Raw genomic sequence first — 111,028 nt, forward strand, 5'->3', positions numbered from 1 at the left:
TGACCGGGCCGGACCGGCGGGCCGGGGAAGGCACCCTCGGCCAGGTCCTCGACGACCTGGCGCGGCTGCGGGACCTGGGCGCGGACACCGTCGTGCTCGACCCGTTCGATTCGGACCCCGCCGAAACCCTCCACCCGGAGGTCGCATGGCGGGACCTCGCGGCGGTGGCCGCGGCCTGGAAGGAGAACCGGTGAAGGACACCGAAGAAGCCCTGTTGCGGCGCGCGATCGAGCTCGCCAGGGAGGCACGCGAGGACCACGGCAACCCACCGTTCGGCTCCCTGCTGGCCGACGCCGACGGCACCGTCCTGGTGGAGGACCGCAACACCTCGCTGACCGACAACGACATCACCGCGCACCCGGAGCTGAAGCTCGCCCGCTGGGCGGCGCGCAACCTGGACCCGGGAACCGCGGCGAAGACGACGATGTTCACCAGCACGCAGCCGTGCGGGATGTGCACCGGCGCGATCGAGCGGTCCGGGCTCGGCCGCGTCGTCTTCGCGCTGTCGACGGAGCAGTTCCTCACGCTGCGCCCGCCGGTCACCTGGGGCTACGAAACGGAAGGCCCGGCGCTGTTCGACGAGGCCCGCGTGCCGGTCGAGGGCTACTACACGTGACGAGCTACGAAGTGCGCCCGGTGGCGCGCGTCGAGTCGCCCCTGACGGACCGCGCGGCGGCCCCGAAGCAGGGTGACGAGGGCGCGCCGCCGGCCCGCGTGGTGTTCGCGCCGGAGTTCCACCGGGCGGCGGCCGACGTCCGCCCGGGCGACCGCCTGGTGCTGCTGACGTGGCTGCACGAGGCCGACCGCGACGTCCGTGCGGTGCACCCGCGCGGCGACCCGGAGCGGCCGAGCACTGGAGTGTTCTCGACGCGCTCCCCCGACCGCCCGAACCCGATCGGCCTCCACACGGTGACGGTGACGGAAGCCGCGAACGGCACGCTGACGGTGACCGGACTGGAGGCGATCGACGGCACCCCGGTCCTGGACGTCAAGCCGGTCCTAGGCGAGGTGACCGAGCGCTGATCAGTAGTCCTTGAAGCCCTTCCCGGTCTTCCGCCCGAGCCGCCCGGCCGTCACCAGGTGCTCGAGCAGCGGCGCGGGCGCGAAACCCTCTTCCCGGAACTCGTTGTACAACGTCCGCTGGATCGCCAGGGAAACGTCCAGCCCGACGACGTCCAGCAGCGCGAACGGGCCCATCGGCAGGCCACAGCCCACCTTCATGGCCGTGTCGATGTCGTCCGCTTCCGCGTAGTGGGCTTCCAGCATCTTCACCGCGTCGTTGAGGTACGGGAACAGCAGCGCGTTGACGATGAAGCCCGCGCGGTCGCCACAGTGGACCGCGTGCTTGCCGACCGCGGCGCAGACCGCGCTCGCGGTGGCCACCACGTCCGGGGCGGTCGCGATCGTCGAGACCACCTCGACCAGCTTCATCACCGGGGCCGGGTTGAAGAAGTGGAGGCCGACCACGTCGGACGGGCGGGACGTCGCCGCCGCGCATTCGATCACCGGCAGGGACGACGTCGTCGTCGCCAGGACCGCGCCCGGGCGGACGACCTCGTCCAGGGCCGCGAACACGGCCTGCTTCACCGACAGCTCCTCGGCCACCGCCTCGACGACCAGGTCGACGTCGGCCAGCGCCTCGAAGTCGGTCACCGGGGTGATGCGGGCCAGCGCGGCCGAAGCGTCCTCTTCGGACAGTTTGCCCTTGACCACGGCCTTGTCGAGCGACTTCTTGACGCGCGCCACCGACGCCTGGGCCTTTTCCATGCTCCGAGCCCGCACCACGACGTCGAGGCCGCGCTTCGCGAAGACCTCCGCGATGCCCGTGGCCATCGTCCCGGTGCCGATCACGCCGACGCGGGCGACCGGGCGCGGCTCCACTGTGTCCACAGTGGACTCGACGGCGTCGACCACGCGGGGCGAGTCCGGCGCGTCGTAGGTGTAGAAGCCGCGGCCGGTCTTGCGGCCCAGCAGGCCCGCCGTGATCATCTGCTTGAGCAGCGGCGCCGGCGCGTGCAGCCGGTTGCGGGACTGGTGGTACATCGTGTCGAGGATTTCGTACGCGGTGTCGAGCCCGATCAGGTCGAGCAGCGCGAGCGGGCCCATCGGGTAGCCGCAGCCGTAGCGCATCGCGGCGTCGAGGTCCTCGCGCGTGGCGTAGCGCTGCTCGTACATCCGGACCGCGTGGTTGAGGTAGCCGAACAGCAGGGCGTTCGCGATGAACCCGGCGCGGTCGCCGATCACCACCGGCACCTTGCCCAGCCGCTCGGCGAACGCGACGACCTCGGTGACCACCTCCGGCTCGGTCACCACCGTCTTCACGATCTCGACGAGCTTCTGCACCGGCGCCGGGTTGAAGAAGTGCATGCCGACGACCTTGCCCGGCCGCGTCGTGTGCACGCCGATCTCGGTGATCGACAGCGACGACGTGTTGGACGCGAACACGACCTCGGGCCGGGTGATCTTGTCGAGCTCAGCGAAGACGTCCGCCTTCAGCCCCAGGCTCTCCGGGATCGCCTCGACCACGAAGTCCACTTCGGACAGATCGGAGAGCGAGGTGCCGTACCGGATCCGGCCCAGCAGCGCTTCCCGGCCGGCGGCGTCGAGCTTGCCGCCGGAGAGCGCTCGCTCGGTGGAGTGCTCCAGGTGCCCGCGGCCCCGGGCGACGCCCGCTTCGTCGAGCTCGACCGTGACGACGTCGAGCCCGCTGCGCGCGAGCACTTCGGCGATCCCGGCCCCCATCGTGCCCAGGCCGACCACTCCGACCGTCGAGATGTCCCGCGCCATCGAGGCCTCCAGAGATGTTACTCGCTGGTAATTGGTCCCGACTCTGCCACACGGAACCGCCGGAAGCCCAGACGGAATCGAGTCAGAACCGCGCAAGTCACCCGGTCGGCGACCGTCGGCTCACTCGCCGAAATTGCTGTCCACCAGCTCTTTCGCCTTGTCCAGCGCGGCCGAAGCCTGCGGGCCGCGCGCCCGCACCCGGATCCGGTCACCCTGCCGGGCGCCGAGCGACATCAGGGCCAGCACGCTGTGCGCGTCCGCCTCCTGGTCGCCGAGCCGGATGGTGACCTCGGCGTCGAACGCGCTCAGCGCGCGCACCAGCACGGCGGCCGGCCGCGCGTGCAGCCCGACCTCGTTGTGCAGCACCAGCTCGATCTCGTCACCCCCGGAGGTCGCCTCCGCGGGTGCGAGGTCCTCGGGCAGCCCGGCCGCCGCGGCGGCCTCCGCCACCGCCTTGCGGTCCTGGCCCGCCTGGGCCGCGACCGCCGCCGCGATCGCGCCTTCGACCAGCGGGCCGTCCGCGACGACGGCGGCCGACGGGTCGGCCAGCGATTCGACGGCGAGCTCCGCCGTCATCTGCGCGCTGCCGAGGTCGTACAGCAGCACCACCCCGGACCCGGAGTCCGCGCGCTGGGTGGCGGCGACGACCTCGTCGTAGTCCGTGCCGATCGAGCCGTCGGAGAGGCCGCCGGCCGCCACGATGGTGACGTCCGGCGCCATCTGGGCGGCCAGCTCGGCCAGGCCTTCCGCGAGTTTCGCGCTGTGCGAGACGAGCACGATCCCGACGCTCACCGGGCGGCCTCCGCGAAGGCGCGCAGCAGCAGCGCCGACGAGCGCGCACCTGGGTCCATGTGCCCCACCGCGCGCTCGCCGAGGTAGGACGCGCGGCCCTTGCGCGGCACCAGGTCCACTGTGGACTCCGCACCGCGGTCGGCCGCGTCGGCCGCCGCGGTCAGCACCGCGGCGACGTCCCCGCCGTCCTCGGCCGCCTTCTCCGCGGCCGACACGGCCGGGATCAGCGCGTCGACCATGGTCGCGTCACCACCGACGGCCTTGCCCCGGGCTTGGACGCCTTCGAGACCGGCGCGCAGCGCGTCGAGCAGGCCCGCGACGTCGAGTTCGCCGGCGGCGCCGAGCTTCGCCGAGGCACGCAGGAATGCCGTGCCGTACAACGGTCCCGCGGCCCCGCCGACCTTGGAGATCAACGTCGTCGCGACGAGCTTCAGCACCGCGCCCGGCGTCTCGGGCGCGCCGGCGTCGAGCCCCGCGACGACGGCGGTGAACCCGCGGTTCATGTTCTCGCCGTGGTCGCCGTCGCCGATCGCGCGGTCGAGCTCGATCAGCTCAACGCGGTGTTCGGCCATCACGGCCGCCGCGGCGCGCACGGCGGCCGCGACACCGTCGGCCTTGCAGGTCATCAGATCCCCCACCGCAGGGCCGCGGTGTTGACGGGCGCGTCCCAGAGCTCGGTCAGCTCATCGTCCAGCTTGAGCAACGTCAGACTCATCCCCTGCATCTCGAGGCTGGTGATGTACGGGCCGACCAGCCGGCGTTCGACCACGATCCCACGCTCGGCGAGCAAGCGCTCGGCGATGCCGTGGGCCAGGTAGAGCTCGACCAGCGGGGTGCCGCCCATCGAGTTGGTGAACAGCAGCACGCGGTCACCGGACTCGAACGGCAGGTCGGAGACGACCGCCTCGACGAGCCGCGCCACCAGCGCGTCGGCCGGTTCGAGCGGGATCCGCTCGCGGCCGGGCTCGCCGTGGATGCCGATGCCGAACTCGATCTCGCCCTCGCCGAGGTCGAAGCTCGGGGTGCCGGCGTGCGGCACGGTCGGCGCAGTCAGCGCGACACCGATCGAGCGCACCTGGCCGATCACCTTCTGCGCCAGCGCGGTCACGGCGTCGAGCGAGTCGCCGCGCTCGGCGGCGGCGCCGGTGAGCTTCTCCAGCAGCACCGTGCCGCCGACCCCGCGGCGGCCCGCGGTGTAGGTCGAGTCCTTGACCGCGACGTCGTCGTCGATCACGACGCTGCGCACGTCGAGGCCCTCGGCGGCGGCCAGCTCGGCGGCCGTCTCGAAGTTCAGCACGTCGCCGGTGTAGTTCTTCACGATGAGGAGGGCGCCCGCGTCGCCGGTCGTCGCGGTGACCGCGGCCTGCACGGCGTCCGGCGTCGGCGAGGTGAACACCGCGCCCGGCACCGCGGCGGCGAGCATGCCCGGCCCCACGAACCCGCCGTGCAGCGGCTCGTGCCCGGACCCGCCCCCGGAGATGACGGCGACCTTCCCCGCGACCGGCGCGTCCGCCCGGACCACGACGTCCGGATCGGATTGGACGCGAAGGATGTCCGCGTGCGCGGCGGCGAGCCCCCGCAGCGACTCCGCGACCACGTTCGCCGGATCGTTGATGATCTTCTTCACGGCAGCCTCCGGCACATCGGCGGGTGGGGTGTCCCCTTCCTACCGCCCCGCGCGGCCGACCGCCAGGTCAGGCTTTCGGAAGCTTCGTGACCACGTTCTTCGCGACCGCGACCGCCTTGCCGCAGGGGTCGTCGGTGTCCGCTTGGGCGGCGTAGTTCTGGTAGTCCACTTGGGCCAGCTCGACGTCGTCGCCCTGCCACGGGCGGTGCTGCCACTCGACGGTGCACCGCGACGTGGTCGTGGTCCCCTTCTTCTGGAAGCCGGTGACGCCGCCGCCGAGGTCCACCTTGGAACTGCCGTCCCCGACGATCGGCGGCAGGCCCGGCCGGAACGCGACCCGCACGGTCGGGTCCGTGCCGTTGCTCTGCCACTCGCAGCTGTGCAGACCGATCGGCGCGGACTTCGCGGCCGGCACGACCGGAGTGACGGCCGCGGCGTCGGCCACCGTGCACGAGTCCGCGGCCACCAGGGTGCCCGCCGGCGTCGGGTACTTCTCCGGCGAGTTGTGCATCTTCTGCACGATGGCGTCCACCAGCGTCTGCCCCGGCCGGCACGGGTCGCCGTCGTAGGTCACCGTCACCATCAGCGCCATGTCCGGGTTCAGCGACGTCATCGCCGCGACCGTGCAGTTGCTGTCGTCGGTCTTGCCGACCCGCACCGGCAGCCCGCCGGACTGCCCGGTCGTCTTGTCCGCGTTCGGCAGCAGCGTGCTGCCGATCTCGAACTCGAGCCGCATCTCCTTGCCGCCCGGGTCCTTCACCTTGTTGGTGCAGGTCTCGAAGGCGATCGACGACGGCGACGGGTCCTCCTCGACGGTGCCGAGCCCGAGCGCGCCGAGCGCGTCCTTGGTGAGGAACTGGCACGGCTTGACCGCGCGCAGCGCGTTGACCGCCACCGCGGCGTCGGTGATCGGGCCGTCGCCGGGCTGGCCGGTGCCGGCCGCCGCGGGCACCGTCGTCCGCGCGAAGTTGGCCTTGCCGAGGTCCTGCCCGCACGCGGTCAGCGGCAGCGCGAGGGCGGTGACCAGCAGGAACAGCGTCGGCAGACGACGGCGTCGAACATCAAGGAGCACGCGGTGCACGGTAGCGGCAACCGCGTGCCCCTGTCCGGACAACCCGGCTATTCGGCCGGGTTCGCGGGTGTGTCGTCGCCCTCGGTCCCGGTCTGCGCCGGGACGACCAGCGGCCGCACCTTGGCCCAGACGAAGAACAGCGCGGCGACCACCAGCATGCCGATGCCGGCCCACAGGTTGATGTTGACGCCGGCCGCCTTCGCGATCTCCTGGTCGGAGGTGAAGCCGATGCCCATGACCGTGAGGATGATCCCGTAGACGCCGATCAGCAGGGCGATGATCAGCCGGATGTCGAAGGCGCCCGCCTTGTGCGGCCGCGCGCCGGACTCGGTAGCCATACCGGCCTCCCTAGAAGATGGCGTTGAGGGCGATGGTCAGGATGAGCACGATGCCCGCGAGCAGGCCCGGCTTGCGGTACCAGCCCGCGTTCTCGCCGGTGTCGTCGTGCTTGAGGGAGTCGCGCGGGGTGAGCGAGTAGACCAGCCCGACGAGCTCGGAGTCCGGCTTCGGCTTGGTCGCGAGCGACACCACGACGCTCACCACGATGTCGACGACGAACGCGGTGCCCGCGGCGACGAAGCTCGTGCCCTGCCCGCTCAGCCCGATCACCCCGGCCTGGGACAGCCCCCAGACCGTGATGGCGGACGCGGTGCCCAGCAGCAGGCCGCTCCAGCCGGCGTGCGGCGTCATCCGCTTCCAGAACATGCCCAGGATGAACGTCGCGAACAGCGGCGCGTTGAAGAACGAGAACAGGTCCTGCAGGTAGTTCAGGATGTTGCCGGAGTTCGACGCGATGAACGCGGTGCCGATCGCGAGGATCGTGCCGACCGACGTCACCAGGCGGCCGAGACGCAGGTAGTAGCCGTCCGGCTTGTCCTTCTGGACGTAGGTCTGCCAGATGTCGTAGGTGAAGACGGTGTTGAACGAGCTGAGGTTCGCCGCCATGCCGGCCATGAAGGAGGCGAGCAGGCCGGCGATCGCGATACCGAGCATGCCGTTCGGCAGCAGGTCGCGCATCAGCAGCAGGAGCGCGTTGTTGAACGTGACGCCGCTGGGTGCCTTGCCGCCGTCCAGCAGGATCTGCTTGTCCTTCACGTACTCGGACACGCTGACCGCGGCGATCATGCCGGGGATGATCACGATGAACGGGACCAGCATCTTCGGGAACGCGCCGATGATCGGCGTCCGGCGCGCGGCCGACATGCTCTTCGACGCCATCGCGCGCTGGACCTCGACGAAGTTGGTCGTCCAGTAGCCGAAGGAGAGGACGAACCCGAGGCCGAAGACGATGCCCAGGATCGACAGGATGTTGTTGCCGAAGCCGGTGAGGTTGTCGCCCGGCCAGGAGTGCAGCTGCGCGGTGCCGCCGGGGCTGTTGGTGACCTTGTCGACGAGGCCTTCCCAGCCGCCGACCTTCACCAGGCCGATGATCGTGAGCGGCACCAGGGCGATGACGATCACGAAGAACTGCAGCACCTCGTTGTAGATCGCGGCGGACAGGCCGCCGAGCGCGGTGTAGGAGAGGACGATCACGGCGGCGACGATGATCGACACCCAGATCGGCCAGCCCAGCAGCAGGTTCACGACGCTGGCCAGCAGGAACAGGTTCGCGCCCGCGATCAGGATCTGGGCGGCGGCGAAGCTGATGCCGTTGAGCAGGTGGGCGGGCTTGCCGAAGCGGCGGCGCATGAACTCCGGGACGCTGCGGACCTTCGAGCCGTAGTAGAACGGCATCATCACGATGCCGAGGAACAGCATCGCCGGGATGGCGCCGATCCAGAAGTAGTGCACAGTCGGCAGGCCGTACTGGGCGCCGTTGGCCGACATGCCCATGACCTCGACCGCGCCGAGGTTCGCCGAGATGAACGCCAGGCCGGTGACCCAGGCGGGCAGCGAGCGGCCCGAGAGGAAGAAGTCGAGACTGCTCGACACCTGCCGCCGTGCCAGGTACCCGATGCCGAGCACCAGGACGAAGTAGAACGCCAACTCGATGTAGTCGATCGCGCTCGCGTCGAGTCGCAGGTTCGCATCGGCTAGGACGAGCACCCGACCCACCTCCCGCCGTATCTTTTCAAACTGGACAACAACCCACAGGAATCACCACTGTCCTGTCGGATCCGGACAGTACTGCATGGATTCAGGGTCGGCACGCTGACCGGTCCAAAATGGCCGAAAGGCGCGCCTCCCCGGCCTTGAGCTGGGGAAACGCGCCTTCGTCACGCGCCGCGGGAGCGGCCGGTGATCACCGATCGGTCGGCACGGCGATCTCGCCGTCTTCTTCGATCAGCTTGGCGAGCACGGCGTCGGGCAGGTACGTGCGGTGCGGGTAGCCCGGGCCCCACGAGTTGAGCAGGGGCACCGCGCCGAGCGCGTCGGCACGCGGGTTGGCCAGCACGGCGTGCACGTCTTCGACGGACTTCGCCCAGCGGAACGCCTTGATGCCCTGCTTGATGTCGGGCACGAGCTTGTCGCGCGTCTGCCAGTCGTCGTTCTTGTACGCGTCGTCCCACAGCACGTGCCCGGCTTCCTTGAGCACCTCGGCCGCGGCGCGGACCGACGTGCCGTTGTCGTCGCCGGGGTTGGTCTCGGGCCACTCGTCGCGCTTCTTGGCCGCGTCCCAGAGCCAGAGGGCGGTGTACTCACTGCCGTTGAAGAGCGACATGCAGCGCGACCAGCCGAAGCCGACGCAGGCACCTTCGCGCCCCTGGTCGTAGAACGCGTAGTAGGCGTCGGTGTCCGGCGTCCCGCCCGGTTCGAGGCAGACGCAGTGCCCGCCGCGGATCCGGCCGAGCTGCGCGACGCCGGCCTTCGCGATGAAGAACTCCCCGGAGGTCTTGTCCTGCTCCGGGGTGTCGAACGCGGAGTACCAGTTGACGCCGATGACGACCGGCACCCGGGTGGGCCGGGCCTCTTCGGCGAGCGCGCTCAGCGGATACCTTTCGACGTGCCGCCAGTCGTCCGGAATGAACCGCCCCAGGCGCGGGTCGGCCGGATCGGAACCGAGTGGGCGATAACGCATGACTTCCTCCTCCGTGCAGGCGAAAACGCGCGCGCACCGGCCGGACCACGTGCGCACACCGAGCTCGAAGGCGGACTGAAACGTTGGCACGACAAAGAAAGACGGCCGAGCGCGCCACCCTCCGGCCACGCCGGACGCACCGGCGGAACCCCTCGAAAAAGATTGTCCCACGAGTTCGCGCAATAAGATCCCGAACTCACCCGAACAGCGCATAAAGGCAGGTCAGAAAGGAGCCGATCACTTCCATGACGGGTATCGGGTGAACGATTTCCTTGCGGAGTAATCGACCGTGAATGAGATACCGGAATTCGGCATCGATTCGGTCTCGGTCCGCCCGTGAGACGGCCGGTTTCTGTCGGTGGTGGCCGGATGATCCTGGTGACCGGCGCGAGCGGCAACGTCGGTTCCGCCCCGCTCGCCGAACTGCGCGCACTCGGCGCACCCGTGCGCCCCGCGTACCGCGACCCCGCCCGGGCCCGTGCGGCGCTCCTGGACCTCGCCTACCCCGCGGGGTTCCCGGCCGCGCTCGACGGCGACATCGCCCGCGTCGCGGCCCGGGTCCTGACGACCGGAGGCCACGTCGCCCGCGCGTACCGGCATGGCGGAGCGGGTGACGTCGGTGGTCGGCGACCTCACCGGCCGTCCGGCGACGACGTTCGAGGAGTTCGTGCGCGCGAACCCGGAGGTCTTCAGTCCGTGACGCGCCGGAACCGCGGCACCGAGCCCGCCGCCGTCTCGACGGTCTCGCCGAACATCACCTCGGGCCGCACCCACAGCCCCTGCTCGCCGTAAAGCGCGCGGTAAACCACCAAACGCTCTTCGGTTTCGCTGTGGCGGGCCACGCCGAGCACCTCGTACTCGCCGCCCTTGTAGTGGACGTACCGGCCGGGTTCCACGTCAGAACAGCCGGAACTCGTCGGACTCGATGCCGCGCAGCTCGTCGTAGTCCAGGGTCAGGCAGCGGATGCCGCGGTCCTCGGCCAGCGTGCGGGCCTGCGGCTTGATGATCTGCGCGGCGAACACGCCCTGGACCGGCGCCAGCAGCGGGTCGCGGTTGAGCAGCTCCAGGTACCGCGTCAGCTGCTCGACGCCGTCGATTTCGCCGCGGCGCTTGATCTCCACCGCCACCGACTTGCCGTCGGCGTCGCGGGCCATGATGTCCACCGGGCCGATCGCCGTCGGGAACTCGCGGCGGACCAGCGTGTAGCCGTCGCCGAGGGTCTTGATGTGCTCGGCCAGCAGCTCCTGCAGGTGCGCCTCGACGCCGTCCTTCTGCAGGCCCGGCTCCGCGCCGAGGGCCTGGGAGTAGTCGTGGAAGACCTCCTCGATGGAGATCACCAGCTTCTCGCCCTGCTTGTTCTCGACGATCCAGAGCTTGCCGTCCTCGATCAGCCAGCACGGCGGGCTCATCCAGTTCAGCGGCTTGTACGCGCGGTCGTCGGAGTGCACCGACACCGAGCCGTCGGACTTCACGAGCAGCAGCCGGGTGGCCATCGGTAGGTGGGCGGTCAGCCGGCCGGCGTAGTCGACCTGGCACCGCGCGATCACGAGACGCACCCGAGGAGGGTAGGACAGGGTCGGTGATACTGGGCGCGTGGACCCCATTCAGCGTGTCGCGTCCCGCGAGGTGTACCGGAACAACTGGATGACCGTGCGGGAGGACGACATCCGCCGTCCCGACGGCTCTCCCGGCATCTACGGCGTGATCGACAAGCCCGACTACGCGCTCGTCATCGCGCAGGACGGGGAACGGTTCCGGCTGGTCGAGCAGTTCCGCTACCCGCTGGGCGAGCGGCGCTGGGAGTTCCCGCAGGGCACCGCGCCGGACCTGGCCGACCTGCCGCCCGAGGAACTCGCCGCGCGCGAGCTGCGCGAGGAAACCGGGCTGCGCGCCGGTTCGATGGTCCTGCTCGGCAAGCTCGACGTCGCGCCCGGCATGAGCAGCCAGCGCGGCTGGGTGTTCCTCGCCACCGACCTCACCGAGGGCGAGCCGGAACGCGAGCACGAAGAGCAGGACATGCGCAGCGCGTGGTTCTCGCGCTCGGACGTCGAGAAGATGATCCTCGCCGGCGAAATCACCGACGCGCAGACGATCTCCGCGTGGGCGCACCTCATGCTGGCCGAGCGGCACCGGCCTTGAGCATCCCGCGGATCACCAGGTGGTGGAAGGGTTTGATCAGCGCGAAGTAGGCCGGCCCGACGCGGTTGTGGAAGTGCACGATCGTGCCGACCCGGAACCCGCGGGGCACCGCTTCGAAGGTCAGGTACCCGGTCAGGTGGCTGTCGTCGATGCCGCCGACCAGGTAGCGCTCGGGATCCCCCGCCCGCACGGTGAAGACCGCGACCTGGTCGCCGGGCGTGAAACTGACGTCTTCGGGCCGCAGGCGGCCGGTGCGCGGGACCGCGGCCGTTTCCAGCCGCAGGGCCTTCGCGAGCACGTACCGGACCCCGAAGAGGGCTTTCAGCCACGCCGGCGACCAGCCGAACACGCCCGCGACGAACTCGCGCAGGCTGTTCTCGCTCTCGATCTCCTTGAATTCGACGTAGTCGGCGCCGTCGGCGAAGGGCTCGGTCATTTCCGTCTCCCCAGTACGAGTTCCAGCGCGTTCTTGAGCTGCCGGCCGGGCAGCGGCGGCACGACCTGGCCCGCGCCGACGACGACCAGGTACAGCGCCTGCGCGAGGTCGGCGTCGCCGCTGATCTCGGTCAGGTAGGCCACGCGGGTCCGGTCGACGCGCTCCTGGACCGCCCTCGCCTCGGCGTCCTGCAGGGCCCACGCCCGGACGGCGATCTCCAGCTCCGGCCCGGGTCCCGGCGCGAGGACGAGCTTCAGCAACGCACCCAGCCGATCGCCCTCCGCGGCTTCGGCCTCCTCGACGAACCGCGTGGTGCGTTCGGCTTCGAAGTGCTCCAGCAGCGCGGTGCGGAAGCCGCCCGTGCCCTTGAAGTGGTGGTAGAAGGAGCCCTTCGACAGGCCGAGCCGTTCGGTCAGCCGCTCGATCGTCACGGCGGGCGCGCCCTGCTCCGCCAGCAGCGCCAACCCCGCGTCCAGCCAGTCCCGCTTGCTCGCCACGGCTCGACCATACCATACCGTATGGTACGTCGACTGGGTGGCGCTCAGTCGGGCCAGGAGGGTTTGCGCTTCTCCAGGAACGCCGCCATGCCTTCGCGTGCGCCGGGTAGCTGCGACGCCGAAGCCATGACCTCCAAAGCGATCGCGTACGCATCGGCCTCGGGCCGGTCGAGCTGGGCGTACAGCGTCACCTTGCCCATCGTCTTGCTGGCCCGGCTGCCGCGTGTGGCCCGGGCGAGCAGCTCCGCGACGGCGTCGTCGAGCCGGTCGTCGGGGACGACGCGGTTGACCAGGCCCCAGTCCAGGGCGGTCGGCGCGTCGATGACGTCGCCGGTCAGCGCCAGCTCCATCAGGCGCTTGCGGCCGATCGAGCGCGCCACCGGCACCGCGGGCGTGTGGCAGAACCAGCCGCCCTTGCCGCCCGGCAGCGCGAAGCCCGCCGACTCGGCGGCGATCGCGAGGTCGCACGACGCCACCAGCTGGCAGCCCGCCGCCGTGGCCAGCCCGTGCACCCGCGCGATGACGACCTGGGGCACCGACTGCATGGTCTTCATCAGGTCCGTGCACAGCGTGAGCAGCTCGCGCACGCCCATCAGGTCGCGCGCGGCGACGTCGCCGAAGTCGTGCCCGGCGGAGAACACCGGCCCGGCGCCGGCCAGCACGATGCCCGTCGCGTCGGACGACCCCGCCTCGTGGAACGCGGCCAGCAGCTCGGCCAGGTGGCCGGCGGACAGCGAGTTGCGCCGCGCCGCGCGGTTCATCGTGATCGTGACGGTGTCGCCGTCCCGCTTGACCAGGATGTGCTCGTACTCGGTCATGCTTCGACCGTAACTCTTCGGAACGTGCGCCGATAGCTGTCCGGCCCGACGCCGACTTCGGCGTGCATCCGGCGGCGCAGGTTCGCCGCCGTGCCCAGCCCGGACCGTTCCGCGACGCGGTCGACCGGCAACGACGTCGTCTCCAGGAGCCGCTGAGCGAGGCGGACGCGCTGGACGCGCAGCCAGCGCCCCGGCGTGACGCCGGTGGCCGCGGCGAACTCGCGGTGGAACGTCCGTTCGCTCATCCGCGCGTGCCCCACGAGGTCTTCGACGCCGATCCCGGACCCCAGGCGCGCCAACGCCCAGTCCATTGTGGACGACAGGCCGGGCTGCGCGGCGGACGGCACCGGGCTGTCGACGTACTGGTGCTGCCCGCCTTCCCGCGCCGGGGGCATGACCAAGCGGCGCGCGAGCGTGGCGGCGACGTCCGCGCCGTGGTCGCGGCGGACCAGGTACAGGCACAGGTCGAGGCCGCCGACGACGCCCGCGGACGTCAGGACGCCGCCGTCGTCGGTGTAGAGCACGTCGCGGCGGAGGTCCGCCCGCGGCGCGACGCGGGCCAGCGCGTCCAGATCGCGCCAGTGCGTGGTCGCCGGACGGCCGTCGAGCAGGCCCGCGGCGGCCAGCGTGAACGCGCCGGAGCACAGCCCGGCGACGGTCCGCCCGTCCCGGTGCGCCCGCCGCAGTGCGGCCACCGCCGCCGAAGGCACCGTGGCGAGCGGGTCGTCACGCCCGGGAGCCAGCACGAGGTCACAGCCGTCGAGCCCGGCGAGGCCGTGCGTGGCCGCGACGTCGCCGAACGGCGAGACCGCCGTTCGCACCCGCCCTGAACTGCACAGACGCACGGTGAACGGGCCGATCCCGCTGTCGGTCCGGTCCTGGCCCCAGACCTCGCCGATCACCGCGAGGTCGAACATCCGGGTGCCGGGGAGCAGGAGAACGCCGATGGTGCGCATGGCAGGAAAGTACCGCATCGCGCGTCTTCTGCCACTCCCCTGCACGGCCGGCGGCCACGAAACTCGACGCCATGACCGAAACGGCACTCATCCTGATCGACGTCCAGCGCGGGTTCGACGACCCGGACTACTGGGGCCCGCGCAACAACCCCGGCGCCGAGGCGAACATGAAGGCACTCCTCGACGCCTGGCAGGAGCGGCGGCTGCCCGTCGTGCTCGTGCACCACGACTCCCCGAAGCCGGACTCGCCGCTGCGGCCCGGCCGGCCGGGCAACGACTTCAAGCCGGAACTCGACGGCGCTCGGCCCGACCTCGTGTTCGGCAAGCAGGTCAACTCGGCGTTCATCGGCGACGTCGACCTCGACGCGTGGCTGCGCAAGCGCGGCATCACGAGCTTCGTCGTCGCCGGGATCCAGACGAACTTCTGCTGCGAAACCACCGCCCGGATGGGCGGGAACCTGGGCTACGACGTGACTTTCGCGCTCGACGCCACCTTCACGTTCGACCTCCCGGAGGCGACCGCGGACGAGCTCTACCGCGTCACGGCGGCGAACCTGGCGAACCAGTTCGCCACCGTGAAGTCCACAAAGGACATCCTGGGCGGGCTCAGCTGAGGCCGTTGCGCTCCCGGACCAGCGAGACGATGCCGTCCATGATGTCGGTCAGCTCGTAGTCCTTGGGCGTGAACACCCGCGCGATGCCGCGTTCGGTCAGGAGCGCGGCGTCGTCCGGCGGGATGATGCCGCCGACGATCACCGGGACGTCGCCGGCACCCGCGGCGCGCAGGCCGTCGACGACGTGCGGGACGACCTCGAGGTGCGAACCGGACAGCACGGAGAGCCCGACGACGTGCACGCCCTCCTGCACGGCGGCCGCGACGATCTGCTCGGGTGTCAGCCGGATGCCCTGGTAGACGACCTCGAAGCCGACGTCGCGCGCCCGGACGGCGACCTGCTCGGCGCCGTTCGAGTGCCCGTCCAGCCCCGGCTTGCCGACCAGGATGCGCAGCCGTTCGCCGAGTTCCGCCTCGGTTTCGCGGACCCGAGCGCGGACGCGCTCGATCTCGGGGTCGCCCCCGCCGCCGGCCGCGGCGGAAACCCCGGTGGGCGCCCGGTATTCCCCGAACACCTCGCGCAGCGCGCCGGCCCACTCGCCGGTGGTCACGCCGGCCCGCGCACAGTCCACAGTGGCCTCGAAGAGGTTTTCCGTGGTCTGCGCGCGGTCCTTCAGCGCGGCCAGCGACCGCTCGACGGCGTCGTTGTCGCGCTGGGTGCGCCATTCTTCGATCGCGGTGACGGCGGCCTTTTCGACGGCGGGGTCGATCGTCTCGATCGCCTTCGCGCCCTCGGCCTGCAGCGGCGACGGCTCGGTCGTCTCGAACTTGTTGACCCCGACGAGGATCCGTTCGCCGTTCTCCATCCCGCGCCGGTACTCGGCCAGCGACGCGACCAGCTGGGACTTCATGTAGCCGCTCTCGACCGCGGCGACCGCGCCGCCGAGGTCCTGGACGCGGGCGATCTCCTCGCGCGCGCCGGCCATGATCTCGTCGACCTTGGCCTGGATGACGTGCGAGCCGTCGAAGATGTCCTCGTACTCCAGCAGGTCCGTCTCGAACGCGAGCACCTGCTGCATCCGCAGCGCCCACTGCTGGTCCCACGGCCGGGGCAGGCCGAGGGCCTCGTTCCAGGCGGGCAGCTGGATCGCGCGGGCGCGGGCGCCGCGGGAAAGGGAAACGGCCAGCATTTCCAGCACGATCCGCTGGACGTTGTTCTCCGGCTGGGCTTCGGTGAGGCCGAGCGAGTTCACCTGGACGCCGTAGCGCAGGCGGCGCGCCTTCGGATCCGTTACGCCGTAACGGTCCCGCGTGATTTCGTCCCAGAGCGCGGTGAACGCGCGCATCTTGGACATCTCCTCGACGAACCGGACACCGGCGTTGACGAAGAACGAGATCCGCGCGACGACCTTGGCCATGTCGGCCTCGTCGACCTGCCCGGAGTCCCGGACGGCGTCGAGCACGGCGATGGCGGTGCACAACGCGTACGCGACTTCCTGCGTCGGCGTCGCCCCGGCTTCCTGCAGGTGGTAGCTGCAGATGTTGATCGGGTTCCACTTCGGCACGTGGTGCACGGTCCACGCGATCATGTCGGTGATCAGCCGCAGGCTCGGCCCCGGCGGGAAGATGTAGGTCCCGCGGGACAGGTATTCCTTGATGATGTCGTTCTGCGTGGTGCCGGTGAGCTTCGCGAGCACCTCGTCGACGTCCCGGCCCTCGGCTTCGGCCTGCTCGCGCGCCACGGAGACGTACAGCGCGAGCAGCCACATGGCCGGCGCGTTGATCGTCATCGACGTGTTGGCTTCGGCGAGCGGGATGCCGTCGAAGAGGCGTCGCATGTCGCCGATGTGCGACACGGGCACGCCGACCTTGCCGACCTCACCGCGGCTGAGCTGGTGGTCGGGGTCGTAGCCGGTCTGCGTCGGCAGGTCGAAGGCCACCGACAGGCCGGTCTGCCCCTTCGCGAGGTTGCGCCGGTAGAGCTCGTTCGACGCGGCCGCGGAGGAGTGCCCCGCGTACGTGCGCATCACCCAGGGGCGATCCCGCTCGTGGTCGGATGGGTACGGCACTGGGCACCTCCGGCGGTGGACGTTTCGTCGAGTGTACCGACCGGTAACTTAACGTGGCAGTGCAATCGGACACGTCCGGGTGACCGGCTCGACGGGGTTCTTCGCCGAGGCGAGGCGCCGGGGAAGCCGGTTCGGCTGTCCTCAGGCGGCCGAAGTACCCGGTTCCGGCGGCGCCTGCCGCGCCTTGGCCTCGTCGATGGCCTTGGTGAGCAGGTCCCGCACGCGCTTGGGCTCGCCGACGCCGATCAGCGTCACCGCGCCGGTCTCCGGGAACGTGAGGGTGCCCGTGCGCGACGGCCCCGGCTTGAGCACCGGCGCCGAAAGGCCGGCCAGCTCGCTGGCGCGTTCCTTCTGCCGGAACAGGCCCGAGCGCGCGATGATGCGGCTGTCGGTCACGGCGTACGTCGTGCGGCCCAGCGCGAGGTACCGGACGGCGGACCGGCCGATCAGGCCGGACAAGCCGATCACCAGCACCACGACGGCGCCGGCCATCGTGGCCCCGCTGGGCTGCTTGGTGAGCAGGAACCAGAGCGCGGCGGCGGTGAGGATGAGTCCGGCAGGGGCGGTCACCCCGTCCGCGGCGACGTAGAGCGGGCGCTGCACCGGCTCTCCCGCCCAGAGCACGCGCTCGCCGGGTAGAAGATCGATTTCCCCTGCTGACATGGCCGAACACTACTCCGCCAGGCCGTCTCCCGCCGAGCCCCGAACGCACCGAACGTGCCCGGGCACCCTCTGTGCGCGGCGGCTTGCGGTGTGACGGAAATCCGCGAGACCCGGCCGGCACCGGTCGGTTAGCGTGCCAGGCGTGACGTGGAGCGTGTACGGGAGTTACCTGGTCATCGTGGTCCTGATCGTGCTGGCGCCGGGCCCGGACACGATGGTGATGCTGAAGAACGCGCTCTCCGGCGGGTTCCGGGGCGGGCTGCTGGCCTCGCTCGGCATCTTCGCCGGCAACGCCCTGCAGGGCAGCGCCGCGGCGCTCGGGCTCGGCGTCCTGATCGCCCGCTCGCAGCCGGTGTTCCTCGTGCTCAAGTGGGTCGGCGCGGCCTACCTCGTCTTCCTCGGCTTCCAGGCGCTGCGGGGCGCGTTCCGCGGCCACTACGACGTCGTCGAGCAGACCCAGCGCCGCCGCGGCGGCGGTTTCCGGCGGTTCCGCGAAGGGTTCCTCTCCAACGTCACGAACCCGAAGGTGCTGGTGCTGTACCTGTCCGTGCTGCCGCAGTTCCTGACGCCGCAGTCGAGCCTCGGGGACTCACTCGTGCTCGCCTACACCGTCGCGGTGCTCGGCGGGCTGTGGCTGCTGGTGCTGCTGGTGTTCGTGCACCGCGTCCGCGCGTGGCTGGGCCGCCGCCGCGTGCGCCGCACGCTCGACGGCGTCACCGGCACCGCGCTGCTCGGGTTCGGCGCCGCCCTGGCCCTGGAGTCCTGATGACCTGGAGCACCTACCTGACGTTCGCCGGGATGATGGCGTTCCTGGCGATGATGCCGGGCCCGGACACGATGGTCGTGCTCAAGAACGCCCTGACCGGCGGCGCCCGCGGCGGGGGCTGGGCGTGCGCGGGGATCAGCGTCGCGAACTTCCTGCAGGGCACGGCGGCGGCCCTCGGCCTGGGCGCGGTGATCACGCGGTACCAGCCGTTGTTCGAGACGGTGAAGTGGCTCGGCGCGGCGTACCTGGTGTTCCTGGGCGTCCAGGCGCTGCGCGGCGCGTGGCGCGGCGACTACGAAGCCCTGGACGACGTCCGCCGCGCGCGTGCTTCGCGGGGACGGCGGTTCCGCGAAGGGTTCCTGTCCAACATCACCAACCCCAAGGTGATCGTGCTGTACCTGTCGGTGCTGCCGCAGTTCCTGACGCCGGAGTCGGGGTTCGGGGATTCCCTGCTGCTCGCGTACACGGTCGCCGCGCTCGGTGTGGTGTGGCAGGTGTTGCTGTTGTTGTTCGTGCACCGGGTGCGGAGCTGGCTGCGGCGGCGCCGCGTCCGCCGCGCCATGGACGGCGCGACGGGCGCGGCACTCATCGGCTTCGGAGCCGCGCTGGCCCTCGAAGGCTGATTCAGGGACCGCAGCGCCCGAGCACGGGACCGTAATCCCCTTCGCCTCGGCCGAAGACGGTCGCGGACCGGGAACCCGGTTCGGCCCGTCAGACGGTGCGGTCCAGCCAGTCGTAGATCCGGCCGGACGCGAGCCGCTGGGCGCCGACGTGGCAGTGGGCGTCCGCGCCTTCCTCCGCCGTGAACGTCAGCAACGTCTTCGGCGCGTTCAGGTGCGCGTACAGCCGGCGCGGCTCGGTTTCCGTTTCCCCGCCGAAGAACAGGTCGTCCGCCGCTTCGCAGACCAGCGTCGGGCACTCGATCTTCTCCGCGACGCCGTCTTCGAGCGTGTATTCCAGGTACTTCGCGACGAACTCGCGGTCGGTCGCCGCGCCCATGACGTACCGGCCGTGGTCGCACGCCCAGCGCAGCGTCGGGCTCGCCTCGCGCCCCGCCGCGAGCAGCGCGTCGAACTCGGGGTCCTCCGCGGTGCGGGCCCGGCGGACGATCTCCTCGCGCGGCCACGGCAGCATCTGCGTCACCGCCGCTCCCGCGTCGTACACGCCGTCCACCGCGACCAGCGCCGCCAGCCGGTGTTCGAACGCCGCCGCGCGCGGGGCCAGTTCGCCGCCGAGGCTGACGCCGAGCAGCGCGATCCGGGCCGGGTCGACGCCGTCGAGGCCGAGCGCGAAGTCCACCACCGGCGTGACGACGTTCTCCCAGTCCGCCCGGAACACGAGCTTGCCGCCCCGGAGGGCACCGGGCTGGCCGGGACCGTCGAACGTCAGCACGTGGTAGCCGCGTTCGGCGCCGGCGCCCGCGCCCATGAAGTGCAGTTCCTCGGCGCTGCCGTCGAACCCGCTGTGCATGATCAGCAGCGGCTTCGGGCCGGCACCGGGCGCCCGGTACAGGTACCCGGGCAAAACCGTTCCCTCGTAAGGGATCTCGACCGGCTCCGCGACGTCCGCGCGCCGGAAGCACTCGACGCTGCGGTCGTACGCCGCGTCGATCCGCGGGTCCGCCGGGTCGCCGTGGAGGAAGAACTCCGCGGAGAAGTAGTACATCGACGCGCGCAGCAGCAGGTCCCGCGCGGTGACCGGGCCGGCGTCGGCCGCTTCGGCGTAGAGGCGGTCGGCCATGCCCCGGTAGGCGTCGTGCCAGCTGTCGTAGTCACCGGCCGTCACGGCCGACGCGGCGGCGAGCACCTCGCCGAAGTCCGAGCCGCCGTAGGCCGAGTGACCGAACAGGCGCAGCGTCTCGAACCAGAACTGCGGGTCTTCGGGGAACAGGATCTGCTTCATCGGACTTCCTCCTCGACAAAGGTGCGGAACGAGCGGGCGGGCCGGCCGGTGACCTCTTCGACGGCCGGGGTGACGCGGTCTTCGGCGCCGTGGCGGATTTCCTCGTCGAGCGCGGCGAGCACCGCGGAGAACTCTTCGGGGATACCGGACGCGGTCAGGCGCGCCGCGAATTCGGGGGTGCTCACCGCGCGGTGCCGCACCGGGCGGCGAGTGTGCGCGGCGATGATCGAAGCGGCTTCGGCGTAGCTCACCGCGCCGGGGCCGGTGAGCACGTGTTCGGTGTTGTGCGGTTCGGGATCGGTCAGCGCGCGGACGGCGACCGCCGCGATGTCGCCGGCGTCGACGAACGCGACCCGGGCGTCGCCGGTGGCGGTGACGATCTCGCCGTCCCGCACGCCTTGGGCGACGAGGTGCTCGCCGGTGAAGTTCTGCATGAACCACGACGGCTTCAGCACGGTCCACTCCGGTGCCGAGCGCACCAGCCGCTGCAGGTCGCCGAGCCCCGGCGTGTCCGCCGTGACGGCCGACGAGCTGAGCAGGACGACGCGGCGCACGCCGGCCTCCAGAGCGTCGGCCAGGAACGGCTCGACCAGCCCGGCGGGTGCGACCTCGCCGATCGGGGCCAGCAGGTACACCGCCGAGACGCCGCGAACGGCCTCGGCGTGCGTCGCGCGGTCGGCCCAGTCGAACCGGACCTGCCCCGGCTCGCCCGGCTTGCGCGTGGCCGCCCGCACCGGGAAGCCCGCGGCACCCAGGCCCGCGACGACCCGGCGCCCGGTCGTGCCGGTGCCGCCGAGGACCAGGACGTCACCCACCGAAGGCCGCCGTCAGTTCGTCGACGCCGCCGAGCAGCTCGGCCGCGGCCAGCGGGCTCCAGTAGTCGCGGTAGTGCCGGATCTCGCCGTCCTCGACGGTGATCACGGCGACGTAGGACAGCTCGTACGGCTTGCCCGACGCGACCACGACTCCCGCGACGGTGAACTCGCAGACGACCACGGCCGGGTCGGTCGTCTCGTGCACGGTCTTGGCGACGACTTCGCGGACGTCCAGCAGGTTCGGGTAGTCGCGCAGGTACTCGCGGATCGCTTCGCCCCCCTCGACGCGCTTCGGGTAGCCGGGGCCGGCGAAGGGGAACTCGAGGACGCCGTCCTCGGCCCAGAGCCCGGCGAACCCGGTCATGTCGTGCTTCAGCAGCAGGTCGAGCGCGTGCTCGACGAAGTCGTGCATCGCAGCCTCCTTGAACGTTTGGACGAGACGGTACCGTCCCGACGTCAGGATAGACGGGACGGTACCGTCTCGTCCACCCGCTAGACTGCGCGGCATGGCACGCACCCCGACCGGCGCCGCGGTCCTCCAGCCCGAGGTCACGCAGGCGATCACCGACGCGGTCCTGCACGAGCTGGCCGAGCAGGGCTACGGACGGCTGTCGATGGAGGCCGTGGCGAAGCGCGCCGGCGTCGGCAAGAGCGCGCTCTACCGGCGCTGGAAGTCGAAGGAGGAGATGATCGCCGCGGTGGTCACCGAGTTCAGCGTGTCCCGGGCGGTGCTCGAAGACACCGGCTCACTGCGCGGCGACCTGCGCGCGACGCTGCAGGCGGTGCTCGACTGGCTGACCCACCCGCTGTTCTCGCGGATCCTGCCGGACCTGGTCGCCGAGGCCGCGCGGAACCCGGAGCAGGCCCGGGCCACCAGCGAGAACATCGGCGGGCCGCGGCGCGAAGTCGCCGAGGTGATGCTGCGCCGCGCGATGACGCGCGGCGAACTGCCGGCGGACCTCGACCTGGAGATGGCGATGGACGTCCTGGCCGCGCCGATCTACTGGCGGCTGGTCGTCCGGCAGGCGCCGGCGGAACCCGACTACCTGGACCGGCTGGTGGAGTTCGCCCTGCGCGCCCTCGGCGCGCAGGGCGCTTGACCTACTTGCGTTCGGGCTCGCCGGTGACGCGCTCGATGTTGGCGCCCAGGCGGTTCAGGTTCTCCACGAAGTGCGGGTAGCCGCGGTCGATGTGGAAGACGTCCCAGACCTCGGTGACGCCGTCCGCGCACAGGCCCGCCAGCACCAGCCCGGCGCCCGCGCGGATGTCCGACGCCCAGACCGGGGCGCTGGACAGCCGGGAAACCCCGCGGACCACCGCGTGGTGGCCGTCCGTGCGCGCGTCGCCGGACAGCCGGACCATCTCCTCGATGAACCGGAAGCGCGCCTCGTAGACGTTTTCCGTGATCATCGACGTGCCTTCGGACACCGCCGAAAGCGCCACCGCGAACGGCTGCAGGTCGGTCGCGAAGCCCGGGTACGGCAGCGTCACCCAGTCGACCGCCTTCGGGCGCTCCGGCTGGACCACGCGGAACCCCTTGTCGCCGAACGTCGTGACGTCCGCGCCGGCCAGCTGCAGCTTGTTCAGCACCAGGTCGAGGTGGTGCGGGTTGACGCCGCGGACGGTGATGTCGCCGCGGGTCATCGACGCCGCGAACGCCCAGGTCGCGCCCACGATCCGGTCGCCGATCACGCTGTGGGTGGTCGGGTGCAGCTGCTCCACGCCGTGCACGGTCAGCGTCGACGTCCCGGCGCCTTCGATCTTCGCGCCCATCTCGGTGAGCATCGTGCAGATGTCGACGATCTCGGGCTCGCGCGCGCAGTTGTCGATGACCGTGGTGCCCTCGGCCAGCACGGCCGCCATCAGGATGTTCTCGGTCGCGCCGACGCTGGGGAAGTCAAGCCAGATCTGCGCGCCGACCAGCGTCTCGGCCTTCGCGACGACGCAGCCGTGCTCGATCGTGCTCGTCGCGCCCAGCTTGCGCAGGCCGTTCTGGTGCATGTCCAGCGGGCGCGAGCCGATCGCGTCGCCGCCCGGCAGCGCCACGACGGCCTGCTTCAACCGCCCGACCAGCGGGCCCAGCACGCAGACGGACGCGCGCAGCTTGCCCATCGCGGCGGAGTCCGCGCGGTGCGACAGCTCGGCCGGCGTCGTGATGGTGGCCGTGTCGCCCTCGATGACGACCTCGCAGCCGACGCTCCGCAGCACGTCGCCCATCAGCGGGACGTCGAGGATCTGCGGGCAGTTCGTGATGGTCGTCGTGCCCTCGGCCAGCAGGGCCGCGGCCATCAGCTTCAGCACGCTGTTCTTCGCGCCGACCACGTCGACCTCGCCGACCAGCCGGGCTCCGCCATGCACGTCGAAGTGCTCGCTCATGGCCGCCAATCATGCCCTCTCGCCCGGATTCGGCCCGGGCGGGGGCCGCTATGGTGGGTTCATGGTCGTTCGCATCAACCGCGTCTACACGAAGGTCGGCGACAGCGGCACGACCGCGCTCGGCGACGGGTCCCGCGTGCCCAAGACATCGCCGCGGCTGGGCGCGTACGCGGACACCGACGAGACGAACTCGGTGCTGGGCCTGGCCATCGCCGTCGGGCAGCTGCCCACCGAAATCACGGACGTCCTGCGCACGGTGCAGAACGATCTCTTCGACGTCGGCGCGGACCTGTGCCTCCCGATTTCCGACGACCCGCCGTACCCGCCGCTGCGCATCACCGAGAAGTACGTCGAGCGCCTCGAAGGCTGGTGCGACGAGTTCAACGAGCGCCTGCCGAAGCTGACGTCGTTCATCCTGCCCGGCGGCACGCCCGGTGCGGCGTTCCTGCACCAGGCGCGCACGGTGTCCCGCCGCGCGGAGCGGAGCGCGTGGGCGCTCTACGAGGCCGAGCCGGACACGACGAACCCGGTCGCGGTGAAGTACCTCAACCGGCTGTCGGACCTGCTGTTCATCCTCGCCCGGCTGGCGAACCCCGAGGGTGACGTGCTCTGGGCGCCGGGCGGGCAGCCCTCCTAGATCCCCCAGCTCTCCCGCAGCGCGCCCAGCGCCTGGTGGAAGCCGGGGAACGTCTTCTTCACGCACTCCGGGTCGTCCAGGGTGATGCCGGGCGTGCGCAGGCCGGTGATGCTGAACGCCATCGCGATCCGGTGGTCGCGGCGGCACTTGACCAGGGCACCGGTGGGCGTGCCCGGCTGGATCTCGATCCAGTCCCGGCCCGTCTCGACCTGGATGCCGAGCGCGCGCAGGTTCTCCTCGCACGCGTCCAGCCGGTCGCACTCCTTGATGCGCGTGTTGTAGACGTCCTCGATGCGCACCGGCCCGGACGCGAACGGCGCGATCGCCGCCAGCGTCGGGACCGTGTCGGAGATGTCGCGCATGTTCACGGTGATGCCGCGCAGCCCTTCGGACGGGCCCGCGACCGTCACCGAATCCTCGGCCAGTTCGACGTGCGCGCCCATCTCGCGCAGCACGTCGGCGAACTTCACGTCGCCCTGCAGGGCCGACGAACCCAGGCCCGGGACGGTCACCGTGCGGCCGGTGACGGCCGCCGCGGCCAAGAAGTAGCTGGCCGTCGACGCGTCCGGCTCCACCGGGTACTCGCAGGCCTGGTACGGCTGCGGGGGCACCACGAACGTCTTGCCTTCGCGCCGGACGTCGACGCCGAAGCGGCGCATCATCTCCAGCGTGATCTCGACGTAGGGCACCGACACGAGGTCGGTGACCGTGATCCGCAGGCCTTCCGCGGTCAGCGGCCCGACCAGCAGCAACGCGGTCAGGAACTGGGACGACAGCCCGGCGTCGAGGGTCAGTTCCCCGCCCTTGACGCCGTTGGCGCGGATCGTCAGCGGGTGGTGGCCCGGCTCGCCTTCGAAGGTCAGGTCGACGCCCAGCTCCTGCAGCGCGTCGGTCAGCGGCCCCAGCGGCCGCCGGCGCATCTGGTCGGAGGCGTCGAAGTGGAACGTCCCGGTGCCGGCCGCGGCGAGCGCGGGCAGGAACCGGGCCGTCGTGGCGCCGTCGCGGCAGAAGACGTCGGCTTCGGCGACGCCGGGCCCCGCCGGGCGGCCTTCGATGGTCCACGCGCCGGGCTGCCGGTCGACGCGGTAGCCCAGCTTCACGAGCCCCTCGGCGAAACCCTCGGTGTCGTCCGAGTGCAGCGGACGGCCGAGGGTGGTGGTGCCGTGCGCGGCGGCGGCCAGGAAGAGGCCGCGGGCGGTGACGGACTTGGAGCCGGGGATCTCGACGAGGGTCACGGACCCCAGTTTAGTGCGGCTGGATCTCCGCCATCGGGCCCCAGTCGGAGGCGTCCTGCACGTTGATGATCTGCGGGTGGTCGCTGATGTAGGCACCCAGGTTCGCGACCGCCCACTTGAAGTGGTCGGAGCCGACGTGCGCGACCGCGGCGTCCTGGCCTTCGAAGCCCTCGACCAGCACGTAGGTGTTCTTGTCCTCGAGGCTGCGGGACCACTCGAAGAACCGGTTGCCGTCCTCGGCGCGGGTGTTCTTCGTGTAGTCGGCGACGATGTCCGGCCAGTTTTCCGCGTGCTCGGGCTTGACCGGGAACTTGACCACGATGAAGATCATGCGTTCCACGGTAGGCCAAACCGGCGGCCGTGGCTGTCCCAGTTTGAGACAGGCGTCAGGAGGCGCGCGGGAGGCGTCGTCCGGGCGGCGCGGACTCGAGCCAGGAGAGGAACCCGGTCAACGCGCCGGGGCCCATCGCGATCTCGATCGCTTCCTGGGTCTCGGACTCGCAGCGCAGCACGGTCGAGCCTTCGGGAACGGCGTAGGCCTCACTGCCGGACGGGTCACGGCGGTCGGCGATCTGCATGCTTTCGCGCTGGAAGACGCGGTCCGGGCCGGTCCGCAGGCTCCACACGCGGTACCAGACGAACTCGTCACCCTCGTAGCGGCCCAGCCCCAGGTGCCAGCTGGACCGCGCGGCGTCCGGACGCCACCGCAGCGCGACGCTCACGCCCCCGCCGCGGCGCATCCGGATCCACCGCTGGCCGTACCAGGCGACCAGCACGGCGAGCACGATCAGGAGCCCGACTACGACCACGGTGATCTTCACGGCCCGGCTCCTGCCCGTCTCCCGCTCAGGCCGACTGACCTGCCGCGCGGAGCTGGGCCGTGGCCCTCGTCCGCTCGGTCTCGTCGTCGGCGCTCAGGGCCGCCTTCGCCGCGTCGACGTCGATTTCGTCGGACAGCTCGGCGCTCTCGGCGAGGATGCTCACGCCGCTGCCGGTCACGGAGAGGAATCCGCCGTGCACGGCCGCGCAGACCGTCTCGCCGTCGGTGGTCGTCACCTTGACCACGCCACCTTCGACGAGCTGCCCGAGCACGGGTTCGTGGCCGGCCATGATGCCGATCTCGCCCTCGGTGGTCTGGGCCACCACGAAAGTGGCGGTACCCGACCAGAGACGGCGCTCGACGGCCACCAGCTCCACGGACATCTCAGCCACGTAGCACTCCTTAGCTCGGGGTGTTACTCCCGAGTGTAATAGGTCTGACTCAAGCTATGAGAACGGCGGGGGCTGGAGTCCACATAGGACACTGCCCCCGCCGAGCTCACGGATTCACTTCTTGGTGATTTCCTTGTACTTCTTCTCGAGGTCCTCGAGGCCACCGATACCCAGGAACGCCTGCTCCGGGTAGTGGTCGAAGTCACCCTTCGAGATGCGGTCGAACGACTCGATGGTCTCCGACAGCGGCACCGTCGAGCCCGGGATCTGCGTGAACGCCTCGGCGACCAGCATGTTCTGCGACAGGAACCGCTCGATGCGGCGCGCGCGCTGAACGGTGAGCTTGTCCTCTTCCGAAAGCTCGTCCATACCGAGGATCGCGATGATGTCCTGCAGCTCCTTGTACTTCTGCAGGATCCGGATGACCTCGGAGGCGACGCGGTAGTGGTCCTCGCCGACGATGGCCGGGTCGAGGATCGTCGACGTCGACGCCAGCGGGTCCACCGCCGGGAAGATGCCCTTCTGGAACACCGACCGGGAGAGCTCGGTGGTGGCGTCCAGGTGGGCGAACGTCGCGGCCGGGGCCGGGTCGGTGTAGTCGTCCGCGGGGACGTAGATCGCCTGCATCGAGGTGATCGAACGGCCTCGGGTCGAGGTGATCCGCTCCTGCAGCTGCCCCATCTCGTCGGCCAGCGTCGGCTGGTAACCCACCGCGGAAGGCATGCGGCCCAGCAGGGTCGACACCTCGGAACCCGCCTGGGTGAACCGGAAGATGTTGTCGATGAACAGCAGCACGTCCTGGTTCTGGACGTCGCGGAAGTACTCCGCCATGGTCAGCGCCGACAGCGCGACGCGCATGCGCGTGCCCGGCGGCTCGTCCATCTGGCCGAACACGAGGGCGGTGTCGTTGATGACGCCGTCTTCGCTCATCTCCAGGAAGAGGTCGTTGCCCTCACGGGTGCGCTCGCCGACCCCGGCGAACACCGAGGTACCACCGAAGTTCCGGGCGACACGGGTGATCATCTCCTTGATGAGCACCGTCTTGCCCACGCCGGCACCGCCGAACAGGCCGATCTTGCCACCCTGGACGTACGGGGTGAGCAGGTCGACGACCTTCAGGCCGGTCTCCAGCATCTCCGTCTTGCCCTCGAGCTGGTCGAAGGACGGCGGGTTGCGGTGGATGCCCCAGCGCTCGAGGTCGTCGCCGTAGCCGGGCTCGTCGAGGCACTCGCCGAGCGCGTTGTAGACGTGGCCCTTGACCTTGTCGCCCACCGGCACGGTGATCGGCTTGCCGGTGTCGGTGACCTCGGCGCCCCGGACCAGGCCGTCCTGCGGCTGGAGCGAAATGGTGCGGACGAGGTTGTCACCCAGGTGGCTGGCGACCTCGAGGGTCACCGTCTTGCGCAGCTGCTCGAACTCGATTTCGACCTTGAGCGCGTTGAACTGGTCGGGAACGGAACCGCGCGGGAACTCGACGTCGACGACCGGCCCGGTCACCGAGACGATGCGCCCCTTGGCGCGCGGGGCTTCAGTACTGGTCATCAATCATCACTTCCTGCTGCGGTGAGCGCGTTCGCGCCACCGACGATTTCGGAGATCTCCTGGGTGATCTGCGCCTGGCGGGCCTGGTTCATCTCCCGCGTCAGCGTGCCCACCAGCTCGTTCGCGTTGTCGGACGCGGCCTTCATCGCCGTGCGGCGGGCGGCCAGCTCGGAGGCCGCGGCCTCGAGCAGCGCCGCGTAGAGCCGCGTGTTGATGTACTTCGGCAGGAGCGCGTCCAGCAGCTTGTCGGCACTCGGCTCGAACTCGTAGCTGGGGAGCAGCTCGCCCGCGGGCTTCTGCTCCTCTTCGCCGTCCGTGTACTCGACCTCGAGCGGCGCGACGCGCTTGGCGACCGGCCGCTGGGTCAGCATCGACACGAACTCGGTGTAGACGATGTGGATCTCGTCGACACCGGTGATGCCGTCGGCGTTGCCGTGCGCGTCGTCGGCGCCGAGCATGAACGACCGCACCAGCGCGTCCCCGGCGGCGACGGCGTCGGAGTACGCCGGCTGGTCGGAGAAGCCCGTCCAGCTGTCGACGACGTCGCGGTCGCGGAACCGGTAGTAGTTCAGGCCCTTGTTGCCGGTGACGTAGACCTCGGGCTCCTTGCCCTCCGAACGGAGGAGGGCGAGCAGCTCTTCGGTCGCGCGCAGGACGTTGGAGTTGTAGCCACCGCACTGGCCCTTGTCACTGGTCACGACCAGGACGGCGGCCCGCGTCGGGTTCGGGCGCTCGACCAGCATCGGGTGGTCGAGGTTGGCCGCCGCACCGGCCAGCGCCGAGAGCACCTTCGTGATCTCGTCCGCGTACGGCCGGGAAGCGGCGACCTTCGCCCGCGCCTTGGTGATGCGCGCGGTGGCGATGAGCTCCATCGCCTTGGTGATCTTGCCGATCGACTTGGTCGCCTTGATGCGCGACCGGAGTTCCCGGAGTTGTGCGGCCATGAGCTATCAGCTCACTTCTTCGGGGCGGGCTTGTTGACCTTGACGGTCTCGTGCCCGACCTTGTCGGCGTCCATCGCGTCGGCGTCCGCCTCGACCAGGGGCTTGCCCTCGGAGGTGGTGAACTCCTTCTTGAACTCGTTCACCGCGTCGACGACGGCCTCGCGGGTCTCCTGCGGGAACTTGCCCGACTCGCGGATGCCCTTGATCAGGTCGGCGTGTTTGCGGCGGGCCGAGTCGATGAACTCGTGGTTGAACCGGCGGACGTCCTCGGTCGGGACCGAGTCGTAGTGCCCGTTCGTGCCCAGGTACACCGTGAGGACCTGCTCCTCGACCGGGATCGGCGAGTACTGCGGCTGCTTGAGCACCTCGTACAGCCGGGCACCGCGCTCGAGCTGCGCCTTCGACGCGTCGTCGAGGTCCGAGGCGAAGGCCGCGAAGGCCTCCAGCTCGCGGTACTGCGACAGGTCGATCCGGAGCGAGCCCGCGACGTCCTTCATCGCCTTGACCTGCGCGGCACCACCCACGCGGGACACCGAGATGCCCACGTCGATGGCCGGGCGCTGGCCGGCGTTGAACAGGTCCGACTGGAAGAAGCACTGGCCGTCGGTGATCGAGATGACGTTCGTCGGGATGTAGGCCGACACGTCGTTGGCCTTCGTCTCGATGATCGGCAGCCCGGTCAGCGAGCCCGCGCCCAGCTCGTCCGAGAGCTTCGCGCAGCGCTCGAGGAGGCGGGAGTGCAAGTAGAAGACGTCGCCCGGGAAGGCTTCACGGCCCGGCGGGCGGCGCAGCAGCAACGAGATCGCGCGGTAGGCGTCGGCCTGCTTGGTCAGGTCGTCGAACACGATGAGGACGTGCTTGCCCTCGTACATCCAGTGCTGGCCGATGGCCGAGCCGGTGTACGGCGCGATCCACTTGAAGCCGGCCGAGTCGGACGCGGGGGCCGCGACGATGGTGGTGTACTCCAGCGCGCCGGCGTCCTCGAGGGACTTCTTCACGGCGGCGATCGTGGAGCCCTTCTGGCCGACCGCGACGTAGATGCAGCGAACCTGCTTCTTCGGGTCGCCGGTCTCCCAGTTGGCCTTCTGGTTGATGATCGTGTCCACGGCGACGGCGGTCTTGCCCGTCTTGCGGTCACCGATGATCAGCTGGCGCTGGCCGCGGCCGATCGGGGTCATCGCGTCGATGGCGGTGATGCCGGTCTGCAGCGGCTCCGACACCGGCTGGCGCTCGACGACCGAAGCGGCCTTCAGCTCCAGCGCGCGGCGCTCGGTGGTCTCGATGTCGCCGAGGCCGTCGATCGCCTGGCCCAGCGGGTTGACGACGCGGCCGAGGTAGCCGTCGCCGACCGGCACCGACAGGACCTGGCCGGTGCGCTTGACCTGCTGGCCTTCTTCGATGGTCTCGAAGTCACCGAGGATCGCGGCACCGATGGAGCGCGCGTCCAGGTTCAGGGCGACGCCCAGGATGCCGCCGGGGAACTCGAGCAGCTCGTTGGCCATGGCCGAGGGCAGGCCCTCGACGTGGGCGATGCCGTCACCGGCGTCCACCACGATGCCAACTTCTTCCCGGCTCACGTCCGGGGCGTAACTCGAGACGTAGTTCTCGATCGCGCTACGGATCTCATCCGAGGAGATCGTCAGCTCGGCCATGTCTTTCCCGCTCTCGCTTCGTTCTTGCCAGTATGCAAAGTCTTGGGTGACCGGGGCTATGCCCGGGCCAGCCGCCTGCGCAGCGCCGCCAGCTGACCCGCCGCGCTCCCGTCGATGACCTCGTCGCCGACGCGGACGACGAGCCCGCCGCCGAGCCGGGGGTCGACCTCGACGTGCAGCGCGATCGGCCGCCCGTAGATGTCGTCGAGCTTCGCGCCGAGCTGGGCGGTCTGCTCGTCGGACAGGGCGTTCGCGCTGGTCACGTAGGCGACCGAGCGCTCACGGCGTTCCGCGGCCAGCTTGACCAGCTTGTCGAGCCCGACGCCGACGCCGCGGCCCTTGGCCCGGCGCACGACCTGCTCGACGAGGGTCTCGGTGATCACGTCCACCTTGTCGGCGAACAGCCCGCGCACCAGGGTGCGCTTGGCGTCGGCGGAACCGGTCAGGTCCGACAGGGCGGCCTCGAGCTCCGGGTGGTGGGCCACGATCCGCGCGACCTGGAAGAGCTGGGACTCGACGGTGTCGACGTTCCCGGTCTTCTCGGCCGCGGTGAGCAGCGCCGAGCGGCCGAGCTCCTCGAGCCCGTCGGTCAGCTCGCGGGGGCTGGACCAGCGGCTGCCGGCCACGGCGTCGAGCACCTTGAGGGCCGGTTCGGACAGCTTGCCGTCGAACAGCCGGCGCACCAGCCCGGTGCGCGCCTCCGGCGTCGTCGACGCGTCGCTCACCGCCCGGCGCAGGCCGATCTCCCGGTCCAGCAGGTCGACGACCGAGAGCAGCTCGTCGCCGACCGTGGCGGCATCGGCTCCCGCGTCGGCCAGAACCTCGCCGAGGCGTTCCTCGGCGAGGCCGAGCGCTTCACGGCTCGCAGCATGCAGCGTCATTTCTGGTCTACTTCCCCGCTCCGTTGGAGGCACCGGCGGTCTCCAGCTCCGCCAGGAACCGGTCGACGGTGCCGCGGCGGCGCGCCTCGTCCTCGAGCGACTCGCCGACGATGCGGCTCGCCAGCTCGACGGCGTTGCGGCCCATGTCGGCCCGCAGCTCGGCGATGATCTGCGCCTTCTGGGCCTGCAGCTGAGCCTGGCCCTGGGCGACGATGCGCTGGGACTCGGCCTCCGCTTCGGCCCGCAGCTCCGCCTTGATCTGCTCGGCTTCGAGCCGGGCGTCGTCGCGGATCTTCGCGGCTTCGGTGCGGGCCTCCCTGAGCTGCGCCTGGTACTTCGCCAGCGCGTCCTCGGCCGCGGCCTGGGCCTTCTCGGCCTTCTCGATGCCACCCTCGATCATCTGGGCGCGCTCTTCGTACGCCGCTTCGAAGCGCGGAACGACGTACTTCTTGAGGACGAACAGCAGGATGAGGAAGGCGACGAGCCCGAGGATGACCTCGGGAATGTGCGGGATGATCGGGTTGGGCGCCGCTTCGGCGGCCAACACCAGGTCCGTCTTCAGCACAACGTCTCCTTAAGCGATGAGCTAACCGAACTCAGGCGGCGGAGGCGATGAAGTAGATGACGATGCCGATCAGGGCGAGCACCTCGGTCAGAACGAAGGTGGAGAAGCCGATGCCCTGCAGCTTGCCCTGCGCCTCCGGCTGACGCGCGGTGCCGTTGATGACGGCGGCGAAGATCAGACCCACACCGATGCCCGGGCCGATCGCGCCCAGGCCGTAACCGATGGCGGCGAGGCCGGGGTTGATGTTGACAGCCTGCTCGGCGGCCTGGGCCAGAACGATGTTGCTCACGTGCGTTTCCCTTCACTTCGGTCCACGCGCTCGCGTGGATCGGGGGCTTGTGTTTCTCAGTGCTCCGACGCCAGCGCGGCGCCGATGTACCCGGCCGACAGCAGGGCGAAGATGAAGGCCTGCAGCACCTGGATGAAGGCCTCGAGGAAGGTCATCAGGATGGCGAAGAGGAACGCCACCGGCGAAACCAGCTTCAGCCCGAAGCCGTCGGTCTGCGTCAGCAGGAAGCTGCCGCCGAGCGTGAACACCATGATGATGAGGTGCCCGGCGAACATCGCGGCGAAGACACGGATGGCGAGCGTGGCCGGCGCGATGAAGAACTTCTGCGCGAACTCGATGGTCGAGTACAGCGGCAGCACGAACCCGGGGATACCCGGCGGCGCCAGCTCCTTCTTCAGGTAGTGCCCGAAGCCGTGGCGCTTGATCCCGACGTAGTGGTACACCGGGTAAACGACCAGGACGGACAGCGCGAGCGGGAACCCGATCCGCGCCATCGTCGGGAACTGGAAGAACGGGATGATCCCGAACAGGTTGTTCACCAGCACGAAGACGAACAGCCCGAGCACCAGCGGGATGAACGGCTTGAAGTCCTTCGAGCCGATCTGTTCCCGCGCGATGTTGTTGCGGCCGAAGTTGTAGATCGACTCGGCGATGAACTGTCCCTTGCCGGGGACGACCTTCAGCTTCCGGGACGCCAGCATGAAGTAGGCGACGATGATGACCACGGAGATCACCACGAGCAGCATCGGCTTGGTGAAGCTGCCCCAGTACCCGGAGCCGAAAAGAGGCGGCAGGTTGAAGTCCGCCACACCGGGGGGCGTGAATGTGCCACCCTCGGTCAGTACCAGCGCGCCCACTGGGCTCCTTCCGGTTCTCCCGGCCGGCGTTCACTCCGCCGGGGGAATCGTCACGATCTGGACTTAACGTACCCGATACGTATCGGGACGTCGGAGGCGGCTACCCCACGGTTCGCAGAACACACCTTCACGTTCTGCACACGGGGTTGTCTCGCGTGAACACTGCCCTGCGGTCTACTTCGGACCAGCGGCTGAGAGGCGGAACTACACGGTCGCCACACTGCTGATCGCGGTTCGTCTTAGGGAGCGCGCGGCCGAGGCCGCCACCCTTGACGCGGACCATACCAGCAGGTCAATGAGTGCCGTACAGGCGTACTCCATACCAACCGATCAGCCCAGGACTTAGGTCCCGGGTGCACCCGGGACCCAGGTCCGGACCGGGCCGGGACCGCGTCCGCAACGCCGCAGGCGACAGGTCCCGCGGCGATTTCGCGGGGCGCACGGAAGCGCACTTTTGTGGCGCCGGTCACACTCAGGCGGCCGCAGGCCGGTTCACTCTCCGTTACGGAAGTTCGGGACGAACCAGACAGGCGTCAGGAGGGGATGATCGTCGGGATCTTGGTCTTGCGGAAGGCCGCGAACTCGGCCGCGGCGGCCAGCAGGATGGCCACGATCATCGTGATGCCCAGGGAAAGCGGGTGCAGCGCGGTGACGCCCTTCAGCAGCGTCAGCGCCCCGAACAGCAGGACGATCTTCACGACGTACCCGCCGAGCGCGATGACCATGACGAACATCGGGTCCTGCCCGGCGCTGAACTTCATCAGGCCCAGCGTCGACAGCGACGCGAGCATCGCGAGCACGCCGCCGACGAGCGAGCCCAGGAAGCCGGGCATGCCGTTGAGGATGCTGAAGAGCGCGATGCAGACGATCACCGCCGGCGGGGTGACCAGCAGGGAAGCCTTCGTCATCGCGCGGGCCGCCTGCAGCACCACCTTGGCGTGCGGGTTCTCCTGGTCCTGCGTTTCGGTCTCGCTCACGACTGGCTCCCTGGTCGGTTCAGCCACCGAGTGTAGAGAACACCGCTGGTCAGGTTCCCGGCTGGTTGCGGGAACGCAGCCTCGGCACGATGGAGACCACCACCGCGAACACCAGCCCCACCCCGATGATCCACAGCGCGGCGGCGTCGTCGAACAGCGTCACCGACACCGCGCCGAACGCCAGGATCCCCGCCCACAAGTAGATCAGGAGCACGGCCCGGCGCTGCGAATGCCCGATCTCCAGCAGCCGGTGGTGGAGGTGCATCTTGTCGGCCGCGAACGGGCTTTCGCCGCGGCGGGTGCGGCGGACGACCGCCATGATCAGGTCCAGCAGCGGGACGAACAGCACCGCCGCCACGACCACCAGCGGCGACAGCAGCGCGATCGCGTCCTTGCCGCTGAACTGCGGGTAGGGCACGCGCCCGGACGCCGACGTCGTCGCACCGGCGAGCATCAGGCCGATCATCATCGACCCCGAGTCGCCCATGAATATCTTCGCGGGCTGGAAGTTGTACGGCAGGAAGCCCAGACACGCTCCCGCGAGCGTCGCCGCGATCAGGGCCGGCGGGTACGTGCCGACGTCGCCGCCCGAGCTGTCGAGCAGGCCCAGCGAGAACGCGCACGTCGCCGCCGCCGCGATGAAGCCCAGGCCGCCCGCGAGCCCGTCGAGGCCGTCGACGAAGTTCATCGCGTTGACCATCACCACGACCATCACGACCGTGAGCAGCGCGCCCTGGTTCTTGTCCAGCACCAGCACCGAGCCGAACGAGTCGCCGCTGCCGCCCCACGGCACCCAGAACGACACCCACTGCACGCCGAAGATCACCAGGATCCCGGCGCACATCACCTGGCCGGCCAGCTTCGTCCAGGCGTCCAGCTCGAACCGGTCGTCGAGCGCGCCGATCAGCGAGATGACCCCGGCGGCCAGCAGCACGCCGACCGAGTCGAAGGACGCGTCGAAGCCGTGCGACAGCGCGGGCAGCTGGTGGGCCAGGCCCATCGCACCGGCGACGCCGAGGAAGATCCCGATCCCGCCCATCCGCGGGATCGGCGCGACGTGGACGTCGCGCGCCCGCGGGTTGGCGATCGCGCCGACGCGGATCGCGACCCGGCGCACGACGCCGGTGAGCAGGTAGGTCACGGCCGTCGCGGTCAGCGCGACGAGGATGTATTCCCGGATGGGGAGAAGACCGGATGTGGGCGGCACGGGTGCGTCACGCTCGCGGGGTCGGGGTCACCCGCGACACGCTATCGTGCCGCGGCGCACGCCATGATCCGGCTTCACGCCAACGATTCCGCGGGCACACCGAGCACCTCCGCGATCGCGTCCTTCTTCACCGCGCCCTCGCGCAGCACCACCGGCTCGGTGCCGGTGAGGTCCACGATGCTCGACGCGACGGCCTCGCCGCTCGACCCGCCGTCGAGGTACACCGCGACCGAGTCGCCGAGCTGTTCCTGCGCCTCCTGCGCGGTGCTGGCCGGCGGGCGGCCCGAGACGTTCGCGCTCGACACGGCCATCGGGCCGACGTCGCGCAGCAGTTCCAGCGCCACCGGGTGCAGCGGCATGCGCAGCATCACGGTGCCGCGCGCGTCGCCGAGGTTCCACTGCAGACTCGGCGCGTGCGGGAGCACGATGGACAGATCGCCCGGCCAGAACGCTTCGATGAGCGCGCGTGCCTGCGGGGGCACGCCGAGCACGAGTCCGTCCACAGTGGACCACGAGCCGACGAGCACGCCGACCGGCATGTCCGGGCCGCGGTTCTTCGCGCGCAGCAGCGCCTGGACGGCGCCCGCGTCGAACGCGTCGGCGCCGATGCCGTAGACCGTGTCGGTCGGCAGGACGACCAGCCTGCTCGACCGGACCGCGCCCGCGGCCGCCGCCAGTCCGTCGGCCCGGGACTCCCGCTTGCTGCAGTCGTAGACCACGCTCATGGTGGTCAAGAGTAGTCCCGCCGCCGGAGGGGGCGTCGGCCGCGTCACACCGGCCTGGTCTGCAGCAAGGACGGCGACACGGCGAACCCCTGCCGTTCGTAGGCCGGCACGGCCCGGCCCGACGAATGGACCGTGACCCGCTCCAGCCCGAGCTCGGCGGCCAAGCGGAGGGTCGCCCCGATCAGCAGGCCGCCGAGCCCGCCGTCGCGGGCCTCCGGCACCACGTACACGCTCTGCACGTCACCGCAGGCCCGCTCGAACGCCGCCGGCGTCGGCACGCGCGGGGTGATCGCGAGGAACGCCATCCCGAGCACCCCGTCCGCGCGGGCGAGGACCAGGCAGCGGTGCGTGGCCGCGTTGTCGCGCGCCCACGCGGCGAACTCGCGCACGAACGCGGCGCGCCCGTCGCCGGGCAGGCCGTCCTGCTCGGCGACCCAGCGCCACCGCAGCGCGGCGACGGCTTCGAGGTCGTCGGGACGGGCGGGGCGGACTTCGATCTCCGGCACACCCCCATCCTGGCCCGGCCAGACTTTCGTCGTGCGGCAAGCGGGTAAACCTCGCCGCGGGGCAGAACCGGGACAGCGCGGCTCAATACGGTCGATCACCGGGAACCACCATCCCCGTGGGTTCCCAGTGAAGGAGCCGCAGATGCGCCCCAGAACTCCGAAAGCGCTCGCCCTGCTCGCCGCCGTCACCGTCCTCACCGGGCTCGGCACCGGCACCGCCGCCGCCGAGCCGCTGACCCGCGGCTGGCCGGCCCCGATCGACGCCGCGCACTGGGAGAACCAGGACCACATGACCTGGTCGGACTACACGAAGGTGCCCGGCACGAACTGGGCGGACCCGAACCTCAAGCCGACGCAGCGCACCTTCAAGGGCGCCGTCGTCCTCGCCGACTACCCGGACCAGGACTTCGTCGTCACGAAGCCCACGAACTCGACCATCTTCGGCAACCCCGGGCCCGCCGCGGCGAACATCCCGCGGGCGAACGTCGCGAAGTACTACCAGGACTTCCTCAACAAGCCCGAAGCGCTCAACAACGGGCACACCATCAACGAGTACTGGATGGAGGACTCCGGCGGCCGGTTCGGCGTGCAGCTGACCGCGTTCGGGGCGTACCGGATGCCCGGGAAGTCCTACGAGTACGGCATGGAGTTCCAGCCGAGCGCCTGCCCGCCGTCGGCGAACTGCACCCGCGACCTCCGCAAGGACGCCGGGGACGCGTGGCGCGCCGACGTCGGCGGCACCGCGAACCAGTTCGACTTCGTCTTCTACCTGTCGGCCGGCCAGGACGAAAGCTCGACCTGGCAGGAGTTCGGCGAGATGAAGTTCGGCACCAAGGAGAACGTCCCGGACAGCTTCGGCCCGCCGAACCACGACCTGCCGAACTACGCCGCGACGCGGTACGTGCCGTGGACGTCGTGGGCGTCGGCCGCCAGCATCTGGCCGAACGCCGAGAACGGCAGCTCGGTGCAGGCCGAGAGCTCGGGCCAGTCCACCTACGCCCACGAGTTCAGCCACATCCTGGGCATCGGCGACAACTACAACAACCCGTTCGGGGTGCCGCCGTCGCGCAGCTACAGCGGACCGTGGGACATGCTTTCGCGCGGCACGTTCAACGGCCCGGGCGGCCCGCACACCCGCTGGCAGATCCCGGCGACGCAGGGCAGCTCGATGGGTGCCCAGCACCAGCTGCGCAACAAGCTGAAGCTCGGCATCGTCGACCCGGCGGACGTCCTGCAGCTGGACCGCGACGCCCTGGCGTCCTCCGGCCCGGTGTCGGCGCGCATCACCGCGCGCGAGGCGGCGGCGCAGCCCGGCGCGTTCACCGGGCTGAACATCAAGCTGACCGGCGGTGACAGGAGCCCGAAGTGCGACCGCGCCAAGGACCCGTTCTGCGACGGGGGCGGCTACGACAACTACACCGTCGAGGTCGTCGACCGGATGGGCTCGGACTCCTTCGCCCCCGACTCGGGCGTGCTGATCACCAAGACGAAGAACAAGGACAACGCCCCCTTCGACTGGGTGATCGACGCGAACCCGCAGGACATCGGCATCACCGACTACACGAAGCCGGACGGCACGCCGGTGAAGATCACCGTCGGCGACTACCGGCAGCTCAACGACGCGCTGTTCAAGGCGGGCACCGAGGCGGCGAGCCCGTACGAGTACACCGACCAGGCGAACCGGCTGCGGTTCCTGATCACGGACGTGGCCCGGGACCGCCGCGGCATCCTGTCGTACACGGTGACGGTCGCGTCCCTGGACGGCGCGGGCAGCCAGGCCCGCGGCGCGGCGGTGACCCCGGCCCCGCCGGCGTTCGCCCGCGGCGGCCTCGCGACCTGCGACTTCGGCCTGCTCAACACGGGCTCGGCCCGCGGCGCGCAGGCCCCGTACGACACGGACACCTACCGGCTGAGCGTGTCGACGGACGCCCGCGGCTGGGAGGTCCGGCTGCCGAACGAGCTGGCAACGGCGAAGTTCGGCGGTCACGTGAAGGTGCCGGCGTACGCGAAGCGGGGGTCGAACGGTGACCTGGCTGCCAGGGTGAAGCTGACGGCGACCTCAGTGAGCGACCCGTCGAAGACCGCGACGGCGAGCTGCACGGCGTTCGGCTTCTAGCCGCTTTCGGAGGGGGCCGCTCACGCGGGTGGTCCCCTCCGCTCAGCCCAGCCGGCGAGCCGTCACGAACCGCGCCCGCCCGGTCAGGTCGGCGTGGTCCTCGACCCCGGTCAGCACCCGCCGGGCCCGCACCAGTGCCGGCACCGCCGAACCGTGCGTGTCGTCGTGTTCGATCGCCAAGCCGCCGCCCGGTCGCAGCAGGCGGGCGCCCGCCGCGATCGCATGGCGGATCACCGCCAGGCCGCTCTCCTCGGCGAACACCGCTCGCGGTGGGTCGTGCTCCGCGACCTCCGGCGGCACCGGGGTGCCCTCCGGGACGTACGGCGGGTTGCACAGCACCAGGTCGACCAGGCCGTCGAGCTCGGCGAACATCGTCGGGTCGCCGATGTCACCGGAGTACAGGCGGATCGGGGTGTTGCCCGCGTCGGCGTGGACGTCGGCGTTGTGGCGGGCCCAGGCCAGCGCCTGCGGGTCGACGTCCACCGCGTAGACCACCGCGTCCGGCCGCGCGTGCGCCATCGCCAGGGCCAGCGCCCCCGAGCCGGTGCACAGGTCCACCACGACCGGGAACTCCCGGCCCTGCAGGAACTTCACGCCCCATTCGAGCAGCAGCTCGGTCTCCGGCCGCGGCACGAACACGCCGGCGCCGACCGCGACCGTGATCTCCCCCAGCGCCGCCCAGCCGGTCAGGTACTGCAGCGGGATCCGCTTCGCGCGCTGCTGGACGAGCTGCCCGATCGCCTCGATCACCGGCGGGTCGACCAGCGGCACCATCGGCAGCCGCCCGCGCTCGACGCCCAGCACGTGCGCGGCGATCACCTCGGCGTCGAACCGCGGTGATGCGACGCCCGCGCGTTCGAGGATGCGGGTGGCCTCGATGATGGCCAAGCGCAGCGGCTGCCGATTCACTCGTCGTCCTTCACCTCGTCGAGCCTGGCACACCAGGCGGAGCTCCCCCGTCAGGACACGCGCCGGTCCCGCTCCGCTCAGCGTATCGAGACCCCCTCACCCGCGTGACAAACAGCCGCGAAACACGGGTCACGGCCAGAATGGATCCGCACGGGGACCCCGCCGGTGCCGCCCCGCGTGGATATCCTGACCAGGGCGCCGCCGATCTTCACGACGCCCGAGACGCCGACCACCCGGGAGCGCCAGTGCCGACCGAGCCGACCACGCGCCGCCGGGTCGCGTTCATCTTCCCCATCTACAACGAGGAAGCGAACATCGACCTGCTGCACCGCACGGTCGACGAGGTCACCGCGCCCCTGGGCGAGCGGTACGAGTTCAGCTTCGTCTACGTCGACGACGGCAGCCGGGACGCCTCCCTGGAGCGGCTCACCGAGCTGGGCGCGCGCGACCCGCGGGTCACGGTCGTGGAGCTGTCCCGCAACTTCGGGCACCAGATGGCCGTCACCGCGGGGCTCGACCTGGTCGACGCCGACGCCGCGATCATCATGGACAGCGACCTGCAGGACCCGCCGCGGGTGGCGCTCGAGCTGCTGGAGAAGTGGGAAGAGGGCTACGAGGTCGTCTACGCGCAGCGCCGGTCGCGCCGCGATTCGCCGTTCAAGCGGTTCACCGCGAGCGCGTTCTACTGGTTCCTGCAGAAGATGGCCGCGGTCGAGATCCCGAAGAACACCGGCGACTTCCGGCTGGTCGACCGCAAGGTCGTCGACGAGCTGCGCAAGTACCGCGAGCGCGACCGGTTCCTGCGCGGCCTGGTCAGCTACGTCGGGTTCAGGCAGACGGCGGTGCTGTTCGACCGCGACCGGCGCCACGCGGGCGTCACCGGCTACCCGCTGACGAAGATGATGCGCTTCGCCGCCGACGGCATCCTCGGGTTCTCGACCACGCCGCTGCGGATGATCACGCGCATGGGGTACCTGATCTCGCTGCTGAGCTTCCTCGGCGTGCTCTACGTGATCGGTGTGAAGCTGTTCGCGCCGCAGACCGCGGTGCCCGGCTGGGCGTTCATCACCATCGCGATGTTCTTCCTCGGCGGCATCCAGATCATCATGCTCGGCGTGCTCGGCAGCTACATCGGCCGCACGTACTCGCAGGTGCAGAACCGGCCGCTGTACACGGTCGCGTCGGTGCGCACCGGTGCCGGCGACCGGAGCGCCGCGCGATGAGGCTCGTCACGGCCACGCAGCTGCGCTTCGGGATCGTCGGCGTCGGCAACACGCTCGTCGACGCGCTCGGTTACGCGATCCTGGCGTCGGCGGGCGTGCCGACATTCGTCGCCAATTTCCTTTCGACGACGGCCGGCATGCTGCTTTCGTTCACGTTGAACCGGAACTTCACGTTCCGCGCGAAGGACGGCGACATCCGCCGTCAGGCGCTGCTTTTCTTCGCCGTCACGGCGTTCGGGTTGTGGGTGGTGCAGTTCGGGGTCATCACCCTGGTCAGCGCCCTGTTCCCGGGGGTGGGCCTGCTGGTGCCGAAGGGCGCGGCGATCGTCGTCGGGCTGTTCTGGAATTACCTGCTCTACCGCTACGTCGTGTTCCGCCACCGGCCCGTTTCGCCGGTTCCCGGTGCACCGCCCGCCGACTCGGCGTGATCTCGTACGCTGGCCGCGTGCGACCCCGTGAACTGCGTTTCGGCCTGGGCGTCTTCGTCCTTTCCCTGGGCGTGCTGCTGATCCGGTTCCTCGTGCCGCGACCGGTCGGGATGGCCGACAACGGCGACGGGTGGCGCCTGCTGTGCGACCTCGGCGGCCGGCACCCGGAGCTCGCGTCCGAGTATTACGTGCACTTCAGCTACGGGCCCGGGTCGGCGTGCCGGAGCGACTACATCTCGAGCCAGGCGTGGCTCGACTGGCTCGCGAGCAAGCTGGGGAAGGTGCTCGGCTCGCCGGCGGAGCTCAACCTGCTGGTGCTGGGCGCGATCACGTGCGTGCTGGTCGCGGCCGGCGTCGCGGCGACGGTCCTCGGCCTGGACCTGAGCCGCCGCAACCGCGTCATCGCGGCGGTGCTCCTGCTGCTCGTGATGGCCGACTCGGCGTTCTTCGGCTACTTCGCGTCGGTGCTGAGCGAAGGCGCCGGGTTCGTCGGAATGCTGCTGACGGCGGGCGGCCTGCTGCTGATGAGCCGCACCGGCGCGTGGCGCCACTGGGGTGCGGCGCTGACCGTCGTGGGCGCGCTCATCGGCATCAACGCGAAGTCGCAGACGCTGCTGCTGATCCCGCTGTTCGTGCTGGCGCTGGCCCTGGTCCGCCCGCTGGGCGCACGCGGCCGGGCGCGGTGGCTGCTGCCGCTGGGTGTGCTGGTGGTCGTCGGCGCGGGCACGGCGGCGGTGCAGGCCCACGGCGACCCGGCCAACGCGGAGTACCGCGAGGCGAACATGTTCCACGTCGTGTTCGACAGCATCGTCGACGGAAAGCACGACACGGACGCCGACCTGACGGCCCTGGGCCTGCCCCCGAGCGCGAAGAAGTTCATCGGCAAGGGCTGGTGGGAGGTGAGCCCGTGGACGGACGCGGACTACACCGGCTTCCGGGACAAGATCAGCCGCCGCAACGTCCTGCAGTACTACGCCTCGCACCCGGCGCGCACGCTGCAGATCCTCCAGCAGGGCGCGGTCGACACCCTGACGGCGCGGCCGTCGCGCCTGGGCAGCTTCGCGGAGTCGGAGGGGCTGCCGCGGATGGCCAAGGAGTACCGGGTGCCGGTGTTCTCCGGGCTGTCGGCCCTGGCGGCCCCGCTGGGGCTGTTCGCGCTGGTGCCGTTCTGGCTGCTGATCGGCTGGGCGGGGGTCCGCGCGTTCCGCCGCCACCGGCGCGAGTACGGGATCGTGGTGTTCTTCCTGCTGCTGTTCGCGGTGGGCCAGTTCGGGTTGTCCGCGCTGGGCGAGGGCGTCGAGGGCGTGAAGCACCAGCTGCTGACGCTGTTCCCGACGGTCCTGGCCTGCGTTTTCGCGGTGCTGAGCTTCTTCCCGCGGCCGGCTCGGCCCGTTCCGGAGGAAGACGAGCCGGAACCGGTCACGGAAGTCTTCGACGCGTTCCGCGAGCCGGAGTCACCCGCGGTCCACTGAGCCGCGGCTCAGCCCGCCGAGGCGGCCAGCCGCTCTTCTCGGTCCGCCGTCGCCAGTGCGTCCAGGACGCCGTCCAGGTCGCCGTCCAGGACCTGGTCCAGGTTGTACGCCTTGTAGTTGACGCGGTGGTCCGAAATCCGGTTCTCCGGGAAGTTGTACGTCCGGATCCGCTCGGAGCGGTCGACCGTGCGGACCTGGGACTTGCGGGCGTCGGACGCCTTGGCCGCCGCCTCCTCCTCCGCGATCGCCTGCAGCCGGGCCTGCAGCACCTGCAGGGCCCGCGCGCGGTTCTGGATCTGGGACTTCTCGTTCTGGCACGACACCACGATGCCCGTCGGCAGGTGCGTGATCCGGACCGCCGAGTCGGTCGTGTTGACGCTCTGGCCGCCGGGGCCCGACGAGCGGAAGACGTCGATGCGCAGGTCGTTCGGGTCGATCTCGACCTCGACCTCCTCCGGCTCCGGGTAGATGAGCACCCCGGACGCCGACGTGTGGATCCGGCCCTGGGACTCCGTCGCCGGCACGCGCTGGACGCGGTGCACGCCGCCCTCGAACTTCAGGCGCGACCAGACGCCGTCGACGACGGCCGACTTCGTCTTGATCGACAGCGTGACGTCCTTGAAGCCGCCCAGGTCGGAGTCCACCGAGTCGAGGACCTCGGCCTTCCAGCCGTGGCGCTCGGCGTAGCGCAGGTACATCCGCAGCAGGTCGCCGGCGAACAGCGCCGACTCCTCGCCGCCCTCGCCGGACTTGATCTCCATCACGACGTCGGAGCCGTCGTACGGGTCGCGCGGCAGCAGCAGCTCGGTGAGCTTCGACTCCAGCTCGGGGATCTTCGCGCTCAACTCTTCGGCTTCCGCAGCGAACTCCGCGTCCTCCGAGGCCATCTCCCGTGCGGCCGCGAGGTCGTCGCGGGCGGTGTCGAGCTCGTGGACCGCGCGGATCACCGGCGTCAGCTCGGCGTAGCGGCGCCCGAGCTTGCGGGCGCGCGCCTGGTCGGCGTGCACCGCGGGGTCCGCCAGCTGCTGCTCCAGCTCGGCGTGCTCGGCGAGCAACCCCTTGAGCGAGCTCGAATCCACCTCTGCCACCTCTCAGCCCGGGTCCGTCCAAAACAACGGCGCCCACCCGCGCGTGCGGGTGGGCGCCGTGGAAAAAGCTACTTGGCGTCGGCCTTCTTCTGGCGCTTGCCGTAGCGAGCCTCGAAGCGCGCGACCCGGCCACCGGTGTCCATGATCTTCTGCTTGCCCGTGTAGAACGGGTGGCAGTTCGAGCAGATCTCGACGTGGATGTTGCCGCTGGTCTTGGTGCTGCGCGTGGTGAAGCTGTTGCCGCAGTCGCAGTTCACGTTCGTGACCACGTACTCGGGGTGAATACCGCTCTTCATGGTGTCCTCTCTCGTTGGCTCCGGGTCCCCAGTCGTTCCGCGGGGTGAACCGGTGCCGGACTTCAGCGGGTAATTCTGCCAGACGGGCAGACGGTCACTGGAACGCACCCCGCTGACCAGCTATTCCCGGTGGTTGAAGCGTCAAGTTTGTACGGATCTTGTACACGGCCGGCGCACCCTGGCGATCCTTCGTGATTATCTCACCGTCAGGAGGAGTAATGCGAAATATCTTCACTGCTTTGGCCGTCGCCGCCACCATCGGCACGGCCGCGGTGGTGGCCGCCCCCGGCGCGACCGCGGTACCCGCCGCGGCGATCCAGGCCGCGGGCGACGGCACCCCGGCCGGCGCGGTCCAGTGGTACAAGAACCACCTGGGCAGCACCGCCTACCAGGGGCTCTGCGAGAAGGCGGCCGAGAACGCCTACGGCACCACCGGCGTCTGGGCCTCGGCGAACGCGCACTGGAACGGCGCGAGCCCGAAGCACACCACCGGCACGCCGCCGGCCGGTTCGTTCGTCTACTGGAACATCAGCGCGTACGGGCACGTCGGCATCGCGGACGGCAACGGCGGCTTCTACGCCTCCAGCGTCGGCGGCGCGATCGGCCACGGCTCCAGCGTGAGCTACTTCAGCAACTACCGCGGCTGGACGCCCGCCGCGGTCCCCCACCAGTAACGCGAAAAGGGCCCTCCCGGGCGAACCGGGAGGGCCCTTTCTCGAAACGAGACTCAGTCGTCTTCGCCGCCGCCGAGGGCGGTCTTCGAGACCTGCATGAGGAACTCGACGTTCGTCTTCGTCTTGCGCAACCGCGAGATCAGCAGGTCGATGGCCTGCTGCGAGTCGAGCGCGTGCAGCACCCGGCTCAGCTTCACGGTGACCGCGAGCTCGTCCGGCGAGAGCAGCAGCTCGTCCTTGCGGGTACCCGACGGGTTGACGTCGACGGCCGGGAACACCCGGCGCTCGGCGATCTTCCGGTCCAGCTTGAGCTCCGCGTTACCGGTGCCCTTGAACTCCTCGAAGATGACCGTGTCCATCGTCGACCCGGTCTCCACCATCGCCGTGGCGAAGATGGTCAGCGAGCCGCCGTTCTCGATGTTGCGCGCCGCGCCGAGGAACCGCTTCGGCGGGTACAGCGCGGTCGAGTCGACACCACCGGACAGGATCCGGCCGGACGCCGGGGCCGCCAGGTTGTACGCGCGGCCCAGCCGGGTGATCGAGTCGAGCAGCACGACGACGTCGTGGCCCATCTCGACCAGGCGCTTGGCCCGCTCGATCGACAGCTCCGCGACCGACGTGTGGTCCGACGGCGGCCGGTCGAAGGTCGAGGCGATGACCTCGCCCTTCACCGAGCGCTGCATGTCGGTGACCTCTTCCGGACGCTCGTCGACCAGGACGACCATCAGGTGGCACTCGGGGTTGTTCGTGGAGATCGCGTTCGCGATGTCCTGCATGATCGTGGTCTTGCCGGCCTTCGGCGGCGACACGATCAGGGCGCGCTGCCCCTTGCCGACCGGCATGATCAGGTCGATCACGCGGGTCGTGAGCTTGTGCGACTCGGTCTCGAGGCGTAGCCGCTCGTTCGGGTACAGCGGGGTCAGCTTGGTGAAGTCCGGGCGGCGCTTGGCCTCGTCCGGCTCCAGGCCGTTGATGGAGTCGACGCGCACCAGCGGGTTGAACTTCTGCCGCTGCTGCTCGCCCTCGCGCGGCTGGCGCACGACACCGGTGATGGCGTCACCGCGGCGCAGGCCGTACTTGCGGACCAGCGAAAGCGAGACGTACACGTCATTCGGGCCGGCGAGGTAGCCGGAGGTGCGCACGAACGCGTAGTTGTCGAGCACGTCCAGGATGCCCGCGACGGGCAGCAGGACGTCGTCCTCGCGGATCTCGGTGTCCGGCGAACCGCCGTCGCGCTGGCCGCCACCACTGCCCCGGCGGCGACGGTCGCGGAAGCGACGGCCGCGGCGGCCGCCTTCCTCGTCGTCGTCCTGCTGCTGGGCGCGGTTGTCCTGACCGCCGCCGCGGTTGCCGCCCTGCTGGCGGTTCCCGTCCTGCTGGCGGTTGTCGTTGCGGTTGTTGCCGCCCTGGCCCTGCTGGCGGTCGCGGTTGCCCCCGCCGCTCTGGCCCTGCTGGCGGTCACCCTGCTGCCGGTCGCCCTGCTGGCGGTCACCGCCCTGGCCGTCGCCGGCGGCGCGGTTCGACCCGCGGCGACGCCGGCCGCGGCCGCCCTCTTCGGGCTGGCCGTCCTGGCCCTGCTGGGCGTCCTGCTTGTCCTGCTGCGGGCGCTCGGCCTGCGGCTGGGTGTCCGCCGGCGCGGCGGCCTCGGCCTTGGGCTCCGGCTTGGTCTCGACCGGGGCGGCGGCCGCCTCGGCCTTGGGCTCGGCCTTCGGGGCCGACGCCTTCACCGGCTCGCCGACGCCCTCGAGGGGCAGCGTTTCGGCGGCCGGGCGCTTGCGCGACTTGCCCTGACGCTCGCGGATCGCGGCGATGAGATCGCCCTTGCGCATGCCCGTCGTCTCGCCGACGCCGAGCTCCCCAGCCAGCGAACGCAGTTCCGCCACGGTCTTCCCGGTCAACCCGCCGACCGTCTTCTTGGGGGCGGGGGTGGTGCCGTTCGACTCCGCGGCGCTGCTACCCACGTCGCTCAAAAGATCGGTGTTGCTCACACATGTCCTTCCTGACCGATCCACGCCTCCAGGCGGATCAGCGGACTGCCGCTCGCTTCTGATCGCGAACCGGCGTAACTGCCCCCCGATACGGGAGATGAGCTCTTCGGCCGTGCGAAACACAGCTGGAGCGCCTCCACCACAGGGGTTTGCGTCCTCCATTCGGAGGACACGGAATTCGGCACCGCCGAGACCGGAAACCCGCCTACGTTCCTCCGCGTTACCCCGCTTGCCAGGCGGTGCGGATTCGGCGGATCAACGAAGGATGCGATCCGGAGACCGGCATCGGGTGCGGAAACGCACGGTGATCGAACGCCCCCGAGGGTAGACCGCGCCGGTGCCGGGTGCAACAACCACCCCCCGCGTGGCGGGACCGGCCGCTGCCACGTGACCCAGCCTTTACTGAGCCGCAACCTGCACACCCGTGAGATCCACGGGCAGCTCGAAGACGTCGAAACCGTCAACGTCCACGCCGGGCGGGAGTATTCCCGTGGTGGTCAGCGCGAGCACCGTGGGACCCGCGCCGGAGACGGCGGCGGCCACGCTGCGTGCACGCAGCGTCGCCACCAGCTCGCCGCTCGCCGGGTACGCGGGGGCCCGGTAGTGCTGGTGCAGGCGGTCTTCGGTGGCCGCGAGCAGCAGCTCCGGCTTCGCGGTCAGCGCGTGCACGGCGAGCGCGGCGCGGCCGGCGTTGTGCGCGGCGTCGGCGTGGGGCACGGTCGCGGGCAGCAGGCCGCGGGTGGTCGCGGTGGCCGAGCGCACCGCGGGGACGGCCACGACCGGCCGGATCGACGCGTGCGGCGCGAGCCGCTCGGCGTGGAACTCGCCGCCTTCGCACCAGGCCACGACGAGCCCGCCGAACAGGCTCGCCGCGGCGTTGTCGGCGTGGCCCTCGAAGCCCGCGGCCAGCTGCAACGCGCCGAACGCGTCGATTTCACGGCCCGCCAGCGCGTACCCGGCGGCGACACCGGACACCACCGCGGCCGCCGACGAGCCGAGCCCGCGGGCGTGCGGGATCGCGTTGAAGCAGCGCAGGTGCAGGCCGGGCGGTTCGACGCCGAGGTGCGCGCAGGTCCGCCGGATCGCGCGGACCACGAGGTGCGTCTCGTCGGTCGGGACGTCCGCGACGCCACCCGCGCCCGCGTCGATCACCTCGACCTTGAGGCCGGTGTCGGTGACCCGCACCTCGACGACGTCGTGCAGGGCCAGCGCCATGCCGAAGGCGTCGAAGCCCGGCCCGATGTTCGCCGTCGACGCCGGGACGGTGACCTTGAACGCGGTCTTCACCGCAGGTCCAGCGCCGCCGCGACCGCCGAGGGGTCGACGGCCAGCGGCTCGACCTCGACGTTGCCCGCCAGCGCCGTCTGCGGGTCCTTGAGACCGTGGCCGGTGACGGTGCACACCACGCGGGAGCCGCGCGGCAGCCGGCCGTCGGCGGCCGTGGCCAGCAGGCCGGCCACGCTGGTGGCCGACGCCGGCTCGACGAACACGCCCTCGCGCCCGGCGAGCAGCCGGTACGCCTCGAGGATCTTCTCGTCGGTGACGGCGTCGAAGAGCCCTTCGGACTCGTCCTTCGCCTTCACGGCGGCGGTCCACGACGCCGGGCTGCCGATCCGGATCGCCGTCGCGATCGTGTCCGGGTCGCGCACCGGCTCGCCCAGCACGAGCGGCGCCGCGCCGGCGGCCTGGAAGCCGAACATCCGCGGGGTGTTCTTCACCACACCGTCGGTGGCGTACTCCGAATACCCCGCCCAGTAGGCGGTGATGTTCCCCGCGTTGCCGACCGGCAGGCAGTGGATGTCCGGCGCTTCGCCGAGGACGTCGCACACTTCGAAGGCCGCGGTCTTCTGGCCGGCGATGCGCACCGGGTTCACCGAGTTGACCAGGGTGACCGGGTAGTCGTTCGCGGTCTTGCGGGCCAGCTCGAGGCAGTCGTCGAAGTTGCCGTCGACCTGCAGGATCCGCGCGCCGTGCAGCACGGCCTGGGCGAGCTTGCCCAGCGCGATCTTCCCCTGCGGCACCAGCACGGCGCAGGTGAGGCCCGCGCGGGCGGCGTACGCGGCGGCCGAGGCGGAGGTGTTGCCGGTCGACGCGCAGATCACGGCCTTGAGCCCGCTGGCGAGCGCGTGCGTGATGGCCACGGTCATCCCGCGGTCCTTGAACGAGCCCGTCGGGTTCGCGCCCTCGACCTTGAGGTGGACCTCGCAGCCGGTCAGCTCGGACAGGTGCCGCGCGGGCAGCAGCGGCGTGTTGCCCTCCCCGAGCGTCACGACCTGCGCGCCGTCCGGGACCGGGACGCGGTCCCGGTAGGCCTCGATGAGTCCCGGCCAGGGGTGCCTGATCACTGGTCTTCGCCTTCCACCCGCATGACGCTGACAACTTCGTGGACGACGTCGAGCTTCGCGATCTCGTCCACAGTGGACTGCAGGGCCGCGTCCGGGGCCTGGTGCGTCACGACGACCAGGCTCGCGCGGTCGCCGACGTCGCTCTGCCGCACGGCCGCGATGCTCACGCCGTGCGCGGCGAACGCGTTCGCCACCTGCGCGAGCACCCCGGCGCGGTCGGCGACGGAAAGGCTTACGTGGTACCGGGTCGGCGTCTGGCCCATCGGCCGGACCGGCAGCGCGGCGTGCGCGGATTCGCGCGGGCCGCGGCCGCCGGCGACGCGGTTGCGCGCCACCGCGACGAGGTCGCCGAGCACCGCGCTCGCGGTCGGCGCACCACCCGCGCCCTGGCCGTAGAACATCAGCTCGCCCGCGGCGTCGGCCTCGACGTAGACGGCGTTGAACGCGCCGCCGACGCCCGCGAGCTGGTGGCTGCGCGGGATCATCACCGGGTGCACGCGGGCGGAAACCGACTCGACGCCGTCATCGTCGGCCACGCGCTCGCAGATGGCCAGCAGCTTGACCGTGCGGCCGAGCATGCGGGCCGCGGCGAGGTCGGCGGCCGTGACGTCCGCGATGCCCTCGCGGTGCACGTCCGACGCCGTCACGCGGGTGTGGAAGGCCAGCGACGCCAGGATCGCGGCCTTGGACGCGGCGTCGTAGCCGTCGACGTCGGCGGTCGGGTCGGCCTCGGCGTACCCGAGGCGGCTGGCTTCGTCGAGCGTCTCGGCGTAGCCGGCGCCGGTGGTGTCCATCGCGGACAGGATGTAGTTCGTGGTGCCGTTGACGATGCCCATCACGCGGGTGATGCGGTCGCCGGCGAGGGACTCGCGCAGCGGGCGCAGCAGGGGGATGGCCCCGGCCACCGCGGCCTCGAAGTAGAGGTCGGCGCCCGCGGCGTCGGCCGCCTCGAACAGGTCGGCGGAGTGCTCGGCCAGCAGCGCCTTGTTCGCCGTGACCACGGACTTGCCGGCCTTCAGCGCGGCGAGCAGCCAGCCGCGGACCGGCTCGATGCCGCCGACCAGCTCGACCACCACGTCGACGTCGTCGGACGTGACGAGCTTCTCGGCGTCGGCCGTCAGCAGCTCCGGCGGCAGCTCGGGGTGCTTGTCCGGGCGGCGGACCGCGATGCCGGCCAGCTCGACCGGCGCGCCCGCCCGCGCGGCCAGCTCACCGGCCTGCTCGGTGAGCAGCCGGGCGACCTCGCCGCCGACGGTTCCGCAGCCGAGCAGGGCGACCCTGATGGCCTTCTCCTGTGGGGCAGCCACTGTGTTCAGACCTCCAGGCGCAGCATGTCGTCGGTCGTCTCGCGGCGCAGCAGCAGCCGGGAGCTGCCGTTGCGCACGGCGACCACCGCCGGGCGCGGCTGCCGGTTGTACGTGCTCGCCATCGAGTAGCAGTAGGCGCCGGTCGCCGCGATCGCCAGCAGGTCGCCGGGAGCCAGGGTGTCGGGCAGCCAGCAGTCTCGTACGACGATGTCGCCGGATTCACAGTGTTTTCCCACGACCCGGGACAGCACGGCCGGGACCGGCTGGTCGTTGTCGGCCGCGGAGCGGGACACCAGCCGGACGTCGTACACGGCGTCGTAGAGCGCGGTGCGGATGTTGTCGCTCATCCCGCCGTCGACGCTGACGTACCGGCGCGCCGACTCGTCGCCGAGCGAGACGTCCTTGATCGTCCCGACCTCGTAGAGCGTGATCGTGCCGGGCCCGGCGATCGCGCGGCCCGGCTCGCCCGCGATGCGCGGCACCGGCAGGCCCGCGTACGCGCACTCCTTGCGGACGATCTCGCGGATCTGCGTGATCATCTGCGCCGGCGGGGGCGGGTTGTCCTTCTCGGTGTAGGCGATGCCGAACCCGCCGCCGAGGTCGACCAGGCTCAGCTGGTCCAGCAGCTCGGGCCCGTGCTCCTTGGCCAGGTCGGCGAGCAGCCCGACGACGCGGCGGGCGGCGACCTCGAAGCCGTCGGCGTCGAAGATCTGCGAGCCGATGTGGCTGTGCAGGCCGACCAGCTTGAGCGAACGCGCGTTGAGCACCCGGCGCACCGCTTCGGCGGCGTCGCCGCTCGCGAGGGAGAAGCCGAACTTCTGGTCCTCGTGCGCGGTCGCGATGAACTCGTGGGTGTGCGCCTCGACGCCGACCGTGACCCGGATCAGCACCGCCTGCACGACGTCGTGGCGCGCGGCGATGTCGGCCAGCCGGGCGATCTCGTAGTAGGAGTCGAGCACGATCGTGCCGACCCCCGCGACGACCGCGGCTTCGAGCTCCGCGGGCGACTTGTTGTTGCCGTGGAAGGTGATCCGCTCGGCCGGGAAGTTCGCGCGCTGCGCCACGGCGAGCTCGCCGCCGCTGCAGACGTCGAGGCTCAGCCCCTGCTCGGCCACCCAGCGGGCGATCTCGATGGAGAGGAACGCCTTCGACGCGTAGTGCACGAGCGTCGGGTCGTCGAACGCCTCGGCGTAGTCCGCGCACCGGGACTTGAAGTCGGCCTCGTCGACCACGAACAGCGGCGTGCCGTGCTTCTCGGCGAGCTCGCGGACGTCGACCCCGGCGATCCGCACGACGCCGTCGGCGGCGCGGAAGGTGTTGCGGGGCCACACCTTCGCGGGCAGCTTGTCGAGCTCTTCGGCCCCCGAGGGCTGGAGCCCGGAGGTGTCGGCGTGGGGGTAGACGTCGGCGTGCCTGGGGCCCGCGGGGTGCGCCATTTCTTACATCCGTTCCGGAGCGGAGACACCGACCAGCGCGAGACCGTTGGCGAGCACCACGCGCGCCGCCTCGCAGAGCGCCACCCGGGCGTGGTTGGCCGGCGTGGCCTCCTCGTCGCCCTTGGGCAGCACGCGGGCCTCGCGGACCGCGTAGAACTTGTGGAGCGCGCCCGCCAGCTCCTCCAGGTAGCGCGCGATCCGGTGCGGCTCCCGCATTTCGGCGGCGCGGCGCACGGTCTCCGGGAACTCGCCGATCGTGCGGATCAGGTCGCCTTCGACCGGCAGCGTCAGCAGGCCCAGGTCCACGTCCCCGGCGGACTTGAGGCCGAGGTCGTCGGCCCCGCGGAGCATCGTGCACAGGCGCGCGTGCGCGTACTGGACGTAGTAGACGGGGTTGTCGTTGGAGTGCTTGCGCAGCAGGTCCAGGTCGACGTCCAAAGTGGAGTCCACCGAGTAGCGGATCAGCTCGTAGCGGGCCGGGTCGACGCCGACCGCCTCGACGAGGTCCTCCATGGTGATCACGGTGCCCGCGCGCTTGGACATCCGCACCGGCTTGCCGTCGCTGACCAGGTTGACCATCTGTCCGATGAGGACCTCGACCGTCGCCGGGTCGTCGCCGAACGCGGCGGCCGCGGCCTTCAGCCGGGCGATGTAGCCGTGGTGGTCCGCGCCGAGCATGTAGATGCACAGGTCGAAGCCGCGGTTGCGCTTGTCCTTGAAGTAGGCCAGGTCACCGGCGATGTAGGCCGGGTTGCCGTCCTGCTTGATGACGACGCGGTCCTTGTCGTCGCCGTACTCCGTCGACTTCAGCCACCAGGCGCCGTCCTCGAAGTAGAGGTTGCCCGAGTCCTTCAGCTCCTGGACGGCGGCGTCGACGGCGCCCGACTCGTGCAGCGAGTTCTCGTGGAAGAAGACGTCGAAGTCGGTGCCGAACTCGTGCAGGCTCTGCTTGATCTCGCTGAACATCAGCTCGATGCCGATCCGGCGGAACGTCTCGTGCCGCTGCTCTTCGGGCAGGGAAAGCGCGCTCGGCTCGGCCTTGATGACCTCGGCGGCGATGTCGTTGATGTAGCCGCCCGCGTAGCCGTCCTCCGGGGCCGGCTCGCCCTTCGCGGCGGCGATCAGGGACCGGACGAAGCGGTCGATCTGGGCGCCGGCGTCGTTGAAGTAGTACTCGCGGGTGACGTCCCCGCCCTGCGCGGCCAGCACCCGGCCCAGCGCGTCGCCGACCGCGGCCCAGCGCGTGCCGCCCAGGTGGATCGGACCGGTCGGGTTCGCCGAGACGAACTCGAGGTTGATCTTCGTGCCGGCCAGCGCGTCCCCGCGGCCGTACGCGGCGCCGGCGTCGAGGACCTGGCGCACGATGTCGCCCTGCGCGGCCGCGGCGAGCCGGAAGTTGAGGAAGCCGGGGCCCGCGACCTCGGCCGAGTCCACGCCGTCGTCCGCCGAGACCGCCTCGGCCAGCGCCTCGGCGAAGTCGCGCGGCTTCAGGCCGGCCTTCTTGGCCACCTGCAGGGCCAGGTTCGTCGCGTAGTCGCCGTGGTCGGGGTTGCGCGGGCGTTCGATGGTCACCTGCTCCGGCAGCACGGCGTCGTCGATTCCGCGTGCGGCGAGCACCTGCACGGCGGAGCTGCGGACCAGGTCGGCGAGAGCGGCGGGAGTCACTCGTCGAATTCTAGGTGTGCCCTGGTGGGGCGCTTTCATCGGTCTCGGCCACGTCACGGCGCGCATCCCCGTGAGGTGTTAACGGTGATCAGACGGGTGGTCTCTACACTGGCCGGGGCGGGAATCCGTCCGCAGCCACCAGAGGGAGAACGCGGGAGCCATGGCGAACGGGACAACTCGGAAAAAGGGGTCGGCGGTGAAGGCGGCCCGCGGTTCCGTGGTGAGCAAGAAGGGCACGCCGTGGGGCACCATCATCGCCGTCGTCGCCATCGTGGCGCTGGCCGCCTCGGTGATCACCTACTACATGGTGAAGTCGGCGCCGAAGCGCGACCAGGCCGACCGTGAAGCCGCCGCCGCCGCGTTCGCGCCCAGCGCGCAGGACCCGGACCCCTCGAAGCGCATCCCCGGCGTGATCACCGCGACCTACACCGGCAGCGTCCACGTCCTCCCGACCGAGCGCGTCGCCTACGACCACTCGCCGCCGTTCGGCGGCCCGCACGACCAGACGTGGGCCACCTGCACCGGCATCGTGTACCCGAACGCGGTCCGCACCGAGAACATGGTGCACGCGCTGGAGCACGGCACCGTCTGGATCGCCTACAACCCGCAGCAGATCACCGGTGACGCGCTGAACCTGCTGAGCGTGCGCGTCAAGGACAAGCCGTTCACGATCATGTCGCCCTACCCGGGCCTCGACAAGCCGATCTCGCTGCAGTCGTGGGGTCACCAGCTCAAGCTGGACGACGCGAACGACCCCCGCATCGACGAGTTCATCGCGGCCCTGCGCAGCAACCCGAACGGCGTGTACCCCGAGGTCGGCGCGTCCTGCGACGCGGTCCCCGGCCAGTTCGACCCGGACAACCCGCCGCCGTTCGACCCGTCGAAGCCCGGTCCCGACGCCAAGCCGATGGACTACAAGGGCAGCACGTCCGCCCAGGGTGAAGGCGGCATGAGCCAGCAGCCGTCCGCCCCGGCGCCGTCGGGCAAGCCGTCCCAGTGAGCACCGAAGCCGACCTCGACGCGGAAGAGGCCACCGAGCAGCCGACCTGGTCGCGCTGGGTGATCATCGGCGGGACGCTGCTGGCGGTCCTGCTGATCGGCGCGACGGCCGGGATGTTCATCACCCGCGCCGTCGACGAGCCGGCCACCGCCACCCCGGCGGCCGGCTCGGTCGAGGTCGGCTTCGCGCAGGACATGTCGACGCACCACCTCCAGGCGGTCACGATGGCGGGCATCGCCCGCGACCGCACGACCGACCCGGAGATCAAGCAGCTGGCGTTCGACATCGAGCGCACGCAGCTCGAGCAGGTCGGCCGCATGAAGGGCTGGCTCATGCTGTGGGACCAGCCGGAGCAGCCGATCGGCGCGCCGATGCAGTGGATGACGGAACCGATGCCGGGCCACGACGGCATGTCGATGGCCCCGTCGTCGGTCAACCCGGCGGGCGGCGCGCTGATGCCGGGCATGGCGACCGACAAGGAGCTGGCCAAGCTGCGTTCGCTGTCGGGCCGCGAGTTCGACGTCTACTTCCTGCAGCTGATGCTCCGCCACCACCAGGGCGGCACGTCGATGGCCCAGTACGCGTCGGCGCATTCGACGCTGCCGGCGTTGAAGGCCCTGGTGAACAGCATCCTGACGTCGCAGGGCGCGGAGATGGACCAGATGAAGCTGATGCTCTCGGGCCGGGGTGCCCAGCCGCTGCCCGCCTAGCTACCAGCTGAGCTCTTGGCAGCGCCGCGCGCACTGCGGCGCTTCCACCTGCAGCGTCGCGTGCTCGATGGCGTACCGCGAGGCCAGCAGGTTCTGCGCTTCCGTCAAGACGTCCGATTGCTGTGCGGGCGGCGCGAGCGTCAGGTGCGCCGAAGCCACCTCCATGCCCGAGGTCAGCGTCCAGACGTGCAGGTCGTGCACGTCCGCGACCCCCGGCAAGGCGGACAGCTCCGCGCTGATCGCCCCGACGTCGACCCCCTGCGGCGCGTGCTGGAAGAGGATCCGCAGCGCCCGCCGGGCGAGCGTCCACGTGCGGGGCAGCACGAACAGCCCGATCGCGACACCGATGATCGGGTCGGCGTAGCGCCAGCCCGTCAGCAGCGTCAGCGCGCCGCTGACCAGTACGCCGACCGAGCCGATCAGGTCGGCCAGCACCTCGAGGTACGCGCCGCGGACGTTCAGGCTCTCCTTCGCACCGGAGCGCAGCACGGCGAAGGACACGATGTTGGCCGCGAGCCCGGCCGTCGCGGCCAGCAGCACCGGCAGGCCGGGCACCGCGGGCGGGTCGCCGATCCGGCCGATGGCCTCGACCAGGACGTACCCCGCGACGCCGAACAGCAGGACGGCGTTCGCGAGCGCGGCCAGCACCTCCGCGCGGTACAGCCCGAACGTGCGGCTGACGGTGGGCCCGCTGCGGCGCGCCAGGACGATCGCGGTCAGCGCCATGCCGACCCCGAGGACGTCGGTGAACATGTGCGCGGCGTCCGAGATCAGCGCCAGCGAGCCGGTCGTGAAGCCGACTACGAACTCCAGCACCATGAATCCGGCGCCGATGCCCAGGGCGATGGTCAGGCTCCGCACGTACCGGCCCGACGCGCTCGCGGGCGCGCTCACGTGCCCGTGTCCGTGGCCGTGTCCCATTTCGCCTCCGCTCCCGGTTCTGCGTCCAGGCCAAACATATAGTCGAATGCGCATATATGCAACAGAGGGCAGCCTAAGTTCACCCACCCGAAAGCTACTCCGCGGGCCGATGCCGACCAATCCACCAGCCGGGGTTTCCCGCCAGGCGGACTCGTTACGCTTCGCCGCCGACCATCCGCCGCAGCAGGTCGCGCAATCGGACACGGTCTTCGGGACCGAGCGCCGCCAGGGGTTCCGCCGCGAACCCCAGCGAGCGGCGGAAGTCGCGCGCCAGGACCGCACCCGCGGGCGTGGCCACGATGTTCTTGATCCGCCGGTCGCGCTCGTCGGCCCGGCGTTCGACCAGGCCGCGCGCCTCGAGGCGGTCGATGATCCCCGTCACGTTCGAGCGCTCGGACTTCAGCTTCTCGGCGATGCGGTGCATCGGCAGCGGCTCCCCCAGCGCTTCGAGCACCTTGGCCTGCACGGTCGTCAGCCCCAGCGCGGCCGCCGCGGACTCGTAGGAGCCGACGAACCGGTCGACGATCCGCGCGAGCAGGGCGACGACGTCGTCGGTGATCGGGTCAGCGGTCATCCACTGAGTGTAGGCCGGTAGTTGATGACATGAACCATCCATGCCTATAGTGGTTTTAGTTCACTACATTAACCATCATCTCTCTCAACCACATCGAGGTGCTCCCGATGAGCAACGACCGCGTCGCCCTGATCACCGGCACGTCCACCGGGATCGGGCTCGCCCTGGCGGTCCAGGCGGCCCGCGCGGGCTTCCGGACGGTCGCCACCCTGCGCGACCCCGCCCGCGCCGGCCGCCTGCGCGAAGCCGCCGGCGACCTCGAGCTCGACATCCGCCGGCTCGACGTCACCGACGCCGAGTCCGTCCGCACGACGGTGGAGGGCGTCCTCGCCGACTACGGCCGGCTCGACGTGCTGGTCAACAACGCCGGTGCGGGGCACGTCGGCACGATCGAGCAGGAGCCGGTCTCCGCTGTCCGCGCGACCATGGAGGTCAACTTCTTCGGCGTCGTCGAGATGACGAAGGCCGCGATGCCGGCGCTGCGCGCGAGCGGCGGCCGCTTGCTCACGGTGACCAGCATCGGCGGCGCCGTCGGCCAGCCGTTCAACGAGGCCTACTGCGCGGCGAAGTTCGCCGTCGAAGGCATGATGGAATCCCTCGCGCCGGTCGCGGCGGCCCAGGGCGTCAAGGTGTCCGTCATCGAGCCGGGCGCGGTCGCCACCGAGTTCGTCGCCAACATCGGCGTCGGTGAACAGCTCTTCGCCGAAGCCGGCCCCTACGCGGAATCCCTGCAGAAGTACGTCGAGAACGTCTCGAAGTCGTTCGAGGGCGCGCAGACGGCCGACGAGGTCGCCGACGTGATCCTGGACGCGATGACGGCCGACGCGCCCGCGTTCCGCATCCAGACGTCGAAGCAGGCCGAGGCGTTCACGGGCCTCAAGTTCGCCGACAACGACGGTTCGGCCGTGCAGCGCCTGACGACCGGCTGGCTCGCCTAGCGCACCAGCCGGAAGAAGCCGCGGACCTGCTCGACGAACAGCTCCGGCTGCTCCAGCGCGGCGAAGTGGCCGCCGACGGGCAGCTCCTCGAACCACCGCAGGTCGGTGTAGCGCTGCTCGGCCTGCCGCCGCGACGGCCGCACGATCTCCTTGGGGAACACCGAAACCCCGGCCGGGACGTCCACTGTGGACCGGTCGCCGTCGGTGTTCTCCCAGTACATCCGCGCCGACGAGGCCGCGGTCGCGGTGAACCAGTAGACGGAGACGTCGTCGAGGATCTTCTGCCGGTCGACCGCGTCTTCCGGGTTCCCCTTGTGGTCGGTCCAGGCCCAGAACTTCTCGGCGATCCAGGCGGCCTGCCCGGCGGGCGAGTCGGTGAGGCCGTAGCCGAGCGTCTGCGGCCGCGTGCCCTGCTGGCCGGAGTAGCCGCTGCCGGTCCGCCGGAACTCCTCCAGGTCGGCGAGCGCCCGGCGCTCCCCGGGCGTCGGGTCGTCGGAGGTCAACCGCACGGGCGCGAAGTTGACGTGCACCCCGACAGCCCGCCCGAACCGCGCGAGCGAGTTCGTGATGGCGGCACCCCAGTCGCCACCCTGCGCGCCGTAGCGCTCGTAACCGAGCTCCTGCATGAGCAGGTCGAAGAGCTCCGCGACCCGCGGGATCTTCAGCGCGGGCTTGTCACTCCACCCGAACCCGGGCAGCGACGGAGCGACGACGTGGAAAGCGTCGGCCGGATCCCCGCCGTACTTCGCGGGATCGGTCAGCGGCCCGACGACATCGAGGAACTCCACCACGGACCCGGGCCACCCGTGCGTGAGGACGAGCGGCAACGCCCCCGCCTCCGGCGACCGGACGTGCATGAAGTGCAGCCCGACCCCGTCGACCTCGGCCCGGAACTGCGGAAAGGCGTTCAGCCGCGCGGCGAACCCGAAGTCGTACTCCTCACCCCAGTCCCGGCACAGCTCCCGCACGTACTCCAGCGGCACCCCCTGCGACCAGTCCCCGACGGTCTCGGCCTCCGGCCACCGAGTCCGCCGAAGCCGCTCCCGCAGGTCGGCGACATCGGCCTCGTCGAGAGGCACCAAGAACGGCTTGACCATCTCGGACTCCTTCAGGTGGGCTTCCCACGCTAGCGACTCCCGCTCGAATCGATCAACAAACACCGCTCTGACCAGCGGAACCTTGCGTGGACCCACCTGCCCGCGAAGGTCCGGATTGATGCGCTAAGCTTTGGTGGTCGCCCAGCGATGGGCCCTTGTAGCTCAGGGGATAGAGCACTGCCCTCCGGAGGCAGGTGTCGCAGGTTCGAATCCTGCCAAGGGCACCCGAGACGCCCGAGGTGTGTTCGTGGAGTGCACGAACCTTGCCTCGGGTGCTTTGTTTTTGGGGGCCGAGCCCCCAAGCCCCCGCCGGGGGCGCGCCCCCGGACCCCCAGCGTGTGGTCGGGTTGGGTGTTATGGCTCGCCTTGCCAGCGCCAGCCTGACTGGCTTGGGCGGTTCGGGAGTTCTCTGCGGTCCATTGCCCACAGCAGGGCCGTCCACGGGTCCAGGTCCGAGACGTCGCCCAAGTGCGGGAAGAGGCGGGCCAGTGTTCGGGTGCAGATTTCTGGTGGGGGGTTGAGCTTCACGCCCAGGCCTCGCGCCATGTCTTCGCCGTGGACCAACACCTCTGCGCAGCCCATTGCCGCGAAGCCGGCCGGGTCCGAGGTGCCTGTCGGGTGGTAGGCGCGGGACTCGGCTGGGGACGAGCGGACCACTGCTGCCAGGATTGCCGCCGCTGTCCGGGCGAACTGCAGGGCGTCCGCCGGGGAGGTGTCCTTTTCCAGTGTGGCCAGGAAAGGCACGAAACCGCTGGGGCGCCCGGAAGCCAGCTGGGCCGCGTACGACAGCAGGCAGTCGCCGATGTGCTCGGCCGTCTGCCAGGCGGTCAGGTCGCCCGTGCCCGGTGCCGACGTCCAGTCTTCGGAAGTGGCTGGGTTCAGGGCTTCGGCCAGGCATGCCGCTGCTGCGTCGAGGTCGTCTGCCGGCACCTGCGTCATGATCGTGAGCCTAGCCGGTAGGTCCCCGGCGCGACGCCGAACTGGCGCTTGAACGCGTGGGAGAACGCGAAAGGTGAGCCGTAGCCGATCTTCGCCGCGATCGACGGCAGGGGCAGGTCCGTGTCCTGCAGGAGCCGCGCCGCCGTCGTCAGGCGCCACCACGTCACGTACGCCATCGGCGGACGGCCCGTCGATGTCGTGAACCGGCGGGCGAGGGTCGCGCGCGACAGGCCCACCCGGGCGGCCAGATCTTCCGTGCGCCACGGTGCTTCCGGGTTCGCGTGCACCGCCTCCAGCGCCGCCGCGATCGGCGGGTCGCGCAACGCCTGGGGCCAGCCCGCGGCCGGGTTCTCCGTCAGCCACGCCCGGATCAGGTAGACCAGCAGCAGGTCCAGCAGGCCCGTCAACGCCGTCGCCGAGCCCGGGCGGTGCGCCGTCACCTCGCCGCCCAGCAGGTCGATCGCCGCGCGGAGCTCCGGGAACGCACCGACGCGTGCCGGGATGTGGACGACCTCCGGGAGACTCTCCAGCAGCGGATGACGACGGGCGTGGGCCAGGCGGTACTTGCCGCACAGGAACTCCGTCGCGCCGTCCGGGTCGGCCACCGCCGCTTCGAACGGCACCGCGCCCGACGCGTCCGGCCGGGACGAAAGCGTGTGCGTCCCGCCGTGCGGGACCAGGACCACGTCGCCCGGGCCCAGCCGCACCGGCTCGCCGCCGTCCGGGACCAGCCAGCCGGTTCCGCGCAGCAGCACGTGGAAGCCCGCGCCCTCGTACGGCGCGAAGCGGTAGCATTACTCGGCGCCCGCACGCAGCCGGTTCGACGTCGGCTGCCCGATCCGCACCGCCGCGATCGCGTCGCTCAGCAAGTCCACACTCAAGACGATCGCGCATCAGAACGAGCATTACAAGCATTGAGACGCTCAGACGTGAGCGTCACAGTGAATGTATGCACATCGGTGACGTCGAAGTCGTGAAGGTGCTCGAGTGGCAGGGCGAGATCGCCCCGGCGCGGACCATCGTCCCGAGCCCGCCCGAGCTGTGGCAGGACAACGCGGACTGGCTCGCGCCCGACCACTGGAACCCCGGCACCGGCGGCTACCGCGGCGCGGTCCAGACCTGGGTGCTGCGCAGCGAAGGCAAGACGATCCTCGTCGACACCGGCGTCGGCAACGACCGCGACCGCCCCCAGATCCCGCTCTTCGACCACCTGGCCACGCGCTTCCTCGCCCGCCTCGCCGACGCCGGCGTCCGCCCCGAAGACGTCGACGTCGTCGTCAACACCCACATCCACCACGACCACGTCGGCTGGAACACCGAACTGCGCGACGGCGACTGGGTCCCCACCTTCCCCAACGCCACCTACCTGATCCCGCGCGCCGACCAGACCTACTTCGACCCGCGCAACGCCCACCGCCGCCCCGCGCCGCGCACCGAACACGACCAGCTGCGCCGTGAAGGCAGCCTGCTGGTCTACGCCGACAGCGTCGCGCCGGTGCTCGGCAAAGCCGTTCTGTGGGAGGAAAACCACCGCATCGACGGCAACCTCACGCTCGAAGCCGCCCCCGGCCACACCCCGGGCTCGTCGATCGTCCGGCTGGCTTCGGGCGGCGACCGCGCCGTGTTCGTCGGCGACCTGCTGCACAGCCCGGTCCAGATCCTCGAACCCCGGCACAGCAGCTGCTTCTGCGAAGACGAGACGCAGGCCGCGATCACCCGGCGGCGCGTGCTGGCACGCGCCGCGGACGACCACGAGCTCGTCGTGCCCGCCCACTTCGCCGGGCCCGGCGCCGCCGAAGTCGAGCGCGACGGCAGCCGGTTCGCCATCCGGCGTTGGGCGGGCGATTCTGTTGAAAGCCTGTGAATCGGACAGATCTGGCACTCCCCGCGGCTCCCCCGCGTTCACCGGGTAGGGAGAACGGAGGAACCATGGGTGCGCTGTGGACGTTGCTCGGCTTCGCGCTGAGCCTGTACCTGCTGGTGCTGATCGCGCGGATGGTGCTGGACTGGGTCGGCATGCTGGCCGACAGCCCGCCGTGGGCGCGGCGGGCCCGCAGCCTGGCCTACTCCGCCACCGAGCCGGTCATCGGGCCGGTCCGGCGGGTGGTGCGGCCGGTGCGGATCGGCGGGATCTCGCTCGACCTCGCCTTCACGCTCGTGTTCATCGGGGTGGTCGTGCTGCGCGGGATCGTCTTCGCGCTCTAAAGGGTGCCGCGGAAGCCCGCGGACAGCCGGTCGATGCCGCTCTCCAGTTCGGCGCGCAGACCGCGCAGGTCGACGCCGTCGGGGTCGATGAGCGCCTGCATCGAGATCCCGCGCAGCTGAGCCAGCAGCGCCGAGGCGTACGAATCCGCGTCGCGGACGCCGGTGATCGTGCCGTCCGCGACGCCGCTGGCCACGGTCTGGGCGATGGCGAACCGGAACCGGCGGTCGGCCTCGGTCAGCGCGCCGCGCAGGGCCGAGTACTCCGCCGCGCCGTCGCCCCAGAGCGCCAGGAACGCCTGGTTGAGCGTCGGCATCGTGCGGACCAGCTCGAAGATGATGTCCAATAGCGCGCGCAGCATGTCCATCGGCGTCGCGGTGGCCGCGCCGGTCCGCGCCGCGACGGCCTCGCTGTAGGCGACGGTGAACTCCTCCACGGCGTACTCGACGAGCCGTTTCCCCAGGCCGTCCTTGTCGCCGAAGTGCTGGTAGATCACGGACCTCGCGTACCCGGACCGGGCGCAGACCGCTCCGAGCTTCAGCCGGCCGAACCCCTCGTCGGCGATGACGTGCGCGGCGGCGATCAGGATGCGCGCTTCGACCGCGGCATCATCGCCGTCCTGCGGGATCCGGCCTGCGGCGGACTGGTCCACCGCGCCATGCTAGCCACTCGAACCGGGCCCCACCGGCCGAGCGGCGATTCGCGGCCGTCAGCGAACCGTGCGAGAACCGTCAGCGGCGGCGCGCAGTCTCGGAGGCACACCGACCGAGAGGAACCTCCGATGACCGCCAAGACCGTGCTCGTGTCCGGGGCCGGCATCGCCGGCCCGTCCGCGGCGTACTGGCTGCACCGCCACGGCTACCGCGTGACCCTCGTCGAGACCGCGCCCGCGCTGCGGCCCGGCGGCCAGGCCGTCGACTTCCGCGGCGAGCAGGTGAAGCTGCTGCGCGCGATGGGGGTCTTCGACGACATCCGCCGCCACGAAACCGCGATGGGCAACCAGACCGTGCTCGGCCTCGACGCGCGGCCGGCGCTGACCGTGCCGGGGGCCGCCTGGAGCGGCGAGGTCGAGATCCTGCGCGGCGACCTCGCGCGGATCCTGTACGACCACACCAGGGACGCCACCGAATACGTCTTCGGCGACCGCGTCACGAGCCTCACCGAGGTCGCCGACGGGGTCGAGGTCACCTTCCGGCGCGGCACGCCGCGGAAGTTCGACCTCGTCGTGGGAGCCGACGGCGTGCACTCCGGCGTCCGGGCGGCCGCGTTCGGGCCCGAGACGGACTTCCGCCACGACCTCGGCTTCGGCATCGCCGGGTTCACCGCGCCCAACCACCTCGGCCTGGACCACACGAGCGTGATGTACAACGAACCGGGTCGCGGCCTGACCGTGGGCAGCCACCGGCTGCCGGACCGGCTGCACGTCAGCCTGGTCTTCGCGGCCGACGGCGTCGAAGTCCGCCACCGCACCCCGGAAGAACAGCGCGCGCTGGTTTCGCAGCTGTTCGCGGACACCGGCTGGGAGACGCCGAAGCTGCTCGAAGCCCTGCCGCACGCGACCGACCTGTACGTCGACTCGATCAGCCAGATCCACCTGGACCGCTGGTCGAAGGGCCGCGTCGTGCTGCTCGGCGACGCCGCCTGGTGCGCCGGGCCCGGCGGATCCGGCACCGGGCTCGCCATGATGGGCGCCCAGGTGCTGGCCGGCGAGCTCACGGCGGCCGGCGGCGACCACGTGAAGGCGTTCGCGAAGTACGAAGAACGGCTGCGCAAGCCGGCCACGGTCGGCCAGAAGAACGGCAAGGGCTCGGGCAACTTCCTCGCGCCGCGCACGGTCGCGAAGATCCGCAGCCGCAACCGCGCCTACAAGATGATCAGCACGCGGCTGTTCGGCCGGGTGTTCACCTGGATGACCGACCGGGCGGCCAACGCGCTCGAATATCGCGAGTACCCGGCGCTGACCTCGGCGTGACGCTACGATCTTCGTCTCATCGGGGGACTCGGCTGGCGGCCGGACGTGAGGTGCGTCACTCTTGACGCCATGTCAATACGCCGGGCCGCCGACGCCCCGGTCAGGACGGCCCTCGCCGGACTGGCCGTGCTGGCCCTGGGCGTGTTCGCCGCCCTGAACGCGCGCTCGCTCCCCATCATCGGCGACGGCACGACCTACTCCGCCGAATTCAGCGAGGCGGCCGGGATCTTCGAAGGCAACGACGTCCGCGTCGCCGGCGTCGAGGTGGGGCGTGTCTCGGACGTCGAGCTGCGCGGTGACCACGTGCTCATTTCCTTCCGCGTCAAGGGCGCGTGGCTCGGCGACGCGACGGGCGCGGCGATCCGGCTGAAGACCGTGCTCGGCCAGAAGTACCTCGCGCTCGACCCGCAGGGCGAGGGGACGCTCGACCCGGGGACGCCGATTCCGCGTTCACGCACCAGCGTTCCCTACGACGTCCTCGCGGCGTTCGGGAAACTTTCGTCCACTGTGGACACCATCGACACGGCTCAGCTGGCGAAGAGCTTCGACACGCTGTCGGCGACGCTGGCGAACACGCCGCAGAGCGTCCGGGCCGCGCTCAGCGGGCTGTCCCGGCTTTCGGACACCCTCGCCACGCGCGACAACCAGCTCGCCACCCTGCTTGGCAACACGCGGGTCGTCTCCCGGACGCTCGTCGACCGCGACGCCGCCGTGCAGCAGCTCCTGAACGACGGCAACGAACTGCTCTCCGAGGTCAGCAACCGGGAGCAGGCGATCAGCACACTGCTCGACGGCTCGCGGCAGCTCGGCGCCGAACTGTCCGGGCTGATCGACGACAACCAGGCGCAGGTCGGCCCGCTGCTCACCCAGCTCGACCAGCTGATGTCGATGCTGCAACGCAACCAGGACGCGCTCGCCGCCGGCATCAAGGGGTTCGCGCCGCTGGTCCGGCTCGCCACGAACCTCGCCGGGAACGGCCGGTTCATCGACGGCTACCTCTGCGGGCTGCTGCTGCCGTCGATCGGCCCGCTCAACGAGGAAGGCTGCCACGGCTGAACCGCGCGTGGCATGCTGGCGCCGTGCGATACCTGCTCCTGCTGTGCGGGGACGAGGCCGCGGGCGCGGCGGCCGGCCCGGAGATGGCGCGCCGCTGTCACGAGTGGGCGGCCGAAGCCGAGCGGCGCGGCGTCCGGCAGGCCGGCACCGGGCTGCGCCCGCCCGCCGAGGCGAAGACGGTGCGGGTGCGCGACGGCGCGGTGCTGCTGACCGACGGCCCGTTCGCCGAGACCAAGGAGCAGATCGGCGGCTACAACGTCCTCGAGTGCGCGGACCGCGCGACGGCCGTCGAGGTCGCCTCGCGCCACCCGTGGGCCGAGGTCGGCACGCTCGAGTTGCGGGAAATCCCCGAAGGGCCGCCTACGGCTCCGTGAGCTTCACCGTCACCTGGTCGTTGACGCCGGACTCCAGCGCCGTCCCGCCACGATGAGCCGGAACCCCGCGTCCCACTCCGGGAGGTCCAGCAGGTCCGCGTGCTCCGCTTGCCACCGGCCGGACTCCAGGTCCGCCCGCAGCCGCGCCATGCCGCGCGCGACGGCGTCGGGCGCGGTCTGCGCGAGCGCCGAGCACGACTGCCGCACGGCCGGGTCGAGGTAGGCCTCCGGGCGTCGCCAGTAGGCCGGGAAGACGCCGTCCGTGAAGTCCCACGGCACGGGTAGCTCCACCACCGAGGACGCGCCAAGGTGAGCCGCGATCTCCGGCGCCGACGGGCGCGACTCCTCGAGGGCCGCCACTTCCGGCACGTACTCCCGCACGAGCCAGAAGTCGTTGTGCCGCGCGGTGTCGTAGGCCAGGACGACCTGGCGGCGCGAGACCCGGCGCAGCTCGTCGAGGCCGCGGCGCCAGTCGGGCCAGTGGTGCACGGTCAGCACCGCCAGCGCCGCGTCGAACGCCCCCGCGGCGAACGGCAGCGCCTCCGCGACCGCGCGCACGACCGGCGCCGCTCCGGGACCGCGCTGCCGGATCATCTCCGCCGACGGCTCCACGGCGACGACCCGGCGCGCGGGCGGCTCGTAGGACCCCGTCCCGGACCCGACGTCGACGACCGAGCCGGCGGTGCCCAGCGCGTCGAGCACCGGCGCGAGCCACCGTGGGTCGGTCCGCCGCCCCCGCGCGTAGCCGACGCCGATCTCGTCGTAGCGGGTCATCCCCGCTCGGTGCCGTCGCCGCCGTTCTGCTCGGCCAGGAACCGCTCGAACTGCGAGCCCAGCTCCTCCGCGGTCGGCATGTGCTCGACCGATTCCGCCAGCAGCGAACCCCGCTCCGAGGCCTCGACGAACGTGTCGTACTGGCGCTCCAGCGCGCGGACGACGTCGGCGACCTCGTCGGACTCCGCGACCTGGCGGTTGATCTCCGCGTCGGCGAGGTCCGCCGCCTCGCGCAGCTCGCCCTCGGCCAGGTTCAGCCCGGTCGAGCGGCTCAGCGCGTCGAGCACGATCAGGGACGCGGCCGGGTACGTCGACTGCGCCAGGTAGTGCGGCACGTGCGCGGCGAACCCGAGGGCGTCGAAGCCCCACTCGCCGAGCCGGTACTCCAGCAGCGCGGCCAGGCTGCCCGGCACCTGCAGCCGGTTCGGCAGCGGCTGGTGCTCGCCGACGAGGTCCTTGCGCGTCGCGTGCGCGGTGACGCCGAGCGGGCGGGTGTGCGGGGCGCCCATCGGGATGCCGTGGAAGCCGGCGGTCAGCCGGACGCCCCAGCGTTCGACGAGGTTGCGCACGGCGGCGCAGAACCGCTCCCAGTCGTGGTCCGGCTCCGGGCCCGACAGCAGCAGGAACGGCGTCCCGTCGGCGTCGTGCAGCAGGTGGACGACCAGCTCGGGCGCGTCGTAGTCCTCCCAGTGGTCCACCGCGTAGGTCATCGTCGGCCGCCGCGAGCGGTAGTCGATGAGGCGGTCGACGTCGAAGCGGGCGATCACCCGGTGCTCACCGCCGAGGAGGTGTTCGGCCAGCAGACGGCCCGCCGAGCCGGCGTCCATGAACCCTTCGAAGTGGTGCAGCAGCACCGCCCCGGTCAGGTCGGGGACGTCCGAGTCCACCTCGTACAGGTCGTCGGGATCGAATCCCACCGGATCCTCCTGCTTGCTCCTGGCTGACGCGTCAATCCGTCAAGCACAACACACTCGTCCGGGGAATCCATTCCGCCGACGGTGTCGCCGATCGTAACGGCACGCGATCGAGTCCGGACGGGATCGGCATCGTGACACATGTCGTGGGCGCGCAAGGCGCCGATCGGGCACGCTTGACCCGTGAGCGAACACACCACGAACACGACCGCCCTGCGCCTGCGGCCGCCCGCGCACCGGGTCAGCCGCCGGGCCATCGGCTACTGGACGGCGACCGCGGCGATCCTCTGGGTCCTGCTGATCGGCCTGCAGACGGTGATCGTGGTGACCAGCGACGACGCGCCGTCGTTCCTCACCGTGACGCTGGTGGTCTCCTGCGTGCTCGGCCCGCTGCACCTGGTCGTGATGCCGCAGTGGCGCTACCGCGTGCACCGCTGGGAGGTCACCGGCGAGGCCGTCTACACGCAGGCGGGCTGGCTGAAGCAGCAGTGGCGGATCGCGCCGGTGTCGCGGATCCAGACCGTCGACATCGAACGCGACCCGGTGGAGCAGCTGTTCGGTCTGGCGAAGATCACCGTGACGACGGCGTCCGCGGCGGGCCCGCTGCGCATCTCGGGCCTGGCGCACGACCGCGCGCTCGCGCTGGCCGACGAGCTCACGAAGACGACCCAGGCCGTGCGGGGAGACGAGACGTGAGCACCGAAACCGTCACGTTGCCCGCCGAGGGGACGCAGGACGCGCCCTGGCACCGCCTCGACCGGCGCATGCTGCTCATCCGGCCGGTCCTCGACCTGGTCCGGTCGCTGCCGGTGCTGCTGGGCGCGCTGCTGGTCGGCCACGGCGAGCCGTGGCAGTGGATCGGCCTGGTCTTCACCGCGATCGCCATCTGCACCGGCGTCTCGCACGTGCTGACCTCGCGCTACCGGATCACCGAATCGCAGGTCGAGTGGCACACCGGGCTGCTGCTGCGCAAGCAGCGCGCCATCCCCCGCGACCGGATCCGCACGGTCGACGTCACCTCGGAGCCGAAGCACCGGCTGTTCTCGCTGGCGGCGGCGCGGATCGGCACCGGGCGGCACTCGCACGGCAAGGGGCCGGGCAAGGACGAGCTCGTCCTCGACGCCGTGACGATCGCGGAAGCGCAGCGGCTGCGGACGCTGCTCCTGCACCGCAAGGCCGTGGCGACGGAGGAAGCCGCACCGCCGCCCGAGCAGCTCGTCGCGGCCGTCGACAAGAGGTGGCTGCGGTACGCGCCGTTCACGCTTTCGGGCATCGCGGTGGTCGGTGCCGTGCTCGGCACCGTCTACCACTTCGCGCACGAGCTGCACTTCGACCCGGTGCAGTTCTCCCTCGTCCAGGCGGTCGTCGGGCACTTCGCCGAGACGCCGACGTGGCTGAGCCTGGTGCTCGCCGCCGCCGCGCTGCTGGTGCTCGTCTCGCTGCTTTCGGTCGGCGGGTACGTGCTGTCGTTCTGGAACTTCCGGCTCACCCGCGAGCCCGCCGGCACGCTGCACATCCGGCGCGGACTGATCACCACGCGCTCGGTGTCGATCGAGGAGGACCGCCTGCGGGGCGTGGAAATCCGCGAGCCGCTGCCGTTGCGGCTCGCGGGCGGCGCGCGCTGCGTCGCCATCGCCGGCGGCCTGCGCGAGGGCAAGAGCGCGGACAAGGGCGGCGGCCTGCTGCTGCCGCCAGCACCGCTGAAGCGCGCGCACGAAGTCGTCGCGGAGGTGCTCGGCGAGGACCCGGTGGCGACGCCGCTGACGCGCCACCCGCGTCGCGCGCTCTACCGGCGGATCTCCCGCGCGGTCGCCGGCGTGCTGCTGCTCGCCGCGACGCTGTACGCCCTGGCGTGGCTCGCCGGCTGGCCGGACTGGCCGTGGCAGGTCGCGCTCGTGCTGCTGCCGGTCGCCGCGCTCGTCGGCTGGGACCGCTACCACGGCCTGGGCCACGCGCTCACCGGCCGCTACCTGGTGACGCGCTCGGGTTCCCTCGACCGCGCCACCGCGGCGGTCCGCTGCGACGGGATGACCGGCGTCGTCGTCGAGCGATCGTACTTCCAGCGCCGCGCCGGCCTGGTCACGGTGATCGCCCCGGTCGCCGCGGGCAAGGGGCACTACCGGGTGCTGGACGTCGGGGAGTCCGACGGGCTCGCCCTGGCCGACCAGGCCGTGCCCGGCCTGCTGACGCCGTTCCTGACCGGTCAGCGGGACCGCGGTTGACGCCTCACCGGCGCTGCTCGTAGCGTGAAATCCGCCGTCCGAAACGCACCTCCCATCGCGTTCACGAGAGGACGGCAGGATGTTCCGGAAGCTCCTTGGCGTGCTGGCCGCGGGGATCGTCGTGGCTTCGGGGTTCGCCCCGGCCGCGCAGGCGGCGGACAACCCGTACGGCGACCCGAACCTGGTCCCGATGTTCGACGGCACCGACCTGACCGCTTGGACGTCGTCCAAACCCGGCCTCTGGTCGGCGAAGGACGGCGTCATCCACGGGAATGGCACCGCCCGCGGCTGGTTGTACTACAACAAACAGCAGGTCGGCACGTTTCGGTGGATATTCAATGTGCGCCAGGTGAAGGGCAACCACAAACCGACCGTGCTGATCTGGGGCACCACCGACCCGATCCGCGACGCGCTGAGCGCCATCCAGTTCCAGCCGCCGAACGGCGGCCACTGGGACTACCGGCCGGGGCACAACGACGGCGGCGGGAAACTGTTCCAGCAGCTGTCCCACCCCGCCATCGACATCAAGAAGTGGGCGCAGTGCGAGCTGATCGGGGACCTGGCCACCGGCGTCGCGCGGATGGCGTGCTGCCCGCTGACCGGGACGGCCGTGACCTGCAAGGGCGTCGAGGTCCTGCGGTTCACCGACAAGACGGCCGGCCGCGTCGGCCCGCTCGCGCTGCAGGTGCACAACTCCGGCATCCAGGACGAGTACCGCAATCTCTACGTCGAGTCACCCGTGGTGACGAAACCGGGCGAGTTCCTCACGCTCTGAGCCGCGGCTATTCCCGAATGGTGGGGTCGTCGACACAATACTGGCCTTCGTTTAACACAACGTGCTAATTTATTCACCCCGTGTGATAGCGAAGGTCGTTTTTGTCTCACCGAGAGGTCATGATGACGCCTGCCGTCAGTGCCGTCGACGGTTCCGCCACCACCGCACCGCGCCGGACCCCCGGTGCCAGCAGTTCCCGCAAGGTCCTCCAGCTGCTGCTCGCGTTTTCGGAGCGGCGCTGGGAGGCCAGCGTGGCCGAGCTCGCCGCGACGATCGGCACCCCGGTCGCGACGACCTACCGGTACGTGGCGCTGCTCAAGGAGCTGCAGCTGCTCGAGGAGGGCCGGGCGGGGCACTACCACCTCACCAGCCAGGTGATGCCGCTCGCCCGGGCCGCGCAGCTGGCGAACGACCTCGTGCGGCTGGCGAAGCCGGCCATGGAGGAGGCCGCGCGGGAGCTCGGCGAGACGGTGATGCTGTTCCAGCAGTTCGGCGACGCCGCCGTGTGCGCCGACCGCGTCGAGTGCGACCGCGCCATGCGGTTCACCTTCGAGCCGGGGCATTCGCTGCCGCTCGGCGTCGGCGCGTCCGGCAAGATGCTGCTCGCGCTGCTGCCCGAGATCGAGCGGGACCGGCGGCTGGCGCCCGTCGTCGAGCAGCGCGGCACCTTCGTGCGCGACGAGCTCAAGCACGCGCTGGAGAACCGGTACGCGGTCAGCTCCGGCGAAATCGACGAGGGCGTCTGGGCGTGTTCGGTGCCGGTACCCGCGTACGGGCGGCGGCCGACCGTGCTGACGATGGCCGGCCCGGCGGCGCGGATCACCGAGGGCGCCCGCGACACCGCGATCACGGCGCTGCAGGGCTACGCGACCCGGATCGAGCGGACGATCTCGTCCTATTCGTTGTGATCCGGCTCGCGCGTCCCGACGACCTGCCCGCGCTGATCGACGTCGAGCGCGAGGCCGGCCACCTCTTCCGCGCCCTCGGCATGACCGCGATCGCCGACGACGACCCGGGGTCGGTCGCGGAACTGGCGGTGTACCAGTCCGACGGCCGCGCGTGGGTGAGCGCCGACGACGGCGACCGGCCGGTGGCGTACCTCGTCGCGGAGGTCGTCGACGGGTGCGCGCACATCGAGCAGGTTTCGGTCCGCCCGAGCCACGGGCGGCGCGGGCTGGGCAGCGCGCTGATCGAGACGCTCGCCGCGTGGGCGGGCGCCCGGGGGCTGCCGGCCCTGACGCTGACGACGTTCGCCGAGGTGCCGTGGAACGCGCCCTACTACGAGCGGCTGCGGTTCCGGGTCCTGGCGGACGGCGAAATCGGCGACGGCCTGCGGGCGATCCGCCGCGCGGAAACGGCCCGCGGCCTGGACGCCTGGCCGCGCGTCGCGATGATCCGACCGCTCTGACCTGCGCTTTCCCGTTTTCCTCCCCTGGGCGGGGGATCCACTGGCGCGACGGGTCGAACATGTGTTCTACTGTGCTCGCCGGCTCCGGAGGGGGAAGCTCCGCGGGCCGGCCCACAGACTTCGGGAGGTTGTCATGGCGGTCAAGATCACCCACCTGACGAACGGCCAGCAGGTGCGTTTCGCCAACGCCGACGGCGCCCGCCGGTACGCGGAGATCATGGGCGGCGGCGTGGACAAGTGGCGCTTCACGGTCGTCCCCGAGGACCCGATGCTCCGGAAAATGTCGGACTCGGTCGTTAACGTGCCCGTATGGCGCATGACTTCCAGGTAGTGATCGACACGACCGACCCGCACGTGCTCGCCGACTGGTGGGCGGAAACGCTCGAGTGGGCGGTCGAACCGACCGACGCGGACTTCATCCGCGAGATGATCGCGAAGGGGTACGCGAAGGAGGAGGAAACCCGGACCTACAAGGGGGAACTGGTGTGGAGAACCGGGGCGGGCATCCGCCATCCGGACTCGCCACCGGAGGGCCCGCCCCGGCGGATCCTCTTCCAGGAGGTACCGGAACCGAAGACCGTCAAGAACCGCGTCCACATCGACGTGTGGGTGGGCGCGGACAACGTCGAGGCGACGCTGGAGAAGCTGCAGGCTCGCGGAGCGAAGTTCCTGTGGCGCGGGCGCCAGGGGCCGCACAGCTGGGTGACGATGGCGGATCCGGAGGGCAACGAGTTCTGCATCTCCTGAGCCGCGGTGGCCGGCTCTTTCCTGCCGTCGGAGGACAGGAAAGAGCCGTTCACCGCGTCAGCGCTGCGCCGCCAGCCTGTCCAGGGCCTTGGGCAGCGCGGCGGCCAGCAGGTCCAGCTCCGCTTCCGCGGCGATCAGCGGCGGCGACACGGCGACACCCCGGCCGAGGTTCCGCACGATCACGCCCTCGTCCCGGCAGGCGCGCTGCAGCTTCACCGGCGCGCCCGGGTCGGCGTCCATGACCTCCGCCGTCAGCTCGACCGCGGCGAGGAAGCCCAGCCCCGCGCGGACTTCCGCGACGAGCGGGTGCCCGACGACTCCGGAAACCGCGTCGGCCAACGGCTTTTCCAGTTCACGACCGCGCGGGATCAGGCCGTCGCGCTCGTAGATGTCGAGCGTCGCCAGGCCGGCCGCGCACGCCACGGGGTGACCCGAGTACGTCGCGCCGTGCCGGAAGATCGGGGCACCGGGCGCGCCGGTGAAGAACGGCTCCGCGACGCGCGGGGCCACGATCAGCGCGCCCAGCGGGATGGTGCCACCGGTGATGCCCTTGGCCGTCGTGATCAGGTCCGGCTGGACGGCCCAGCGGTCGACGCCGAACCACGTGCCGAGCCGGCCCCAGGCCGCGATCACGCAGTCGGCGACGAACAGCACGTCGTGCCGGCGGCAGATCGCCGCGACCTCCTCGATGTACCCGTCCGGCGGCAGCAGCACCCCGCCCGCGCCGATCACCGGCTCGCAGAAGAAGGCGGCGACCCGGTCCGCCCCGACCCGGCTGATTTCGGCTTCGAGCGCCGCGGCGCTGTCGAACGGCACGTGCGAAAAGTCCGGCGGCTGCGGCCCGAAGCCGACGGCGTTGACCGGGATCCCGCCGACGGCCGTGCCGAAGCCGTGCGTGCCGTGGTAGCCCTGCGCCCGCCCGATGACGTGCACCTTCTCGGGCCGCCCGGTGTGCGCGAAGTAGGCGCGCGCGAGCTTGACGGCGGTGTCGATGACGTCCCCGCCGCCCGAGCCGAAGAAGACCTTCGACCCCGGCGTCGGCGCCAGCCCGGCAACCCGGTCGGCCAGCTCGATCGCAGGCTCGTTCGCGTTGTAGCCGAAGGTGTTGTAGGTGTCGAGCGTCCGCAGCTGCTTGGTGACGGCTTCGGTGATCTCGGGCCGCCCGTGCCCGAAGTTGGCGTACCAGAGCGACGCGGTGGCATCGAAGTACCGCCGCCCCGCGTCATCCCAGACGTAGGAGCCCTCACCACGGGTGATGACCATCCGGTCGCCGTCGACGGCCCCCATGTCGGCGAAGGGGTGCCAAAGGGCGTGCTGTGCTGACATCGGTCCTCCTCAGTCCCGCCCCCATCCTTACCAGGGCGAAGCACCCCGCGCGAACACTCCATCGTGCACAGTTCACAACGCGGCGCTGTCCGGAACGGCACGGCAACCCGCCGCCGGCTGAACGTCAGTCCAGGAACTCCGCGATCTCCGCCGCCGTATACCCCAGCTCCGCCAGCACCTCCGAGGTGTGCTGCCCCAGCGTGGGCGGGGCCGACGTCGGGCGCGCCGGGGTCGCCGAGGCCTTCACCGGGAAGCCCGTCCCCAGGTACGTGCCCACCGTCGGGTGCGGGAGGCGGACCACCTGGTCGCGCGCGGCCGTCCACGGGTCCGCGTACACGTCGTCGATGTCGTTGATCGGGGCTGCCGGGATGCCCGCCGCGTCGAAGGACTTCAGCCAGTCCGCCGCCGTCCGGGTGAGCAGGACCGGCTCCAGCAGCGCGTTCAGCGCGTCGCGGTTGGCCGCGCGCGAAGCGTTCGAAGAGAAGCGAGGGTCCGAAGCGACGTCCAGCTGCAGCACGCCGCAGAACGCGTGCCACAGCTTTTCGCTGCCCACCGCGATGATCAGCCAGCCGTCCGAGACGTGGTACGCCTGGTACGGGACGATGCTCGGGTGCGCCGAGCCCATCCGGCGCGGGCGGGGCGTGTCGTAGAAGTGCGCGCCGGCGGCGTACACGTGCCAGGCCAGCTGACTGTCCAAAAGGGACACATCGAGGTACTGCCCGCGACCGGTGGTGTGCCGTGCCTGCAACGCCATCAGCACCGCGATGATCGCCCACGTGCCCGCGTTGAGGTCCGCCACCGGCAGCCCGACCTTCGCCGGCGCGCCGTCGGGCTCACCGGTCAGCGACATCACGCCGCCGAGGGCCTGCGCGACCAGGTCGTAGCCCGCGCGGTCGCGGTACGGCCCGGTCTGCCCGAACCCGGTGATCGACACGTGGATCAGCCGCGGGTTCAGCTCCGACAGCACCTGGTACCCCAGTCCCCACTTCTCCAGCGTCCCCGGCCGGAAGTTCTCGACGAGCACGTCGGCGTCCGCCACCAGCCGCCGGAGGGCTTCCCGTCCGCGGTCGCTCTTCAAGTCGAGCACGATGCCGCGTTTGTTCCGGTTCGCCGCGAGGTAGTACACGGCTTCGTCGCTCTCGCCGACGAACGGCGGTCCCCAGCCGCGGGTGTCGTCGCCGTGCCCCGGCGGCTCCACCTTCACCACGTCGGCGCCCATCTCGCCGAGGTACTGCGTGCAATACGGCCCGGCGAGGATGCGGGACAGGTCGACGACCTTGATCCCGTCCAGCGGGCGGAACCCGGCGTGGTCAGCGGGCATCGATGGCTCCTTCGGTCACCGGTCTTCGACGCTCAGTTCCAGCAGCCGGGCTTCGGCGTCGCGGAGGTAGCGGTCCAGCGAAGCCTCCGCGACGTCGAACCGGCCGCGGCGCAGGTCCTCCAGGATCTGCTCGTGGCACTCCAGGAACGGCTCGTAGAACTCCCTCGTGTTTTCGTTCAGCACGAAGAACAACCGCGTCTCGGCGAGCACCTGCCGCATCGTCGACGAAATGCGCTCGCTCCCCGCCAGGTCGGCCAGTGCCTGGTGGAAGTGGATGCTCGCGGTCCCGACCGCGGGCCAGTCCTCGTCCCGCGCCGCCGCGCGGCCGTCGCCCAGGGCCCGCTCGACCATCGTGAGGTCCACAGTGGACAGTTCGGCCGCCCGCCGCAGCGCACCGCATTCGGTGGCCCGGCGGACGACGTACAGGTCTTCGATGTCCTCGGCGGTCAGCTCGCGCACGAACACCCCGCGGTTCAGCTCGTGCACCGCGAGCCGCTCGTGGGCCAGCAGCTGGAACGACTCGCGCAGCGTGTTGCGCGAGACACCGAGCGCCGCGCTGATCACCGGCTCGGACAGCCGCTCACCGGGGGCGAACACGCCGTCGGTGATGTACTGGCGCAGGATCGCGGCCACCCGCTCGGCCGTCCCGCTGCGCTCCAGCTGGTGCCGTTCGCTCGAAAGCCCCGAAGCGTCGACGGACAAGGCGCTACCTGACGCCGAGTTCGAAATCGAGGCTGTAGCGGTTGCCCGGCATCGCCCCCGCGGCCTTCGCGCCGTCGACCGGCAGCACGACGCCGTTGACGAACCGCGACTCGTCGCTCGCCAGGAACACCACCGCCTTCGCGACCTCCCACGCCTCGCCGACGCGGGCGGCGGGCGTGCTCGCGACGAGCTGGTGCTGCTTGGTCTCGAACTCCTCCGGCGAGTTCAGCGTGCTGCGCAGCATGTCGGTGTCGATCGCGCCGGGGCTCACCGTGTTGGCGCGGATGCCCTGGTGCGCGTGCGCCACGGCGATCGACTTCGTGAGCCCGACCAGCGCGTGCTTGGTGGCGTTGTACACCGGGTCGCCGGGGCGGCCCATCACGCCGCCGTTCGACGACGTCGTGACGATGCTGCCGGCCCTGCGCTCGATCATGTGCGGCAGCACGGCGCGGGTGCCGAGGAAGGCGGCCCGCACGTTGAGCGCGAAGATGTTGTCGAACTCGGCCAGCGTCGTCTCGGCGAGCGGCTTCCCGAGGTGGATGCCGACGTTGTTGAACAGCACGTCGATCCGGCCCGTCTCGGCGATGACACCGTCCACAAAGGCGCCGACCGCGGCTTCGTCCGTGGCGTCCACTATGGAGTGCCGGCAGCCGTCGACCGGTTCGGCGGGCTCGCGGATGTCGGAAGCGAACACCGTCGCGCCCTCGGCGACGAACTCCTTCACCGTGGCGAGACCGATGCCCCGCGCGCCGCCGAAGACGACCGCCACCTTGCCGGCCAACCGACCCATGTCACTTCCCCGCTCTCAGTCGTGCTGTCTGTTCTTCGTCCACGGCGTAGTCCCAGGGCAGCCGGACGAGCGCGTCCGCGTCCCCGAGGTACCGCACCGCGACGCCGTACACCTCGCGCGCCGCCTCGATCGAGACGTAGCCCTCGACGACGTCGGCGAGCACCGCCGCCACCGGACGCTCGTGCGGCGGCCCGTAACCGCCACCGCCGGGCAGCGTGACGTCCACAACGGACTCCGCGGCCAGGGTAACCCGGCTCTTCACCGGAAGCGCGCTTCCGCCACGCAGGCCGAACCGTCCGGGTGCCCCGGGGTTTCCTCCATCCACACCGGACGCCGCGGCGCGCACGCGGTCGACGTTCCCGTTGACGCTCCAGGAATCCCCGGTCCGTGCCCCCATCGTGGTCACCTGTCCGAGGCCGCCACGCCACCGGCCCGCGCCGCCGGAGTCCACTCGCAACTCTCGCGAATGCTGAACGAGCGGGGCCATGGTCTCGATGACCTCAGTCGGTGTCGACCGCAGTCCACTCGGGAACCCCGTGGTGGTCAAGCCGTCCTTGCCGGCCCGCGCACCCATGCCACCGGTCTGGAACACGTTGAGCATGAACCCGGGCCCGCGCCAGATGGTCATCCACAGCGCGTCGGCGCTCGGCGCGATCGCCGCGCCCGGCAGCGCGCCGATCAGCAGCGACGGCAGGAAGTGCCCGATCAGGTGCCGTGACGCGACCGGCGACGGCGGCCGGCAGTTCAGCACCGAGCCTTCGGGCGCGGTGACGTGCACCGGCCGGAACGAACCCGCGTTGTGCGGTACCTCCGGCGAGATCGCGGCCTTGACCGCGAACGACGCGTACGCCCGCGTGTAGTTCAGCACGACGTTGATCCCGCGGCGGCTCTGCGGCGACGAACCCGCGAAGTCGAGGTGGATCGAGTCACCGTCCACAGTGGCCGTCACGCGCAGCACGACGTCTTCGTCGTCGAAGCCGTCGGTGGCGATTTCGTTGGTGTAGAAGCCGTCCGGGAGCTCGCGCAACGCGTCGCGCAGCGCCTTCTCGGACCGGTTCATGATCTCGGCGGCGACGTCGTCGAGCGAGTCCAGGCCGAACTCGTCCAGCAGCCGCAGCAGGCTCGCCGCGCCGACCTCGTTGCCGGTGACCTGTGCGTACAGGTCGCCAATGGTCTCCTCCGGCGTCCGCACGTTGGCGCGGATCAGCCGTTCCAGATCGGCGTCGACCTCGCCCGCGCGGAGGAACTTCATGATCGGCAGGCGAAGGCCTTCTTCGAAGACCTCGTGGGCCTCGGCCGACACGAGCCGGCCGCCGATGTCCGGCGCGTGGCAGCACGACGCGAACCACGCGACCAGCCGGCCGTTCCGGAACACCGGCGTCGCCACCGTGATGTCGTTGATCTGCCCGGCGGTCTGCCACGGGTCGTTGGTCAGCAGCACGTCGCCGGGCTCGAGGGTCTCCGGCGGGTACGCGGCGGCGAAGTGGTGCATGCCGGTGGCCATCGCGTTGATGTGCCCGGGCGTGCCGCCGACGGACTGGCCGATCATCTCGCCGCGCGAGTCGAACACCGCGCAGGCGAGGTCGAGCGACTCCCGCACGACGGCCGAGAAGGCCGTGTTGACCAGTGCGTTCTGCTGCTCGGCGAGGATCGAGTGCAGCCGGTTGCCGAACAGCCCGACGACGATGGGGTCGACGCTCACGCCGTCACCTCCAGCGCCGCGTCGTCCCGGACGACGCAGTGCGCGCCCGGCGGGACGACCACAGTGGACTCGCGTTCCTCCACGATGGCCGGTCCGTCGATCCGCGCGCCCGCTTCGAGCCGGTACCGGTCGAACACCGCCGTATCGACAAATCCCCCTGTCGACGGGAAGTAGGCCTTGCGCGTGCCCTTCCGCGCGTCACCGCCGGTGACCTGCGAGTTCAGCCGCAGCGTGACCTCCGGCGCCGGGCCGCTCGAGACGACCCGCCAGTTCAGCACCTCGACGCCGACCTCGGGCCCGGTACGCCGGTAGAGCGTCCGGTAGGTGCGGGTGAACTCGTCGATCAGGGTCTCGGGCCAGCGGCCTCCGTGCACCGGGACGCGGATCTCGTAACCCTGCCCGGCGTAGCGCATTTCGGCGATCCGGCGGTGGGTCACATCGTCCACTCCGGACTTCGCGAGCAGTGCCGCGCCTTCCGCTTCCATCTCGGCGAACAGCGCGTCGACCTGCTCCCACGCCAGTTCGTGCACGGCCGCGCGTGCCGACCGGACGAAGTCGAACGCCAGCGGCGCGGTCAGGAACCCGGCGGCGCTGAGCACCCCCGCGGCGGGCGGCGCGACGACCGACGGCGCCCCCAGCGCCCGCGCGACGCCGACGCCGTGCACCGGGCCCGCGCCGCCGAACGTGTACATCGGCAGCTTCGCCGGATCCTGCCCCCGCTCGACGGCGTGCACGCGCGCGGCGTTCGCCATGTCTTCGTTGACGCTCGTGTGGATGCCCCACGCGGCTTCCTCGACGCTCAGCCCGAGCGGATCGGCGATCTTTTCGCGGAGTACCGCTCTCGCGGCGTCGGCGTCCAGATCCATGCCGCCGCCGAGGAAGTAGCCCGGGTCGAGGTAACCCAGCACGAGGTCGGCGTCGGTGACCGTGGGTTCGGTGCCACCGCGGCCGTAGCAGACCGGACCGGGCTCGGACCCGGCCGAGTCCGGTCCGACGGTCAGCAGGCCCAGCGCGTCGATGCGGGCGATCGAGCCGCCGCCGACGCCGATCTCGATCATGTCGGTGACCGGCACCTGCACCGGCAGCCCGGAACCGGGCAGCAGCCGGTACTTGCGGTCCACCTCGAACTGGTGCGTCACGAGGGGCGCGCCGCCGGCGATCAGGCACAGCTTCGCCGTCGTGCCACCCATGTCGAAGGCCAGCAGGTCGGCCGGTCCGATCGCGGCCGCCGCGAGGGCACCGCCCGCGGGGCCGGACTCCAGGATCCGGATCGGGTGCCGGGCCGCGGTGTCCACAGTGGCCAGACCGCCGTTGGACAGCATGATGTGCGGCGCGCCGGTGATGCCGAGCCGTCTCAGGCGGTGTTCGAGGTCGCGCAGGTAGCGCTCGGTGAGGTCCTGGACGTAGACGTTCGCGACCGTCGTTGACGCGCGTTCGAACTCGCGGATCTCCGGGACGACCTCGGACGACAACGCCACTCTGAGCGACGGCGCCACCTCGGCCAGGATCCCGGCGACGCGCCGCTCGTGCGCCGGGTTCGTGAACGAGTGCAGGAAGCAGACCGCGACCGCCTCGATCCCGCGTGCCGCGAGCTCCCGCCCCAGCCGGGCGACGTACGCCTCGTCGAGTCCGATGTGGACCGATCCGTCGGCGAGGATCCGTTCCGGGACGTCGAACCTCAGGTGCCGCGGCACGAGCGGCGCGGGCAGCTCGAGGTTCAGGTCGTACAGCTCGTAGCGGTGCTCGCGGCGCATCTCGAGGACGTCCCGGAACCCGGCGGTCGCGAGGAGCGCGGTGCGGGAGCCCTTGCGTTCGATGAGCGCGTTCGTGACCAGCGTCGTCCCGTGCACCACCTGCCCGACGTCGTGGCCGGCTTCGGCCAGCAGCGCGGCCAGGCCTTCCTCGACCGCCCGCGCGGGCTCGTCGTGCGTGGTCAGCACCTTGCCGACGGCGACGATCCCGGTGTCGTCCACCGCGCAGAGATCGGTGAACGTGCCACCGATGTCGACGCCGATCCTCATTTCCGGTACCACCGCGGCGAAGTGTTCAGCGGCGGCTTCAACCGCGCGCGCACGACCAGGACGTTCGGCTCGTCCGACTCGACGAACTCGCCGAGCAGCCGGCGGAACGCCCGCCCGAACCCGGACACGCGGTCGGCGTGCACCCCGAACGACCGGGCCAGGCCGACGAAGTCCGGGCTGTCCCAGTCGACCCCGCGGTGCGGCAGGCCCTCGCGGTCCTGGTCGTAGCGCAGCATGCCGTAGCCGCCGTCGTCGACGAGGACGACCGTGACCGGCAGCTGCTCCTGCGCGAGCGTCGCCAGATCGCCGCAGCCGTAGAGGAATCCGCCGTCGCCGGTGATGCAGATGGCCCGTCCGGTGCCCGCGGCGGCGGCGCCGAGCGACGCCGGGAAGCCGTAGCCGAGCGTGCCCCAGCCCATCGGGTAGGCGAGCTTGCGCGGCGCCCGCACGCGGTGGAAGCCGCCGACCCAGTAGCCGGCGACGCACATGTCCGACACCAGCACGGCGTCGCGCGGCAGCACCTCGTCCAAAGTGGACAGGAAGTCGAGCGCCTGCGGTTCCTCCTCGCGGATCCGCTGGCGCACCTTGCGGCCGATGGCGGCCAGGCGCGTCGCCGTGTCGTGCAGGCCCGGCCGTTCCTTGGGCAGCAGCCGCTCGACGATCGCCCGCGCGTCGCCGACCAGCGTCAGGTCGGGCCGGTAGTTCTTCGCGGCGTCTTCGGCGTCGACGTTGACCGCGATCAGCGTCGGCGGCTTCGGCATGGCCCAGTTCTGCGTCATCAGGCCGTCGAAGTCCGTGCCGACCGCGAGGACGACGTCGGCCTCGTCCCACAGCTCCCCGACTTCCGGGGCGTGCACCGGGTTCGGCGCCAGGCAGGGGTGGTCGAGCGGGAGCAGGCCGCGCGCCGCGAACGTGGTGAGCACCGGCGCGGCCAGCTTGTCCGCGAGCACGCCGATCGCCTCGCCCGCGCCCGACCGCAGCGCGCCACCGCCGGCCCAGATCAGCGGGTGCTTCGCGTCGGACAGCAGCGCCTCGGCCCGCGCGAGGTCGGGGACGTCGCCGTCGGGCTTGCGGTGCGGTGCGGGCGGGCGCCGGTGCGGGACGGTCTCACGCAGGTAGTCGGTGGGCACGCCGAGGTAGACCGGGCCGCTCTGCGGCTCCAGCGCGAGCCGCGCCGCGCGGTGCACCGTGGTGCCGATCTGGTCGGCGGCCCGCACGGTGAAGACGCCCTTGGTCACCGGCGCGAACATCGCCTGCTGGTCGGACGTCTCGTGCAGCACGCCGCGAACGACGCCGGGACGCCGCAGCTTCGAGGGGATGTCGGTGGCGACGACGAGCACCGGAGCCGCGGACGCCATGGCCTCGCCGACCGCGCCGAGGGTGTTCGCGGCACCCGGACCGGTGGTGACCAGGGCGACGCCGAGCTTCCCGGTGGCGCGCGCGTAGCCGTCGGCGGCGTACCCGGCGGTCTGCTCGTGCCTGACCCCGACGACCTTGATGCGGGTCTGGGCGAGCGCCTCCCACAACGGCAGGTTGTGCACCCCCGGGAGGCCGAAGACGATCTCCACGCCGAGCGCTTCCAGCGCGTCCACCAGCTCCCGAGCACCACTCACAGCCACGGCGCGGATACTGCCAGATCGTTGAACGATCTGGCAATCGGCCCTAGACGATGTTGTGCTCGGCCGGTGCGGTACCGGCGCTGTCGAACCGGCGGACGTCCAGGTCCGCGATGTCCACGGCCGTCGGACGGCCCAGGTAGAGGTCCCGGATCAGCTCCCCGGTGACCGGGCCCATCTGGAACCCGTGGCCCGAGAAGCCGGTCGCGTAGAAGAACCGCGACAACAGGACGCTTTCCCCGATGATCTGGTTGCGGTCCGGCGTCACTTCGTACAAGCCGGCCCAGGCCGTCCGGATCCCGGCGTCGAGCACGGCCGGGATCCGGCGCCCGGCCAGCTCGGCCAGCCGCGGCAGCCAGTCCCCGGCTTCGTAGTGGGTGCCGAAGCCCGGGAAGCCGTCGTCCTCGCAGAAGGACATCGCGAGCCCCGCGCCCTCGCGGTGGAAGTAGAACGCGGACGGCATCTCGATGGTCAGCGGCACCCGCTCGGGCAGCCCGGGCACCGGCCCGGTGAACACGACCTGCCGCCGGAACGGCCGCACGGGCAGGTCCAGCCCGGCGAGTTCGCCGAGCTGCCCCGACCACGCGCCCGCCGCGCACACGACGGCGCCCGTCCGGACGAACCCCGCCGTCGTGTTAACGCCGGTTAATGTATCGCCGTCGCGTTCGATGCCGGTGACCTCGACACCGGTACGCAGCTTCGCGCTGCACGCGCGGGCCGCCTTCGCGTAGCCCTGGACGACCGCGTCCGGCGTCGCCTTCGCGTCGTCCGGCGACCACAGCGCGGCGACCACGCCGTCGGTCTCCAGCAACGGGACGATCTCGCGGGCTTCCGCCGGATCGAGCAGGTGACTGCGGACGCCGTACTCGCGCTGCAGCTCCGCGCAATGTCCGATTGCGGACACGTCGGCCGGGTCGGTCAGCAGGTAGAGGTAGCCGTCACGGCGGAAGTCGATCTCGACGCCGAAGTCGCGTGAAAAAGCGCTGTACGCGGCGAGCCCGCGCAGGCCCAGTTCGACGTTGACGCGGCTGGTGAACGACGACCGGACGCCGCCCGCGGCCTTCGCCGTCGAGCCCCCGCCCAGCCCGCCGCGTTCCAGCAGCAGGACGTCGACCCCGGCCTCGGCGAGCCGGAAAGCGCAGCTCACGCCGATCACCCCGCCGCCGACCACGACGCACTCGGCCATCTGTGGCAGGGACGTTTCCCCCGGGCCCCGGAAGGTCATACTCGCCAATGTAGAACGTGATCCACCCACGGCCGCCGAGCGCGTAGAGTCGGCGTGCCGAGTGCGGAAGGTGATGTCCCATGGCGATGATGCCCGTGACCGACTCGATGTTCCTCCTCGTCGAAACGCGCGAGCATCCGATGCACGTGGGCGGCCTGCAGCTGTTCAAGAAACCCGACGGCGCCGGCCCGGAGTACCTGCGCGACATCCGCCGGAACCTGCTCGAATCGGACAACATGCGCACGGTATTCCGGCGCCGCCCGGCCCGGCCGGTCAACACCGTCGGGCACGTCGCCTGGACGACCGACGCCGAGCTCGAGCTCGACTACCACTTCCGGCACTCGGCGCTGCCGTCGCCGGGCCGCATCCGCGAGCTGCTGGAGCTGACCAGCCGCTGGCACAGCACCCTGCTCGACCGGCACCGGCCGCTCTGGGAAACCCACCTCATCGAGGGCCTGGCCGACGGCCGGTTCGCCGTCTACACCAAGGTCCACCACGCGCTGATGGACGGCGTCTCGGCCCTGCGCCAGCTGCAGGCCACGCTGTCGGACGACCCGGCCGACCTGGACTGCCCGCCCTGGTGGGGCACCCGGCGCAAGCCTGGCGAAGGCCGCGTGAAGCGCCCCGGGTCGTTCCTGCAGAGTGCGGGCAAGACGGTCAACCAGCTCGCCGGGCTCGCGCCGGCCGCGCTGAAGGTGGCGCGGGAGGCGTTCGGCGAACACACCCTGACCCTGCCGGGGCAGGCGCCGCGCACGATGTTCAACGTGCCGATCGGCGGCGCGCGCCGGTTCGCCGCGCAGTCCTGGTCGCTCGACCGCGTCCGCAAGGTGGCGACGGCGGGCGGGGTGTCGCGCAACGACGTCGTACTCGCGATGTGCTCGGGCGCGCTGCGGGACTACCTCATCGAGCAGCGCGCGCTGCCGGACGCGCCGCTCGTCGCGATGGTCCCGGTGTCGCTGCGCCGCCAGAACGACCCCGGCGAGGCAGCCGGCAACAACATCGGCGCACTGCTGTGCAACCTGGCCACCGACCTGCCGGACGCGGGCAAGCGGCTCGTCACGATCCACCAGTCCATGCGCAACGGCAAGCGGCTGTTCTCGGAGCTCACGCCGTTGCAGACGCTGTTGTTATCGGCCGTTAACGTCGCGCAGCTCGGCGTCTCACCGATCCCCGGCGTCGTCAACAACACGCGGCCGCCGTTCAACCTGGTGATCTCGAACGTGCCCGGGCCGCGCAAGCAGATGTACTGGAACGGCGCGCAGCTCGACGGCATCTACCCGGCGTCGGTGCTGCTCGACGGCCAGGCCGTCAACATCACGCTGACCAGCAACGGCGACAACCTGGACTTCGGGGTCACCGGGTGCCGCCGCAGCGTGCCGCACCTGCAGCGGATCCTGACGCACCTCGACACGGCGCTGGTGGAGCTGGAAGCCGCGGTCAAATAGCGTCCTGGTCGGCGGTGTGGATCGCCACCGGGCGTGACGTTCCAGAGCTTGCCGGACGAATTTCGCGAGCCCGCTCGGGGTGCCTCGGACGTGGCCACTTCCCGAACGGGTTGGGACGTGGCGTGCTCCCCGGTCCAGTGGGATAGAAACACACCGCCATCCGTTCGAGACACCACTGAACGCGCACAGGAAAGCGCATTCAGCGGGACACTGAACACCGCTGAGTGATCATCGCTGCGCCATCGGAAGGAATATTTACGAAGGGATGGCCATTTGCTCCTCCCGCCTTTTATGGTGACGCCGTCCGGCACCCCCGACGGGAGGAGTTACCGATGACCGAAACCCTGGAGTCCTGGTCCACTCCGGACTTCGTCGAGTACGAAACCCCCATGGAGGTCACCGCATTCGCGGCCCGCATGGAGGACTGACCGAGGGTGGCGGGACCGGGAAACCGGTTCCGTCACCGCGTTTCCCGATCATCGAAACATTTCCGACCAGGGGAGCCCCGGATGTCCGAGCCACTCGCGGAGACGGAATTCATCGACGCCCTGCGCGGCCTTTCCCACCGGTACTGGGGCACGCACCCGTTCCACAAGCGGCTGCACGCGGGCGAACTCGACGCGCACGGGCTGCGGATCTGGGCGGCCAACCGCTGGTACTACCAGTGCGTGCTGCCGCAGAAGGACGCGGCGATCATCGCCGCCTGCCCGCTGCCGGAGATCCGGCGCCAGTGGCTCGACCGGATCGTCTACCACGACGGCCCGCAGGCCGGCACCGGCGGGATCGAACGCTGGCTGCGGCTCTGCACGGCGGTCGGCCTGTCCCGGGTCGAGGTGCTCGACGAGGGGCACGTCGCGCCCGGCGTCCGGTTCGCCGTCGACGCCTACGTCACCTTCGCGCGGACGAAACCGTGGTGGGAGTCCGTCGCGTCCGGGCTCACCGAGATGTTCGCCGGGCACCTGATGCAGCAGCGCGTCGCGGACATGCTCGCGAACTACCCGTGGATCGCCCGCGAAGACCTCGCCTACTTCACCAACCGCATCGACAAGGTCTCCGGCGAAGGCAAGGACACGCTCGACATCGTGGTCCGCCACTGCGTCACCCGCGAGCAGCAGGACCGCGCGATCGCCGCGCTGGCGTTCAAGTGCGACGTCCTCTGGTCGATGCTCGACGCGATCGAGCGGGCGGCGGGGTGATCACCGTGGGTTCCGTCCCCCGGCTGCGCCGTGGCGTGCGGCTGTCCTTCGACCACGTCCGGGAGACCCACGTGCTGTTGTTCCCCGAAGGCGTCCTGGTGCCGAACGCCACCGCGGCCGCGGTGCTCGAACTCTGCGACGGCGCGCGGACCGTCACCGAAATCACCGCGGTGCTGGGAAAGCGCTACTCCGGCGTCCGCGAGCAGGACGTCCTCGACGTGCTCGACCGGCTGGGCGGACGGCGGGTCGTCGCATGGACGTGACCCCGCCCCTCGGCCTCCTGGCCGAGTTGACCCACCGGTGCCCGCTGCACTGCCCGTACTGCTCCAACCCGGTGGACCTGACCACCCGGGAGGCCGAACTGTCCACAGCGGACTGGCGGTCCGTGCTGTCCCAGGCCCGCGAACTGGGCGTCCTCCAGGTGCACCTGTCCGGCGGTGAGCCGCTGGCCCGGCCGGACCTGCCCGAGCTGGTGGCGCACGCGAGCGAACTCGGCTGCTACGTCAACCTCGTCACCTCCGGGCTGGGCCTGACCCCGGCGCGGCTCGACGACCTCGTCGAGCGCGGGCTGGCGCACGTCCAGCTGTCGGCGCAGGGCGCGACGCGGGAGCGGTCCGACCTCCTGGCCGGCGCGAAGGCGTTCGACCGGAAGCTCGCCGCGGCCGCCGCGATCAAGGCGTCCGGCCTTCCGCTGTCGCTGAACGTGGTGCTGCACCGGCGAAACCACGACCAGCTGGCCGGGATCATCGAGCTGGCCGAGCGGCTGGGCGCGGACCGGCTGGAACTGGCGAACACCCAGTACTACGGCTGGGCGCTGCGCAACCGGGACGCGCTGATGCCGACCCCGGCGCAGCTCGCCGCGGCCGAGCCGATCGTTCGCGCGGCGGTTGCGCGACTGCGTGGCACCATGGAAATCGTGTACGTCGTCGCGGACTACCCCGAGCCGTACCCGAAGCCGTGCATGTACGGCTGGGGCGCGCGGCAGCTGACCGTGGCGCCGGACGGCACCGTGCTGCCGTGCCCGGCGGCGTCCGCGATCGCGACGCTCGAGCTGGACAACGTGCGCGAGACACCACTGGCCGAGATCTGGTACGAGTCGTCGTCCTTCAACGCCTACCGCGGCGAAGCCTGGATGAGCGAGCCGTGCCGCACGTGCGACCGGCGCGGGATCGACTTCGGCGGGTGCCGCTGCCAGGCGTTCCTGCTCACGGGCGACGCCTCGGCGGCCGACCCGGTGTGCTCGCGCTCGCCGCACCGCGAGGTCGTCGACCTGGTCCTCGCCCGGCCCGCGACGTCCGGCCTGGTGATGCGCCGGTGAAGGTGATCCTGCTCGGCACGGCGGCGGGCGGCGGGTGTCCACAGTGGAACTGCGCGTGCCGGCTGTGCTCGGCCGGGCTGACCCCGCGCACCCAGGACTGCGTCGCGGTGAGCGCGGACGGCGCCGGCTGGTACCTGCTCAACTGCTCGCCGGACATCCGCGCCCAGATCCTCGGGACGCCGGTGTTGCGGGCCGGGCCGGGCCCGCGCGAGATCCCGCTGCGCGGAGTGCTGCTCACCGACGCCGAGCTCGACCACGCGATGGGCCTGCTCATGCTGCGCGAGGCCGGCGGCCTCCCGGTGTTCGCGCCGGACGCGGCCCGGCACGCGCTGGCTCCCTTCCGCGCGATCGTCGACGGCTACGGCGGCTGGGACTGGCTGCCGCCCGCCGACCTCCCCGGGCTGCGCGTGCGCGTTCTGCCGGTGAGCGACAAGAAGCCGAAGTACGTCACGTCCGCGCACGACGGCCCGTGGGTGGTCGCCTACCGGCTCGAAGACCCCGCGACCGGGGGCGTGCTGGTGTACGCACCGTGCCTGAAGAGCTGGCCCACCGGGTTCGACGCGCTGGTGGCGGGCGCCGACCTGGTGCTGCTCGACGGGACGTTCTTCGCGCCGGACGAGATGGCCGGCGTCGGCGGACCGGACCAGCTCGCGATGGGGCACCTGCCGATCACCGCGAGCCTGTCCCGGCTCGCCGGCCGGCCGGGCCGCTGGGTGTTCACGCACGTTAACAACACCAACCCGGTGCTGGACCCGGCGTCGCCCGAGCACGCCGCCGTCCTGGCCGGCGGCGCGTCGGTACCGCCGGACGGCACGGAGTTTTCGCTCTAGGCGATCCCCTCGGGAGCGGCGCCGGCGACCTGGACGGCGCCGGCGGCGATCCGGTCGATCTCGGCCAGGTCATCCGACGTCAGCTCGACGTCGGCCGCGGCGATGCTCGCCTCGATGTGCCGCGGCTTCCGCGCCCCGACGATCGCGGCGTGCACGCCGGGTCGCGCGAGCGCCCAGGCGATGGCGAGCTGGCCGACTTCCAGGTTTCGGCTCGCGGCGAACGCCCGCAGCTCGTCGACGATCTTGAGGTTGCGGCGCAGGTTGTCGCCCTGGAACGCGCTCGACTTCGAGCGCCAGTCCGCGGGTTCGAACGTCGTGTCCGGCGTGAGCGCACCGGTGAGCAGGCCGCTGCCGAGCGGGCTGTAGACGAAGACACCGATGTCGTGCTCGCGCGCGTACGGCAGCGGGTCGGTCTCGATGCCGCGCCGGAACAGGTGGTAGGGCGGCTGCAGCGTCTCCGCCACGCCGAAGTCCGCGAGCTGGTCCGCGGTGTAGTTCGAGACACCGACGTGCCGGATCTTCCCGGCGTCGACGAACTCCCGCATGAGCCCCGCGACGTCGGCCGCCGGGGTGTCGGGGTCGGGCCAGTGCACCTGGTAGAGGTCGATGTGGTCGCGCTGCAGGTTCCGCAGGCTCTGGTCGAGCCCCTGGGTCAGCCAGGCGCGACGGGAGTCGCGCGGCCGCTCGGCACGCGGGTTGATGCCGCCCTTGGTGGCGACGACGACGTCGTCCCGGTGCTTCAGGGCGCGCCCGAGCAGCACCTCGGAGCGGCCGCGACCGTAGGCCTGGGCGGTGTCGAAGAAGGTGACGCCGAGGTCGCGCGCGTGGTGGATGGCCGCGACGGCGGTGTCCTCGTCGAACGCGCCCCAGTCGCCGCCGAGCTGCCAGGTGCCGAAGGCGATCTTCGACACTTCGAGGCCGCTGCGGCCCAAGATCGTCCTGCGCATGCGTCCAGCACAGCACAGACATCGGACGACTGGCGCGTTAATCCCGGTTAACGAAACCCCCCAATAACTCTTTGATGGTCGTGGCAGACTGGCGCCATGCCCCACGACAACCTGCGAGTGCTGGCGCACCCGCTCCGCATGCGCATCCTGTCGCTCCTGACGGGTACGGCCCTGAGCGCGGCCGAAGCGGCGCGCGAACTGGGCGAGACGCAGGCGAACACGAGCTACCACGTGCGCCGCCTGCACGAGGCCGGCCTCCTGGAGGTCGCGGAAGAGGTCACGATCCGCGGCGGCCGGGCCAGGCGCTACCGCCACGACCCGGAATCGGGCAAGCGGCTGACCACCCGCGACCCGGCGGAGACGGTCCTCCTGACGAAGGCGATCGCGGAAGAGCTGCTCCGCCGTGCCGCGCAACGCGCGCCGGAGCAGCCGGCGTCGCTGACGGACGCGGAGCTGTGGGTCGACCCGGAGGTGTGGGCCGGGCTGCTGAAGCAGGCGTCCGCACTGAGTGGGGAACTCCACGCCGCGGCCCAGCCCCCGCGCACCCCCGGGACGGTCCGCGTCAGCGCGAGCGTCGCACTGTTCGAGCTGGCCGAGGCCGGTCCGTCAGTGGACAGGTCGCCGTGAGCGCTACGTCGAAGGCACTCCCCGCCGGAACCCGCACCCCTTCGCAGTCAGATCCCCGACGCCCCGGAGCCGCCGTGAGCACCCCACGGACCGCGCACCTCGGCCTGTCCCACTCCCCGGAGCCACTGCCGTGAACACCCCGCTGTTCGCGCCGCTGAGAGAGTCGCGCTTCCGCGCCCTCGTCACCGGCCGCACGTTCGCCGACTTCGCCAACGCCGTCGCCCCCTTCGCCCTGGCCTTCGCCGTCGTGGACCTGACCGGCTCGGCCGTCGCCCTCGGGATCGTCGTCGGGGCGCGATCGCTCGCCAACGTGCTGCTCGTGCTCTTCGGCGGGATGCTCGCCGACCGGTTGCCGCGGTCCGTCATCCTGCAGGGCACCGAGACCGCCGCCGCGCTCACGCAGGCCGCCATCGCCGCGAGCGTCCTCTGCGGGTTCGCGTCCGTGCCGCTGCTGGTCGGGCTCAGCCTGGTCAACGGCGCCGTCTCGGCGATCTCGCTGCCCGCGGCCGCGTCGCTGACACCGTTGACCGTGCCCGCGCCACTGCTCGGCCAGGCGAACGCGCTCGTCCGACTGCTCTCGAACGCGGGCCGCATCGCGGGGGCCGGGCTCGCCGGCGTCCTCGTCGCCTTCGCCGGCTCCGGGTGGGCGCTCGGCGGCAACGCCGTCCTCTTCCTCGCCGCCGCGCTGTCGTACCGCCGCATCCGGCTGCCGCGCGGCGAACGCATCCCCGGCAGCCGTCCGATCGCCGAACTGGCCGAAGGCTGGCGGGAGTTCCGCGCCCGATCGTGGGTCTGGCTGGTGGTGCTGCAGTTCATGATCGTCAACGCGGTCAACGCCGGCGCGCTGCTGGTCGTCGGCCCGCTGGTCGCCGACGACACCTTCGGCCGCACCGGCTGGGGCCTCGCGCTGGCCGTGCAGACGGCCGGGTCGCTGCTCGGCGGCGTCATCGCGGCACGCTGGCAGCCCCGGCGGATGCTGCTGATCGGCGTCGCGCTGGTCGTGGTCGACGCGCTGCCGATGCTCGCCCTCGGCCAGACGCCCTACCTGCTGCCGTTGCTGTTCGCGATGTTCCTCGCGGGTGTCGCGATCGAGCAGTTCGGCGTCGCCTGGGACGTGTCGCTGCAGGAGAACATCCCGCCCGAGAAGCTCGCGCGCGTCTACTCCTACGACATGCTCGGCTCGTTCGTCGCGATGCCGCTCGGCCAGATCGCGGCGGGCCCGCTGGCCGAGCACGCCGGCCGCACGGCGACGCTCGTCGGCGGCGCGGCCCTGGTCGTCGGCGCGACCGCGGTGGTGCTGCTCAACCCGCAGGTGCGCAGGCTGGCCCGCCACGCGCCGGTCAGTTCGGCCGCACCAGCATGAGGTTGAGCGCACTCGCGCTGAAGACGACCTCGTCCTCGGCGTCGACGAACTCGATGCGCGTGCGCACCAGCCCCCGGTCCGGCTTCGAGCGCGAGAGCCGGGCCTCGACGACGGTCGCCCGCAGCCGCAGCACCGAACCCGGCCGCACCGGGCGAGGCCAGCGCAGCTCGTCGATGCCGGGACTGCCCAGGCTGGACACCGCGGACAGGTAGTGGTCGGCGAAGAGCCGCATCATCAGGCTCGCGGTGTGCCAGCCGCTCGCGATCAGCCCACCGAACGGCCCGGCCGCCGCGGCGGCCGGGTCGACGTGGAAGCTCTGCGGGTCGTAGCGCCGGGCGAACTCGAGGATCTCGGCTTCGGTCACCTCGACGCTGCCGCAGTCGTGGGTTTCGCCCGGGACGTAGTCCTCGAAGTAGCGTTCGCTCGTCATGGCCGCAGACTGCCACAGGCACCTTCGGGCCGGAGGACGCCCTAACGGCCGGCGCGGGGCTCCGGCGTCAGGTCACGGTGGCCGTCGATGCGCCACCAGCTCTCCAGCGTCTCCCGGAGCACCTTCAGCAGTTCGCCGCCCGTCTCCAACGGGACCAGCGCGGCCTGGCCGTCGCCCACGCGCAACGCCGCTGTCAAGCGGTCGCCCTGCTCGATCAGGCCGACCACCACGCTGGTCGGTTCGCCGGCGCTGTCCACGGTCGGAATGGCGCGCTCGTACCGCCAGCCTTCAGCGTTCACCCGGCCGACAGTGGCACAGCTTTCCCCGCCACGGCCACGGTTTCACCCTCACGTGTGGTCAGGCGGGCGCCCAGGGCCGCACCTCTTCGAGCAGCTTCGCGACCGCCAGCACGAGGTCGTCCGAATGCCGCGGGCCGACGATCTGCAGGCCCACCGGCAGCCCCGCCGACGTGTGGCCGGCCGGCACGCTGATCGCCGGCTGCTGGGTCATGTTGAACGGATACGTGAACGGCGTCCACTCCGGCCATTCGCTCAGCCCGCTGCCCGGCGGCACGTCATGGCCGGCTTCGAACGCCGCGATCGGGACCGTCGGGGTGATCAGCACGTCGTAGCGCGTGTGGAACTCGCCCATCAGGATGCCCAGCGCGGCCCGCTCGGCGGTCGCGTCGAGGTAGTCGCTCGCGCTCCATTTCTTGCCGAGCTCCCACACCTTGCGCAGGCCCGGGTCCGTCTGCTCCTCGGACCCCGGAGGGAACGTGCTGAGCAGCTTCGCCGCGCCCGACGACCACAGGATGTCGAACGCCGGCTTCGGGTCGGCGAACCCGGGATCGGTCTCCTCGATCTGGAGGCCCGCGTCGCCGAGCGCGCGGACCGCTGCCGCGACGACCGCCGCCACCTCCGGGTCGACGTCGACGTACCCGAGCGTCGGCGAGAACGCGGCGATCAGGCCGCGCACGTCCCGCCGGACCGCCTCGCGGAACGACGCCACCGGCGGCGCCAACGCGGCCGGGTCGCGGTGGTCGGGGATCGACAGGACGTCCAGCAGCAGCGCGGTGTCGTCCACCGACCGCGCCATCGGGCCGGCGTGCGAAAGCGGGCCGAACGGGCTCGCCGGGAAGAGCGGGATGCGGCCGTGGGTCGGCTTGAGCCCGACGATCCCGCAGAACGACGCGGGGATCCGCACCGAGCCGCCGCCGTCGGTGCCGACGGAGAGCTCGCCCATGCCCGCCGCGACGGCCGCGGCGCTGCCGCCGCTCGACCCGCCTGCCGTCTTCGACGGGTCGACGGGGTTGCGCGTGATGCCGCACAGCGGGCTGTCGGTGACGCCCTTCCACGCGATCTCCGGCGTGGTCGTCTTGCCCAGAACCACCAGGCCGGCTTCGCGCATCCGCGCGGCGACCGGGCTGTCGACGTCCCACGGCTGGTCCGGGCTGATGCTCTTCGAGCCCCGGACGGTCGGCCAGCCCTGGGTGAGGAACATGTCCTTGATCGACGCCGGGACGCCGTCGAGCCAGCCGATCGGGTTGCCGTCCCGCCAGCGCACCTCCGACGCCTTCGCCTGCTCCAGCGCGCGGTCGGCGTCAACGAGGCAGTAGGCGTTGCACTCGCCGTCGCGGGCTTCGATGGCCTGCAGCGCGTTCTGCGTCGCCTCGATCGGTGAAAGCTCGCCGGTCGCATAGGCGGCCACGAGCTCACTGGCGGTCAGCATCCTGTCGTTCATCCGGCTCCCTGGTTCCCCGACGGCACGTAGCCGAGCGTCTTGTCGACGACATTGCGCAGCGGCTCCCCAGCCTGCCAGCGGCGGAAGTTTTCGCTGAACACCTCGACGAGCGTGTTCCGCCAGCCGATGAAGTCGCCGGACATGTGCGGCGAGACCAGCACGTCCGGCATACTCCACAGCGGGCTGTCGGGCGGCAGCGGCTCGGTGTCGAACACGTCGAGCGCGGCGCCGGCGATGGTCTGTTTCTCCAGCGCGTCGACCAGGTCCGACGTCACGACCAGCTCACCCCGGCCCACGTTGACGAACCGCGCCGACGGCTTCATCGCCGCGAACGCGCGCGCGTCGAACATGCCCTTGGTGTGCTCGGTCAGCGGCGCGACGGCGACGACGTAGTCGGCTTGCGGCAGGAACTCGGTGAGCCGCGCGGAGTCGTGCACGACGCCGAAGTCCGGGTCGCCGGCGCGTTCCCGGCGGCCGGCACCGCTCACCCGCATCCCGGCCGCGCGCAGCAGCCGCGCGATGGCCCGGCCGATCGGCCCGGTGCCGACGACGACCACCTCGCGCCCGGCGATCCGTTCACTCTCGCGGTGCAGCCAGCGGCCCTCGCGCTGCAGGTCGTGCGACCGCGCGAAGTCCTTCGCGAACGCGAGGACGACCCCCAGCACGTACTCCGCGATGGCGTCGTCGAACACTCCTCGAGAGTTGGTCAGGACGACGTCGCTCTCCACCAGTCCGGGGAACAGCACCGGGTCGACACCGGCGCTCGCGATGTGCAGCCAGCGCAGGCGATCGGCCGCGTGCCAGGCACTCGGGACGGCGGTGGAGAGGAAGTCGTAGACGAAGAGCGCGTCCGCTCCGGACAGCGCTTCCGCCAGGCCGGCCGCGTCCGTGTAACGCACGACCGCCCCGGATTCGACAGCACGCATGTCCGGTGGGCGGTGCTCGCCACAGAGCACCGCCAGGACCGGGGTTTCCTGGGTTTCCGCGGCGATCACGTTGACACGGTAAGAGTGGCTCGTATGATTGTCAACAATCCGAGGAACGACCCCCGGAGCACCGGACGTGTCATCGAGTACAGACGTATTCCGGAGGCTGAGCCTTGGATTTCGACTTCCTGGCGTTCGAAGGCCCGCTGGCGCAACGGGGCATCGGCGTCATCGCGCCCTTCGACCTCGCGCTGGAGCGCGAGCTCTGGCGCTGGGTCCCGATGGAGGTTTCCCTCCACCTCGCGCGGACGCCGTACGAGCCGGTGCCGGTCAGCATGGAGATGGCCCGCCTCGTCAGCGACAGCCACCACCTGGCCAGCGCGACGCGCGACGTGCTGCACGTCGAGCCCGAGGTCGTCGCCTACCTCTGCACTTCGGGCAGCTTCGTCAACGGCGTCGACTACGAGCGCTCGCTGACCAAGGCGATCTGCGACGCCGGCGCGCCGGACGCCGTCACCACCTCCGGCGCGCTGGCCGAGGTGCTGCACCAGCTCGACCTGCACCGCGTCTCGGTGCTGACGCCCTACGACGGCGACCTCACCCAGGCCCTGCACGACTTCCTCGGCGAGCTGAACGTCGAGACCGTCGCCAGCGACCACCTCGGGCTGGGCGGCGGCATCTGGAAGGTCAGCTACCGGACCATCGCCGAGCGCATCCTCGCCGCGGACCACAGCCAGGCCGAGGCGATCTTCGTCAGCTGCACGAACCTCCCCACCTACGACCTGATCGAGCCGCTGGAAGCCGCGCTCGGCAAGCCGGTGCTCACGGCCAACCAGCTGACCATGTGGGCGTGCCTGCGCCGCATGCACCTCCCCATCGTCGGACCAGGGAAGTGGCTGCGTGACGTGTCGTGAGAGACGGCTCCGGGGAATCCGCCCCGGCTCGCCCGCGGACCCGGCGGAGGGTCGGCGGGTTCGTGAGCCGATCGCGGGTTTCCCGGCCAGTCGTGAAGGTGTTCCTTGACCATCCCTCTAGGATTGTCGACAATTTGCGTCCCTCCGGAGGTTCCGTGCCCACCATCGGCTTCATCTACCCCGACCACGCGGCCGAAGACGACTACCCGCTGGCCGAGCAGCTGCTCGGTGGCGCGGCCGCCGACGAGGGCGACATCCGCCTCCCGGTCGAGCACATCTACGGCACCGACAAGCACGCCGTCGCCGAACTGCTCGACCTCGGCAGCGAAACCCGCCTCGCCGACGGCGCCGCCCTGCTCAAGAAGCACGAGCCGGACGCCGTCATCTGGGCCTGCACCAGCGGCAGCTTCGTCTACGGCTGGGACGGCGCGCGCGACCAGGCCGACCGCCTCACCGCCGTCGCCGGGGTCCCGGCCTCCAGCACCTCCTTCGCGTTCGTGCACGCCGCGCGCGCCCTGGACGTCAAGCGGGTCGCCGTCGCCGCCAGCTACCCGGACGACATCGCCCGCCTGTTCGTGGCCTTCCTCAACGCCGGCGGCATCGAGGTCGTCTCGATGGCCAGCGCGGACATCATCACGGCCGCCGAAGTCGGCGCGATGAGCGCGGAAGCCGTCGTCGAGCTCGCCGTGCGCCACGACCACCCGGACGCCGACGCCGTCCTCGTGCCGGACACCGCCATGCGCACCCTCGGCGAGATCAACGCGATCGAGGAGGCGCTCGGCAAGCCCGTGCTGACCGCCAACCAGGTGACCGTCTGGGAGGGCCTGCGCCTGACCGGGCAGCACCGGCTCGTCCGCTCGCTCGGCGCCTTGTTCCGGCACCTGCCGGACGGGAGCGCCTGACATGGCCCTCCCGCCGGGCATGCTGCCCGAGATCGAGCCGGTCAGCCGCGAGTCGACGGCCGCGGTGATCGCGCGCCAGCTGCGCGACGCGATCATGACCGGCGCCCTCCCGCCCGGGACCCAGCTCGGCGAAACCGAGCTGGCGTCACGGTTCCAGGTGTCACGGGGGCCGCTCCGGGAAGCGATGCAGCACCTGGTGTCCGAAGGGCTCCTGCGCAGCGAACGGCACCGCGGCCTGTTCGTGATCGACCTCGAGCCGGGCGACGTCTACGACATCTATGCAGCTCGCTGGGCGATCGAACGGGCGGCCATGGTGCGCGCCATCCGTGGCGGCGACCGCGACCGGATCGCCGGCCTGCTCGAACACACCGTCGCCGAGATGGCGACCGCCGCGAGCGAAGACGACCCCACCGCACTCTCCACCGCGGACCTCAGGTTCCACGAGGCTCTCATCAACGCTTCCGGGAGCAAACGGCTCGTCCGGATGGCTCGGACCCTGCTCATCGAGACCCGGATGTGCCTGACCGCGCTCCAGAGCACCTACCAGCGGGTCGAGGAGCGCGTGGACGAGCACACGAAGCTCATCCAGGCGCTTCGTGACGGAGACGAAGAAACCGCGCTGGCGCTTCTCGAGGCCCACATGGAGGACGCCGTGCAGCGGCTCGCGCCGGGCACGAGCCTCCGGGAGGGACAAGCCCCGCCGGTGCCGGGCAACGCGTGAACGGAACTCCGACACCCGTGCTTTGAAGGCCTCGCCGCGTGCCGGCCGGATCGGCACCCGCACGTGGATCGGCCCGCGCACCCGGGAGGGCGGTACACGTGCGTGGACGGCCGGCACGGGTTCCGGGAAGCAGTTGGCCGGGACGCCGCATCCGCAGTCAGCGCGCATGGCGCACCCCCAGGACCGGCTGGCCGCCCAGGTGCCCGGGCGACCACGGCCAGCGGCCGCGCTCGTCCACGTGGACCAGTTGCAGCGCAAGGATTTCCGGGCCGTACAGGGCCGCCGCGAACACCAGGTGGGCCGGCGGGTCCGCCACCGCGACCACCTCGATCAGCGGCCCGCCCCGCAGCGGGATGCGTTCGCCCGCCGCGGGTGGCGACGCGTGCAGCGCGTGCGCTGCCAGGTCGTTCAGCAGTTCGGCGCATTCCGTCAGCGGCAGGCCGGTGACGACCAGTTCGGGCAGACCGTACGCGCTCAGGCCGATCGTGTAGGCCCACGGTGGATCCGCACCGGCGTCGTCCACGCCTTGCACGAGCCAGCCCCGGTCCGCCACGCCTTCCCGCAGCAGGGTCAGGTATTCGGACCGGGGCCGGTCCGGGTTTTCGCAGTGCCAGCACATCGATGTCTCCTCCCCCTCGGTGGGTTCGCGACCACCGTGCCGGAGGGCACCGACAAAAACTCAGCCCAGCGCTTCGGCCACCGCCGTGCCGAGCCGCTCTGTGGTATCCGTGCCGCCGAGGTCCGGCGTGCGGACCCGGCCCTCGTCGAGCACCCGGTCCACCGCGGCCCGGATCGCTTGCGCGGCAACGGTTTCGCCCAGGTGTTCGACCAGCATCGCGGCCGCCAGGACCTGGGCCACGGGGTTGGCGATCCCTTGCCCCGCGATGTCCGGAGCGCTCCCGTGGACCGCCTCGAACATCGACGGATATTCACCCGATGGGTTGATGTTGCCGGACGGCGCCATGCCGAGTCCGCCGGTGATCGCGGCCGCCAGGTCGCTCAGGATGTCACCGAAGAGGTTCGACCCCACGATGACGTCGAGCCGGTCCGGCGCTTGGACCATGCGTGCTGCCAGCGCATCCACGTGCATCTGTTCACTGTGGACATCCGGGTACTCCGCCGCGATCTCGGCGAAGATCTCGTCCCAGAACGGCATCGAGTGGATCAGGCCGTTGGACTTCGTCGCCGAGCAGACGCGCGAAGACCGCGTGCGCGCCAGCTCGAACGCGTACCGGATGATCCGCGAAACGCCGACGCGCGTGAACACCGACTCCTGCAGCACGAACTCGTCCGGCCGCCCGGCGTTGTGCCGGCCGCCGATCGCGGAGTACTCCCCTTCGGAGTTCTCCCGGACGATGACGAGCTCCAACTCCTCGGCCTTGCGCCCGGCCAGCACGGATGTCGTCCCCGGCAGCAACCGCACCGGCCGCAGGTTGACGTACTGCTGGAACGCGCGCCGCAGCGGGATCAGCAGGCCCCACAACGAAACGTGGTCCGGAACGCCCGGGAAGCCGACCGCGCCGAGCAGGATCCCGTCGAACGCCGAGAGCTGCTCGACGCCGTCCTCCGGCATCATCGCCCCGAGCTGCGCGTACCGCTCGCAGCTCCAGTCGAACTCCGTCCACTCCAACGAGAAGCCGAAGAGCGCGGACGCCCGGTCGAGGACCTTGCGGGCCTCGACCGTGACGTCCACGCCGATCCCGTCGCCGGGGATGCTCGCGATGCGGTAGGCCGTCACAGGGCCACCGCGATGTACTTGGTCTCCAGGAACTCTTCGATGCCCACCGAGCCACCCTCGCGACCGAGCCCGGACTGCTTGATCCCGCCGAAGGGCGCCGCCGGGTTCGACACGATGCCCTGGTTGAGGCCGATCATGCCGGCTTCGAGGGCCTCGGAGACGCGCAGCGCGCGCTTGAGGTCGCTGGTGTACACGTAGGAAACCAGACCGAACTCGGTGTCGTTCGCCTTCGCCACCGCCTCTTCTTCGGTGTCGAACGGCGTGATCGGGGCGACCGGCCCGAAGATCTCCTCGTGCGTCAGCCGCGCGTCCTGCGGGACATCGGTGAGCACGGTGGCCTGGTAGAAGTGGCCGGGCCCGTCGACGCCGGCGCCGCCGGTGAGCACGCGCGCGCCGCGGTCGGTGGCGTCCTTGACCAGTTCCGTCACCTTGTCGACGGCCTTCTCGTCGATCAGCGGGCCGACGACGACGTCCTTCTCGGTGCCGCGACCCATCGGCAGGGCCTGCATGCGCTCGGTCAGCCGTCGCGAGAACTCCTCCACGACGCCGCGCTGCACGTAGAAGCGGTTCGCCGCGGTGCACGCCTCGCCGATGTTGCGCATCTTCGCCTGCATCGCGCCGTCGATGGCGGCGTCCATGTCGGCGTCTTCGAAGACCAGGAACGGCGCGTTGCCGCCCAGCTCCATGGACGTCCGGAGGATCTTGTCGGCGCACTGTTCGAGGAGCTTCCGCCCGACGCCGGTGGAGCCGGTGAAGGAGAGCTTGCGGGCGCGGCCGTCGCGGATCAGCGGCTCCATCACGCCGCCGGAGTCGCTCGTCGTGATGACGTTGAGCACGCCCTCGGGCAGCCCCGCCTCGGCGAGGATGCCGGCCAGCGCGAGCATCGACAGCGGCGTCTGCGCGGCGGGCTTGATCACCGACGTGCAGCCCGCGGCGATCGCCGGGCCGATCTTGCGGGTGCCCATCGCCATGGGGAAGTTCCACGGCGTGATCAGCAGCGTGGGCCCGACCGGCTGCTTCGTGATGAGGAACCGGCCGACGCCGTTCGGGGCGGTGGCGAAGCCGCCGTCGATGCGGACGGCCTCCTCCGCGAACCAGCGGAAGAACTCGGCGGCGTAGGCGATCTCACCCTTCGACTCGGCGAGCGGCTTGCCCATCTCGAGCGTCATGAGCAGGCCCAGCTCGTCTTGGCGCTTCATCAGCAGCTCGTACGCGCGGCGCAGGATCTCGCCGCGTTCCCTCGGCGCCATCTTCGCGAAGTCCGATTGCGCGGCGACGGCGGCGTCCAGCGCCGCGACGCCGTCCGCCGGGGAGGCGTCGGCGACCTGGCACAGCTCCTTGCCGGTGGCCGGGTCGACCACCGGGAACGTCTTCCCGGACGCGGCGGCGACCCACTTGCCGCCGATGAACAGTTCCTTGCCGACCGCGTCGACGACGCCGGACTCGGTGCTCGTGCTCATCCCGACTGCTCCTCACGTGTTGTCCCGAGGGCCATGCTATGGATATTGTCAACAATCGACAACCCGCTCAACCGACCTAGGAGCACGCTGCCATGGCCCAGCTATCTCCGCTGCTCAAGCAGGCAACGCCCGTCGTGGTCGACCACGGTGAAGGGGTTTACCTCTACGACGTCGACGGCAAACGCCACCTCGACTTCACCGCCGGCATCGGCGTCACGAGCACCGGGCACTGCCATCCCCACGTCGTGCGGGCCGCGCAGGAGCAGATCGGCAAGCTCGTCCACGGGCAGTACACGACGGTGATGCACCAGCCGCTGCTGGAGCTGACCCGGCGCCTCGGCGACGTGCTGCCCAGGGGGCTCGACTCGCTCTTCTACTCGAACTCCGGCAGCGAAGCCGTCGAAGCGGCGTTGCGGCTTTCGCGGCAGGCGACGAAGCGCCCGAACGTCATCGTCATGCAGGGTGGCTTCCACGGCCGGACCGTCGCCGCGGCGAGCATGACGACGTCCGGGACGCGGTTCAGCGCCGGCATCGGCCCGCTGATGGCAGGCGTGCACGTCGCGCCGTTCCCCTACGCCTACCACTACGGCTGGGACGAGCAGACCGCGACGAAGTTCGCGCTGCGGGAGCTGGACTACCTGTTCCAGACGGTCAGCGCGCCGAACGAGACCGCCGCGATCTTCGTCGAGCCGGTGCTCGGCGAGGGCGGGTACGTCCCGGCGAACACCGAGTTCATGGCCGGCCTGCGCGAGCGCGCCGACCGGCACGGCATCCTGCTGGTCGTCGACGAGATCCAGACCGGCTTCGGCCGCACCGGCAAGTTCTGGGGGCACGACCACTTCGACGTCTCCCCCGACATCGTCCTCATCGCGAAGGGCCTGGCGAGCGGCTTCCCGCTGTCGGGCATCGCCGCTTCGCAGGAGCTGATGGCGAAAGCGCTTCCGGGCTCGCAGGGCGGCACGTACGGCGGCAACGCGGTGTCGTGCGCCGCGGCGATCGCGACGCTCGAGGTCATCCAGCAGGAGAACCTCGTCGAGAACGCCGCCGAGCGCGGGCGTCAGCTGCTCGAAGGCGCGCGGGTGATCGCGGACAAGACGCCGGCGATCGGCGAGGTGCGCGGTCTCGGGCTGCTGGTCGGCTCCGAGTTCACCACCGCCGACGGCGAGCCCGACGCCGCGACCGCGGCGGCCGCGCAGCAGACGGCCTCGAAGAGCGGCCTGCTGCTGCTCACGTGCGGGCCGTACATGAACGTCGTCCGCATGGTGCCGCCGCTGATCGTCAACGCCGAGCAGGTCGACGACGCGCTGCGCATCTGGGGCGACGTCGTCGCGTCCGTCACGGGGAGCTGAGCATGGCCCGGTACATCACGATCACGCTCGACAAGCGCGGTGTTTCCTGCCGTGCCCGATTGCTGGACGACGAAGCGCCGCGGACGTGCCGCGCGGTGTGGGACGCCCTGCCGCAGAGCGGCTCGGCCTACCACGCGAAGTACGCGCGCAACGAGGTCTACACGCTCGTGAAGCCCTTCGCGGACCCGAAGCCCGGCCGGGAGAACCCGACGATCACGCCGATCCCGGGTGACGTCGTGTACTTCGGCTTCGAGGCCTGGGAGATCGGCAACCCGGCGTACGGCTACGACGAAGGCAGCGAGGCCCACGGTGACCAGGGCGCCACCGACCTCGCGATCTTCTACGGGCGCAACAACCTGCTGATCAACGGCGACGCGGGCTGGGTGCCCGGCAACGTGTTCGCCACGATCGAGGAGGGCCTCGCCGAGATGGCGGCGGCCGCGCAGGACCTCTGGCTGCGGGGTGTCGAGGGCGAGACGCTCTCGTTCGCGCGAGCCTGAATCCCCTGTCCGGCAAGGGGACGCCGGGTGCGGTGACCGCATCCGGCGTCCCCTTTCCCATGTCCGGAGCCACTCGAAAGGGTGATCACTGCGATTTCACTTTTCGTGGCTGGTGATCACCGGATCGAGCTACGCGCCTACCCGGGATGCCGGATCAAGGTCAGCATTACCGACAGTGATGTTCGCTCGCCCTGCTACCCACAGTGGTGGACCGCCGAAGCGGGCACCCCGGCGTCGAACACGAAGGGATTACATGTTTAGTATGGGAAGATTCCGCGGCGCCGGGGTCTCCCGGAAATGACTCTTTGACACGTCGCCAGCACGGTGAAAACCTGATTCCGCTCCCCACGGGGAGCTCTCCAGGGAATCAATGAGTTATTCGACAAGGAGTCATTCCATGCAGATGTTCGCCCAGCACGCCCACTACTGCCACGACATCATCTCCGGCGCGCTGGCGCACCTGGCGCACGTTCTCGGCTGGCTCGTCTGAGGCAGGCCGGAACCGGACGCCCGGCCGCGGGAAACCGCGGCCGGGCCGTTTTTACGCGAGTTTCCCCAACTGTGCGAAATCGTCGTCGGAAAGCGTGATCCCGGCGGAACCACAGTTTTCCTCGAGGTGCGCGAGCGACGACGTCCCGGGAATCGGGAGCACCACCGGCGCTCGACGCAGCAACCACGCGAGCGACACCTGGGCGGGTGTCGCTCCGAGGTCGGCCGCGACCTTTCCGAGCACTCCGCCCGCCGCCGCGTGGTCACCGCGCGCGATCGGCAGCCAGGGCACGAACGCGATCCCTTCACGCTCGCAGTAGGCGAGGACGTCTTCGGAGCCGCGGTCAGTCAGGTTGTAGCGGTTCTGGACGCTCGCGATGGGTGCGACGGCCCGCGCTTCGGTCAGCTGCGCGACGGTGACCTCGGACAACCCGATCCGGGCGACCTTGCCTTCGTCCCGCAGCCGGGCGAGCGCGCCGACCTGTTCGGCGAGCGGGACCTTCGGGTCCAGCCGGTGCAACTGCAGCAGGTCGAGCCGCTCGACGCGCAGGCGCCGCAGCGAAAGCTCCGCCTGCTGCCGCAGGTATTCGGGCCGGCCGAGCGGCACCCACTCGCCGCGGCTCGGGCGCGCGTGACCGCACTTCGTCGCGATGAACAGTCCCTCGTACGGATGGAGGGCGTCGGCGAGCAGTTCCTCGTTCAAGCCCAGGTCATACGCGTCGGCGGTGTCGAAGAACGTCACCCCTAGCTCGGCCGCGCGGCGCGCGACCGCCGCGGCACCGTCGGGGACGTGATCCCATTCGGTCAGCCGCATGGCGCCGAAACCCAGCCGCCGCACGGAAAAGCCGTCTTCGAAGGTGTACGTCGATGTCATGCCGGAAAGGTTCACGCGCCTGGCCGTCACCCGCCAGAGATTTAGTCACAGCTAAATCCTGATCTGTAACCGCCTGATCACAGGTTTCATCGGGATTTCATCGGCCCTCCCTAACGTCGCCGCCGCAGTGATCAACTGACGGAGGGGACTGCGCAATGAAAAACCTGAAACGGCTTTCGCTGATCGGGGCGGCGGTGGCGGCGCTCGTCACCGGCTTCGTGGCCGTGCCGGCCGCCCACGCCGACGGCGCGCACTACTACATCCTGATCGGCGGCACCTGCAACGGGAACGCCGACCAGTACCAGGAAGCGTGGCTGCGCGGCGGGATCCGCAAGGTCGTGAACTACCCGGCCGGCGCGTCCGGGCTGCCGGGGCCGTGCGGCCAGACGCCGATGGACCAGAGCGTCGCCATCGGCCGGGAAGAGGCGAAGCGCGTCGCGCAGGATTCGTTCCACGAAGACCCGGGCGGCGAATTCACCGTCGTCGGGTACTCGCAGGGCGCGATCGTCGCGAACTTCCTGCTGAACGACATCGCGGACGGCGTCGTCGACGTCGACAAGGGCCACTTCAACGCGAAGCTCTACGCCGACCCGATGCAGCCGGTCGGCCCGCCGGGACGCGGGATCAGCGCGGTGATCCCGCAGGGCGCGGGCGCACCGTCGCCGTTCGGGGGGTACGTCTCGTTCGGTCCGGGGCGGACGGACTTCGGCGGCATCCCGTACATCCGCTACTGCATCCAGACCGACGGGGTGTGCCACTTCGACACACCCGAAGCGCCGGGCGGCTACTTCGCGCAGCACTGGTGCTACGTCGAACGCCCGATCATGGAGAACACCCTCGCCGACGGCGTGTACACGAACTCGTCGATCGAGCTGCCGCGGCAGGACTGCCGTCCGCCGTGGCCGATCGGCTGATCCCGGCGGTCCGGGCGGGCGTCGCGAAGGCGCCCGCCCGGACCGCTCCGCGCTAATGTGAAAAACCTTCATAGCGGCGTACCGGCGGTACGTACTACGCTGCGGTAACCACAGCAACGGTGCGGAGGAGAGGCTGTCGATGGGCGACGTGGCGGCACGGCTGGCCGAGATCGTCGGGGACAAGAACCTGCTGACCGGTGAGGCGATTTCCGAGGACTACGCGCACGACGAAGCGTTGACCACGGAGCCGCAGAAGCCTTCGTACGTCGCGAAGCCGGCAACCCCCGAAGAAGTCGCGGAGCTGCTGAAGGCTGCTTCGGAGCACAACGTGCCTGTCACCGCGCGAGGCTCGGGAAGCGGACTCTCAGGCGCCGCGCGCCCGCAGAGCGACGGCCTGCTGATCTCCTTCGAGCGGATGAACGCGGTACTCGAAGTCGACACCGGCAACCACGTCGCCGTTGTGCAGCCCGGTGTGACGCTCGCCGAACTCGACGCCAAGACCGCCGAAGCGGGGCTGAGCTACACCGTCTACCCCGGCGAGCTGAGCGCGAGTGTCGGCGGGAACGTCGGCACCAACGCCGGCGGGATGCGCGCGGTGAAGTACGGCGTCACGCGCAACAACGTCCTCGGCCTGCAGGCCGTGCTGCCGACCGGCGAGATCCTCCGGACCGGCGGCAAGACGTCGAAGATCTCCACCGGCTACGACCTCACGCAGCTGATCATCGGCTCTGAAGGCACCCTCGCGCTGGCCACCGAGATCACCGTCAAGCTGTACCCGCGGCTCACGCACGGCGCCACGGTGCTCGCCCCGTTCGGCGACTTCGGCCAGGTGATGGCCGCGGTGCCGGCGATCGTTTCCAGCGGGCTCGCGCCGCACATCCTCGAGTACATCGACAACATGACGATGGCCGCGATCGTCTACAACGAGAAGCTCGAGCTCGGCGTCCCGGACAAGATCCGCGAGACCAGCGAGGCGTACCTCGTGGTGGCGCTGGAGAACCGGGACAACGGACGCCTGCACGAGGACGTCGAGACGGTCGGCGAGCTGCTCGGAGAGCTCGGCGCGACCGACGTCTACGTCCTCGAGGGTCCCGCCGCGCGCAAGCTCATCGAAGCCCGCGAGAAGGCCTTCTGGACCGCGAAGGCGGCCGGAGCCGACGACGTGATCGACGTCGTCGTGCCGCGCACGGCCATGCCGCAGTTCATCACCAAGGCGCGCGAGCTGGCGATGGCCGCCGGCGGCGGCGCGCTCGGCTGCGGGCACGCCGGCGACGGCAACGTCCACCTCGCGATCTTCTGCAAGGACGCGGACAAGCGGAAGCAGCTCCTGACCGACATCTTCGCCCACGCGATGGGACTCGGCGGCGCGATCTCCGGCGAGCACGGTCTCGGCCGCTCCAAGGCGAAGTACCACCAGGACCTCGAAGACCCGGCGAAGATCGAGTTGATGCGCCGGATCAAGCAGAGCTTCGACCCCGCCGGGATCCTCAACCCCGGCGTTCTCTTCCCCGAAGGAACAGCATGAGTGAGCTTGCGAACGAATCATTCAACACTGCGTTTGCCGCTCAGGCCGCGCCGAGCGTCAGCGAGGTGTGCGCATGAGTGAGCTGAACGGCGCCCAGTCCCTGATCCGCACGCTGGTCGACGCCGGTGTCGAGGTGTGCTTCGCGAACCCCGGCACGTCGGAGATGCACTTCGTCGCCGCGCTCGACACAGTCCCGGAGATGCGGGGCGTGCTCGCGCTCTTCGAAGGCGTCGTCACCGGGGCTGCGGACGGCTACGCGCGCATCGCGGACAAGCCCGCCGCGACGCTGCTGCACCTCGGCCCGGGCCTGGGCAACGGCCTGGCGAACCTGCACAACGCGCGCCGCGCGCACACGCCGATCGTGAACGTCATCGGCGACCACGCGACCTACCACAAGCAGTACGACGCGCCGCTCGAGTCGGACATCGAGTCCATCGCGAGCTCGCTCGAAGGCTGGGTGCGCCGCTCAGAGCACACCAAGGACGTCGGAGCGGACGCCGCCGCCGCGGTCGCCGCGGCGCAGGACGCGCCCGGCCGGGTCGCGACGCTGATCCTGCCCGCGGACGCTTCGTGGGGCGAAGGCGGCGAGACGTGTGCGCCGATCCCGCCGCGCGTTCCGCAGACCGTCGACGCGACGACCGTCAAGGACGTCGCCGCGGTGTTCGGCACCGGCGAGCCGGTCGCGCTGCTCATCGGTGGCGGCGCGTGCCGCGAGGAAGGCCTGCGTGCCGCCGGCCGGATCGCGGCCGCGACCGGCGCGAAGGTGTTCGTCGAGACGTTCCCGGCGCGGCTGGAGCGCGGTGCCGGCCTGCCGACGATCGAGCGGCTCGGCTACCTCGCGGAGCAGGTCACCTACCAGCTCGACGGGGTCAAGCACCTCGTCGTCGCGGGCACGAAGGCGCCTGTGTCGTTCTTCGCCTACCCGGGCAAGCCGAGCGACCTGGTGCCCGAAGGCGCGCAGGTGCACAGCCTCGCCGCGGTCGGCCAGGACGTCACGCGCGCGCTGAACGAGGTCGCCGACCTCGTCGCCGCGGACACCGAACCCGTGCTGGCGCAGGCGTCCCGGCCCGCGCTGTCCAGCGGTCCGCTGACCCCGCAGAACTGGGTCGACGTGATCGGGGCGCTGCTGCCGGAGAACGCGATCATCGCCGACGAGGCCAACACGTCCGGCCTGATGCTGCCGATGGCGACGGCCGGCGCGCCGCGTCACGACGTGCTGACGCTGACCGGCGGCGCGATCGGGTACGGCATGCCCGTCGCGACCGGCGCCGCCATCGCGGCACCGGACCGGCCGGTGCTGAACCTGCAATCGGACGGCAGCGCGTTGTACACGATCTCGGCACTGTGGACGCAGGCGCGGGAGAACCTGAACGTCACGACGGTGCTGCTCAACAACCGCGCGTACGCGATCCTGCGGATGGAGCTGCAGCGCGTCGGCGCGGAGTCGGGCGGCCCGAAGGCGAACGAGCTGCTCGACCTGTCCCGCCCGGACATGGACTTCGTGAAGATCGCGGAGGGCATGGGCGTCCCGGCGACCCGCGCGACGACGGCCGAAGAGCTGGCCGAGCAGCTGCAGCGCGCCTTCGCCGAGCCGGGACCGCACCTCATCGACGCCGTGGTGCCGCCGCTGCTGTGAACCGGACTATTCTCCCGGGCACACCCTGAGCCCGGGAGCGGCGATGAGCGAAGACGAACACGCGAAGCGGGGCATCGACCTCGAAAGACCGAACGCCGCGCGCGTGTACGACTACATGATCGGCGGCGAGCTGAACTACGCCGTGGACCGGATGTTCGCCGACCGGATCCTCAGCGTGCTGCCGAACGCGCGGCACATGGCGCTGGTCAACCGCGCGTGGCTGCGGCGCGCGGCGCGGTTCGCCGCGGAGCAGGGCGTCCGGCAGTTCCTCGACATCGGCTCGGGTATGCCGACCGTCGGGCACGTGCACGAGGTCGTCCAGGAGGTCGACCCCACGTCGCGCGTGGTGTACGTCGACAACGAGCCGATCGCCGTCGCGCACAGCGAGATCGTGCTGGAGGGCAACGACAACGCGGCGATGGTCCAGGCCGACGCCGAGTACCCGGCCGAAGTCCTGGAGGCCCCGGCGACCGAAGCCCTCCTGGACTTCAGCGAGCCGGTGATGGTGATCATGGCGGCGTTCGTGCACTTCATCCCGGACTCGCGGGACCCCGCGGGGCTGATCGCCGCCTACCGCGACGTCCTCGCGCCGGGCAGCTACCTGGCATTGTCGTCGGGCACGTGGGAAGGGCAGGGCGAGGAGTCGCAGCGCTCAGTCGCGCTGTACGAAAAGAGCGGCACGCCCCTGACGTTGCGTTCGCCCGACGAACTGCGCGCGCTGGTGAAGGGCTTCGAGATCCTTCCGCCGGGCGTCGTGTTCACGCCGGAGTGGCGCCCCGACGGGCCGCTCGAGGACCCGCCGGAGCTGTCGGGCGGGCTGGCGTTGGTGGGCCGCAAGGAGTGAACGGCCGCTATCCTCGCCGTCACACCGACGGCGAGGAGCGGCGATGACCGACGAACACGCGGCGCGCGGGATCGACTTCGACAAGCCGAACGCGGCGCGCGTGTACGACTACCTGATCGGCGGCAAGCTCAACTACGCCATCGACCGGATGTTCGCCGAGAAGATCCTCGAGGTGCGGCCGGAGGCGAAGGACCTGGCCCTGCTGAACCGGCGCTGGCTGCGCCGGGCGGTGCGCTTCGGCGCCGAGCAGGGCATCCGGCAGTTCCTCGACATCGGCTCGGGCATGCCGACCGTCGGGCACGTGCACGAGGTGGTCCAGGCCATCGACCCGGCCGCCCGGGTGGTCTACGTCGACAACGAGCCGGTGGCCGTCGCGCACAGCGAGATCGTGCTGAAGGACATCGACAACGTCGAAATGGTCCAGGCCGACGCCGAGCTGCCGGACGAGGTCCTCGAACACCCCACCACCGAGCGGCTGATCGACTTCGGCCGGCCCGTGATGGTCGTCATGGCCGCGTTCATCCACTTCATCCCGGACGAGCGCGACCCCGCCGGGCTGATCGCCGCCTACCGCGACGTCCTCGCGCCGGGCAGCTACCTGGCGCTGTCGTCGGGGACGTTCGAGGGGCAGGGCGAGGAGGTCCGCCAGGCGGCCGCGCTCTACCGGAAGAGCGGCACCGAAGTCGTCGCGCGGTCGAAGGACGAACTGCGCGCGCTGCTGGACGGCTTCGAGCTCGTGCCGCCGGGGATCGTGTTCACGCCGGAGTGGCGCCCGGACGACCCCGCCGAGGTCGGCGCCCACCCGGAGCTGGCCAGTCAGCTGGCTTTGGTGGCCCGCAAGGATTAGCCGTGCGCTGGGTTTACGTCGTAACGCACCCCGAAGCCACCCACCACGTCGAGAACCGGGTCGGCGGCTGGTTCGACTCCGCGCTGACGGCCCGTGGCCGCCTGCACGCCGGGGCGGTCGCCGCCCGGCTCTACGAGCTCGTCCCGCGGACGGCGCGGATCGCGTTGTACAGCTCCGACCTCCGGCGCGCGGTCGAGACGGCGTCGCCGATCGCGCGGCTCTTCGACGTCGAGCCCACGCTCGTGCGCGACCTCCGCGAGAAGTCCTACGGCCAGGCGGGCGGACGGTCTCGGGCGTGGCTCGACGAGCGTTTCGTGCCGCCACCGGCCACGGGCGAACGGCTCGACCACGACGAAGGGATCGAGGGCGCCGAGACCAAGCTCGAGTGGGTGACCCGCGTGTACCGCGCGGTGGACGAAATCCGCGCCGCGACCGGCGAGCACCAGGTGGTCGTCACGCACGGCGGCTCGCTGAGCTGGGTCGTCGCGGCGTGGCTGGGCCTGCCTGTCACGGCGTGCGCGTACGCGTCGTTCCGGGCGAGTGCCGGCGGCATCACCGTGCTGCACGAAGACGACCGATTCGGCAACCGGACGCTGCACACGCTGAACGACACGAGCCACTTGATCGGGTGACCCGCTATCCTCGCCGTCACCACCGATCATGGAGCGGCGATGAGTGAAGACGAGTACGCGCGGCGCGGCATCGACCTCGACAAGCCGAACCCCGCGCGCGTGTACGACTACATCCTCGGCGGGCAGCTCAACTACGCCGTCGACCGGATGTTCGCCGACCAGGTGCTGGCCGCCCAGCCGAACGCGCGGGAGCGGGCCCAGCTGAACCGGCAGTGGCTGCGCCGCGCGATCCGGTTCGGGATGGACCAGGGCATCCGGCAGTTCCTCGACATCGGCTCGGGCATGCCGACGGTGGGGCACGTCCACGAAGTCGCGCAGTCGATCGACCCGACCTCGCGCGTCGTGTACGTCGACAACGAGCCGGTCGCCGTCGCGCACAGCGAGATCGTGCTGGAAGACAACGAAAACGCGGCCATGGTGCACGCCGACGCCGAGTTCCCGGACGACGTCCTCGAGCACGAGACCACCGAGATGATGCTGGACCTCGACCAGCCGGTGATGGTCGTGATGGCGTTGTTCGTGCACTTCATCCCGGACGAGCGCGACCCGGCCCGGCTGATCGGCGCCTACCGCGACGCGCTGGCGCCCGGCAGCTACCTGGCGATGTCGTCGGCGACCCCGGAACAGCAGAGCGCGGGGACGGCGCGGGCCGTGGCGATGTACCAGAAGAGCGCGAACCCGGTGACGCCCCGCTCGGCCGACGAACTGCGCGCGCTGGTGGACGGCTTCGAGATCGTCGACCCGGGCATCGTCTTCATCCCGGAGTGGCGGCCCGACTCCCCCGCGGACGTCCCGGCGAACCCCGTCGAGTGCGGCGGCCTGGCCCTGGTGGCGCGCAAGGACTAGACGGCGACCAGTTCCGGCGCCACCTTCGTCTTCGGGACCAGCGCCGCGAGCAGCACGCCCGCGAGCGCGGCGCACGCCGCCACCGCGAACGTCGCCCGGAAGCCGAACAGCGACGGCACCGGCAGGCCGCCCACGGTGATCGTCAGCTGGGCCAGCATCGCCGCCATCACCGCGCTCGAGATCGCCGTGCCGACCGAGCGCATCAGCGAGTTGAGGCCGTTCGCGGACGCCGTTTCGGTGACCGGCACCGAGCCCATGATCAGTGCCGGCATCGCCGCGTACGCGATCCCGACACCCGCGCCGATGATCACCGACGCCGTGATCAGCTCCAGCGCGTTGTCCATCAGCACGATCGCGAACGCGTACCCGACGGCGATCACCAGGGCGCCGCTCATCAGCGTCGGGCGCGGGCCGAACCGGGCGATCAGCCGCGCGGAAACCGGCGAGAGCAGCATCATCACCAGGCCGTTCGGGGCGAGCGTCAGCCCGGACTCGACCATGGTCTGGCCCAGCCCGTAGCCCGTCGACGCCGGCGCCTGCAGCAGCTGCGGGAACGACAACGCCATCGCGTACAGCGCGAAGCCGACCATGATCGACGCCAGGTTCGTGAACAGCACCGGGCGGCGCGCTGACACCCGGAGGTCGACCAGCGGGTCGCGCCGGCGCAGCTGGTAGGCGCCCCAGCCGAGCAGGATGACGACCGCCGCCGCGGCCAGGCCGAGCGTCGGCAGGCTGGTCCAGCCCCACGCGCCGCCCTTCACGACCGGCAGCAGCAGGCAGAGCAGCCCGGCGGCCAGGCCGAACGCGCCGAAGTAGTCGAACGACGCGGGCGTGCGCAGCGGCGACTCCGGCACGACGGCGACGATCAGCAGCGCGCAGGCGAACCCGAGCGCGGCGGCCATCCAGAACAGCACGTGCCAGTCGGCGTTCTCCGCGACGACGGCCGCGACCGGCAGCCCGATCGCGCCGCCCACCCCGAGCGTCGCGCTCATCAGGGAGATCGCGCCGCCGACGCGTTCGGGCGGGAGCTCGTCGCGCATGATGCTGATGCCGAGCGGGATCACGCCCATCGCGCAGCCCTGCAGGCCGCGGCCGAGGATGTGGAACCCGAGCTCGCTGGTCGTCGCGGACACGATCGAACCGGCGATGAGCAGCGCGAGGCTGACGAGGATCATCCGCCGCTTGCCGTAGAGGTCGCCGAGCCGTCCGCTCACCGGGGTGATG

Annotated in this window: 118 protein-coding genes, 1 tRNA gene and 1 pseudogene (2 of these 120 running past the window's edge); 50 read left to right on the plus strand and 70 right to left on the minus strand. The window is 71.0% G+C overall.

Annotated elements, in window-relative coordinates:
* The 3 genes in view from ACWEN0_RS00835 to tsaA are tightly spaced (each overlapping or abutting the next) and all read left to right on the plus strand, a layout consistent with a single transcriptional unit that may run on beyond the window.
* Window positions 1-194: the 3' end of an LLM class flavin-dependent oxidoreductase gene (locus ACWEN0_RS00835; RefSeq protein ID WP_451967702.1), read on the plus strand. It extends 646 nt beyond the left edge of the window; the window shows 194 of its 840 coding nt (coding positions 647-840); its start codon lies off the left edge, out of view; the stop codon is at window positions 192-194.
* Entirely contained in the window at window positions 191-616 is a 426-nt protein-coding gene (locus tag ACWEN0_RS00840; RefSeq protein ID WP_451967704.1) for a nucleoside deaminase, read from the plus strand. Before ACWEN0_RS00835 ends, ACWEN0_RS00840 begins: the two co-directional genes overlap by 4 nt.
* The gene (gene tsaA / locus ACWEN0_RS00845; protein ID WP_451967705.1) at window positions 613-1,023 is read left to right on the plus strand and encodes a tRNA (N6-threonylcarbamoyladenosine(37)-N6)-methyltransferase TrmO; all 411 of its coding nucleotides are present in this window, start codon (window positions 613-615) and stop codon (window positions 1,021-1,023) included. The genes ACWEN0_RS00840 and tsaA overlap by 4 nt, the downstream gene beginning before the upstream one ends.
* Here tsaA and ACWEN0_RS00850 read toward each other — a convergent pair whose 3' ends face one another.
* The 10 genes from ACWEN0_RS00850 to nucS form a co-directional block, all read right to left on the minus strand.
* Window positions 1,024-2,787, minus strand: coding sequence for a 3-hydroxyacyl-CoA dehydrogenase family protein (locus ACWEN0_RS00850; RefSeq protein ID WP_451967706.1), 1,764 nt, complete (start codon window positions 2,785-2,787; stop codon window positions 1,024-1,026).
* Window positions 2,788-2,907: 120 nt separating this feature from the next.
* Entirely contained in the window at window positions 2,908-3,579 is a 672-nt protein-coding gene (gene dhaM, locus ACWEN0_RS00855; RefSeq protein WP_451967708.1) for a dihydroxyacetone kinase phosphoryl donor subunit DhaM, read from the minus strand.
* Window positions 3,576-4,205: a dihydroxyacetone kinase subunit DhaL gene (gene dhaL / locus ACWEN0_RS00860; protein WP_451967709.1), complete on the minus strand. Its 630-nt coding sequence runs from the start codon at window positions 4,203-4,205 to the stop codon at window positions 3,576-3,578. Before dhaL ends, dhaM begins: the two co-directional genes overlap by 4 nt.
* Window positions 4,205-5,206 (minus strand): dihydroxyacetone kinase subunit DhaK, encoded by a 1,002-nt coding sequence (gene dhaK, locus ACWEN0_RS00865; protein WP_451967711.1) that lies wholly within the window; start codon window positions 5,204-5,206, stop codon window positions 4,205-4,207. The genes dhaL and dhaK overlap by 1 nt, the downstream gene beginning before the upstream one ends.
* A gap of 67 nt (window positions 5,207-5,273) precedes the next feature.
* Window positions 5,274-6,278 carry a DUF3558 domain-containing protein gene (locus ACWEN0_RS00870; RefSeq protein WP_451967712.1) on the minus strand — a complete coding sequence of 335 codons (1,005 nt, stop codon included), beginning with the start codon at window positions 6,276-6,278 and terminating at the stop codon, window positions 5,274-5,276.
* Window positions 6,279-6,325: 47 nt separating this feature from the next.
* A complete protein-coding gene (locus tag ACWEN0_RS00875; RefSeq protein WP_451967713.1) occupies window positions 6,326-6,616 on the minus strand; it encodes a hypothetical protein in 291 nt (96 codons plus the stop codon).
* A gap of 10 nt (window positions 6,617-6,626) precedes the next feature.
* The gene (locus ACWEN0_RS00880) at window positions 6,627-8,324 is read right to left on the minus strand and encodes a sodium:solute symporter family protein (protein ID WP_451967715.1); all 1,698 of its coding nucleotides are present in this window, start codon (window positions 8,322-8,324) and stop codon (window positions 6,627-6,629) included.
* A gap of 196 nt (window positions 8,325-8,520) precedes the next feature.
* Window positions 8,521-9,297 (minus strand): hypothetical protein, encoded by a 777-nt coding sequence (locus ACWEN0_RS00885; RefSeq protein WP_451967716.1) that lies wholly within the window; start codon window positions 9,295-9,297, stop codon window positions 8,521-8,523.
* 689 nt (window positions 9,298-9,986) lie between these two features.
* Window positions 9,987-10,193 (minus strand): DUF1653 domain-containing protein, encoded by a 207-nt coding sequence (locus ACWEN0_RS00890; protein WP_451967718.1) that lies wholly within the window; start codon window positions 10,191-10,193, stop codon window positions 9,987-9,989.
* Between the two features lies 1 nt (window position 10,194).
* Window positions 10,195-10,854, minus strand: a complete 660-nt coding sequence (gene nucS, locus ACWEN0_RS00895) for an endonuclease NucS (RefSeq protein WP_014467679.1) — start codon at window positions 10,852-10,854, stop codon at window positions 10,195-10,197.
* Window positions 10,855-10,891: 37 nt separating this feature from the next.
* Here nucS and ACWEN0_RS00900 point away from each other — a divergent pair, with 37 nt between their 5' ends.
* Window positions 10,892-11,437 carry an NUDIX domain-containing protein gene (locus tag ACWEN0_RS00900; RefSeq protein ID WP_451967720.1) on the plus strand — a complete coding sequence of 182 codons (546 nt, stop codon included), beginning with the start codon at window positions 10,892-10,894 and terminating at the stop codon, window positions 11,435-11,437.
* Here ACWEN0_RS00900 and ACWEN0_RS00905 read toward each other — a convergent pair.
* From ACWEN0_RS00905 to ACWEN0_RS00920, 4 genes are read right to left on the minus strand one after another with little or no spacing between them, the layout of a single operon-like run.
* Window positions 11,409-11,873: a DUF2867 domain-containing protein gene (locus ACWEN0_RS00905; protein WP_451967721.1), complete on the minus strand. Its 465-nt coding sequence runs from the start codon at window positions 11,871-11,873 to the stop codon at window positions 11,409-11,411. The genes ACWEN0_RS00900 and ACWEN0_RS00905 overlap by 29 nt on opposite strands.
* Entirely contained in the window at window positions 11,870-12,370 is a 501-nt protein-coding gene (locus ACWEN0_RS00910; protein WP_451967723.1) for a TetR/AcrR family transcriptional regulator, read from the minus strand. Before ACWEN0_RS00910 ends, ACWEN0_RS00905 begins: the two co-directional genes overlap by 4 nt.
* A gap of 44 nt (window positions 12,371-12,414) precedes the next feature.
* Window positions 12,415-13,188: an enoyl-CoA hydratase-related protein gene (locus ACWEN0_RS00915; RefSeq protein ID WP_451967724.1), complete on the minus strand. Its 774-nt coding sequence runs from the start codon at window positions 13,186-13,188 to the stop codon at window positions 12,415-12,417.
* Window positions 13,185-14,144 carry a GlxA family transcriptional regulator gene (locus tag ACWEN0_RS00920; protein WP_451967726.1) on the minus strand — a complete coding sequence of 320 codons (960 nt, stop codon included), beginning with the start codon at window positions 14,142-14,144 and terminating at the stop codon, window positions 13,185-13,187. Before ACWEN0_RS00920 ends, ACWEN0_RS00915 begins: the two co-directional genes overlap by 4 nt.
* A 71-nt stretch (window positions 14,145-14,215) precedes the next feature.
* On the opposite strand from ACWEN0_RS00920, the gene ACWEN0_RS00925 reads away from it, so the two are divergent.
* Complete coding sequence (locus tag ACWEN0_RS00925) at window positions 14,216-14,758, plus strand: cysteine hydrolase family protein (protein WP_451967728.1); 543 nt, start codon at window positions 14,216-14,218, stop codon at window positions 14,756-14,758.
* Here ACWEN0_RS00925 and ACWEN0_RS00930 read toward each other — a convergent pair.
* Together ACWEN0_RS00930 and ACWEN0_RS00935 are read right to left on the minus strand one after the other, a co-directional pair.
* Window positions 14,751-16,766, minus strand: a complete 2,016-nt coding sequence (locus ACWEN0_RS00930; RefSeq protein WP_451967729.1) for a protein meaA — start codon at window positions 16,764-16,766, stop codon at window positions 14,751-14,753. The two genes, ACWEN0_RS00925 and ACWEN0_RS00930, sit on opposite strands and share 8 nt — an antisense overlap.
* A gap of 141 nt (window positions 16,767-16,907) precedes the next feature.
* A complete protein-coding gene (locus tag ACWEN0_RS00935; RefSeq protein ID WP_451967731.1) occupies window positions 16,908-17,429 on the minus strand; it encodes a PH domain-containing protein in 522 nt (173 codons plus the stop codon).
* Window positions 17,430-17,571: 142 nt separating this feature from the next.
* Between ACWEN0_RS00935 and ACWEN0_RS00940 the strand changes: the two genes are divergently transcribed.
* Together ACWEN0_RS00940 and ACWEN0_RS00945 are read left to right on the plus strand one after the other, a co-directional pair.
* Entirely contained in the window at window positions 17,572-18,195 is a 624-nt protein-coding gene (locus ACWEN0_RS00940) for a LysE family translocator (RefSeq protein ID WP_451967732.1), read from the plus strand.
* Entirely contained in the window at window positions 18,195-18,818 is a 624-nt protein-coding gene (locus ACWEN0_RS00945; RefSeq protein ID WP_451967733.1) for a LysE family translocator, read from the plus strand. Before ACWEN0_RS00940 ends, ACWEN0_RS00945 begins: the two co-directional genes overlap by 1 nt.
* Window positions 18,819-18,906: 88 nt before the next feature.
* Here the strand turns inward: ACWEN0_RS00945 and ACWEN0_RS00950 are convergent, their stop codons facing one another.
* Genes ACWEN0_RS00950 through ACWEN0_RS00960 form a run of 3 tightly spaced genes read right to left on the minus strand, consistent with a single transcriptional unit; the run spans window position 18,907 to window position 21,324 of the window.
* Window positions 18,907-20,097: an alpha/beta hydrolase family protein gene (locus tag ACWEN0_RS00950; protein WP_451967734.1), complete on the minus strand. Its 1,191-nt coding sequence runs from the start codon at window positions 20,095-20,097 to the stop codon at window positions 18,907-18,909.
* A complete protein-coding gene (locus tag ACWEN0_RS00955; protein ID WP_451967736.1) occupies window positions 20,094-20,912 on the minus strand; it encodes an NmrA family NAD(P)-binding protein in 819 nt (272 codons plus the stop codon). The genes ACWEN0_RS00950 and ACWEN0_RS00955 overlap by 4 nt, the downstream gene beginning before the upstream one ends.
* Window positions 20,905-21,324 (minus strand): nuclear transport factor 2 family protein, encoded by a 420-nt coding sequence (locus ACWEN0_RS00960; protein WP_451967737.1) that lies wholly within the window; start codon window positions 21,322-21,324, stop codon window positions 20,905-20,907. The genes ACWEN0_RS00955 and ACWEN0_RS00960 overlap by 8 nt, the downstream gene beginning before the upstream one ends.
* Before the next feature lie 94 nt (window positions 21,325-21,418).
* Between ACWEN0_RS00960 and ACWEN0_RS00965 the strand changes: the two genes are divergently transcribed.
* Window positions 21,419-22,012: a TetR/AcrR family transcriptional regulator gene (locus ACWEN0_RS00965; protein WP_451967739.1), complete on the plus strand. Its 594-nt coding sequence runs from the start codon at window positions 21,419-21,421 to the stop codon at window positions 22,010-22,012.
* Window position 22,013: 1 nt separating this feature from the next.
* Here ACWEN0_RS00965 and murA read toward each other — a convergent pair whose 3' ends face one another.
* Window positions 22,014-23,288, minus strand: a complete 1,275-nt coding sequence (murA, locus tag ACWEN0_RS00970; protein WP_451967741.1) for a UDP-N-acetylglucosamine 1-carboxyvinyltransferase — start codon at window positions 23,286-23,288, stop codon at window positions 22,014-22,016.
* 61 nt (window positions 23,289-23,349) lie between these two features.
* On the opposite strand from murA, the gene ACWEN0_RS00975 reads away from it, so the two are divergent.
* A complete protein-coding gene (locus ACWEN0_RS00975; protein ID WP_451967743.1) occupies window positions 23,350-23,925 on the plus strand; it encodes a cob(I)yrinic acid a,c-diamide adenosyltransferase in 576 nt (191 codons plus the stop codon).
* On the opposite strand, the gene aroA is transcribed toward ACWEN0_RS00975, so the two are convergent.
* From aroA to ACWEN0_RS01050, 15 genes are all read right to left on the minus strand, one after another.
* Window positions 23,922-25,160: a 3-phosphoshikimate 1-carboxyvinyltransferase gene (aroA, locus tag ACWEN0_RS00980; RefSeq protein WP_451967745.1), complete on the minus strand. Its 1,239-nt coding sequence runs from the start codon at window positions 25,158-25,160 to the stop codon at window positions 23,922-23,924. The two genes, ACWEN0_RS00975 and aroA, sit on opposite strands and share 4 nt — an antisense overlap.
* Before the next feature lie 10 nt (window positions 25,161-25,170).
* Window positions 25,171-25,491, minus strand: coding sequence for a putative quinol monooxygenase (locus ACWEN0_RS00985; protein WP_451967747.1), 321 nt, complete (start codon window positions 25,489-25,491; stop codon window positions 25,171-25,173).
* A 55-nt stretch (window positions 25,492-25,546) separates the two neighbouring features.
* Window positions 25,547-25,981, minus strand: a complete 435-nt coding sequence (locus ACWEN0_RS00990; protein WP_257918441.1) for a DUF2550 domain-containing protein — start codon at window positions 25,979-25,981, stop codon at window positions 25,547-25,549.
* A gap of 25 nt (window positions 25,982-26,006) precedes the next feature.
* On the minus strand, window positions 26,007-26,372 hold the full coding sequence (locus ACWEN0_RS00995) for a F0F1 ATP synthase subunit epsilon (protein ID WP_451967748.1): 366 nt from the start codon (window positions 26,370-26,372) through the stop codon (window positions 26,007-26,009).
* A gap of 114 nt (window positions 26,373-26,486) precedes the next feature.
* Window positions 26,487-27,914, minus strand: coding sequence for a F0F1 ATP synthase subunit beta (gene atpD / locus ACWEN0_RS01000; RefSeq protein ID WP_400879531.1), 1,428 nt, complete (start codon window positions 27,912-27,914; stop codon window positions 26,487-26,489).
* Window positions 27,914-28,858: a F0F1 ATP synthase subunit gamma gene (locus tag ACWEN0_RS01005; RefSeq protein ID WP_451967750.1), complete on the minus strand. Its 945-nt coding sequence runs from the start codon at window positions 28,856-28,858 to the stop codon at window positions 27,914-27,916. The genes atpD and ACWEN0_RS01005 overlap by 1 nt, the downstream gene beginning before the upstream one ends.
* Window positions 28,859-28,869: 11 nt before the next feature.
* Complete coding sequence (atpA, locus tag ACWEN0_RS01010) at window positions 28,870-30,510, minus strand: F0F1 ATP synthase subunit alpha (protein ID WP_451967752.1); 1,641 nt, start codon at window positions 30,508-30,510, stop codon at window positions 28,870-28,872.
* A 56-nt stretch (window positions 30,511-30,566) separates the two neighbouring features.
* A complete protein-coding gene (locus ACWEN0_RS01015; RefSeq protein ID WP_451967754.1) occupies window positions 30,567-31,391 on the minus strand; it encodes a F0F1 ATP synthase subunit delta in 825 nt (274 codons plus the stop codon).
* Window positions 31,392-31,398: 7 nt separating this feature from the next.
* Window positions 31,399-31,956 carry a F0F1 ATP synthase subunit B gene (locus ACWEN0_RS01020; protein ID WP_451967756.1) on the minus strand — a complete coding sequence of 186 codons (558 nt, stop codon included), beginning with the start codon at window positions 31,954-31,956 and terminating at the stop codon, window positions 31,399-31,401.
* A gap of 31 nt (window positions 31,957-31,987) precedes the next feature.
* Window positions 31,988-32,245: an ATP synthase subunit c family protein gene (locus ACWEN0_RS01025; RefSeq protein ID WP_026468506.1), complete on the minus strand. Its 258-nt coding sequence runs from the start codon at window positions 32,243-32,245 to the stop codon at window positions 31,988-31,990.
* 56 nt (window positions 32,246-32,301) lie between these two features.
* Window positions 32,302-33,102, minus strand: coding sequence for a F0F1 ATP synthase subunit A (gene atpB, locus ACWEN0_RS01030; RefSeq protein WP_451967757.1), 801 nt, complete (start codon window positions 33,100-33,102; stop codon window positions 32,302-32,304).
* A 533-nt stretch (window positions 33,103-33,635) separates the two neighbouring features.
* Window positions 33,636-34,079, minus strand: coding sequence for a hypothetical protein (locus ACWEN0_RS01035; protein ID WP_451967759.1), 444 nt, complete (start codon window positions 34,077-34,079; stop codon window positions 33,636-33,638).
* Window positions 34,080-34,128: 49 nt separating this feature from the next.
* Window positions 34,129-35,286 carry a glycosyltransferase family 4 protein gene (locus tag ACWEN0_RS01040; RefSeq protein WP_451967761.1) on the minus strand — a complete coding sequence of 386 codons (1,158 nt, stop codon included), beginning with the start codon at window positions 35,284-35,286 and terminating at the stop codon, window positions 34,129-34,131.
* A gap of 74 nt (window positions 35,287-35,360) precedes the next feature.
* Window positions 35,361-36,011: an L-threonylcarbamoyladenylate synthase gene (locus ACWEN0_RS01045; protein ID WP_451967763.1), complete on the minus strand. Its 651-nt coding sequence runs from the start codon at window positions 36,009-36,011 to the stop codon at window positions 35,361-35,363.
* A 44-nt stretch (window positions 36,012-36,055) separates the two neighbouring features.
* Window positions 36,056-36,517: a GNAT family N-acetyltransferase gene (locus ACWEN0_RS01050; protein ID WP_451967765.1), complete on the minus strand. Its 462-nt coding sequence runs from the start codon at window positions 36,515-36,517 to the stop codon at window positions 36,056-36,058.
* A gap of 142 nt (window positions 36,518-36,659) precedes the next feature.
* Here ACWEN0_RS01050 and ACWEN0_RS01055 point away from each other — a divergent pair, with 142 nt between their 5' ends.
* Complete coding sequence (locus ACWEN0_RS01055) at window positions 36,660-38,633, plus strand: M6 family metalloprotease domain-containing protein (RefSeq protein WP_451967767.1); 1,974 nt, start codon at window positions 36,660-36,662, stop codon at window positions 38,631-38,633.
* 42 nt (window positions 38,634-38,675) lie between these two features.
* Here the strand turns inward: ACWEN0_RS01055 and prmC are convergent, their stop codons facing one another.
* On the minus strand, window positions 38,676-39,542 hold the full coding sequence (prmC, locus tag ACWEN0_RS01060; RefSeq protein ID WP_451967769.1) for a peptide chain release factor N(5)-glutamine methyltransferase: 867 nt from the start codon (window positions 39,540-39,542) through the stop codon (window positions 38,676-38,678).
* 245 nt (window positions 39,543-39,787) lie between these two features.
* Here prmC and ACWEN0_RS01065 point away from each other — a divergent pair, with 245 nt between their 5' ends.
* The 3 genes from ACWEN0_RS01065 to wsfD are packed head-to-tail and all read left to right on the plus strand — an operon-like array spanning window position 39,788 to window position 42,665.
* On the plus strand, window positions 39,788-40,765 hold the full coding sequence (locus ACWEN0_RS01065) for a glycosyltransferase family 2 protein (RefSeq protein WP_451967770.1): 978 nt from the start codon (window positions 39,788-39,790) through the stop codon (window positions 40,763-40,765).
* Window positions 40,762-41,193, plus strand: coding sequence for a GtrA family protein (locus tag ACWEN0_RS01070; RefSeq protein WP_451967771.1), 432 nt, complete (start codon window positions 40,762-40,764; stop codon window positions 41,191-41,193). Before ACWEN0_RS01065 ends, ACWEN0_RS01070 begins: the two co-directional genes overlap by 4 nt.
* A gap of 17 nt (window positions 41,194-41,210) precedes the next feature.
* Complete coding sequence (wsfD, locus tag ACWEN0_RS01075; RefSeq protein ID WP_451967772.1) at window positions 41,211-42,665, plus strand: glycan biosynthesis hexose transferase WsfD; 1,455 nt, start codon at window positions 41,211-41,213, stop codon at window positions 42,663-42,665.
* 8 nt (window positions 42,666-42,673) lie between these two features.
* On the opposite strand, the gene prfA is transcribed toward wsfD, so the two are convergent.
* Together prfA and rpmE are read right to left on the minus strand one after the other, a co-directional pair.
* A complete protein-coding gene (gene prfA, locus ACWEN0_RS01080; protein WP_451967774.1) occupies window positions 42,674-43,744 on the minus strand; it encodes a peptide chain release factor 1 in 1,071 nt (356 codons plus the stop codon).
* 77 nt (window positions 43,745-43,821) lie between these two features.
* Window positions 43,822-44,049 (minus strand): 50S ribosomal protein L31, encoded by a 228-nt coding sequence (gene rpmE / locus ACWEN0_RS01085; RefSeq protein WP_003102730.1) that lies wholly within the window; start codon window positions 44,047-44,049, stop codon window positions 43,822-43,824.
* 218 nt (window positions 44,050-44,267) lie between these two features.
* Here rpmE and ACWEN0_RS01090 point away from each other — a divergent pair, with 218 nt between their 5' ends.
* Complete coding sequence (locus ACWEN0_RS01090; protein WP_451967776.1) at window positions 44,268-44,723, plus strand: CHAP domain-containing protein; 456 nt, start codon at window positions 44,268-44,270, stop codon at window positions 44,721-44,723.
* 53 nt (window positions 44,724-44,776) lie between these two features.
* Here ACWEN0_RS01090 and rho read toward each other — a convergent pair whose 3' ends face one another.
* The 6 genes from rho to argS all read right to left on the minus strand — a co-directional run bounded on the left by rho (window position 44,777) and on the right by argS (window position 53,464).
* On the minus strand, window positions 44,777-46,711 hold the full coding sequence (rho, locus tag ACWEN0_RS01095; protein WP_451967778.1) for a transcription termination factor Rho: 1,935 nt from the start codon (window positions 46,709-46,711) through the stop codon (window positions 44,777-44,779).
* A gap of 399 nt (window positions 46,712-47,110) precedes the next feature.
* Window positions 47,111-47,998 (minus strand): homoserine kinase, encoded by an 888-nt coding sequence (thrB, locus tag ACWEN0_RS01100; RefSeq protein ID WP_451967780.1) that lies wholly within the window; start codon window positions 47,996-47,998, stop codon window positions 47,111-47,113.
* Window positions 47,995-49,056: a threonine synthase gene (thrC, locus tag ACWEN0_RS01105; RefSeq protein WP_451967782.1), complete on the minus strand. Its 1,062-nt coding sequence runs from the start codon at window positions 49,054-49,056 to the stop codon at window positions 47,995-47,997. Before thrC ends, thrB begins: the two co-directional genes overlap by 4 nt.
* The gene (locus ACWEN0_RS01110) at window positions 49,053-50,363 is read right to left on the minus strand and encodes a homoserine dehydrogenase (RefSeq protein ID WP_451967784.1); all 1,311 of its coding nucleotides are present in this window, start codon (window positions 50,361-50,363) and stop codon (window positions 49,053-49,055) included. Before ACWEN0_RS01110 ends, thrC begins: the two co-directional genes overlap by 4 nt.
* Before the next feature lie 5 nt (window positions 50,364-50,368).
* Window positions 50,369-51,799: a diaminopimelate decarboxylase gene (gene lysA, locus ACWEN0_RS01115; protein WP_451967786.1), complete on the minus strand. Its 1,431-nt coding sequence runs from the start codon at window positions 51,797-51,799 to the stop codon at window positions 50,369-50,371.
* Window positions 51,800-51,802: 3 nt separating this feature from the next.
* A complete protein-coding gene (gene argS, locus ACWEN0_RS01120; RefSeq protein WP_451967788.1) occupies window positions 51,803-53,464 on the minus strand; it encodes an arginine--tRNA ligase in 1,662 nt (553 codons plus the stop codon).
* A gap of 196 nt (window positions 53,465-53,660) precedes the next feature.
* On the opposite strand from argS, the gene ACWEN0_RS01125 reads away from it, so the two are divergent.
* Window positions 53,661-54,464 (plus strand): DUF3105 domain-containing protein, encoded by an 804-nt coding sequence (locus tag ACWEN0_RS01125; protein ID WP_451967790.1) that lies wholly within the window; start codon window positions 53,661-53,663, stop codon window positions 54,462-54,464.
* The gene (locus tag ACWEN0_RS01130) at window positions 54,461-55,174 is read left to right on the plus strand and encodes a DUF305 domain-containing protein (protein WP_451967792.1); all 714 of its coding nucleotides are present in this window, start codon (window positions 54,461-54,463) and stop codon (window positions 55,172-55,174) included. The genes ACWEN0_RS01125 and ACWEN0_RS01130 overlap by 4 nt, the downstream gene beginning before the upstream one ends.
* Here ACWEN0_RS01130 and ACWEN0_RS01135 read toward each other — a convergent pair whose 3' ends face one another.
* The gene (locus ACWEN0_RS01135) at window positions 55,175-56,095 is read right to left on the minus strand and encodes a cation diffusion facilitator family transporter (RefSeq protein WP_451967794.1); all 921 of its coding nucleotides are present in this window, start codon (window positions 56,093-56,095) and stop codon (window positions 55,175-55,177) included.
* Window positions 56,096-56,249: 154 nt separating this feature from the next.
* The gene (locus tag ACWEN0_RS01140) at window positions 56,250-56,669 is read right to left on the minus strand and encodes a MarR family winged helix-turn-helix transcriptional regulator (RefSeq protein WP_451967796.1); all 420 of its coding nucleotides are present in this window, start codon (window positions 56,667-56,669) and stop codon (window positions 56,250-56,252) included.
* Window positions 56,670-56,776: 107 nt separating this feature from the next.
* Here ACWEN0_RS01140 and ACWEN0_RS01145 point away from each other — a divergent pair, with 107 nt between their 5' ends.
* Window positions 56,777-57,607, plus strand: a complete 831-nt coding sequence (locus tag ACWEN0_RS01145; protein WP_451967798.1) for an SDR family oxidoreductase — start codon at window positions 56,777-56,779, stop codon at window positions 57,605-57,607.
* Here ACWEN0_RS01145 and ACWEN0_RS01150 read toward each other — a convergent pair.
* Window positions 57,604-58,704, minus strand: coding sequence for an epoxide hydrolase family protein (locus tag ACWEN0_RS01150; RefSeq protein WP_451967800.1), 1,101 nt, complete (start codon window positions 58,702-58,704; stop codon window positions 57,604-57,606). The genes ACWEN0_RS01145 and ACWEN0_RS01150 overlap by 4 nt on opposite strands.
* A 151-nt stretch (window positions 58,705-58,855) precedes the next feature.
* Between ACWEN0_RS01150 and ACWEN0_RS01155 the strand changes: the two genes are divergently transcribed.
* A tRNA-Arg gene (locus ACWEN0_RS01155) sits at window positions 58,856-58,928 on the plus strand.
* A 130-nt stretch (window positions 58,929-59,058) separates the two neighbouring features.
* Here ACWEN0_RS01155 and ACWEN0_RS01160 read toward each other — a convergent pair.
* Together ACWEN0_RS01160 and ACWEN0_RS01165 are read right to left on the minus strand one after the other, a co-directional pair.
* Window positions 59,059-59,643, minus strand: a complete 585-nt coding sequence (locus ACWEN0_RS01160) for a DinB family protein (RefSeq protein ID WP_451967802.1) — start codon at window positions 59,641-59,643, stop codon at window positions 59,059-59,061.
* Window positions 59,640-60,518: pseudogene (locus ACWEN0_RS01165) on the minus strand (cupin domain-containing protein). The gene ACWEN0_RS01160 and the pseudogene ACWEN0_RS01165 overlap by 4 nt, the downstream one beginning before the upstream one ends.
* A gap of 74 nt (window positions 60,519-60,592) precedes the next feature.
* On the opposite strand from ACWEN0_RS01165, the gene ACWEN0_RS01170 reads away from it, so the two are divergent.
* Together ACWEN0_RS01170 and ACWEN0_RS01175 are read left to right on the plus strand one after the other, a co-directional pair.
* Window positions 60,593-61,507 carry an MBL fold metallo-hydrolase gene (locus ACWEN0_RS01170; RefSeq protein WP_451967804.1) on the plus strand — a complete coding sequence of 305 codons (915 nt, stop codon included), beginning with the start codon at window positions 60,593-60,595 and terminating at the stop codon, window positions 61,505-61,507.
* A gap of 65 nt (window positions 61,508-61,572) precedes the next feature.
* A complete protein-coding gene (locus tag ACWEN0_RS01175) occupies window positions 61,573-61,848 on the plus strand; it encodes a YggT family protein (RefSeq protein WP_451967806.1) in 276 nt (91 codons plus the stop codon).
* Here ACWEN0_RS01175 and ACWEN0_RS01180 read toward each other — a convergent pair.
* Window positions 61,845-62,498: a TetR/AcrR family transcriptional regulator gene (locus ACWEN0_RS01180; RefSeq protein WP_451967808.1), complete on the minus strand. Its 654-nt coding sequence runs from the start codon at window positions 62,496-62,498 to the stop codon at window positions 61,845-61,847. The two genes, ACWEN0_RS01175 and ACWEN0_RS01180, sit on opposite strands and share 4 nt — an antisense overlap.
* A 129-nt stretch (window positions 62,499-62,627) precedes the next feature.
* On the opposite strand from ACWEN0_RS01180, the gene ACWEN0_RS01185 reads away from it, so the two are divergent.
* From ACWEN0_RS01185 to ACWEN0_RS01195, 3 genes are all read left to right on the plus strand, one after another.
* Window positions 62,628-63,818 carry an FAD-dependent monooxygenase gene (locus tag ACWEN0_RS01185; RefSeq protein ID WP_451967810.1) on the plus strand — a complete coding sequence of 397 codons (1,191 nt, stop codon included), beginning with the start codon at window positions 62,628-62,630 and terminating at the stop codon, window positions 63,816-63,818.
* A 69-nt stretch (window positions 63,819-63,887) separates the two neighbouring features.
* Window positions 63,888-64,874: an MCE family protein gene (locus ACWEN0_RS01190; RefSeq protein WP_451967812.1), complete on the plus strand. Its 987-nt coding sequence runs from the start codon at window positions 63,888-63,890 to the stop codon at window positions 64,872-64,874.
* A 23-nt stretch (window positions 64,875-64,897) separates the two neighbouring features.
* Window positions 64,898-65,248: a YciI family protein gene (locus ACWEN0_RS01195; protein ID WP_451967814.1), complete on the plus strand. Its 351-nt coding sequence runs from the start codon at window positions 64,898-64,900 to the stop codon at window positions 65,246-65,248.
* 9 nt (window positions 65,249-65,257) lie between these two features.
* Here the strand turns inward: ACWEN0_RS01195 and ACWEN0_RS01200 are convergent, their stop codons facing one another.
* Together ACWEN0_RS01200 and ACWEN0_RS01205 are read right to left on the minus strand one after the other, a co-directional pair.
* Window positions 65,258-66,022: a class I SAM-dependent methyltransferase gene (locus ACWEN0_RS01200; protein WP_451967816.1), complete on the minus strand. Its 765-nt coding sequence runs from the start codon at window positions 66,020-66,022 to the stop codon at window positions 65,258-65,260.
* Window positions 66,019-66,939 (minus strand): proteasome assembly chaperone family protein, encoded by a 921-nt coding sequence (locus ACWEN0_RS01205; protein ID WP_451967818.1) that lies wholly within the window; start codon window positions 66,937-66,939, stop codon window positions 66,019-66,021. Before ACWEN0_RS01205 ends, ACWEN0_RS01200 begins: the two co-directional genes overlap by 4 nt.
* Window positions 66,940-67,119: 180 nt before the next feature.
* Here ACWEN0_RS01205 and ACWEN0_RS01210 point away from each other — a divergent pair, with 180 nt between their 5' ends.
* The 7 genes from ACWEN0_RS01210 (at window position 67,120) to ACWEN0_RS01240 (ending at window position 72,088) form a co-directional block, all read left to right on the plus strand.
* Window positions 67,120-67,632, plus strand: coding sequence for a PH domain-containing protein (locus tag ACWEN0_RS01210; protein ID WP_451967820.1), 513 nt, complete (start codon window positions 67,120-67,122; stop codon window positions 67,630-67,632).
* A 68-nt stretch (window positions 67,633-67,700) separates the two neighbouring features.
* Window positions 67,701-69,158 (plus strand): PH domain-containing protein, encoded by a 1,458-nt coding sequence (locus tag ACWEN0_RS01215; RefSeq protein ID WP_451969790.1) that lies wholly within the window; start codon window positions 67,701-67,703, stop codon window positions 69,156-69,158.
* A 79-nt stretch (window positions 69,159-69,237) separates the two neighbouring features.
* A complete protein-coding gene (locus ACWEN0_RS01220) occupies window positions 69,238-69,933 on the plus strand; it encodes a family 16 glycoside hydrolase (protein ID WP_451967822.1) in 696 nt (231 codons plus the stop codon).
* A 122-nt stretch (window positions 69,934-70,055) separates the two neighbouring features.
* Complete coding sequence (locus ACWEN0_RS01225) at window positions 70,056-70,841, plus strand: IclR family transcriptional regulator (protein WP_451969791.1); 786 nt, start codon at window positions 70,056-70,058, stop codon at window positions 70,839-70,841.
* Window positions 70,838-71,341, plus strand: coding sequence for a GNAT family N-acetyltransferase (locus ACWEN0_RS01230; RefSeq protein WP_451967824.1), 504 nt, complete (start codon window positions 70,838-70,840; stop codon window positions 71,339-71,341). The genes ACWEN0_RS01225 and ACWEN0_RS01230 overlap by 4 nt, the downstream gene beginning before the upstream one ends.
* A 133-nt stretch (window positions 71,342-71,474) precedes the next feature.
* Window positions 71,475-71,672, plus strand: coding sequence for a hypothetical protein (locus ACWEN0_RS01235; RefSeq protein ID WP_004561810.1), 198 nt, complete (start codon window positions 71,475-71,477; stop codon window positions 71,670-71,672).
* The gene (locus ACWEN0_RS01240; RefSeq protein ID WP_451969793.1) at window positions 71,672-72,088 is read left to right on the plus strand and encodes a VOC family protein; all 417 of its coding nucleotides are present in this window, start codon (window positions 71,672-71,674) and stop codon (window positions 72,086-72,088) included. The genes ACWEN0_RS01235 and ACWEN0_RS01240 overlap by 1 nt, the downstream gene beginning before the upstream one ends.
* 57 nt (window positions 72,089-72,145) lie before the next feature.
* On the opposite strand, the gene ACWEN0_RS01245 is transcribed toward ACWEN0_RS01240, so the two are convergent.
* From ACWEN0_RS01245 to ACWEN0_RS01280, 8 genes are all read right to left on the minus strand, one after another.
* Window positions 72,146-73,414, minus strand: coding sequence for an aminotransferase family protein (locus ACWEN0_RS01245; RefSeq protein WP_451967826.1), 1,269 nt, complete (start codon window positions 73,412-73,414; stop codon window positions 72,146-72,148).
* Between the two features lie 124 nt (window positions 73,415-73,538).
* Window positions 73,539-74,735, minus strand: coding sequence for a CaiB/BaiF CoA transferase family protein (locus tag ACWEN0_RS01250; protein WP_451967828.1), 1,197 nt, complete (start codon window positions 74,733-74,735; stop codon window positions 73,539-73,541).
* Between the two features lie 15 nt (window positions 74,736-74,750).
* Window positions 74,751-75,437, minus strand: a complete 687-nt coding sequence (locus tag ACWEN0_RS01255; protein ID WP_451967830.1) for a GntR family transcriptional regulator — start codon at window positions 75,435-75,437, stop codon at window positions 74,751-74,753.
* A gap of 4 nt (window positions 75,438-75,441) precedes the next feature.
* Window positions 75,442-76,227: an SDR family NAD(P)-dependent oxidoreductase gene (locus ACWEN0_RS01260; protein ID WP_451967832.1), complete on the minus strand. Its 786-nt coding sequence runs from the start codon at window positions 76,225-76,227 to the stop codon at window positions 75,442-75,444.
* A 1-nt stretch (window position 76,228) separates the two neighbouring features.
* Complete coding sequence (locus tag ACWEN0_RS01265) at window positions 76,229-77,929, minus strand: hydantoinase B/oxoprolinase family protein (protein ID WP_451967834.1); 1,701 nt, start codon at window positions 77,927-77,929, stop codon at window positions 76,229-76,231.
* Complete coding sequence (locus ACWEN0_RS01270) at window positions 77,926-79,950, minus strand: hydantoinase/oxoprolinase family protein (RefSeq protein WP_451967836.1); 2,025 nt, start codon at window positions 79,948-79,950, stop codon at window positions 77,926-77,928. The genes ACWEN0_RS01265 and ACWEN0_RS01270 overlap by 4 nt, the downstream gene beginning before the upstream one ends.
* The gene (locus ACWEN0_RS01275; protein WP_451967838.1) at window positions 79,947-81,569 is read right to left on the minus strand and encodes a thiamine pyrophosphate-binding protein; all 1,623 of its coding nucleotides are present in this window, start codon (window positions 81,567-81,569) and stop codon (window positions 79,947-79,949) included. Before ACWEN0_RS01275 ends, ACWEN0_RS01270 begins: the two co-directional genes overlap by 4 nt.
* A 43-nt stretch (window positions 81,570-81,612) precedes the next feature.
* Window positions 81,613-82,791, minus strand: a complete 1,179-nt coding sequence (locus ACWEN0_RS01280) for an NAD(P)/FAD-dependent oxidoreductase (RefSeq protein WP_451967840.1) — start codon at window positions 82,789-82,791, stop codon at window positions 81,613-81,615.
* An 80-nt stretch (window positions 82,792-82,871) separates the two neighbouring features.
* On the opposite strand from ACWEN0_RS01280, the gene ACWEN0_RS01285 reads away from it, so the two are divergent.
* The 6 genes from ACWEN0_RS01285 (at window position 82,872) to pqqB (ending at window position 87,580) form a co-directional block, all read left to right on the plus strand.
* Window positions 82,872-84,236, plus strand: coding sequence for a WS/DGAT/MGAT family O-acyltransferase (locus tag ACWEN0_RS01285; RefSeq protein WP_451967842.1), 1,365 nt, complete (start codon window positions 82,872-82,874; stop codon window positions 84,234-84,236).
* A gap of 332 nt (window positions 84,237-84,568) precedes the next feature.
* Window positions 84,569-84,664: a pyrroloquinoline quinone precursor peptide PqqA gene (pqqA, locus tag ACWEN0_RS01290; protein WP_451967843.1), complete on the plus strand. Its 96-nt coding sequence runs from the start codon at window positions 84,569-84,571 to the stop codon at window positions 84,662-84,664.
* Between the two features lie 81 nt (window positions 84,665-84,745).
* A complete protein-coding gene (gene pqqC, locus ACWEN0_RS01295) occupies window positions 84,746-85,432 on the plus strand; it encodes a pyrroloquinoline-quinone synthase PqqC (protein WP_451967845.1) in 687 nt (228 codons plus the stop codon).
* Complete coding sequence (gene pqqD, locus ACWEN0_RS01300; protein ID WP_451967847.1) at window positions 85,429-85,695, plus strand: pyrroloquinoline quinone biosynthesis peptide chaperone PqqD; 267 nt, start codon at window positions 85,429-85,431, stop codon at window positions 85,693-85,695. The genes pqqC and pqqD overlap by 4 nt, the downstream gene beginning before the upstream one ends.
* On the plus strand, window positions 85,686-86,750 hold the full coding sequence (gene pqqE / locus ACWEN0_RS01305; RefSeq protein WP_451967848.1) for a pyrroloquinoline quinone biosynthesis protein PqqE: 1,065 nt from the start codon (window positions 85,686-85,688) through the stop codon (window positions 86,748-86,750). The genes pqqD and pqqE overlap by 10 nt, the downstream gene beginning before the upstream one ends.
* The gene (gene pqqB / locus ACWEN0_RS01310) at window positions 86,747-87,580 is read left to right on the plus strand and encodes a pyrroloquinoline quinone biosynthesis protein PqqB (RefSeq protein ID WP_451967849.1); all 834 of its coding nucleotides are present in this window, start codon (window positions 86,747-86,749) and stop codon (window positions 87,578-87,580) included. Before pqqE ends, pqqB begins: the two co-directional genes overlap by 4 nt.
* Here the strand turns inward: pqqB and ACWEN0_RS01315 are convergent.
* On the minus strand, window positions 87,577-88,527 hold the full coding sequence (locus ACWEN0_RS01315; protein ID WP_451967850.1) for an aldo/keto reductase: 951 nt from the start codon (window positions 88,525-88,527) through the stop codon (window positions 87,577-87,579). The genes pqqB and ACWEN0_RS01315 overlap by 4 nt on opposite strands.
* A 96-nt stretch (window positions 88,528-88,623) precedes the next feature.
* On the opposite strand from ACWEN0_RS01315, the gene ACWEN0_RS01320 reads away from it, so the two are divergent.
* A complete protein-coding gene (locus ACWEN0_RS01320) occupies window positions 88,624-89,154 on the plus strand; it encodes an ArsR/SmtB family transcription factor (RefSeq protein ID WP_451967852.1) in 531 nt (176 codons plus the stop codon).
* 130 nt (window positions 89,155-89,284) lie between these two features.
* Window positions 89,285-90,517, plus strand: coding sequence for an MFS transporter (locus ACWEN0_RS01325; protein WP_451967853.1), 1,233 nt, complete (start codon window positions 89,285-89,287; stop codon window positions 90,515-90,517).
* On the opposite strand, the gene ACWEN0_RS01330 is transcribed toward ACWEN0_RS01325, so the two are convergent.
* Genes ACWEN0_RS01330 through ACWEN0_RS01345 form a run of 4 tightly spaced genes read right to left on the minus strand, consistent with a single transcriptional unit; the run spans window position 90,495 to window position 93,613 of the window.
* A complete protein-coding gene (locus ACWEN0_RS01330; RefSeq protein ID WP_451967854.1) occupies window positions 90,495-90,947 on the minus strand; it encodes a MaoC family dehydratase in 453 nt (150 codons plus the stop codon). The two genes, ACWEN0_RS01325 and ACWEN0_RS01330, sit on opposite strands and share 23 nt — an antisense overlap.
* 41 nt (window positions 90,948-90,988) lie before the next feature.
* On the minus strand, window positions 90,989-91,246 hold the full coding sequence (locus ACWEN0_RS01335) for a hypothetical protein (RefSeq protein WP_451967855.1): 258 nt from the start codon (window positions 91,244-91,246) through the stop codon (window positions 90,989-90,991).
* A gap of 58 nt (window positions 91,247-91,304) precedes the next feature.
* Complete coding sequence (locus tag ACWEN0_RS01340; RefSeq protein WP_451967857.1) at window positions 91,305-92,687, minus strand: amidase; 1,383 nt, start codon at window positions 92,685-92,687, stop codon at window positions 91,305-91,307.
* On the minus strand, window positions 92,684-93,613 hold the full coding sequence (locus tag ACWEN0_RS01345; protein WP_451969795.1) for a D-2-hydroxyacid dehydrogenase: 930 nt from the start codon (window positions 93,611-93,613) through the stop codon (window positions 92,684-92,686). The genes ACWEN0_RS01340 and ACWEN0_RS01345 overlap by 4 nt, the downstream gene beginning before the upstream one ends.
* A gap of 173 nt (window positions 93,614-93,786) precedes the next feature.
* On the opposite strand from ACWEN0_RS01345, the gene ACWEN0_RS01350 reads away from it, so the two are divergent.
* From ACWEN0_RS01350 to ACWEN0_RS01360, 3 genes are all read left to right on the plus strand, one after another.
* Complete coding sequence (locus ACWEN0_RS01350) at window positions 93,787-94,527, plus strand: maleate cis-trans isomerase family protein (protein WP_451967859.1); 741 nt, start codon at window positions 93,787-93,789, stop codon at window positions 94,525-94,527.
* 155 nt (window positions 94,528-94,682) lie between these two features.
* Window positions 94,683-95,429, plus strand: a complete 747-nt coding sequence (locus tag ACWEN0_RS01355; protein WP_451967861.1) for a maleate cis-trans isomerase family protein — start codon at window positions 94,683-94,685, stop codon at window positions 95,427-95,429.
* Between the two features lies 1 nt (window position 95,430).
* Entirely contained in the window at window positions 95,431-96,150 is a 720-nt protein-coding gene (locus tag ACWEN0_RS01360; RefSeq protein ID WP_451967863.1) for a GntR family transcriptional regulator, read from the plus strand.
* Between the two features lie 157 nt (window positions 96,151-96,307).
* Here ACWEN0_RS01360 and ACWEN0_RS01365 read toward each other — a convergent pair whose 3' ends face one another.
* The 3 genes from ACWEN0_RS01365 to ACWEN0_RS01375 are packed head-to-tail and all read right to left on the minus strand — an operon-like array spanning window position 96,308 to window position 99,348.
* Window positions 96,308-96,769: a DUF4262 domain-containing protein gene (locus ACWEN0_RS01365; RefSeq protein WP_451967865.1), complete on the minus strand. Its 462-nt coding sequence runs from the start codon at window positions 96,767-96,769 to the stop codon at window positions 96,308-96,310.
* Between the two features lie 60 nt (window positions 96,770-96,829).
* The gene (locus tag ACWEN0_RS01370; RefSeq protein ID WP_451967866.1) at window positions 96,830-97,888 is read right to left on the minus strand and encodes a tartrate dehydrogenase; all 1,059 of its coding nucleotides are present in this window, start codon (window positions 97,886-97,888) and stop codon (window positions 96,830-96,832) included.
* Window positions 97,885-99,348 carry an NAD-dependent succinate-semialdehyde dehydrogenase gene (locus ACWEN0_RS01375; RefSeq protein WP_451967868.1) on the minus strand — a complete coding sequence of 488 codons (1,464 nt, stop codon included), beginning with the start codon at window positions 99,346-99,348 and terminating at the stop codon, window positions 97,885-97,887. Before ACWEN0_RS01375 ends, ACWEN0_RS01370 begins: the two co-directional genes overlap by 4 nt.
* 92 nt (window positions 99,349-99,440) lie before the next feature.
* On the opposite strand from ACWEN0_RS01375, the gene ACWEN0_RS01380 reads away from it, so the two are divergent.
* Window positions 99,441-100,697, plus strand: coding sequence for an aspartate aminotransferase family protein (locus tag ACWEN0_RS01380; protein ID WP_451967870.1), 1,257 nt, complete (start codon window positions 99,441-99,443; stop codon window positions 100,695-100,697).
* Between the two features lie 2 nt (window positions 100,698-100,699).
* Window positions 100,700-101,197, plus strand: coding sequence for a DUF3830 family protein (locus tag ACWEN0_RS01385; protein WP_451967872.1), 498 nt, complete (start codon window positions 100,700-100,702; stop codon window positions 101,195-101,197).
* A gap of 541 nt (window positions 101,198-101,738) precedes the next feature.
* On the opposite strand, the gene ACWEN0_RS01390 is transcribed toward ACWEN0_RS01385, so the two are convergent.
* On the minus strand, window positions 101,739-102,560 hold the full coding sequence (locus ACWEN0_RS01390; RefSeq protein WP_451967874.1) for an aldo/keto reductase: 822 nt from the start codon (window positions 102,558-102,560) through the stop codon (window positions 101,739-101,741).
* A gap of 155 nt (window positions 102,561-102,715) precedes the next feature.
* Between ACWEN0_RS01390 and ACWEN0_RS01395 the strand changes: the two genes are divergently transcribed.
* The 7 genes from ACWEN0_RS01395 (at window position 102,716) to ACWEN0_RS01425 (ending at window position 109,804) form a co-directional block, all read left to right on the plus strand.
* Window positions 102,716-103,474, plus strand: coding sequence for a PE-PPE domain-containing protein (locus ACWEN0_RS01395; protein WP_451967876.1), 759 nt, complete (start codon window positions 102,716-102,718; stop codon window positions 103,472-103,474).
* Window positions 103,475-103,613: 139 nt separating this feature from the next.
* Window positions 103,614-104,999, plus strand: a complete 1,386-nt coding sequence (locus ACWEN0_RS01400) for an FAD-binding oxidoreductase (RefSeq protein WP_451967878.1) — start codon at window positions 103,614-103,616, stop codon at window positions 104,997-104,999.
* Window positions 105,000-105,072: 73 nt separating this feature from the next.
* A complete protein-coding gene (locus tag ACWEN0_RS01405; protein ID WP_451967880.1) occupies window positions 105,073-106,635 on the plus strand; it encodes an acetolactate synthase large subunit in 1,563 nt (520 codons plus the stop codon).
* A gap of 43 nt (window positions 106,636-106,678) precedes the next feature.
* A complete protein-coding gene (locus ACWEN0_RS01410) occupies window positions 106,679-107,479 on the plus strand; it encodes an SAM-dependent methyltransferase (protein ID WP_451967881.1) in 801 nt (266 codons plus the stop codon).
* A 43-nt stretch (window positions 107,480-107,522) separates the two neighbouring features.
* The gene (locus tag ACWEN0_RS01415; RefSeq protein ID WP_451967883.1) at window positions 107,523-108,326 is read left to right on the plus strand and encodes an SAM-dependent methyltransferase; all 804 of its coding nucleotides are present in this window, start codon (window positions 107,523-107,525) and stop codon (window positions 108,324-108,326) included.
* Between the two features lie 2 nt (window positions 108,327-108,328).
* Window positions 108,329-108,958 (plus strand): histidine phosphatase family protein, encoded by a 630-nt coding sequence (locus ACWEN0_RS01420; protein ID WP_451967885.1) that lies wholly within the window; start codon window positions 108,329-108,331, stop codon window positions 108,956-108,958.
* A 39-nt stretch (window positions 108,959-108,997) separates the two neighbouring features.
* Window positions 108,998-109,804: an SAM-dependent methyltransferase gene (locus ACWEN0_RS01425; RefSeq protein WP_451967887.1), complete on the plus strand. Its 807-nt coding sequence runs from the start codon at window positions 108,998-109,000 to the stop codon at window positions 109,802-109,804.
* Here the strand turns inward: ACWEN0_RS01425 and ACWEN0_RS01430 are convergent.
* On the minus strand, window positions 109,801-111,028 hold the 3' portion of the coding sequence (locus ACWEN0_RS01430; protein WP_451967889.1) for an MFS transporter. 185 nt of this gene lie beyond the right edge of the window; only the last 1,228 of its 1,413 coding nucleotides appear in the window; the start codon falls outside the window, past its right edge; its stop codon occupies window positions 109,801-109,803. The genes ACWEN0_RS01425 and ACWEN0_RS01430 overlap by 4 nt on opposite strands.

Source organism: Amycolatopsis sp. NPDC004378 (assembly GCF_053602455.1).

Coding starts and splice junctions, on each gene's coding strand:
- ACWEN0_RS00850 (WP_451967706.1), bottom strand. CDS start 2,787: ATGGCGCGGGACATCTCGACGGTCGGAGTGGTCGGCCTGGGCACGATG.
- dhaL (WP_451967709.1), bottom strand. CDS start 4,205: ATGACCTGCAAGGCCGACGGTGTCGCGGCCGCCGTGCGCGCCGCGGCG.
- ACWEN0_RS00875 (WP_451967713.1), bottom strand. CDS start 6,616: ATGGCTACCGAGTCCGGCGCGCGGCCGCACAAGGCGGGCGCCTTCGAC.
- ACWEN0_RS00885 (WP_451967716.1), bottom strand. CDS start 9,297: ATGCGTTATCGCCCACTCGGTTCCGATCCGGCCGACCCGCGCCTGGGG.
- ACWEN0_RS00905 (WP_451967721.1), bottom strand. CDS start 11,873: ATGACCGAGCCCTTCGCCGACGGCGCCGACTACGTCGAATTCAAGGAG.
- ACWEN0_RS00915 (WP_451967724.1), bottom strand. CDS start 13,188: ATGACCGAGTACGAGCACATCCTGGTCAAGCGGGACGGCGACACCGTC.
- ACWEN0_RS00920 (WP_451967726.1), bottom strand. CDS start 14,144: ATGCGCACCATCGGCGTTCTCCTGCTCCCCGGCACCCGGATGTTCGAC.
- ACWEN0_RS00925 (WP_451967728.1), top strand. CDS start 14,216: ATGACCGAAACGGCACTCATCCTGATCGACGTCCAGCGCGGGTTCGAC.
- ACWEN0_RS00935 (WP_451967731.1), bottom strand. CDS start 17,429: ATGTCAGCAGGGGAAATCGATCTTCTACCCGGCGAGCGCGTGCTCTGG.
- ACWEN0_RS00945 (WP_451967733.1), top strand. CDS start 18,195: ATGACCTGGAGCACCTACCTGACGTTCGCCGGGATGATGGCGTTCCTG.
- ACWEN0_RS00950 (WP_451967734.1), bottom strand. CDS start 20,097: ATGAAGCAGATCCTGTTCCCCGAAGACCCGCAGTTCTGGTTCGAGACG.
- ACWEN0_RS00960 (WP_451967737.1), bottom strand. CDS start 21,324: ATGCACGACTTCGTCGAGCACGCGCTCGACCTGCTGCTGAAGCACGAC.
- ACWEN0_RS00965 (WP_451967739.1), top strand. CDS start 21,419: ATGGCACGCACCCCGACCGGCGCCGCGGTCCTCCAGCCCGAGGTCACG.
- murA (WP_451967741.1), bottom strand. CDS start 23,288: ATGAGCGAGCACTTCGACGTGCATGGCGGAGCCCGGCTGGTCGGCGAG.
- ACWEN0_RS00975 (WP_451967743.1), top strand. CDS start 23,350: ATGGTCGTTCGCATCAACCGCGTCTACACGAAGGTCGGCGACAGCGGC.
- ACWEN0_RS00985 (WP_451967747.1), bottom strand. CDS start 25,491: ATGATCTTCATCGTGGTCAAGTTCCCGGTCAAGCCCGAGCACGCGGAA.
- atpD (WP_400879531.1), bottom strand. CDS start 27,914: ATGACCAGTACTGAAGCCCCGCGCGCCAAGGGGCGCATCGTCTCGGTG.
- ACWEN0_RS01005 (WP_451967750.1), bottom strand. CDS start 28,858: ATGGCCGCACAACTCCGGGAACTCCGGTCGCGCATCAAGGCGACCAAG.
- atpA (WP_451967752.1), bottom strand. CDS start 30,510: ATGGCCGAGCTGACGATCTCCTCGGATGAGATCCGTAGCGCGATCGAG.
- ACWEN0_RS01015 (WP_451967754.1), bottom strand. CDS start 31,391: ATGACGCTGCATGCTGCGAGCCGTGAAGCGCTCGGCCTCGCCGAGGAA.
- ACWEN0_RS01045 (WP_451967763.1), bottom strand. CDS start 36,011: ATGAGCGTGGTCTACGACTGCAGCAAGCGGGAGTCCCGGGCCGACGGA.
- ACWEN0_RS01055 (WP_451967767.1), top strand. CDS start 36,660: ATGCGCCCCAGAACTCCGAAAGCGCTCGCCCTGCTCGCCGCCGTCACC.
- ACWEN0_RS01070 (WP_451967771.1), top strand. CDS start 40,762: ATGAGGCTCGTCACGGCCACGCAGCTGCGCTTCGGGATCGTCGGCGTC.
- rpmE (WP_003102730.1), bottom strand. CDS start 44,049: ATGAAGAGCGGTATTCACCCCGAGTACGTGGTCACGAACGTGAACTGC.
- ACWEN0_RS01090 (WP_451967776.1), top strand. CDS start 44,268: ATGCGAAATATCTTCACTGCTTTGGCCGTCGCCGCCACCATCGGCACG.
- lysA (WP_451967786.1), bottom strand. CDS start 51,799: ATGGCGCACCCCGCGGGCCCCAGGCACGCCGACGTCTACCCCCACGCC.
- ACWEN0_RS01135 (WP_451967794.1), bottom strand. CDS start 56,095: ATGGGACACGGCCACGGACACGGGCACGTGAGCGCGCCCGCGAGCGCG.
- ACWEN0_RS01140 (WP_451967796.1), bottom strand. CDS start 56,669: ATGACCGCTGACCCGATCACCGACGACGTCGTCGCCCTGCTCGCGCGG.
- ACWEN0_RS01145 (WP_451967798.1), top strand. CDS start 56,777: ATGAGCAACGACCGCGTCGCCCTGATCACCGGCACGTCCACCGGGATC.
- ACWEN0_RS01150 (WP_451967800.1), bottom strand. CDS start 58,704: ATGGTCAAGCCGTTCTTGGTGCCTCTCGACGAGGCCGATGTCGCCGAC.
- ACWEN0_RS01160 (WP_451967802.1), bottom strand. CDS start 59,643: ATGACGCAGGTGCCGGCAGACGACCTCGACGCAGCAGCGGCATGCCTG.
- ACWEN0_RS01170 (WP_451967804.1), top strand. CDS start 60,593: ATGCACATCGGTGACGTCGAAGTCGTGAAGGTGCTCGAGTGGCAGGGC.
- ACWEN0_RS01175 (WP_451967806.1), top strand. CDS start 61,573: ATGGGTGCGCTGTGGACGTTGCTCGGCTTCGCGCTGAGCCTGTACCTG.
- ACWEN0_RS01185 (WP_451967810.1), top strand. CDS start 62,628: ATGACCGCCAAGACCGTGCTCGTGTCCGGGGCCGGCATCGCCGGCCCG.
- ACWEN0_RS01190 (WP_451967812.1), top strand. CDS start 63,888: ATGTCAATACGCCGGGCCGCCGACGCCCCGGTCAGGACGGCCCTCGCC.
- ACWEN0_RS01200 (WP_451967816.1), bottom strand. CDS start 66,022: ATGACCCGCTACGACGAGATCGGCGTCGGCTACGCGCGGGGGCGGCGG.
- ACWEN0_RS01215 (WP_451969790.1), top strand. CDS start 67,701: ATGCTGCTCATCCGGCCGGTCCTCGACCTGGTCCGGTCGCTGCCGGTG.
- ACWEN0_RS01220 (WP_451967822.1), top strand. CDS start 69,238: ATGTTCCGGAAGCTCCTTGGCGTGCTGGCCGCGGGGATCGTCGTGGCT.
- ACWEN0_RS01225 (WP_451969791.1), top strand. CDS start 70,056: ATGACGCCTGCCGTCAGTGCCGTCGACGGTTCCGCCACCACCGCACCG.
- ACWEN0_RS01235 (WP_004561810.1), top strand. CDS start 71,475: ATGGCGGTCAAGATCACCCACCTGACGAACGGCCAGCAGGTGCGTTTC.
- ACWEN0_RS01245 (WP_451967826.1), bottom strand. CDS start 73,414: ATGTCAGCACAGCACGCCCTTTGGCACCCCTTCGCCGACATGGGGGCC.
- ACWEN0_RS01250 (WP_451967828.1), bottom strand. CDS start 74,735: ATGCCCGCTGACCACGCCGGGTTCCGCCCGCTGGACGGGATCAAGGTC.
- ACWEN0_RS01260 (WP_451967832.1), bottom strand. CDS start 76,227: ATGGGTCGGTTGGCCGGCAAGGTGGCGGTCGTCTTCGGCGGCGCGCGG.
- ACWEN0_RS01270 (WP_451967836.1), bottom strand. CDS start 79,950: ATGAGGATCGGCGTCGACATCGGTGGCACGTTCACCGATCTCTGCGCG.
- ACWEN0_RS01280 (WP_451967840.1), bottom strand. CDS start 82,791: ATGACCTTCCGGGGCCCGGGGGAAACGTCCCTGCCACAGATGGCCGAG.
- ACWEN0_RS01285 (WP_451967842.1), top strand. CDS start 82,872: ATGGCGATGATGCCCGTGACCGACTCGATGTTCCTCCTCGTCGAAACG.
- pqqA (WP_451967843.1), top strand. CDS start 84,569: ATGACCGAAACCCTGGAGTCCTGGTCCACTCCGGACTTCGTCGAGTAC.
- pqqC (WP_451967845.1), top strand. CDS start 84,746: ATGTCCGAGCCACTCGCGGAGACGGAATTCATCGACGCCCTGCGCGGC.
- pqqE (WP_451967848.1), top strand. CDS start 85,686: ATGGACGTGACCCCGCCCCTCGGCCTCCTGGCCGAGTTGACCCACCGG.
- ACWEN0_RS01315 (WP_451967850.1), bottom strand. CDS start 88,527: ATGCGCAGGACGATCTTGGGCCGCAGCGGCCTCGAAGTGTCGAAGATC.
- ACWEN0_RS01320 (WP_451967852.1), top strand. CDS start 88,624: ATGCCCCACGACAACCTGCGAGTGCTGGCGCACCCGCTCCGCATGCGC.
- ACWEN0_RS01330 (WP_451967854.1), bottom strand. CDS start 90,947: ATGACGAGCGAACGCTACTTCGAGGACTACGTCCCGGGCGAAACCCAC.
- ACWEN0_RS01340 (WP_451967857.1), bottom strand. CDS start 92,687: ATGAACGACAGGATGCTGACCGCCAGTGAGCTCGTGGCCGCCTATGCG.
- ACWEN0_RS01345 (WP_451969795.1), bottom strand. CDS start 93,613: ATGCGTGCTGTCGAATCCGGGGCGGTCGTGCGTTACACGGACGCGGCC.
- ACWEN0_RS01360 (WP_451967863.1), top strand. CDS start 95,431: ATGGCCCTCCCGCCGGGCATGCTGCCCGAGATCGAGCCGGTCAGCCGC.
- ACWEN0_RS01365 (WP_451967865.1), bottom strand. CDS start 96,769: ATGTGCTGGCACTGCGAAAACCCGGACCGGCCCCGGTCCGAATACCTG.
- ACWEN0_RS01375 (WP_451967868.1), bottom strand. CDS start 99,348: ATGAGCACGAGCACCGAGTCCGGCGTCGTCGACGCGGTCGGCAAGGAA.
- ACWEN0_RS01380 (WP_451967870.1), top strand. CDS start 99,441: ATGGCCCAGCTATCTCCGCTGCTCAAGCAGGCAACGCCCGTCGTGGTC.
- ACWEN0_RS01385 (WP_451967872.1), top strand. CDS start 100,700: ATGGCCCGGTACATCACGATCACGCTCGACAAGCGCGGTGTTTCCTGC.
- ACWEN0_RS01390 (WP_451967874.1), bottom strand. CDS start 102,560: ATGACATCGACGTACACCTTCGAAGACGGCTTTTCCGTGCGGCGGCTG.
- ACWEN0_RS01395 (WP_451967876.1), top strand. CDS start 102,716: ATGAAAAACCTGAAACGGCTTTCGCTGATCGGGGCGGCGGTGGCGGCG.
- ACWEN0_RS01400 (WP_451967878.1), top strand. CDS start 103,614: ATGGGCGACGTGGCGGCACGGCTGGCCGAGATCGTCGGGGACAAGAAC.
- ACWEN0_RS01405 (WP_451967880.1), top strand. CDS start 105,073: ATGAGTGAGCTGAACGGCGCCCAGTCCCTGATCCGCACGCTGGTCGAC.
- ACWEN0_RS01410 (WP_451967881.1), top strand. CDS start 106,679: ATGAGCGAAGACGAACACGCGAAGCGGGGCATCGACCTCGAAAGACCG.
- ACWEN0_RS01415 (WP_451967883.1), top strand. CDS start 107,523: ATGACCGACGAACACGCGGCGCGCGGGATCGACTTCGACAAGCCGAAC.
- ACWEN0_RS01425 (WP_451967887.1), top strand. CDS start 108,998: ATGAGTGAAGACGAGTACGCGCGGCGCGGCATCGACCTCGACAAGCCG.